The following is a 113,680-nucleotide window of genomic DNA, read 5'->3' as shown; positions in this document are numbered from 1 at the left end:
AGCGTGTGCGCGGCGGGATTCCCGCACTGGCCGCACACCAGCGTGAGTATCGCGAGCTGGTACAGGTAACCCTTGGTGCCAAAGATGATCAGCATCTCGATCCTTCCCGGTGGTGCCTTCCGGCACTCTGCCCCCAGTGTGCACTGCGACCGAGGCGTATGGGGGTACGGGTGGCGAGGAGAACCGCAGCAAGGGGAACGGGACACTCTCCTCCTCCTGCCATCAGGGACGTTGCGCCTTCTGCAACCGTTCGACCTGCCGCTTGATCAGATCGGCGGGGAAGGAGACCCTGCCGTCGATGGTGAACCGTCGGAACATCACGATGGTGTTCCCGGCCCGTACGACGGTGAACTGTTCGTTGCGGTCTCCGGGGAACTCGGGGCCCATGGGGACGATCTCCCGGAATCGCACGGCCTCGTCCCCCACGTCCGGGGCCTTCTCGGTCCTGAGCGAGACTTCGAACTTGCCCACCCATCCTGTGCCCTTGTACGAGCGGCAGGAGTCGAGGGCCCGCTTGAGCTGTGCGAATGCCTGCCGGGCCTTCCCGTCCTCGTAGGAGGCGAGCGTCGAGCCGCCGGCCCAGATGTCGCCCTCCCAGTTGAAGACCTGAAGAACCACATTGGACGCGCGCTCCCCCTCGCGGATGTCGAGCATGGTCTGGCAGGCGGGCTCGGAGACCGGTGGAAATGAGGTCCGCTCCTCCTTCGGCTGAGGGTCCTGCACAGGTGTCCCGGCCTCACGCGCCCCCTCGACCTCTCCCTCCTTGAAGGCGAGCGCCCGCAGCTGTGCTCGCGTCAGAGGCGCCGGGGCGGCCTCGGCCGACGCGGTCGTCCGCGGTCCCACCGATCCAGGTGGCGCGTCCGGCCCGGCGGAACACCCCGAGACCAGCAGGACCCCGGCCATCACAGGACCGAGTGCCGCCATGGACCTCAACGTGCTGACCTGCATGAATGTCCCCCCGGACCGTGAGCGCGAGCCCGCTGACGGTAGCGGTACCCGGGCATCCGTGACCAGGGCTTTTATCAGCCGGGCCGGAGCGGGCCCCGCCGCCCCGGGACCTGGCGTCGCAACGTCCCTAGGCGCCGGGAGCCCGGTATCGGATCTGCCCGGCCTTGCGCAGGGCGTCCATGGTCTCGTCGACGGTCAGGAGAACGGTCGTCTCGAACGAGCTGAGCGCTCCGCCCCCGCTGATCGCCAGGGCGACCGCGGCCATGGAGACGTTGTCGGGGGCCTCCCACAGGTTGTAGCCGTCGCGGGTGCCGAACGCGTACCAGAAGCCGTGGAGCTTGCCACCGACGGACTCGATGTACGACTGAGCGGCCTTCGCGCGGTCCTCGGGGTGGCCGATGAGTCTGGCCCAGGTCTCCGGCGTGTAGCTGAACCTGGACAGGTAGAGCGGCATCATGTCTCCCTTTCGTCCCAGAAGGGATGCCCCCGCCCGGTGGGAAACGTCCCGGTAGCCCTCGGTGTATCCCCCGAACGGCCGGGAAAGGGGGGCCGGCGCGGCCACTGCCGGCTTCCGGAGGACCCGGGTCAGGAAGCCGAGTCGTCGAGGCCGAGGCGGATCACGGCGACGTGGGGGATAGGAAGCTTCCGGCTAAGGCTTGTTCGAGCGCTCCTTGTGGAGTCTTCAGCCCCTGGCACCTGTAGATATCAGGCTGCCAGGGCTGATCGTGTGGGATAGAAACGGTCGCATGGACGCCGCAATGCTTGAGCAGAAGCTGGACGAGATCTTCGATCAAGCCGTCGTCCACCATGGATACACCAGCTACATGCGCGACTACGAGGTCATCGTCTACGTGACGGCGGACCCCCGCACAGGCATCGAGCCGGCGTATCTGCGGTATCTCTTCCGGTACTGCGTTGAGGCCCGGTGCGAATCGTCCGTGGTGCCGGAGACGTGGCGTGTCTCTTTGGACGACCGCCTCATCGACCATGAGACGGGCGTCGTCCTTGACGGGTACGTCTGGGGCGTGAAGTGGCACCCCCTGTACCCAGGTGCGAAGGTCCTCCCGGAGTCGGAAGCGACCCGTCGTTGGGCGCAAGCCGTGGGGGTCGACTTCCATGAGGTTCGCATCGAGACGAACGCGCACCGCCTCACCCTGCTCTTCTCGGACCTGCAGGTCAGCGAGGTGCCGGACGCGTCCGTGCCCTTTCCCATGAAGTAGCGGGTATCCCTTCCGCTCGACGAGCTGCCGAGTGGACGTAGTTGCACGCGTGTGGCACGGCCTCGGACACCACGAAGGGCCAGCCTGGGAGGAAACCCCTCCTGAGCTGGCCCTTCTGTCTGTGCCCCCGGCAGGATTCGAACCTGCGACACCCGCTTTAGGAGAGCGGTGCTCTATCCCCTGAGCTACGAAGGCGGGGTGGCGTACGTGGTGGTTCGCCGCGGCCAGTGTAGCGGGTGGTGGTGGGGCGGTCGGATCAGTTTGAGGTCGGTAATTCGGTTCCCTCGGGTGGGGGGCTGGGCCTAGCATCGACGCCGTTGTGTCGAACGGTGTTCGGTATTTCGGACGGGTGTCAGGGTGGTGTCGGGAACGCGTTCCCGACGGTGCGGGCGCGGCCCGCGGCAGGGGCGCCGAGCAGAACGGATGTGATGCCATTGACTGCGGTGATCGAGGCGCGCGGGCTGTCCAAGGTGTTCCATACGACCGTGCGCCGGCCGGGGCTTGCCGGGGCGCTCAGGTCGCTCGTCCAACCCGAGCGCGTCGCCAAGGTCGCGGTGCGGGATGTCGACTTCCGTGTGGGCAGAGGGGAGTTGCTCGCACTGCTCGGGCCCAACGGGGCCGGGAAGTCCACCACGATCAAGATGCTCACCGGCATCCTCACCCCCACCTCCGGTGAGGCGCTCGTCGCCGGTGTCGTGCCGCACCGGGACCGGGAGCGCAACGCCCGCAACATCGGCGCCGTCTTCGGGCAGCGGACCCAGTTGTGGTGGGATCTGCCCGCCCGGGAGTCGTTCGCGATCCTCCGCGACATCTACGGCGTTCCCGAGGACCGGTACCGGGAACGGATCGACGAGTTCGACGGGCTGCTCGAACTCTCCGAGTTCTGGGACACGCGCGTCCGGCATCTGTCGCTCGGGCAGCGTGTCCGGTGCGATCTCGCCGCCTCGCTGCTGCACGACCCTCCCGTCGTCTTCCTCGACGAACCCACCATCGGCATGGACGTGGTCGTGAAGGAGCAGGTCCGGCGGTTTCTGCGGCACCAGGTCGAGGAGCGGGAGCGGACCGTACTGCTCACCACCCACGACATGACCGAGGTCGCCCGGCTCGCCGAGCGGGTCGTCCTCATCAACCACGGCCGGATCGTCCTCGACGGGCCGCTCCAGGAGATACGGCGGCGCTTCGGCGGCACCTGGCAGATACGCGCGACCCTCGCCGACCCCGCCGACGTCCAGGAGATCGAGGGCCTGGAACCCCTCGCGAGCGTCGACGGAGCCGACGGCGGCCGGCGCGACCTCTCCGCACTGCCCGGTTTCGCCGGCGTCGGCGTCCTGCGCAGGGAAGGGCCCCGCGTCGTGTTCGGGCCGGTCGGGGACGACGCCCCCACCGTGCACGAGGCGCTGAAGGCCGTCATCGGACGCTTCCAGGTCACCGATCTCGCGCTGGAGGAGAACGACCTCGAGGACGTCATGCGCTCCGCCTACCTCAGCGAAGTGCCGGGGCAGGGCCTCCGGGACTCCGGGGACTCGTCCGCGTCGGCCGCCGTCACCTCCGCCTCCCGGGGCGGCTGACCATGGCCCCCACGACGCCCGTCCCCACCACCCCCACGCCCTCGACCCCCACACCCCCCACCCCCGCCCTCACCACCTCCACCCTCTCCCGCGTACGGCGCGTCGCCTCGATCACACCGCGGGGTGAGTTCCTCGCGCCGCCCCGGATGACCGCCACCGCCGTGCGGCTCTTCGTGCAGGTGTGTCTGGTCGTCTACCTCTGGCGGGGCCTGTACGCGAACACCGAGTCCAGCGCCGGGCTCGACGAGACCCAGGCCGTCGGGTACGCCGTGCTCGCCGTGCTGGCGGGCCGCATCAGGGGGCTGGACCGGCGCGCCGGGCGCGACACCGTCATCCAGCATCTTCACTTCGGCACGATCGTCTACTGGTACCTGCGGCCCATGCGGCCCCAGCGCTACTACGCGCTGCGCGCCCTCGGCGACCAGGTGTACGGCTTCGCCTGGGTGCTGGGCGGCTACGTGCTCTGCCTCGCCGCCGGCGTCGTCGCCCCGCCCGCCTCCTTCGAGGTGGCCGCGGTCTTCCTCGTGAGCATGCTGCTCGGCCAACTCGTCCTGTACTACGTGATGATGCTGGTCGACCTGCTGTGCTTCTGGACGCTGCGCAACGAGGCGGCGCTCCTCATCCTCGTCTTCGCCCAGAACCTGCTCTCCGGTGTGTACGCGCCGCTCTGGTACTTCCCGGACTGGTTCATCACCCTCAGCGCGTTCCTGCCCTTCCAGGCGACCCTCGGCGTACCGCTCTCCATCTACGTCGGGCGCATCGGGGTCGGTGACGCCTTCGGGCAGATGGCCGTCCAGGGCGTCTGGATCGTGCTGCTCGCCCTGCTCACCCGCCGGCTGTGGGACAGGGCCGGCCGTCGTGTCGTGGCCCAGGGAGGATGAGCATGACCACTCCGTCCACCAGTGGGCTCCGCGCCGCCCGGGTCGTCTGGCGGATCACCAAGCTCAACTTCAAGGCGCGGCTGGAGTACCGGGGCGAGTTCCTGATGGGGGTCGCCATCGGGGCGATCTGGCAGGTCTCGATCATCGTCTTCGCCTCGGTGCTGCTCACCAGGTTCCCCGGCCTCGGCGGCTGGTCCAGCTCCGACGTGCTGCTGATCGCCAGTATGCGGATGCTCGCCCACGGGCTGTACGTGCTGTTCCTCGGCCGCATCCAGTACATGAACGTGCTCGTCCAGGAAGGGATCGTCGACCCTTGTCTGATCCGGCCCATGCCGGTGTACCGGCAGGTCCAGCTGGCCTTCTTCCCGGTCAACGCCATCGGTGACCTGGTCGTCGCGGTCGGACTGTTCGCCGCCGCGCTCCAGCGGAGTTCGCTCGACTGGACGGCGGGGCGGATCGCGTACGTGGTGGCGGGGGTCCTCGGGGGCATGCTCGTCGAGGCCGCGCTGTTCACGGCGTTGGCCGCCGCGGCGTTCCACTTCCCGGCCACCTCGTACTGGGCCCAGTGGCTGGAGGAGCTGATGGGCACCTTCGGCAGCTATCCGCTGAGCATCCTGCCGAAGGCCGCCTCCGCCGCGTTCACCCTCGTCGTACCGCTCGCCTTCATCGCCTACTTCCCGGCCGGCGTGCTGACCGGGCACGGTGACGACATGGGCGTACCTCAGGTGCTCGCGGTGGCCGCGCCGTTCGTCGGCCTCGTCGCCTTCGTGCTGTCACGGCTGCTGTGGAACTGGAGCCTCAGCCGCTACACGGGCGTCAACGGGTGAGACGGCAGGGGTGGTGCGGCGGCGCGGCTACGTCAGTCGCGTCGCCAGCCCGTCCAGCACGCGCTCCAACCCGTACCGGAACCCCTCCTCCCGGGCGGCCCGCGGGTCCGCCCCGCGCTGTTCGGCGTAGCCCTCCCGCAGCAGCGGATAGTCCTGGGCGGCCTCCTCGGCGGCCGGCCACAGGCGCTCGACCAGCGTCTGCTCGTCCTGGCCGCTGCGGGCGAGCACGGTGAGCCAGGCGGCCTCGCTGGTGGCCATGCCGGTGACGTACGCGACGAGCGTGCCGAGGACCCGGTCCGCCTCGTCGGCGGGGAAGCCGGCCGTGGTGAGCAGCTTGAGCATGGCCTCGGAGACGCGCATCCAGTTGGGGCCGAGGTACGACATGCCCATCTCGCCGAGCACGGAGGCGAGCCAGGGGTGGCGCAGGATCGTCGCGCGCAGGCTGTGGGCGCACCGGGCGGCGTCGGTGCGCCAGGTGGCGGGGTCGGGGGAGCGGGTGACCTCGATCTCGCCGTAGACCTCGTCGACGGCCAGCTCGATCAGCTCGTCCTTGTTGGCGACATGGCGGTAGAGCGAGGTGGCGCCCGCGCCCAGCCGGCCGCCGAGCCTGCGCATGCTGAGGGCGTCGATGCCCTCCTCGTCGAGCAGCCGCAGCGCCTCGGACACGATGTGCTCCCGGCTCAGCGCGGGCTGCTCCCGGCCGGTCCGGGGGCGGGTCCACACCGACTGGAAGCCCTGCTGCTCGGCTGGCATCGCCGGTTCCTCTCGTGTCGAAGGCTGGTGGCGGTCACCGTAACGCACGGCATTCGCCGGGGCGTACGGGCGGCGACGTGGGCGTACGGTGTTCGCACCCGTCTCGGAGCTGCCCTGATGCGCGCCGCCCGCACGGCGCGGGCCGGCCACCCGTGTCAGATGCCCCGCGCGGTGTCAGATGCCGGCCACCCGTGTCCGGCGCCCGCCACCGTGTCAGACGCCCCGCGCCCGTGTCAGATGCCGGCCACCCGTGCCCGGCGCCCGCCTCCCGTGTCCGGCGCCCGCCTCCCGTGTCCGGCGCCCGCCTCCCGTGTCAGACGCCCGGTACCCGCCGGAACATCCCCGCCACCCGCAGCTCGCCCTCGATCCGCGCCACCGTCGCGCGCAGTTCCGGCAGGACCTCCTCCACGCACTGCTCCACCGACCGTCTGCTGCTGTGCATCGCGACGTTGACGGCGGCCGTGACCCGGCCGTCGCGGTCGTGGACGGGGACGGCGACGGAGCGGAGGCCCTCCTCCAGTTCGCCGTCGACGAGGGCGTAGCCGTCGGTGCGGACGCGTTCGAGGACGGTGAGGAGTTCGCGGGGGTCCGTGACGGAGCGGGGGGTCAGCGGGATGAGACGTTCGGGGAGGGAGACCTCCGGGAGGAGACCGGCGAGCATCACACGGCCCAGGGAGGTCGCGTACGCGGGGAGCCGTGTGCCGAGGGTGATGTTGACGCTCATGATGCGGCTGGTGGCGACCCGCGCCGTGTACTGCACCTCGTCCCCGGCCGCCGTGAGGATCGCGAGGGACGCCGAGTCGTGCACCTTGGCGGACAGTTCCGCCAGATGCGGGGCGGCGATCCGGGGGAGCGGCAGCATCGACAGGGGCGGGAAGCCGAGGCCCAGGACGCGTGGGGTGAGGCGGAAGAAGCGGTCGTGCGACTCGACGTACCCGAGGTGTTCGAGCGTGATCAGCGCCCGGCGGGCCGTGGCGCGGGCGAGGCCGGTGGCCCGGGCCACATCGGTGAGGGTGAGGTCGGCGCGGTTCTCGCCGAAGGAAGTGATGACCGTCAGGCCCCGGGCGAGCGACTCGATGAACTCCCGTCCCAGTTCCTGCTTGGACGCGCCCGTCCAGGCGGCGAGACCGGGTGCTGCCGGCGAGCCGCCCTCCGGCGCGGCGGGCTCGCGCGGCTCCCGGGCCAGCTCCGCCTCCATCCGTGCCACGGTCGCCCGCAGCCGCGGCAGCAGCGTCGAGCGCAGTGAGTCCGCGGTGTGCCGGCTGGTGTGGCTGACGACGCTCGCCACGCACGCGACACGGCGCGTACGGGGATCCCGTACGGGTACGGACACCGCGACCAGCCCCGGCTCGATCAGCTGGTCGTCCAGCGCCCACCCCTGGGCGCCCGCCGCGGCCGTACGGGCCTCGAAGTCGTCGCACGCCCCCTCACGCGACGGTACGGCCGGGAAGCCGCGGCCCTCGGGGTCGGCGTCGCGGCGGGCGCGCCAGCGGGCCCAGTCCGCGGCCTCCCACTCGCCGGCGAACAGCGGGCCCGGGGCGGTGCGTTCGGCGGGGAGGAGGTCGCCGATGCGGAAGCTGAGGGACATCGCGCGGCGGCGGGTCGCCTGGTGGATGAAGCGGACGCCGTCCCGGTCGGCGACGGCCAGTGACACCGACTCGTCCAACTCGTCGGCGAGGGCGTCCGCGTGCGCGTCGAGGAGGCGGGGGAGGCGGATCGCGGCGAGGTAGGCGTTGCCCAGCTCCATCAGCCGGGGGGCGAGGACCGCGTCACGGCCGTCCAGGCGTACGTAGCCCATCCGGGCCAGCGTCGCGGTGATGCGGTCGACCGTGGAGCGCGCGAGGCCGGTGGCCTTCTCCAGGGCGCTCAGGCTCAGCGCGCCGTCCGCCTCGGTGAGCCGCCGCAGCACGGTGATCCCTCGCATGAGGGGGGCGACGGCCTCGGCGGGTACCGCGGTCGCGGAGGCGGCCGGGACGGCGGAACCGGAGTCGGCGTCACTCGGGACGTTCGGGCGCATGGGCCCACGGTAATGCGGGTGGGCTGCGCCGCTCGGCAGGGTGCCCGGTCGCTCGGGGGCCGGGCACCCGGCAGCTCGGGTTGCGCGTGCTCGGGCGACCGGTGGGGTGCGTCGTGGTCGCTCGGGCAGTTCCCCGCGCCCCTGAAAGCCCCCGAGTTCGCCCACCCCGAGCTGCCGTCCCCTCACCTCGGCTCACCGTCGCCCCCTCACCGCCCCCTCACCTCGGCTCCCGCCCCCTCACCTCGGCTCACCGCCCCCTCACCTCGGCTCACCGCCCCCTCACCTCGGCTCCCGCCCCCTCACCTCGGCTCACCGCCCCCTCACCTCGGCTCACCGCCCCCTCACCGTCGGCTCACCACCACCCGGTGGTTCCCCGCCCCGTCCGTCCCGATGACCCGGATCTTCACCCTCGCCTTCGCGTCCTCGAAGGTCTCGCCGGGGACGAACGGGGCGTCGGACAGTTCCGCGTGCACGTTGGGGCTGCGGGTGCACCCCCCGCTGTCGCGGCGGGAGTCGTAGACCTTGATGGGCCCGTTCCCGGTGTCGATGTCCGCGTCGACCTTGTAGACGAGGACACCGGGACGGCAGACGGCGACGTCGTTCCCCGCCCTGGTCCGCAGTTCGACGGCGTACGCGGTACGCGTGGTGAGCGGCACCACCACCAGCTTGGTTCCGTCGGCCGCGGCGAGCGGCGTGAGCGTGTACTGCGCCGCGCCTGGCCGGGACACACAGCCGACCTGCCTCGCGTCGAGCCAGCCGAGCTTCCACTTGTGCCAGCCCAGCATGTCGTTGTCGACGCCCCAGTCCTCGCTCATGATGTCCCAGTGCCCGACCGCGCCCCCGCCCTCGTGGGTGTAGAGGTCGGGCAGGCCGAAGACATGGCCGTTCTCGTGGGGGAGGACGCGGTAGCCGGTCTCCCGGTACGTGCCGGAGCCGTCGTCCTGGCGGCTGTAGACGAACGACGCGTTGGCGACGGGGACGCCGTCCGCGACCGGCGCCTCCCTGTTCCCGGCGAACGTCACCGACAGGACCGTGTCGAGGGCGGAGGGACCCGCGTTCGGGGTGACGAGGACGTTGACCAGGTCGTACGTCCGGAAGTCGACGAGGGGATCGGCGACCCGCACCATGTCCTGCACCAGCCGGCGGTAGCCCGGTTCGAACGGGACGCCGCGTTCTATCCCGTACGAGCGGAACGTCTTCGGCATCCGCAGCCACTCGGTGACCGGGGCCTCGGGACGGTAGTCGATTCGGCCGTAGCTGCTCGTCCGGAACCACTTCTGGGTCTGCGGGGCGAACTCGGCGAAGCGGTCCATCGCGCTGCCCTCGCCGGGCGCGTCGGAGAAGTCGATCATCAGGTTGAGGGCGCGGACCGTGCCGGTGGAGCGTGAGTAGCCGGGCGGGGTGGGGATGCCCTCGGACATCTGGACGCCGAGCCGGCCGCGGATCATGCAGGGGCCGAGCCCGGTGCCGGGGGCCACGGCGACCGCTCCCGCGGCCGTCCTCGTCTCCTTCGACGCGAGGTGCCCGGTGCCGGCGGCCGTGCTGACCGCGAGGGTGAGGGCGGTGACCGATGCGAGCGCGACGGCTCGGCGGCCACGTATCCCGCCCATGCCGCCCATGCCGCCCGGCGCGTGGGTGCCGTCCGTCCGGTGCGCCCGCCATGCGCGCCGGGGCCGTGGCCGGTGGGGTGCGCCCGACCGGTGCTCGGGTATCCCGCGTCGGCGGAACGGCTGCTGCATGCACGCGCCCTTCGCTCCACGGCAGCCGCCCGGGCAGCGGCCGCACCCTCTCGATCACCCTGGTGCGGGGCGTTCGGGGGCGCGCGCTGGATGGGCCGAACGTGGGTTCCCCGCTCGCGGGTGGGGGGCTCGGGCCACCCGGGAAGATGTGACCCAGGTCACGGAAAATGTCTTCGGCTCCGGGAAATAACCGGGGACCCTTTCCCCGTTTAGTCAGGTGTCCGAGCGAAACGGGGAGATGCTCCCCGGATCCCGAACCTCACGTCCCGATCGTCAGGAGGTACGCCGTGCAGACCGCCATCCCCGTGCGCAAGGTCTCCCGCCCCAGGGCGGACGCCCTGCGCAACCGGGAACGGATCGTCACCGCCGCCCGGGAGATGTTCGTCGAGTTCGGCCCCGACGTGCCGCTCGACGAGATCGCCCGCCGGGCCGGCGTCGGCAACGCCACGGTGTACCGCAACTTCCCGGACCGCGACGCACTGGTCCGGGAGGTCGTGTGCTCGGTCATGGACCGTACGGCGCTGGCGGCGGAGGTCGCGCTCGAGGAGACCGGTGACGCGTTCGAGGCGCTGTCCCGCTTCGTGCACGCCGCCGCCGACGAACGGATCAGCGCGCTCTGCCCGATGGTCCAGAGCACGTTCGACCAGAACCACCCCGACCTGGAGGCGGCACGTGAACGGCTGGAGGAGCTGACGGCCGCGATCATGGAGCGGGCCCAGCGGGCCGGACAGCTCCGTGACGACGTGGGCGTCGGTGATCTGATGCTCGCCGTCAGCCAGCTCAGCCGCCCCCCGGCCGGCACCCAGTGCGCGGGTGTCGACCGCTTCCTCCACCGTCATCTGCAGCTGCTGCTCGACGGTCTGCGGGCCCCGGCCCGCTCCGAACTGCCCGGCACCTCGATCACGATGGAGGACCTGCGCCGAGCCTGACCCGACGAGATCTGACCCGATGTGATCTGACCCGATGTGATCTGACCTGACGTGATCTGACCCGACCCGACCCGACAGACCCGATCCGGCCGAGACCGGTCGACGGTCCTTCCTGACGCGACCTTCACCACGCCCGGCCCTTTCCGCCGTCGGCCCCCTGACGCCGTACCGCATTCACCAGTCTCACTGCTTTCACCGCTCTACCAGCTTTCACGGCTTTACCGGCTTTCATGGCTTTACCGGCTTTCACAGCTTTACCGGCTTTCACAGCTTTCACCTGGCTTTTTCCGTTACGAAGTCCCGAAGTGGGTACCCCCATGTCTGCAACAGTCCGGAACGTCCCCGAGACGGTGGACGACTCGCACTCCAACCGCTGGAAAGCGCTGGTGTTCATCGCGCTCGCCCAGCTGATGGTCGTCCTCGACGCGACCATCGTGAACATCGCCCTGCCGTCCGCCCAGGAGGACCTGGGGATATCCGACGGCAACCGCCAGTGGGTCATCACGGCGTACGCCCTGGCCTTCGGCGGTCTGCTGCTGTTCGGCGGACGCATCTCCGACCTGTGGGGGCGCAAGCGCACCTTCGTCACCGGTCTGATCGGCTTCGCCGGCGCCTCCGCGCTGGGTGGCGCTGCCACCGGTGAGGCGATGATGCTGGGCGCCCGCGCCCTCCAGGGCGCCTTCGGCGCGCTGCTCGCGCCCGCCGCGCTCTCCCTGCTCGCCGTGATGTTCACGGACGCCAAGGAGCGCGCCAAGGCGTTCGGCATCTACGGTGCGATCGCCGGCGGCGGCGGCGCCGTGGGCCTGATCCTCGGCGGCTTCCTCACCGAGTACCTGGACTGGCGCTGGACGTTCTTCGTCAACATCCCGTTCGCGGTGATCGCCGCGGCCGGCGCGTACTTCGTCATCCGGGAGCCGGAGGGCGGCCGCAACCGCTCGCCGCTGGACATCCCCGGTGTGGTCCTGTCCACCCTGGGCCTGGTCTCGCTGGTCTACGGCTTCACCCGCGCCGAGTCCGAGGGCTGGGGCGACGGTCTGACCATCGGCCTCTTCATCGCCTCCGCCGTGCTCCTCGCCGCCTTCGTTCTCGTCGAGTCCAAGGTCAAGGCCCCGCTGCTGCCGCTGCGCGTGATCACCGAGCGCAACCGCGGCGGTGTCTACCTCTCCCTGGGCCTCGCGATCATCGCGATGTTCGGTCTCTTCCTCTTCCTGACCTACTACCTGCAGATCGTGAAGGGGTACTCCCCGGTCAAGACCGGCTTCGCCTTCCTGCCCATGATCGCGGGCATGATCGTCGGCTCCACGCAGATCGGCACCCGCCTCATGACCCGGGTGGCGCCGCGCCTGCTGATGGCGCCGGGCTTCCTGCTCGCGGGCCTCGGCATGCTGCTGCTGACGCAGATGGAGATCGACTCCTCGTACGCCGGTCTGCTCCTGCCGGCCCAGCTGCTGCTCGGCCTCGGCATGGGTACGGCGTTCATGCCGGCGATGTCCCTCGCGACCTACGGCGTCGAACCCCGTGACGCGGGTGTCGCCTCCGCGATGGTCAACACCTCCCAGCAGGTCGGTGGCGCCATCGGTACGGCCCTGCTGAACACGATCGCCGCCTCCGCGACCACGTCCTACATCCAGGACCACATGGCCACGGCGACCTCCCGCCCCCAGCAGCAGCTCGTCCAGCTCCAGGGCATGGTCAACGGCTACACCAACGCGATCTGGTTCGCCGTCGGCATCCTGGTCCTGTCGGCCGCCATCGCCTTCACCCTCGTCACCACCGGCAAGCCGGACATGACGGCCACCGCCGGCACGAGCGAGGACGCGGCGGACGAGGTCAAGGTCCCGGTGATCGCCCACTGACCGAGCGGGCCCCGTGGCCGGGGCCGGCATGAGGGGCGCGGGGAACCGCACGGCCGGCCGAGTGCGACTCACGGCCGCGGACGGTCCGCCGTCCCCCGACGCCCCCCGGCTCGGACGGCGGGACAACCCTCAGCGCAGCCACGGCAGATCCGCCCCCGCCTCCTTCGGCTGAAGCCCCTCGGCGATGATCCCCATGATCTCGCCGAGGGCTTTCTGCTGCTCCGGCGACAAACGGTCGAACAGCGCCTGCCGCACCGCGGCCACATGCCCCGGCGCGCTCTTCGCCAGGATCTCGAACCCGCCGTCCGTCAGTACGGCGAACTGCCCCCGCTTGTCCGACGGACACTCCTCGCGCCGCACCCACCCGTTCTTCTCCAGCCGGGCGATCGCGTGCGAGAGGCGAGAGCGCGTGATCTTCGTGTGCATCGCCAGTTCGGTCATCCGCAGCCGCCGCTGCGGCGCGGCGGACAGCACCACGAGCAGGTGGTAGTAGAGGTGCGGCATGCCCGCGTCCCGCTGCAACTGGCGATCGAGGTGGTCGTCGAGCAGGGTCGTGCCATGGACGTAGGCGAGCCAGATGCTCTGCTCCTCTTCGGTGAGCCAGCGGGGTTCTTCGGCGGCGGACGGTGTCTTCATACGTCCACTGTACGAGTACCCTTCTTGAATTTTGAACTATAGAGATGTAAGGTGAAACAAGAAATATTGAGACTTCAACTACTGGGGAGTGGGGGCGAGGTCTCAAGCAACCGAAGAGCCTGAAGCGACCCGTTGTGGCCCGCTTGAGGCCTACGTGCTCCATGAGCCGTACGTGCCCGGGCGTGGCCCCGTCCCCCGCGAGTCGCGTGTGTCGAGGGAGTCACCCCTATGTCCGCCGCCACCGCCGAGCGCATGCCGACCCTCTATCTGAGCCATGGTGCGCCGCCGCTCGCCGACGACCCGATCTGGCCCGGCGAACTGGCCGCCTGGTCGAAGGCGCTGCCCCGCCCCAAGGCGATCCTCATGGTCTCCGCCCACTGGGAGGAAGTGCCGCTCGCCCTGGGCGCGGTCGAGCGTGTCCCGCTGGTCTACGACTTCTGGGGCTTCCCCGAGCACTACTACACGGTCCGGTACCCGTCGCCCGGCGCCCCCGGGCTGGCCGCCTCCGTGCGCAAGCTGCTCCAGGCCCCGGGCACGCCGGTCCAGGACATCCCGGACCGAGGCCTCGACCACGGCGCGTACGTCCCGCTCGTCGAGATGTTCCCGGAGGCCGACATCCCGGTCCTCCAGATCTCGATGCCGACCCTGGACCCGCTGAAGCTGATGGACATCGGCCGCAAGCTCGCCCCCCTCCGCGACGAGGGGGTCCTGATCGTCGGCTCCGGCTTCTTCACCCACAACCTCGCCGCGCTCCGCCAGGGCGGCATCCCCACCTGGTCCGCCGAGTTCGACGACTGGGGCAACCGGGCCCTGGAGTCCCGCGACTGGGACTCCCTCCTCGACTTCCTGCACAAGTCCCCGGCGGGCCGGCTCGCCCACCCCCGTACCGAGCACTTCGCGCCGCTCTTCGTGACCATGGGCGCGGCCGAGGCCGCCGGTGAACTCGACGCCCAGAGGTCGGTGATCGACGGATTCTGGATGGGGCTGGCGAAGCGCTCGGTCCAGTTCGGCTGAGAACCCCGCCGTCGCGGTGCGAGACCCCGGCCGGGCAGAGGGGGCGCGTGCTCCGGCCCTGGGGAACCGGCCGGCCTAGAGTTCCTTCTCGTACCAGGCCACGTCCCAGTAGCGGCCGAACTTCCGCCCTACCTCCCGGTACGTCCCCACGTGCCGGAAGCCGAAGCGCTCGTGGAGGCGGGTGGAGGGCTCGTTCGGCTGGGCGATGCCGGCGTAGGCGCGATGCACGTCCTCGGCGGCGAGGGCTTCGAAGAGCGCCTTGTACAGCAGTGTGCCGACGCCGCGGCCCCCCGCGTCGGGTGCGACGTAGACGGAGACCTCCACGGAGGTGTCGTAGGCCGCCTTGGCGCGGAACGCGCTGCTCGTGGCGTACCCGAGGATTCGCTGTGAATCCTCCGTGGTGGCAACTATCAGGCGATGCCGACCGTCTACAAGGTGGGAGAGCAGCCAAGGGCGGCGCTCCTCCGGAGTGAAGGCAGCGGTGTCGAATGTGATGGGCGTCTCACGAACGTAGTGGTTGTAGATGTCGGTGAGGGTATCGAGGTCGGCCTCGACTCCCGGTCTGACCTGCACCTCTTCGGGCCCCGCGAACATCACGCCCCCTCCTGTGGCGGCACAGGGTACTGCAAGATCAGAAAAATAGTGGGGCGGGTTGGGAATTCTGTCCTGATTCCAGTCGTTGTTTCCTTCGGAAGCCGGGCACTCGGGAGAGTGTCCGAGCGGCCACATCAAGACATGTAGGACCCGACACGACCCTGCCAGCCCACCATCGCAAGGGAGCACGCATGGCAACCCGTGCCGTCGCCGCTCGTCGTTCGTCCGCCGCCGGCGGGAGCGACGCGGCAAGCAGCGTTCGCGCCTCTGGCGGCGAGATCGCCGACCGCGACCTGGTCGGCATGTACCTCGACGAGATCGCGCGTACACCGCTGCTCGACGCCGCCAAGGAAGTCGAGCTGTCCCAGATCATCGAGGCGGGTGTGTTCGCACAGCAGATCCTCGACGGGGAGGAGGAGGCGAAGGCGGACGCGACCCGCGAGGAGCTCGAAGCCCTCGTCGCCGAGAGCGAGCGGGCCAAGGACATCTTCATACGGTCGAACCTCCGGCTCGTCGTGGCCGTCGCCCGGCGGTACCCGCGCAGCGGTCTGCCCCTGCTCGACCTCATCCAGGAGGGCAACGCGGGCCTGGTCCGCGCGGTCGAGAAGTTCGACTACCGCAAGGGCTTCAAGTTCTCGACGTACGCCACCTGGTGGATCCGTCAGGCCATCACCCGCTCCATAGCCGACCAGTCGCGCACCATCCGGCTGCCCGTCCACCTGGTCGAGGAGCTGGGCCGCATCCGACGGGTGCAGCGCGAGTTCAACCGGGAGCACGGGCGCGACCCCGAGCCCCAGGAGATCGCCGCCGAGCTGGGCTCCACCCCGGAGCGCGTCAGCGACGTCCTCGACTGGGCCCGCGACCCGGTCTCGCTCAACATGTCGGTGGACGACGAGGGCGAGACCCAGTTCGGCGACCTGCTGGAGGACACCTCCGCCGTCTCGCCCGAGCAGTCGGTGCTGACCCTGCTGCGCAGTGAGGAGCTCGACAGCCTGATCGGGCGGCTCGACCAGCGCACGGCCTCCATCATCAAGATGCGGTACGGCATCGAGGACGGCCGCGAGCGCACGCTCACCGAGGTCGGCAAGGAACACGGGCTCACCCGTGAGCGGATCCGCCAGATCGAGAAGCACGCGCTGCTCGAACTGAAGAAGCTCGCCAGGGACACGGGGTTCGACGCGGCGGCCTGACCGGCCGCCGCCCCCCGGCCCGGACCATCCGGGTTCGACGGCCCGGCATCCGTCCGGCCCGCCGTGCGGCCGAGGCCCCGGCATGCCGTCGTACGTCGGCCATCGGCCATCATCGGCCACACCTTGGCCGTACTACGTCGCTTCAACTCCCCGATCCCGGGGCACAAGACTTGCGGGCCCACGACTCCACCGGGCCCGGAGCCGAACGGCCCGGGACCCGGAGTTCAGAAGTTCCGGGAGCCGGGGGCACCGCAGCCCAGCGCAGTCGTCCGTACGCCGCCCGCCCGACCGTTGTCCTGCCCGCGCACCGAGCCGGCCCCCGGCCGCACGACCAGTCAGCCCCGGCGAAGCCGCCTCGCCGCAGAAGTCCCTCGTCGGCGAGGTCACTTCACCACCACCGAAGCCAACTGAAGCAGTCCCGACACTCTCCCCCCAGTGCCGGGACTCCCCAGAGCCGGGCTTCGGCGCTTCCCCCCCCTGGCGCCGAAGCCCGGCTCCCTTCTCCTTGGCCGCCGATCCGCCGATCCGTCGATCCGCCGGCTTGCGGGTGCGCCCGGTTCGCGGCGGCCACCGTCCCGTCCGCCTCAGCTCTCCCCCTCGCCCGCCGCCCGCGTGAGCCGCGCACCCAACTCCCTGACGTGACCGACCAGTTCCGGCGGCTCGTGCACCGTGAACTCGCAGCCCAGCACGGCCAGTCGTACCGCGAGCCACTCCACCGCGTCGCCGGACGAGGCCCGCAAGCGGCAGCTGTGCTCGTCGACGGGTTCGGGCCGGCCGAACCAGGCCGGCAGCCGGGCCGTGACGGCCTCCAGGGGGGCGGCGAACGTGACCTCGAACGTGTACGTCTCCTGCCGGCGCTGCATCGACTGCTTCAGGAACTCCGCCGCGTTCCCCGTCGGCAGCTCGCGCGGCGCGAACCGGGCGCCGGTGGCAAAGGGTTCCTGGACGCGGTCGACGCGGAAGGTGCGCCAGTCGGCGCGGTCGAGGTCGTAGGCGACCAGGTACCAGCGGCGGCCGGTCGAGACCAGCCGGTACGGCTCGCAGTGGCGCCGCGAGTCCGCGCCGTCGCCCGAACGGTAGGCGAACCGGAGCCGTTCGTGGCCCGCCACCGCCGAGGCCATCACGGTCAGCGTCTCGGGTGCCACCGTCGCCCCGTCACCGCTGGTCAGGGGAGTGGTGGCGGCCTGGAGCGTGGACACCCGGTGCCGCAGCCGCGACGGCAGGACCTGCTCCAGCTTGGCCAGCGCCCGTACGGAGGCCTCGTCCACGCCCTCCACCGCGTGTCCGGCCCCGGCCCGCAGCCCCACCGCGATCGCCACGGCCTCCTCGTCGTCCAGCACCAGCGGGGGCATGGCCTTTCCGGCCATCAGCCGGTAGCCGCCGTCCGCCCCCATGGTCGCCTGCACCGGATACCCCAGTTCCCGCAGTCGGTCGATGTCCCGCCGAACCGTCCGCCGTGACACCCCCAGCCGGTCGGCCAGCTCACCGCCCGGCCACTCGCGGGGCGTCTGGAGCAGGGAGAGGAGCTGGAGGAGCCGCGCCGGGGTGTCCGTAGTCATGAGTTCGAGGATGCCGCATAAGTAGGACACGATCTGACCTACTGGGGTCCTACCTTCGGGACATGACCTCAACCACGAACGCCCTGAAGGGGCGCGGGGACCTGCGCGACCAGGCACCGGCGACCGGGCCGCGGACGACCCGGCCACAGACAGCGGGCGGCGACCCCGTGGCGGACACGCGACCGGTACGGGACGCGTCCGCCGGCCCGACCGCCGACGGCGCCGACCGCAGGCGGTGGATCGCCCTCGCCATCGTCATGACCGCCGCCTTCATGGATCTCGTGGACGTCACGATCGTCAACATCGCGATCCCCTCCATCCAGCGCGGCGAGTCCGCCACCGTCGGCCAGATCCAGTGGATCACCGCCGGCTACGCCCTCGCCTTCGCCGCCGGACTCGTCACCGGCGGCCGGCTCGGCGACATCCACGGCCGCCGGCGGATCTTCCTCCTCGGCATCGGCGGCTTCACCGTCGCCTCCGCGCTGTGCGGCCTCGCCGCGAACCCGGAGATGCTCGTCGCCGCACGGATCGCGCAGGGCGCGACGGCCGCGCTGATGGTCCCGCAGGTGCTGTCTATCGTCCACGCCACCTTCCCGGCGCACGAACGCGGCAAGGTGTTCGGGTTGTTCGGCGCGATCGTCGGCCTCGGCGCGGTCTCCGGCCCGCTGCTCGGCGCCCTGCTCATCGAGTGGAACCCGCTCGGCCTCGAATGGCGGGCCATCTTCCTGATCAACCTCCCGGTCGGCGTCGCCGGTCTCGTCCTGGGCCGCAGCTTCATCAGCGAGTCCAAGGCCCCGCACGCCCTCAAGCTGGACCTCGTCGGCGTCGCCCTCGTCACCGGCGGTCTGCTGATGCTGCTCTATCCGCTCACCCGCGGCCATGAGCTGGACTGGCCGCTGTGGGGATACGCCCTGATGGCGGGCTCGCTGGTGGTGTTCGCGGCGCTGGTGGCGTACGAGCGGCGCAAGACGGCGCGCGACGGCTCCCCGCTGATCGAACTGTCGCTGTTCAGGGTGAAGAGCTTCGCGGCCGGTATCGCCGTGCAGACGGTGTTCGGCATCGCCCTCGGTGTGTTCTTCCTCGTCTGGACCCTCTATCTCCAGACCGGGCTGGGCTGGAGTGTCCTGAAGGCGGGCCTGACCGGCGTCCCCTTCTCCGTCTCCGTCTCGGTCGCGGCCGGGATGTCGGTCCAGATACTCGTCCCGCGCTTCGGCCGCAAGGTCCTCCAGACGGGTGCGCTGCTGATGGCGGCCGGTGTACTGCTCTACCTGTGGGAGTCCGAGCGGTACGGCCTCGCCATCACCCCGTGGCAGATGGCGCTCCCGCTGATCGTGATGGGCGCGGGCATGGGGCTCATCGTCGCCCCGCTGACCGACGCGATCCTCTCCGGGGTGCCGCGTGAGCACGCCGGTTCCGCGTCCGGACTGATCAGCACGGTGCAGCAGATGGGCAACGCGCTCGGGCTCGGCCTGGTGGCCGTGGTCTTCTTCGGCACCATGGACGACCATCTCCTGCCCGCCGAGATCCGCCCCGCCTTCGTCAACGCCTTCGAGTACGCCCTCGGCTGGGTGGCCGCGGTGCTCTTCGCGATCTTCCTGCTGATGTTCGCCCTGCCGGCCCGCCCCGTGACGGCGGACGGCGAGGCCCACGCGGCCGACGGGTGCGGGGCCGAAGAGGCGGAGCGCGCGCCGCAGCCGGCTCACTGACCGACGACTCCGATGGCCGGCCGGCCCGGCACCCCCAGGGTGCCGGGCCGTCGTCCTGTGTCCCCCGACCGTTCCACCCGCCCGCCGATGCTGCCCCCGCCCCCGTTTATGTCCGACCTATGCCCGAACCTGTTTACTTTTTGGAAATGCGGGCGTAGCCTCCGAGCGAAACCACAAAATCGGGCATCGGTCGGAGGCGAACGGACATGTACGCACCGGAGCGGCAGCAGGAGATCCTCCGGCTCGCCCGTGACGGCGGCCGGGTGGACGTGGTGTCGCTGGCGGAGGAGTTCCAGGTCACGGCCGAGACCATCCGGCGCGACCTGAAGGCCCTGGACCGCGCCGGTCTCGTCCAGCGCGTGCACGGCGGCGCGATCCCCGCGGGACGCCTGGACTTCGAACCCGACCTCGCCGAACGCGAGAGCACGGCCGCCGACGAGAAGGACCGCATCGCACAGGCCGCCCTCGCCGAACTGCCGGCCGACGGCACCGTCGTCCTCGACGCCGGTACGACCGTCGCACGCCTCGCCGCCGCCATCCCGCTGGAGGCCTCGCTCACCGCGGTCACGCACAGCCTGCCGATCGCGGCCCGCCTCGCCGACCACCCGGGCATCCAGCTCCATCTGGTCGGCGGCCGGGTCCGCCACCGCACGCGCGCCGCCGTGGACGCCTGGGCGCTCCGCGCCTACGGCGAGATCCGCGCCGACGTGCTCTTCGTGGCGGCCAACGGGTTCTCCACCGACCACGGTCTGACCACCCCCGACCTCGCCGAAGCCGCGGTGAAACGGGCCGCGATGGCCGCCGCCCGCCGTGTGGTGCTGCTCGCCGACTCCTCCAAGTGCGGCCAGGAGCACTTCGCCCGCTTCGGCGCCCTGGCCGACGTCGACCTCCTGATCACGGACAGCGGGCTGCGGCCCGAGGACGCCCTCGCCATCGAACGCAACGGCACCGAAGTGCTCCGGGTCCCGGGCGCGAGCACGGCCAGGGACACGGCCAGGGGCGCGGCGAAGGACACGGCCAGGGGCCCGGGGACGGAGGCCGTCAACGGCTCCGTCGCGGGCAGGACCACCGCGAGGAAAGACCGCTCATGATCCTCACCGTCACCCCCAACCCGTCCCTCGACCGCACCTACGAGGTTCCCTCCCTCGACCGCGGCGAGGTCATCCGGGCCACCGGCGAACGCATGGACCCGGGCGGCAAGGGCGTCAACGTCTCCCGGGCGGTCGCCGCCGCCGGACAGCGCACCGTGGCCGTACTGCCGCTGGGCGGCGCGCCCGGCGCCCTGGTCGCGGACCTGCTCGACGCGCAGGGCATCGAGGTCGCACGGGTCCCGGTGGCCGGGGCGACCCGCTCCAACATCGCCCTCGCCGAGGCGGACGGCGTCCTCACGAAGATCAACGCACCGGGCCCGGAACTCTCCGCCGCCGAGCGGGAACTCCTCCTGGAGACCGTCCGCGCCCAGTCCGTCCACGCCTCCTGGATCGCCTGCTGCGGCAGCCTCCCGCGCGGCCTCGCCCCCTCCTGGTACGCCGAACTCGTCGCCCGTGCGCATGCGGCGGGCGCCCGGATCGCGCTGGACACCTCCGGCCCGGCCCTGCTGGCCGCGCTCCGCGAACGCCCCGACGTGGTCAAGCCCAACGCCGAGGAACTCGCCGAGGCCGTGGGCCGCCCCCTCGCCACCGTCGGCGACGCCGTCAAGGCCGCGGAGGAACTGCGTGAGATGGGCGCGGGGGCGGTCCTGGCCAGCCTCGGCGCCGACGGCCAGATCCTCGTGAACGCCTCCGGTGCCTGGTTCGGCAGCGCCCGAGTCCACACCGTCCGCAGCAACGTCGGCGCCGGCGACTCCTCCCTCGCCGGCTTCCTCATCGCCGGCGGCAACGGCCCCGACGCCCTCGCCTCCGCCGTCGCCCACGGCGCAGCCGCCGTACAACTCCCCGGCAGCGTCATGCCGACCCCGTCCGACCTCGACCCGTCCGCGGTGACGGTGACGGCGGAGGTACCGGTGGACCTGATCCTGAAGGAGCCGGTGTCATGAACCGGGACTCGCGAACGAACCCTCGCCGCGCATTACCTCCCCTCTCCCCGGGAAGGCGCAGTCTCCCCGGCCCCGCCGGCCCCGCCCGGTCCTTGCCCCCGGCCCCCGTGGCCGGCGCCCCCCACACTTCCGTCCCCACCCCCGCCCACCCCATCCCCCGGGCGATACGCGTGCGAAGGAGCCCGCGATGAGCGAGATGATCACCGCGGACCTGGTCGACCTCGACCTGTCCGCCGAGACGAAGGAAGCGGCGGCGCGTGCCCTCGCCGAGCGCATGGTGGCGAAGGGCCGGGTCACCGACCTGGACGGCTTCCTCGCCGACGTGGCCGCCCGCGAGGCCCAGATGCCGACCGGTCTCGACGGCGGAATCGGCATCCCCCACTGCCGCAGTGAGCATGTCACCGAGCCGACCCTGGCCTTCGGGCGCAGTGCCGCCGGCATCGACTTCGGTGCCGCCGACGGCCCCGCCGACCTCATCTTCCTGATCGCGGCCCCGGCGGGCGCGGACGACGCCCACCTCACGATCCTCTCCTCGCTCGCCCGTCAGCTGATGAACGCCGAGTTCACCGACGCCCTCCGCGCGGTGGACGACACGGCCCGCGCCGCCGCCCTCATCCGGGGCGACGCGGCGACCGAGGGCACCGAAGACTCCGCGGCGGCGGCGGGCGGAACGGCCTCCCCCGACGCCGCCGCGGGCAGCACCACCCCGGCCCCGGCCCCGACCTCGCCCGAGGCCGCGGCGCCGGAAGCGAAGGACGAACCCGCCCCCGCCGGCCGACCCTTCCGGATCGTCGCCGTCACCTCCTGCCCCACCGGCATCGCGCACACCTACATGGCCGCCGAGTCGCTGGAGAACGCGGGCCGGGACGCCGACGGCGTCGAGATCGTCGTCGAGACGCAGGGCTCGGCCGGCTTCACCCGGCTCGACCCGGCGGTCATCGCCGCCGCCGACGGCGTGATCTTCGCCCATGACGTCCCCGTACGGGAGAAGGACCGGTTCGCCGGGAAGCCCACCGTGGACACCGGGGTGAAGGCCGCCATCAACCGCCCCGCCGAACTGATCGCCGAGGTCCGCGGCAAGGCCGAGCGCGGCGAGGTCACGGCCGCCGCCCGCCCGGGCACCCCCGTGGAGCGCGCGGGCGAGCCCGGCGAGGGCTACGGCACCAAGCTGCGCAAGTGGCTGATGACGGGCGTGAGCTACATGGTCCCGTTCGTCGCGGCGGGCGGTCTGCTGATCGCCCTCGGCTTCGCGATCGGCGGCTACCAGATCAACGAGGCCAAGTCGGTCACCGAACACTTCGACTGGGGCCAGGTCGACAGCTGGGGCGCCCTGCTGTTCCAGATCGGCGCCGCCTCCTTCGGCTTCCTCGTCCCGGTCCTCGCCGGTTACATCGCCTACGGCATGGCCGACCGGCCCGGTCTCGTGCCCGGCTTCGTCGGCGGTGCGATCTCCGTGACGATCGGCGCGGGCTTCCTCGGCGGTCTCGTCGCCGGTCTGATCGCCGGTGGTGTGGTCCTCGCGATCCAGCGGATCGACATCCCGCCGGTGCTGCGCGGCATCATGCCGGTGGTGGTGATCCCGCTGGTGTCCACGGCGGTGGTCGGGTTCCTGATGTTCGTGGTGATCGGCAAGCCGATCTCCGAGGCGCAGAAGGGTCTGACCGACTGGCTGAACGGCCTCTCGGGCACCAACGCCATCCTCCTCGGCGTCCTGCTCGGCCTGATGATGTGCTTCGACCTCGGCGGCCCGGTCAACAAGGTGGCCTACACCTTCGCGACGGCCGGTATCGCGGTCGCGGCGCCCAGCGACTCGGCGATGAAGATCATGGCCGCCGTCATGGCCGCCGGTATGGTCCCGCCGCTGGGCATGGCCCTCGCCACCACCATCCGCAAGAAGCTGTTCACCACCGCCGAGCGGGAGAACGGCAAGGCGGCCTGGGTGCTCGGCGCCTCGTTCATCTCCGAGGGCGCGATCCCCTTCGCGGCGGCCGACCCGCTGCGCGTCATCCCCGCCTCCATGGCGGGCGGCGCGGTCACCGGCGCGCTGACCATGGCCTTCGGCTCGACCCTGCGCGCCCCGCACGGCGGCATCTGGGTCACTTTCCTGATCGGCAAGCCGTTCCTCTACCTGCTGGCCATCGCGGTCGGCACGGCGGTCACGGCCGGCCTGGTCATCATCCTGAAGGGCATGCGCAAGACCCAGCCGGGCGCGGTCGCGGAGTCCGCTCCCGCCGCCGAGGCGCAGACGAAGGAGCCGGTCGCGGCCTGAGCCAACGTGACCGTATGTCGGCCGCAGTCCTCCCTCACGGGGACTGCGGCCGACCGCGTTCCCAGTGAGCCCCTTGCGCCCCTTTGGGCGCCTTTGAGGCTCCTGTGAGTTGTACGCCGTACCTGCGAGATACGTCACGATCCGGGCTCAAAGTCCCCTCTGGTGGTGTCTACTGGAGGGCATGCCTGAGCACGTGTCGATCCTCCAGTTGGTGGGCGTGGCCACCCTCGCCGTCGCGGCGGTCATCTGGGTCGCCGTGCTGGTCCGCGTTCTGCGCCGGGACGGCGAGGCGCATCGCGCCCGCTTCATGGAGTTGGCCCGGCGCCGTGGTGGGCGCCTTCGGGCCCTGCCCCACCAGCGCCGCAAGGGCCCGCACGTCGAGCATGTCGAGCTGACCCCGGCCGAGCAGGACGCCTTCGCGTTCCTGGCCCGCCAGTTCAGTGATGACCGCCTGGCCTGAGCGCCCCCGCCCCGGACCTCATGGCCTGGGCCGCCGCTCGTGCGTTGCGTGTTGCGGCACTAGCCGAGTAACCCCGCCCGGCGCTCCATCGCGTCCCGGGCCGCGTCCTCCGTCGTGTAGACCTCGCACATGTGGCGACCGTCCGGGGTGGCCGTGTGCTCCACCTCCCACAGGGAGATCTCCTGCCCGTCCGTGAGCAGGAACGCGTGCTCGTAGAGCGAGAAGCTCAGCCCGGGCCGACTGCCCCGGCGGGGCCGGTTCGGGCGGCCGAACGCCTGGGTGATCTCGTGCGCGAACGCGGTCCGCAGCAGCAGCGTGGCGATCTCGTCGCCGGGAGGGTCCGGGTTCTCCGCCCGCCGCAGCAGCCGCCGTGCGTGGTCCGCGGAGTCGTCCGGCGTGTACGCGTGGCGCGGCTCGGGGAACGCCGTCAGCTCCACCACCGCCGGCAGCTCGAAGTCGGGGGCGTCCGGGGGCAGTGGCAGCCGCGCGGTGGCGGCCCGCAGTTCCTCCTCGTCCGTGTACACCTCGTGCTGGGTGTCACTGCCGGGCACCGTGTTGTGCACCAGCTCCCACAGGGTGACCGCGGAGCCGTCGGCGAGCAGCCAGGTGTGCCGGTACGTCGCCCGGTGCAGTCCCGAGCTGTAGTGCGCGGAGTGCAACGAGCCGTCGTGCGCGAGGGCGCAGTCGAGCTGTCGTATCGTCTCGTCGGGCAGCTCGAAGGAGTTCAGGGCGCGACCGAGGAGCCGCGCGAGGTGCTCCTCCGGAGACTCGGGCGACTCGGCTGGTTCGTACGCTGCCGTCTCGTACGGAACGCTCAAGGTTTCTCCCGGCGTTGCTGCATGTCACCTTGTGGGTGCATACCGTAGCCCCTCGGTCGGACATCATGTCCGGGAACCGAGAAAACGTACGTACATAAAACGGCCGGGCCGCGCGGCTGGTTCCCGCGCGGCCCGACGAACCCCCTGACACATACTCGGAAACCCTGGGTCAGAGGGCGCTTCCCGCCTTCCAGTCGCTCCACGACAGGTTCCAGCCGTTGAGCCCGTTGTCCGGTGCGACCGTGTCGTCGGGCGAGTTCTTGACGATCACCACGTCGCCGAGGAGCGAGTTGTCGAAGAACCACTTGGCGACCGTGTCGCCGTTCGCCCCCTGGACGTCCGCCAGGCCGACGCAGCCGTGGCTGGTGCCCTGCCGGCCGAAGGGCGGGTTGCCCCGGCTGTACCAGTAGTTGCCGTGGAGGAAGGTGCCCGACGTGGTCAGCCGCATCGCGTGCGGCACGTCCGGGATGTCGTACTCCCCGGCGAAGCCGACCGTCGCGCCGTCCATCCGCTTCTGCTTGGACTTCTCAGAGATCACCATCTGCCCGTTGTACGTCGGGTTCTGGGCGCTGCCGGCCGAGATCGGCACGGTCTTGATCGTCTGGCCGTCCCGTACGACCTTCATCGTCTGCGTGTTGACGTCGACCGTGGAGATCTGCGAGCGCCCGACGGTGAAGGTCACCGTCTTGTCCTGCACCCCGTACAGGCCGTTCGCCCCCTCGACGCCGTCCAGGTCGATCTTCATGGTGACCTTGGACCCGGCCTTCCAGTACTCCTCGGGCCGGAAGTCGAGCCGCTGCGCCCCGAACCAGTGACCGACGACCTCCTGCCCGCTGCTCGACGTCACCTTGATGTGCGACTGCACGGCCTTCCTGTCCGTTATCGCCTTGTCGAAGGTGAACGACACCGGCATGCCCACCCCGACGGTGGTGCCGCTGTCCGGCGTGTACGTGCCGATGAAGCTGTTGGCGGTCGAGACCGTCGTGAAGCCGGCGTCGGCGGCCGAGGTCTTCCCCGCCGCGTTCTTCGCCGTCGCGGAGATCCGGTACTTCGTCCCCCGCTCCAGTTGCCCCTTCGGCTTCCACGAGCGCCCGTCCGCCGCGATCTCCCCCGGAACCTCGGTGCCGGCCTCCGTCGCGGTCATCCTCACCTCGGTCAGCTTGCCGCCGCTGACCTTCACACCGGTCGAGTTGATGGACGCGCTCGTCGAACCGTCCTTCGCCGAGATCGTGATCCGCGCCGACGAGTCCTTGGCCGACGTCTTGTTGTCGCCACCGCCCTTGTTGTCGGCCTGGGCGTCCCCACCGCAGCCGGTCAGGGTCAGCGCGCCGGCCACCAGCACGGCACAGGCCCCCATCACACGCCGCACAGCTATCTTCGGCCTCGTCACGATCTGCTCCACCTTCTACGCGTCCACGTGATCTACGTCATCCGCTCCAGTACGTGGAGAAAGAGCGACCGGCGGCCGAGAGGGTTCCCGACTTCCGCCCCGCACGGCATCACGTGACAGAACCGGGACAATTGCCTCCCCCGGACCCCGCGCCCCACCCCTCCGACACTTGTCCGGGTACGCCTGCCACGCCCTGGACGACGGCCGCGCCGACTACGCGGCGAGAAGGCCCCCGGCCCGGTGGACGGAGCCGGTCACGAGTCCCCGTGGGCGTCCCCGTACAACTCCCCGTACGACGGCCACATCCCGCCCGGTCCGTCCACCGACTCGGCCGCCCGTACCGCCCGTACGATCGCCCGCGTCACCAAGTCGGCGCTCGCCGCGAGGAGTTCGTTGAGGGCGAGCGGGCCGGACTCCGGGGGGAGCGGACGGGCGCCCGTGGCCAGGGTGAACACCGTGTCGCCGTCGTTCAGCAGATGCACGGGCCGCACGGCGCGGGCGATGCCGTCGTGCGCCGTGCCGGCGACCTTCCGGGCCTGGGCGCGGGTCAGATCGGCGTCGGTCGCGACGACGGCCAACGTGGTGTTCAGCGGGGGAGGCGCGTTCTTCGCGGTGGCCCCGGCGATCCTGCGCCGCGCGGCCTCATGGACCTGCGCCGCCGGATACGCCGCCCGCCCCTGGAACAACTCCCCGTACAGCGCGCCCGTCTCCGGATCCATCACCGACCCGGCGGCGTTGGCCACCACCAGCGCGGCCACCGTGATCCCCGAGCCGAGCACGGTGCTCGCGGTCCCCACACCGCCCTTCAGCACCCCGGCCGTCGCCCCCGTCCCGGCGCCCACGCAGCCCTCCGCCACCGGCGCGCCGAGCCCGCTCACGGCCGCCGCCTCGACCGCCGCCCGGCCGGTGGCCGCGTCCGGTCTGGCCCGGAAGTCGCCGCCCCGGCCCAGGTCGAAGACGCAGGCCGCCGGCACGACCGGCACGACATGCGCCGGATCGGGGCCGACCCGTATCCCGCGCCGGTGCTCCTCCAGCCAGGCCATCACGCCCGACGCCGAGTCCAGTCCGTACGCGCTGCCGCCGGTCAGTACCACCGCCTCGACCTTCTGGACCAGGTTCCGCGGGTCGAGCGCGTCCGTCTCCTTGGTGCCGGGCCCGCCTCCGCGTACATCCACGGCCGCGACCGCTCCGCCCTCCGGAGCCAGCACGACGGTGGTACCGGTCAGCCAGCCGCCGCCGGACCGGGTGGCGTGCCCGACCCGCAGCCCGAGCACGTCGGTCAGGGCGTCCACGGGGCGGGGACGGTCGGAGGTCCCGGGGGTGCCGGAGGTCTCGGGTGTCATGTGTGTCCTTGTCTGCGACCGGGTGCGAGCGTGTCGGACTGTGGCTGTGGCTCCCTCAACCCTGACCGGGCGCGGCGGTCCTGGCCCCCTCCGCACCGGCCGTACGTGCCGTGAACGCCACGCCGGTCGCCACCGTTCCCGCCGCCACGGCGCCCGCCGCCAGAACCGCCCAGTGACCCAGGAACGTGCACAGCACCACCGCCAGCGCGGCCAGTGGCAACACGGCCTGCTGCCCGTGCTCGTCGAGCGGCGACGCGACGCGGTGGGCCTCCCCGCGCCCACGGGCGACGAGCCGGCGCATCGGGGGCCGGTCGGCACCGGGGGGAGAGGCGGAAGCCGTGGCCGGGGCGGAGCCCGGGTCGGGTTCCCGCGCCGGGGGCGACGAGGGCGTGGAACTGGACGTCATGGCGCCAAGCACACCAGAGAAGCCGGGGGAATTCTCGCCCGCGAGTACATGAGTGCGCGTGCGGGCCGGGGGAGTGCGCGGAGGGGTCCGGTCACCGGCCCGGGCCGGGCACGGGAGCGTCCGGTGACCGGCTCGACCGGCGTACGGGAGCACCGGGCGAGCGGCTCGGGCGGTGGGTGGGGGTGTCCGGCGACTGGGCTGGGGGCGTTCACGCGGGGGCCCGTACCCTGGAGGCATGAGCAGCGATCCCGCCCCCGAGCCGCGTGACCCCAAGGCCGCGCTGGTCTTCGACGACCCGCTGAGCCGGCCCTCGTCCGACGACACGGACCACGGCTGGGGCGAGCGGCCCGGCGACGGCGGCGACGGCGCGGCCGACCTCAAGCGCTTCCTCGACGAGAAGCCGCCCCACCACCTCTGACATCGCCGGACGTGCGCCGTGCGACTGGTTACTCGCGGTCGTGGCCCGAGCCGCGCTGGGCCACCAGGGCGTCGCGGATCTCCTTCAGGACCTCCAGCTCCGTCACCTCGATGATCTCGTGGGTGCCCTCCTTCGCCTTCCGGCGGGCCTCCTGGCGGGCCAGGTACTTGGCCATGGGCAGGACCATCAGGAAGTAGACGACGGCCGCGGTGATGACGAAGCTCAGGGTGGCGCCGAGAACCGAACCCCAGGCGATCTGGATGCCCGTCGTCACGGTGCCGTCCGCGGCGACCACACAGGGGGCCTTCAGACAACTGGCGTAGCTGTCGAGGTCCTTGGTGCCGAACGCCCCCACCAGAGGGTTGATGACGCCCTTCACCACGGAGTTGACGATGTTCGTGAAGGCCGCGCCGATGACCACGGCGACGGCCAGGTCGACGACGTTCCCCCGCATCAGGAAGGCCTTGAAGCCCTCCCAGACACTCGGCTCCTTCTTCTCGCTCACCACGAGGCCTCTCTGCGCTGGTTGTGGGACAAACGACTCCGCAACCTACGTCAGGGCGCGCCCCGGCCGTCCCCTGGGGTCCCACCGACGAGGGACCTGACGTGCGGGCCGGGCCCAGGGGCCTCACCACAGGGTCACCGCCAGGCGGGACGTCGCGCCCGCGCCGGCCAGGCGGGCCGCCGTGGCGCGCGGGACGGACAGGACCACCAGGGCGCCGCTCTCCGTGGCGCTGGCCGACGGCACCTTGGTGACGCGGGCGCCTCGCGCGACCACTCGTGCGTCGCCGCCCTGGGCTGACTCCTCCGCAGCGATCACGTCGACGCGGTCGCCGGGGCGCAGAAGCCGGACCGTCGCGCCGTCGGCGATGCGTACCGGCGCGGTCACCGTCCCGGTGGCGGCCCGCCGCTCGGGGACGGGGCCGGCCACGGGGTGCCCCCTGACCCGTTCCGCATCCCTCGGCCCCGCTCCCGCCGCCAGCAGGGCGGCGGCGGTCACCGCCAGACCGGCCGCCACGGCCCGCCGCCGGCAGCGGGCGAGGCGCCGCAACCGCTGTGCCCCGCCCCGTACCCGCAGCGGGGCGAAGTGCGGGACCTCGCAAGGGGGAGGCGCGTCCGTGCCGGGCGGCCCGGCGGCCCAGGAGGGCGGGCCGGCGGACGCGGATCCGGATGCGTGCGAGGACGAGACCGGCGGCGTGGACGCGAAGCGGGACGAGTGCGCGGACGAAGGGCGGGGGGAGGGAGGGGACGAGGCACGCGACGAGGCACGGGACGAGGGGGCGTGGGACGAGGGGGCGTGGGGCGAGGGGGCGTGGGACGAGGCACGGGACATGGGGTCACCACCTGCTGTGTGAGATCGGCTCGCGGTCCCACGATGAGGCTTCACGGCCCCGCCCGCTGCGGCCTGTGGATCATCCACCGACTGTGGAAAACCGCGCCACCCGAACGAGGTGTTCCGCCCCGGCCCTCCCCGCAGTACCGGCCCTCATGCCTCCCCGACCACCCCCGTCACGGCAGCTCGAACCCCGGCTCCATCCCGCCCAGCGCCTTCGTGCACAGGCAGTCGCGGGTGTCGGTGGCCGGCAGCGCGGTGATCGTGTCGAACAGGACGCCGCGGAGGCGGTCGATGTTCGCGGCGAAGACCTCGAGGACCTCCTCGTGGGAGACGCCCTCGCCGGTCTCGGCGCCGGCGTCGAGGTCGGTGACGAGGGTCAGGGAGGTGTAGCAGAGCTCCAGCTCGCGCGCGAGGATCGCCTCGGGGTGGCCGGTCATGCCGACGACGGACCAGCCCTGGGCCTGGTGCCAGAGGGACTCCGCGCGGGTGGAGAAGCGGGGGCCCTCCACGACGACGAGGGTGCCGCCGTCCACGGGTTCCCAGTCACGGCCGCGGGCCGCTTCGAGGGCGGCCCTGCGCCCGGCGGGGCAGTACGGGTCGGCGAGCGAGACATGGACGACGTTGGGGATGGTGCCGTCGGGCCGGGGCAGGCCGTCGAAGTACGTCTGCTCCCGGGACTTCGTACGGTCCACCAGCTGGTCCGGCACGAGAAGCGTGCCGGGGCCGTACTCCGGGCGCAGTCCGCCCACCGCGCACGGGCCGAGTACCTGGCGCGCTCCCACGGCGCGCAGGGCCCACAGGTTGGCGCGGTAGTTGATGCGGTGCGGCGGCAGATGGTGGCCGCGGCCGTGGCGCGGGAGGAAGGCGACCCGGCGGCCGGCGATCTCGCCGAGGAAGAGCGAGTCGCTCGGCGGCCCGTAGGGGGTGTCCACCTGTATCTCGGTCACGTCGTCGAGGAAGGAGTAGAACCCCGAACCCCCGATGACACCGATCTCCGCCCGGCCGGCCCCCGACGCTCGCGTCGACGTGGCCACCGCGTTGCCCAGCTGCTCCGTGTTCGCCATGCCCGCACCCTAACCGGGCGGGGGGACGCCGCAGACCCTGCCGTCGGTGTACGACGGCAGGGTCCGGAAGGAAGCGCTGCGGGAGTGCTACGCGGCGGAGCTGCTGCTGGCCGAGGACGACGACCCCGAGGACGACGACCCCGAGGACGACGACGACTTCGCGTCGGAGGACGACGTCGAGGACGCGGCCTTCGAGTCCGAGGAGGACGACGACTTCGACGACGCCGGGCTGCTGCTCGACGACGAGCCGCGGCTGTCGTTGCGGTAGAAGCCGGAGCCCTTGAAGACGATGCCGACCGCGGAGAACACCTTCTTGAGGCGGCCGTTGCAGCTGGGGCACTCGGTCAGGGCGTCGTCGGTGAACTTCTGCACCGCTTCGAGGCCCTCACCGCATTCGGTGCACTGGTACTGGTACGTCGGCACTGGTCTTCCTCCTGGCACTCTCACTCGATGAGTGCTAACGACGATCCATAGTGACCTATTCCCCGGCCATCAGTCCACTGTCACCGGCACTCGGTGACCGACGACACGCGCGACGGTACGGCTCCGGGGCCGCGCCACCAGCCGTGAACGCAGCGCCAGCAGGGTGACCAGGGCCAGGGCCGTACCGGCCATCGGCACCAGGAACCCGGCGCCGCCCCACAGCCGGTCCTCCAGCTGTCCGGCGGCCGTGACGGCGGCCGCCTGGCCGAGCGCGACCGCGCCGGTCAGCCAGGTGAACGCCTCGGTGCGGGCGCCCGCCGGGACCAGGCTCTCCACCAGGGTGTAGCCGGTGATCAGCGCGGGCGCGATGCACATGCCGACCAGGAGTCCCAGGGCGGCGAGCACGACGACGGAGTCGGCGGTCCACAGGGCGGAGGCCGCCAGCGCGAGGGCCGCGTACCCGGCGATCAGGCGCCGCCTGGGGGTCGCCTTCCACGCGATCGCGCCGCAGACGATGCCGGAGAGCATGTTGCCGGCGGCGAAGACGCCGTAGAGGACGCCGTTCATGCCGGGTTCGCCGATGGACTCGCTGAAGGCGGCGAGCGAGACTTGCATACCGCCGAAGACGGAGCCGATGCCCAGGAAGGCGGCGATCAGGACGCGCACACCGGGAACCGACAGCGCGGAGACGCGCTCGGCACGTGCGTGGGCCACGGGGACGACCTCGGGCTGGGTGCCCCGCTGCGCGGCGAAGAGCAGCCCGCCGACCAGCGTGAGCGTGGCCTCGGTGAGCAGACCGGCGGCCGGGTGCACGGCCGTGCACAGCGCCGTCGCCAGCAGCGGGCCGAGGACGAAGGTCAGCTCGTCCGTGACGGACTCGAAGGCCGCCGCGGTGGACATCAGGGGCGAGTCCTTGAGCCTGACGCCCCAGCGGGCCCGCACCATGGGCCCGACCTGCGGCACCGAGGCGCCGGTCGGCACGGCGGCCGCGAACAGCGCCCACAGGGGCGCGTGGGCGAGCGCCAGCGCCGTCAGGGAGAGGGCCGCCGCGCCGTGCACGAGGATGCCCGGGAGCAGGACCGCGCGCTGACCGTAGCGGTCGGCGAGACGGCCGGTGTACGGGGCGAACAGCGCCATGGAGACACCGGTCACTGCGGCGACGGCGCCGGCCGCCCCGTACGAGCCGGTGGTGTGCTGCACCAGCAGCACGATGGAAAGCGTCAGCATCGCGAACGGCTGGCGTGCCGCGAAGCCGGGGAGGAGGAACGTCCACGCGCCGCGGGTGCGCAGCAGCTGCCCGTATCCCGGGCGGGACGTCTTCGAGGTGACCGTGGATGCCACGGCCCGTGCCTTTCCGCCGCCTGGTAGCGCGGTCCCCCTGCGCGAGGGGCCGGGCGCCGAGAGCTGTCCTCTTGCGCTACTGCGGTAGATGCCGACGCCCACGGAAGGGGGCGATCCGGCCGCCATACGGTCGCGCCAGCTCTGCGTCAGGCAGAGTTGGTCCGATCAAGTGCGCCTTCATCGTACAGGGGGAACCGGCCATCCCCCCTGTGAAAATGAGCACTATCGGCGGCCAGGCCTCCGAATCCGGATGGTGTGAACGCTTCGAAACCTGTTCTTAACGACCGGATCCGCTCCTAACGGCCTGATCCGCCGTCGCCGTTCCCCGTGCCCAGCCATCCGGCCAGCTTGCCGCCCTGGCCGACGGCCCTCAGCCGGCGTTCCGCGCTGTCGCGGACGGGGTCGGTGGCGACGACGAGGAGCTCGTCTCCGCGGCGCAGCACGGTCGTCGGCAGGGGCACGAAGGAGGTCCCCTCGCGGACGACGAGGGTGACGGCCGCGCCCGCGGGCAGCCGCAGCTCGTTGACCTCGACGCCGTGCATCCGGGACTTCTCCGGGATGGCGACGGACAGCAGATGGCCGCGCAGCCGCTCCAGGGGGGCCGATTCGATGCCCAGGTCGGCGGCCTCGTCGCCGCTGCCGCCGAGCCGCAGCTTGCGGGCCAGCCAGGGCAGGGTCGGCCCCTGGACCAGGGTGTAGACGACCACCAGCACGAAGACGATGTTGAAGATCCGTCGGCTGTCCTCGACGCCGCTCACCATCGGGATGGTCGCCAGGATGATGGGCACCGCGCCGCGCAGTCCGGCCCACGACAGCAGCGCCTGCTCCCGCCAGGGCACCCGGAACGGCGCCAGGGCGACGACGACGCTCAGCGGTCGCGCCACCATGGTGAGCACCAGGCCGATGACGAGCGCGGGCCAGATGTCGCCGCCCATCTCGTGGGGGGTGACGAGCAGGCCGAGCAGGACGAACATGCCGATCTGGGCGATCCAGCCGACGCCTTCGGCGAAGCCGCGGGTGGCCGGCCAGTGCGGCAGCTTGGAGTTGCCGAGCACCATGGAGGCCAGGTAGACGGCGAGGAAGCCGCTGCCGTGGGCGAGCGCGCCGGCCGCGTAGGCGGCGACGGCGATGGCCATGACGGCGATCGGGTAGAGGCCGGAGGCGGGCAGGGCGACGTGCCTGAGGCCCCAGGAGCCCAGCCAGCCCATCGCGAGGCCGATGGCGGCGCCGATCACCAGCTCCAGGGCTATCACGCCGATCAGGGTGTACCAGTGCTCGACCGGTCCGGCCGTGGAGAGCGCGGCGACGAGGATGACCACGGGGGCGTCGTTGAAGCCGGACTCGGCCTCCAGGGTGCCCGTCAGGCGCGCGGGGAGGGGGATCTTGCGCAGCACGGAGAAGACGGCCGCCGCGTCCGTGGAGGACACCACCGCGCCGATGATGAGCGCCTGCCGCCACTCCAGCCCGATCAGGTAGTGCGCGCCCGTGGCCGTGACACCCACGCTCACCGCGACCCCCACCAGCGCCAGCGTGCTGGCGGCCGGCAGGGCCGGCTTGATCTCCTTCCACTTCGTGCCGAGGCCGCCCTCCGCCAGGATCACGACGAGGGCCGCGTAGCCGATGACCTGGGTCAGTCCGGCGTTGTCGAAGTGGATGTCCCCGATGCCGTCCTGGCCCATGGCGATGCCGATGCCCAGGTAGACGAGCAGGCTGGGGAGCCCGCTGCGCGACGAGATCCGGACCGCGGCCACCGCGACCAGGAGGACGAGCGAGCAGACGAGCAGGAGCTGGTTGAGGTCATGGACAGTCAGAGGGTCGTACCTTTCTCGCCGAACCGCACGTGGTTCCAGGTGGTGGGCTGCCGAGCACCTGAAGCGGGCACGTGTGCGTGAGGGCATGCGAAGCCGATCACGGGAACCGTGCTGACCGGGTTACTTCAGTGCAAGTACTTCGTTACCTTACCTAACTCTTGACGATTTCTTGACGCTTGCGAGGGCATGATCGAGCGTCCGTCCGTGCCAGTTCCCGACTCCGCGTCAAGTCGTGTCGGGCCCTGCGCCTATGGTTGCTCCAGCGTTCAGTACAAAGCACAGCCCGACCTGCCGCTCGTGTTAGGACAGCAAGGACAGCGATGCCCCCCAACACCACCGCCTCCTCCGGCCAGCAGTCCGGCAAGTCCGGCAGGAAGAAGGGGCGCAAAGTACGCCTTCTCCTGATCATCCTGGTTCTGGCCCTCATCGGCGGCGTCGGCTTCGGGGCGTTCTGGTCCATCAGCACGGTCCGCGCCTCGTTCCCGCAGACCAAGGGCTCCATAACCCTGGAGGGCCTGTCGGGCCCGGTCGACGTCAAGCGCGACGACTACGGGATCCCGCAGGTCTACGCCTCCACCGACGAGGACCTGTTCATGGCGCAGGGGTACGTCCAGGCGCAGGACAGGTTCTACGAGATGGACGTGCGCCGTCACATGACGGCCGGCCGCCTCTCGGAGATGTTCGGCGAGGGCCAGGTCGACAACGACGAGTTCCTGCGCACCCTCGGCTGGCACCGTGTCGCCGAGGAGGAGTACAAGTCGAAGCTCTCGGCCGGGACGAAGAAGTACCTCGACGCGTACGCCAAGGGGGTCAACGCCTACCTCGCCGGCAAGGACGGCGAGGAGATCTCCCTGGAGTACGCGGCCCTCGGCTTCGCCAACGACTACAAGCCCGAGGAATGGACCCCGATCGACTCCCTGGCCTGGCTGAAGGCCATGGCCTGGGACCTGCGCGGCAACATGCAGGACGAGATCGACCGCGCCCTGATGACCAGCCGCCTCGGCCCCAAGCAGATCGCCGACCTGTACCCGCAGTACCCGTACGACCGGAACAAGGCGATCGTCCAGGAGGGCTCGTACGACGAGCTCACCGAGACCTGGACCGACGGCTCGGGGACCTCGCAGACCCCCGGCGGCTCCACGCAGGGCACGGGCGGCACCGGCACCGGCGGCACGGGGACCGGCACCGGCGGCACGGGGACCGGCACGGGCGGCACGGGGACCGGCGGCACCGGGACGGGCGCGGGCACCGCGGGCGCCTCCTCCGGTTCCTCGGCCGTCCAGACCCAGCTGACCGGCCTCTACGAGGTCCTGGAGGACCTGCCCGAGGCCGTCGGCGTGAACGGCAACGGCATCGGCTCCAACTCCTGGGTCGTCTCCGGCAGCCACACCATCACCGGCAAGCCGCTGCTCGCCAACGACCCGCACCTGTCGGCCTCGCTGCCCTCCGTCTGGTACCAGATGGGCCTGCACTGCAAGTCCGTCTCCCAGAAGTGCCAGTACGACGTCGCCGGCTACACCTTCGCCGGGATGCCCGGCGTGGTCATCGGCCACAACCAGAACATCTCCTGGGGCATGACCAACTCCGGCGTCGACGTCACCGACCTGTACCTGGAGAAGCTCACCGGCGACGGCTACCAGTTCGGCAGCAAGGTGCTGCCGTTCGAGACCCGCGAGGAGACCATCCAGGTCGCCGGCGGCTCCGACAAGAAGATCGTCGTCCGCACCACCAACAACGGGCCCCTGCTGTCGGACCGCAGCAGCGAACTCGTCCAGGTCGGCAGGAAGGCAACCGTCGACCGGGACGCCCCCGACCGCGGCGACGGCTACGGCATCGCCCTGCGCTGGACCGCGCTGGAGCCCGGCACCACCATGGACGCCGTCTTCGCGATGAACAAGGCCGCGGACTGGAACGGCTTCCGCCGCGCAGCGGCCCTGTTCGACGTGCCCTCGCAGAACCTGATCTACGCCGACACCAAGGGCCACATCGGCTACCAGCTGCCCGGAAAGATCCCCACCCGCGGCAAGGGCGACGGCTCGGTGCCCGCGCCCGGCTGGGACGCCGGGTACCGCTGGAACGGCTACATCGACCAGGACGAACTGCCCTACGAGTACGACCCGGACCGCGGCTACATCGTCACCGCCAACCAGGCCGTCGTCGACGAGAAGTACCCGTACACGCTCACCACCGACTGGGGCTACGGCACACGCGCGCAGCGCATCACCAGCCTGATCGAGTCGAAGATCAAGGGCGGCGGGAAGATCTCCACCGAGGACATGCGCCAGATGCAGATGGACAACAGCAGCGAGATCGCCAAGCTGCTGGTGCCGCTGCTGCTGAAGATCGACGTCGAGGACAAGCACGTCCGCGAGGCGCAGAAGCTCCTGGAGGGCTGGGACTACACCCAGGACGCCGACTCGGCGGCCGCCGCGTACTTCAACTCCGTCTGGCGCAACATCCTCAAGCTCGCCTTCGGCAACAAGCTGCCCAAGGAACTGCGGGTCAAGGGCCAGTGCCTGTCGGTCGAGCCGGTCGACAGCACCGGGCCCGCCGACGAGGACCGCCGGGTGCGCGAGTGCGGCAGGCGCGACGCCGACCAGGCCCAGCCGGACGGCGGCGACCGCTGGTTCGAGGTGGTCCGCCGGATCATCGACGACCAGGACAACGACTGGTGGTCCACGCCGGCGCTCCGCAACCAGAAGGCCGCCGACACCCGTGACGAGCTGTTCGCGCGGGCCATGCGCGACGCCCGCTGGGAGCTGACCGCCAGGCTCGGCAAGGACATCGACACCTGGAGCTGGGGCCGGCTGCACCGCCTGTTCCTGAAGAACCAGACGCTCGGCACCGAGGGCCCCGGATTCCTGAAGTACATGCTCAACCGCGGCCCCTGGAAGCTCGGCGGCGGCGAGGCCACGGTCAACGCCAGCGGCTGGAACGCGGCGGGCGGCTACGAGGTCGTGTGGGTGCCGTCGATGCGGATGATCGTGAACCTCGGGAACCTCGACAAGTCCAAGTGGATCAACCTCACGGGTGCGTCCGGGCACGCGTACAACGCGCACTACACGGACCAGACCGCCAAGTGGGTCAAGGGCGAACTGCTGACGTGGTCCTTCTCCAGCAAGGCGGTCCAGGAGAACACGAGCGACACGCTGCTGCTGAAGCCATGACCGGCTGATCACGAAAGCGGCCCCCGCACGTGCGGGGGCCGCTTTCACGTTCCGGCCGCGCGGGCGCCCGGTCAGCGCGGGCGCCCGGTCACCGGAAGCGGCGCACCCCGGAGGGGGTCACCGCCGCGTGCACCGGCCGGTCGTGCGGTTCCCCGGGGACCAGGTCCACGACCTCCGTGTCGTACAGCAGCACCACCAGGGCCGGGTCGGCGCCCGCGCGCTCCAGGCGGGCGAGGACGCGGTCGTACGAGCCGCCGCCCCTGCCCAGCCGCATCCCGCGCGCATCCACGGCGAGCCCCGGGAGGAGCACGGCGTCGGCGGTGGTCACGGCGTCGGGGCCGAGGCGCTCGCCGACGGGCTCCAGAAGGGCCATACGGCCGCCGCCGTGCCGCACGCCCGCGAGGGAGCCCTCTCCCTCGTACACGCCCCAGTCGAGGTCGTTGTCCGGCAGGAGGACCGGCAGCAGGACGCGCACCCCGCGGGCGCGCAGCGCGTCGAGGAGCGCGAGGGTGCCGGGTTCGCGCCCCACGGAGACGTACGCCGCGACCGTACGCGCGTGCGCCAGCTCGGGCAGGTCGAGCGCCCGCCCGGCGAGGAGCTCCGCCGTTTTCCTGACGTCATCGTCTGTCAATCCGTTCCTCACCGCGAGGAACTCTCTGCGCAACGTTCGCTTGGGAGGCTCCGCTTCACGACCCATCTGACTCACAGGTTGCCCTAGTACCCTTCTAATCTGCTCATATGAGAGCGAATTGACCGGAGCCACAGATTCTTCATAAAGGCACCGGATATGGTTGCGGACATGACTGAGGCGAACCCCAGGATCAGTAAGGCTGTCATTCCCGCCGCGGGTCTCGGCACTCGCTTTCTCCCGGCCACCAAAGCCACTCCGAAGGAGATGCTGCCGGTCGTGGACAAGCCGGCGATCCAGTACGTGGTCGAAGAGGCGGCGGCCGCGGGGCTCGACGACGTCCTGATGATCACCGGACGCAACAAGCGCCCCCTCGAGGACCACTTCGACCGCAACCACGAGCTCGAGTCGGCCCTGGAGAAGAAGGGCGACGGCAGCAGGCTCTCCAAGGTCCAGGAGTCCAACGACCTCGCGACGATCCACTACGTACGCCAGGGCGACCCCAAGGGCCTCGGCCACGCCGTCCTGTGCGCCGCGCCCCACGTGGGGAACGAGCCCTTCGCGGTCCTCCTCGGCGACGACCTCATCGACCCCCGCGACCCGCTCCTGAAGCGCATGGTCGAGGTCCAGGAACAGCACGGCGGCAGCGTCATCGCGCTCATGGAGGTCGCCCCCGAGCAGATCCACCTCTACGGGTGCGCCGCCGTCGAGAGCACCGAGGACGGCGACGTCGTCAAGGTGACGGGCATGGTCGAGAAGCCCGACCCGGCCGACGCCCCGTCGAACTACGCGATCATCGGCCGCTACGTCCTCGCCCCGCAGATCTTCGAGGTCCTGCGCAAGACGGAGCCGGGCCGCGGCGGCGAGATCCAGCTCACCGACGCCCTGCAGCAGCTCGCCGCGGACGAGAAGGTCGGCGGTCCCGTGCACGGCGTCGTCTTCAAGGGCCGCCGCTATGACACCGGGGACCGTGGCGACTACCTGCGTGCCATTGTCAGACTCGCATGCGAACGTGAAGACCTGGGCCCGGACTTCCGGACCTGGCTTCGCAGCTTCGTAGCCGAGGAGATGTAGCCACTTTGAGCAGCGCCGCGACCCGCGCCACCGGCCGGGACCACCTGTGGTCGGTGACCGAACACCTGGAGGACGTCCTCGCCACCGTCCGCCCCCTGGAACCCATCGAGCTGCAGCTCCTCGACGCCCAGGGCTGCGTCCTGGTCGAGGACGTCACGGTGCCGGTGTCCCTGCCGCCGTTCGACAACAGCTCCATGGACGGGTACGCGGTGCGGGTCGCGGACATCGCGGGCGCGAGCGAGGAGTTCCCGGCCGTGCTCACGGTCGTCGGGGACGTGGCGGCGGGCGCGGCCGAGCAGCCCCACGTGGGACCCGGCGAGGCCGCCCGCATCATGACCGGTGCCCCCCTGCCGCCCGGCGCCGAGACCGTCGTCCCCGTGGAGTGGACGGACGGTGGCCTCGGTGAGGGGCCCGTCGCCGCGATGCGCGCCCGCAGCGCGAGCCCCGACGGCGCCACCGGCCAGGTCGCCGTCCACCGCGCCGCCGAGGCACGCGCGCACGTTCGGGCGAAGGGCAGCGACGTGAAGGCCGGGGAGCGCGCCCTCACGGCGGGCACGGTCCTCGGCCCGCCGCAGCTCGGGCTGCTGGCCGCCATCGGCCGGGCGTCGGTACGCGTCCGTCCGCGCCCGCGCGTGGTGGTGATCTCCACCGGCAGCGAACTGGTCCCGCCGGGCGAGCGGTTGGGCGCCGGCCAGATCTACGACTCCAACAGCTTCGCCCTCACCGCCGCCGCCCGCGACGCCGGCGCGATCGCCTACCGCGTGGGTGCCGTCGCCGACGACGCCGAGACCCTCCGCTCCACCATCGACGACCAACTCGTCCGCGCCGACCTCGTGGTCACCACCGGCGGGGTCAGCGTGGGCGCGTACGACGTCGTCAAGGAGGCGCTGCAGTCCGTCGCCGACGAGGACGAGGAGGGCGCCGGCATCGAGTTCCGCAAGCTCGCCATGCAGCCCGGCAAGCCCCAGGGCTTCGGCACCATCGGCCCCGACCACACCCCGCTGCTCGCGCTCCCGGGCAACCCGGTGTCGTCGTACGTCTCCTTCGAGCTCTTCGTCCGGCCCGCCATCCGCACCCTGATGGGGCTCGAGGACGTCCACCGTCCGACGGCCACGGCAACCCTCCGGGCACCCAAGGCGCTGACCTCGCCCGCCGGGCGCCGCCAGTTCCTGCGGGGCACCTACGCCGACGGACAGGTCACCCCCGTGGGTGGCGCCGGATCGCACCTGGTCGCGGCCCTGGCGCAGGCCGACGCGCTGATCGTGATCCCCGAGGACGCCGAGTCCGTCGAGCCCGGCACGGAGGTCGAGGTCGTCCTGCTGGGCTGAGAGCCCGCGGCGGCGATCCGCGGCCGCAGCGGTCCTGCTCGGCCGAACCGCCGAGGGTGGCGTACCGTGTCGCGCACAACAGGCCGCGCGCCGCACCGCGACGGGCACCGACCGGGAGCGCCACACCACCATGAGTACGCCGCAGGACCGACTGACCCACATCGACGAGGCGGGCGCCGCGCGCATGGTCGACGTCTCAGGGAAGGACGTGACCGCGCGCACCGCCCGCGCCAGCGGCCGGGTCCTGGTCTCACCGCAGGTGGTCGAACTGCTGCGCGGCGAGGGCGTCCCCAAGGGCGACGCCCTCGCCACCGCGCGCATCGCCGGGATCATGGGCGCCAAGCGCACGCCCGACCTCATCCCGCTCTGCCACCCGTTGTCGGTGTCGGGCGTCAGACTTGACCTGTCGGTCGTGGACGACGCCGTGGAGATCCTGGCCACCGTCAAGACCACCGACCGCACGGGCGTCGAGATGGAGGCCCTCACCGCCGTCTCCGTGGCCGCGCTCACCGTGATCGACATGGTCAAGGCCGTCGACAAGGGAGCGGTCATCACGGACGTACGCGTCGAGGAGAAGACGGGCGGCAAGTCGGGCGACTGGAGCCGGTCATGAGCGACGCCCCGCACCGCGAGACCGTCGGCGCCGCGCACGGCCCCGCCGAGGATGCCCCCGCCGCCTACCGGGCCCTGGTGGTGACCGCCTCCAACCGGGCCTCCGCCGGGGTCTACGAGGACAGGGGCGGGCCGCTGGTCGCCGAAGGGCTGGCGCGGTTCGGGTTCGCCGTGGAGGGGCCGCAGGTGGTGCCCGACGGCGACCCCGTGGAGGCGGCGCTGCGCGCGGGCGTGCACGCCGGGTACGACGTGATCGTGACGACCGGCGGCACGGGCGTCTCGCCCACCGACCGCACCCCCGAGGCCACCCGCGCGGTCCTCGACCACGAGGTGCCCGGCATCCCCGAGGCGATCCGGGCGTACGGCCGGGACAAGGTGCCCACGGCGGCGCTCTCCCGGGGCCTCGCCGGAGTCGCCGGCCGGACCCTGATCGTCAACCTGCCGGGCTCCACCGGCGGCGTACGGGACGGTCTGGCCGTCCTGGAGCCGCTGCTGGCCCATGCCGTCGACCAGATCCGCGGCGGGGACCATCCGGGGCCGAGCGGCGGCGGGGGCGCCTCCGTCACCGAGGGCCACGAGCGACCCTCCGGACACCCCGGGGGTGCGCGCTGAACAGCCCCTCCTGGCCCGTGGTGCTGGTGGACGGCGATGTGGTCCTCCGGCCCATAAGGATGCGCGACCAGCGGGCCTGGCGGGAGGTCAACCGGCGCAACCGGGACTGGCTGCGCCCCTGGGAGGCGACCATCCCGCCGCCCACACCCAGCGGCCCCATCGCGCACCGGCCGACGTACCGTCAGATGGTCCGCCATCTGCGCGCGGAGGCGAACGCGGGCCGGATGCTGCCGTTCGTCATCGAGTACCGGGGGCAGCTCGTCGGGCAGTTGACGGTCGCGGGGATCACCTGGGGCTCGATGTGTTCCGGGCACGTCGGCTACTGGATCGACGAGTCGGTGGCCGGGCGCGGGGTGATGCCGACGGCGGTGGCGCTCGTCGTCGACCACTGCTTCAGAACCGTCGGACTGCACCGCATCGAGGTCTGCATTCGCCCCGAGAACCAGCCCAGCCGGCGGGTGGTGGAGAAACTCGGATTCCGCGAGGAAGGCCTGCGTCCACGATATCTTCACATCGACGGTGCCTGGCGTGACCATCTGGTCTTCGCGCTCACCGCCGAAGAGGTCCCCGAGGGGCTGCTCGGCCGCTGGCGGCGTGAACGGGCGCGGAACCCTCGGAACGCCGGCTCAGACGCGGGCCAGCCGGGACCGCCCCAATAAATGAAATATTTGTTCGAAGAAAGCTGATCGGCCGACGATCGAGTTGAACGAGTCGAAGCGTTCTCCGTGCGTACTCGATTCGGTCTTGATGCGTGAAATTCCCGCTCTCAGCGGCCAGCTGATCGGATCGGTCACAAGAAAAGCTCGAAATATCAGCCAGATCGTGCGACACACCGGCCCAATTGGCAGATGGCCCCATGCAAACCCCTCTACGGTGTGAGCGTGAGCAGCAGCGGCCTCATCTACGCAGTCATCGTCGGGGCCTGGGCCGCCTACTTGGTGCCGATGTGGCTCCGTAGGCAGGACGAGCTGAACGAGGCCCGTCCGACGGAACGCTTCAGCACCGCCATCCGGCTGCTTTCCGGACGGGCGGGCATGGAGCGCCGATACGCCAAGGACCTGCGGGCGCGCTCCGCCGAGGAGGGGGAGCCCGACGCCCACCCGGACGGCGTCACCGACTCGGTGGACGTCCGGGCCTTCGCCATGCCCCCGCACCGGGCGCACACGAAGGCCCAACTCCCGGTGGAGCGCGGCGAGTCACCGCGACCCCCCAAGCAGGCACAGCAGCCGGGGAAACCGGCACCCCAGGGCAAGGCGGCCCCACAGGGGGCGACCGGGGCGCCGGGCGCCGCCCGTGCGAAGCCCCCGGCGCCGTCCTCGCCCTCTCTTTCGCCGTCAGGCATGCAAAGGGGGGGCGCACGCCGGGCGAGTTCGGCGGAGGCCCTGGCGCGGGCCCGGCGCTCGAAGGTGCTGGCGCGCCGACGGCGCACGACCATGATGCTCTTCGTCGCCTTCACTCTCGGCGCGGTGGTCGCCGCGGTCGGCGGACTCGCCCTTCTGTGGGCCCCCGCCGTCCCCGCGGTGCTGTTGAGCGGGTACATCGCGCATCTGCGCCGCCAGGAGCGAAAGCGGTTCGCGTATGTCATGGACCGGCGGCGGGCCGAGGCGGCGGCACAGCAGTTGCGGGAACGGCAGCCCCGGCGGCGGCCGGTCCCCGAAGCGGTGGACGCCGACGAGCCGGAGGACGGGCCGGAGAACGAGGAGACCAGGCCGGACCTGAACGCCCTCGCGGCCGACCGCCGAGCCCTCGTCGAACAGACCGACCACGCCGAGTGGATCGACCAGCAGCGCGAGCGGCAGCGCAAGCCCGGACAGGGCGAGAGCTGGGACCCGGTCCCCGTTCCGCTTCCGACCTATGTCACCGCGCCGGTGGCCCCCCGGGCCACCTCCGGGGTCGACCTCGGCGCACCGGACGCCTGGAGCTCCGCGCGCTCCAGCGCGGCCGACCCGCAGGCGGGCGCACGCGAGGCGGAGTCGGAGCCCGACGCCGAGGAGGACCCGGCCGGCCCCGGGTCCGCCGAGTCCGCGGACGCCCCCGACGGCGGCCGCTCCGACGCCCGCCGCGCCGCGTCGGCACGCCGCTCCCGCGAGCGGGGGCGTACACCGCTCTTCGACCAGTACGAGGACGGCGACCGCCCCCGCGCGGCCAACGAGTGACCCCCGGCGCCGCGGTCCTCCCGCTCCCTGACCAGCCACGAGCCGGCCGGAAGCCGATCGGCGGCCCACCGGGAACGGATTTCCAAGCAGCCGGATGGGGATGCTAGAGTTTCACTCGTTGCAAGGGCCTGTGGCGCAGTCCGGTAGCGCACCTCGTTCGCATCGAGGGGGCCAGGGGTTCAAATCCCCTCAGGTCCACGCAGCTCAGAGCCCCCAGTGGTATCACCACTGGGGGCTCTGACGTGTTGTCAGCCGGTTGCCGTGGGTTCGGCGGACGGCGGGGCGGTGATCGCGTCGAAGTAGGGCCAGCCGTCCAGTTCGACGGTGTGGGCGGACGGGGAGCGGTCCAGGGCGGGGGACGCGGCGTCCAGGAGGCGGCGGACCGTGGCGGGCTCGTACAGGTTGAGCCAGGTGTGGTCCGGGAGGCGGACCAGGTCGCCGGCCGCGAAGTAGCAGTTGGAGACGACCCGGTTCTCGGCCGGGGCGAAGAGCAGGACCAAACGGCGGCGCCGGGGACCCTCGGGGTAGAGGGTGAGCTTCAGGCGGCAGTGGCCGTGGACGCGGTGGGGGCGTTGGCGGACCGTCCAGAGCCAGGTGGTGTCACCCACGACCATGCGGCGCAGTCGGCGGTTGTCTTTCACGGGGCCACGGTAGGGTCGCGGGGCCGCGGCGGCACCGGGATTCTCGCGCCGCCGGGTCCGGCCCCGTTCCGCTCACAGCGGCTTGGCGAAGCACAGGCTCAGTTCGTGGAAGCGGTAGTAGCCGAACTTGGCGCAGGGTTCGTAGCCGCTGGAGGTGTAGAGGGCGACGGCCTCGGGCTGCTTGGTGCCGGTTTCGAGGACCATGCGCGTACGGCCCGCCGCGCGGGCGTCGGCCTCCAGCTCGCCCAGGATGCGGCGGGCCAGCCCCAGACCTCGGGCCGCGGGAGTGACGTACATGCGCTTGATCTCGGCGTCCCCGTCCAGGTAGCCCTCGTCGTTGGCGTCCTGGGACCGCCACCCGCCCGTCGCGACCGGTCTGGCCAGGCCGTCGTAGGCGATCAGATACAGCCCGGCCGGCGGCGTGAAGTGCGCGGGATCGACATGGGTGGCGTCCCCGCCGTCGCCGTAGCGGACGTGGTACTCGGCCTGGACCTCGTCGTTCAGCTTGACGGCGTCGGGATGGTCGAAGGGCATGGGACGGATAATCATGTCGTGGATCGTACAACTATGCAGGCGTAGGGGATGAGCGGTCTCGTCGGAAACTGGACCCAGTCCAATGTACGGGTATCGTGCACCGGTGCTCACTGTGACCTCTGTGAATGTGAACGGGCTCCGGGCCGCCGCGAAGAAGGGCTTCGTGGAGTGGCTCGGCGGGACCTCCGCGGATGTGCTGTGCCTCCAGGAGGTGCGTGCCGAGCCCGGACAGCTGCCCGAGGCGGTGCGGCAGCCCGACGGGTGGCACGTCGTGCACGCGCCGGCCGCCGCCAAGGGGCGCGCGGGGGTGTCGCTGTACAGCCGGCGTGAACCGGACCGGGTGCGGGTGGGTTTCGGGTCGGCCGAGTTCGACGCCGCCGGGCGCTATGTCGAGGCCGACCTGCCCGGTGTCACCGTGGCGAGCCTCTACCTGCCCTCGGGTGAGGTCGGGACCGAGCGCCAGGACGAGAAGGTCCGGTTCATGGGGGAGTTCCTCGCCTATCTGAAGGAACTGCGCGAGCGGGCCGCCGCCGACGGGCGCGAGGTCGTCGTGTGCGGCGACTGGAACATCGCCCACCGCGAGGCCGACCTCAGGAACTGGCGCGGCAACGTCAGGAACTCCGGCTTCCTCCCGGAGGAGCGGGAGTGGCTCAGCCGCGTCTTCGACGAGACCGACGGCGGCTATGTCGACGTCGTACGCGCCCTGCACCCCGACGTCGAGGGGCCATACACCTGGTGGTCGTACCGGGGGCGGGCCTTCGACAACGACACCGGCTGGCGCATCGACTACGAGGTGGCCACCCCCGGCCTCGCCCGCAAGGCGGTCAAGGGGTTCGTGGAGCGGGCGGCCACGCATGCGGAGCGGTGGTCGGACCACGCGCCGGTGACCGTCGTCTACGACCTCTGACGCCGTCTGAGTACGAGACGGTGGGGTGTTGAGTACGCGACCTCAGGCCGCAGGGGCTCCGGCAGGCGAGTATCGACGACAACCTGTCGGAAGGGCACCCAAGTGGACTCCCACACCAACGCGACTCTCTACAGCCCGTGGAAGCCGGCACCCCCGCCGCGCCGGACGGGTGTGCGACTGCTGGCGGGCTTGCTGTGGGGCATCACGATGATGTCGATGGTCTGGCTGGCAGTCCTGGTCGGCCTGGCGGCGCTGGGGGGTGCGGCGGCAGGTGCGCCGATGGGCGCCTCGCTGCCGGACTGCCTGCTGGGCGTGGCCGGTGCGGCCGCCGTGCTGGGTGCGATGGCCTTCGCGCCGGGTGTCCGCCGCATGGAGCTGCCGCATCGCATGCTTCTGCTGGGCGTGATCGCCTGCCCGGGCCCTGTCGTGCTGGTGGTGTGGACCTGGTTCAGCATCGGCTGACCGTCCCGCCCGCGGCCCGTCCCCGGGCGCGACGCAGTGGCGCGGTATCGCCACCGCCACGAGAAGACCGCGACCGTCCACCCGGCCGGACCCCACATCGCCGGCACCTTCCTGTGGTCCGCCCGCTGATCCGAACCAAAGCACCTAAGGGTTGTCCCCCCGCCCCGCCTGGCGCAGGCGCCGGTCCAGGGCCATCGAGAGTTCCGCCTCCGCCACGCTCTTCGCCAGGGGCCGCAGGCGTTCCAGGTCCTCGGGGGTGCGGTCGGGATGGTTGAGGATGAGGTCGGTGAAGAGGGCGGCCAGGGCCTCGGCGTGGGTGCGGACCCGGCGGCCGGCGGTGAGGATGTCGGCCAGGGGGATGCCCTCGCGGACCAGGGCTGCGGAGACGTCGAGCAGGCGGCGGCTGATGTGGACGATCTCGCCCCCGTCGGTGGCGAGGTAGCCGAGGTCGAGGGCGGCGGAGAGGTTCTCGGGGGTCGCCTGGTCGCCGAAGTGGTCGGCGAGGGCCTCGGGGGTGAGGCGCACGGGGGTTTCCTCGGTGGGGGCGCCGAGGCCCAGCAGCTCGCCCACGTCGCGGCCCTGGTCGAAGGCCTCGGCGAGTTCCGCGATGCCGTTCAGGGTGTGGCCGCGGTCCAGCAGCGCCGAGATCGTGCGCAGCCGGGCCAGGTGCGTGTCGTCGTACCAGGCGATACGGCCCTCGCGGCGGGGTGGCGGGATCAGTCTGCGCTCCCGGTAGAAGCGCAGGGTGCGTACGGTGATGCCGGCCTCCCTGGCCAGCTCCTCCATGCGGTACTCGCGTCGCTCGCCGTCTGCTGCCACAGGGGAAGCCTATGTTGTACCGCCGGTAACTTGGCAGCGCCCGACCCCTACCCATCGGTACGGTCCTGCCCTAGTCTCGCCATTGCGCCAGTGATTACTGGCGTGGACATGAGGTGCGGACGCAAGGTGCGGACGCGGTGGCGCACGCGATGAGGCGTGGAGGTACCGGATGGCCGAGCACGGACACGGGCACGAACATGAGCAGGGGCACGAGGACGGCGGCGGGGGTGAGTCCTTGCCCCCGCATGTCCGGGTGGCGGTGATCGGGGCCGGGTTCGGCGGGCTCGGCGCCGCCGTACGGCTGCGGCGGGAAGGGATCACCGACTTCGTCGTGCTGGAACGGGGCGGCTCGGTCGGCGGCACCTGGCGGGACAACGACTATCCGGGGTGTGCCTGCGACGTGCCGTCGCACCTGTACTCGTTCTCGTTCGCGCCCAATCCGGACTGGCCGCGCACCTTCTCCGGGCAGGAGCACATCCGGGCGTATCTGGAGCACGTCACCGATGTCTTCCGGCTCCGGCCGCACATCCGTCTGCACTCCGAGGTCAAGCGGATGAGCTGGGACGGTGAGCGGCTGCGCTGGGAGATCGAGACCAGCGGCGGGCGGCTCTCCGCCGACGTCGTCGTCTCCGCCACCGGGCCGCTCTCCGACCCCAAGGCCCCCGACGTCCCCGGTATCGACTCCTTCCCGGGCAGGGTGTTCCACTCCGCGCGCTGGGACCACGGCTACGACCTGCGCGGCAAGCGGGTCGCGATGGTCGGGACGGGCGCCTCGGCGATCCAGATCGTGCCGGCGATCCAGCCCGAGGCCGGCCGGCTGACCCTCTTCCAGCGGACCCCGCCCTGGGTGCTGCCCCGTGTCGACCGCGACATCAGCCGCGCCGAGCGATGGCTGCACCGGCAGCTGCCCTTCACCACGCAGGCCCGGCGCGGGCTGCTGTGGGGCATCCGGGAGCTCCAGGTGCAGGCCTTCACCAAGCGCCCCGAACAGCTTGGCCTGGTCGAGCGGATGGCCCGGCGGAACATGGCACGGGCGGTCAAGGACCCCGCGCTGCGCGCCAAGCTGACCCCCGACTACCGCATCGGCTGCAAGCGGATCCTGCTGTCGAACACCTACTATCCGGCGCTCACCCGGCCGAACGTCGACGTGGTCGCCTCCGGGCTCGCCCGCGTCGACGGCTCCACGCTCGTCGCGGCCGACGGGACCACCGCCGAGGCCGACGCGATCGTCTTCGCCACCGGGTTCCATGTCACCGACATGCCCATCGCCGACCGGGTGGTGGGTGCCGACGGCCGTACCCTCGCGGAGTCCTGGGCCGACGGCGGGATGCGGGCGCTGCGCGGGGCGTCGGCCGCCGGGTTCCCGAACTGGATGACGATCATCGGGCCCAACACGGGCCTCGGGAACTCCAGCATGATCCTGATGATCGAGTCCCAGCTGAACTACATGGCGGACTATCTGCGGCAGTTGGACGTCCTCGGCGGCCGGGTCGCCCTCGACGCCAGGACCGACGCCGTGGACGCCTGGAACCTGCGCGTGCAGAAGCGCATGGAGCGGACCGTGTGGAACACCGGCGGCTGCACCAGCTGGTACCTCGACGCGCACGGCCGCAACACGACCATCTGGCCCGGCACCACCACGGAGTTCCGCGGCGCCACCCGGCGCGTGGACCTCGCCGAGTACGAGGTGCTGCGGGTGCCGGGGTCCGGTCCGGGGAAGACCCGGGGGACGACCGCGACCGAGGCGACGAAGGTGGAGGCCGGAGCGTGACCCGACTGACCCATGTGAAGCACGGGCCCTACGCCCCGCCCGTCGCCGTACGGGAGTTGACGGCCGTGTCCGCCGACGGCGCCCGGCTGCACGTCGAGATCCACGGCCCCGACGACGCGCCCGCGGTGGTGCTGGTGCACGGCTGGACCTGCTCGACCGCGTTCTGGGCGGCGCAGATCCGGGACCTGGCCGCCGACCACCGGGTGATCGCCTACGACCAGCGCGGCCACGGGCGCAGCCCCGCCGCCGCCCTGTGCAGCACGGACGCCCTCGCGGACGACCTGGAGGCGGTGCTCGCGGCGACGCTCGCGCCCGGCGAGAAGGCCGTGCTCGCCGGACACTCCATGGGCGGGATGACGCTGATGGCGGCCGCGGGGCGGGCCGGTGTCCGGGAGCACGCGGCGGCGGTGCTGCTGTGCAGCACCGGCAGTTCGAGGCTGGTCTCCGAGGCGCTCGTGGTGCCCGGTCGCGCCGGACGGGTGCGCACCTGGCTCACCCGCAAGGTCCTCGGCTCGCGGGCGCCGCTCGGGCCGGTCACACCGGTGGCCCGGCGGATCCTCAAGTACGCCACCATGGGCCCCGGTTCGTCGCCGGTGATGGTCGAGGCGTGCGCGCGGATCGTGCACGCGTGTCCGGCGCGGGTGCGGCACGCCTGGTCGAAGGTCCTCGACACGCTCGACCTCGACCACGGTGTACGGGAGTTGACGGTGCCGGCCGCGGTCCTGGTGGGCACGGCGGACCGGATGACCCCGCCGGTGCACTCGCGGACGCTGGCCGCCGCGCTGCCGGACTGCGTGGGCGTGACCGAGCTGACCGGTGTCGGGCACATGTCGCCGGTGGAGGCACCGGAGGCGGTGACCGCCCGGATACGCGGGCTGGTGACGGCGTACGGACCACGGACCGAGCGGGACGAGCTGGAGGAGGCGGACGCATGAGCAGGGGCGGCAGCAGGGGCAACGCCCTGGAAGGTCGGGTCGCGGTGGTCACCGGGGCGGCGCGGGGCGTCGGGGAACTCCTCGCCCGCAAGCTCTCGGTGCGCGGGGTGAGGGTCGCGCTGGTCGGGCTGGAGCCGGACGAACTCAAGCGGGTCTCCGAACGCCTCTACGGCGAGAACGAGTTCTGGCACGCCGACGTCACCGACCACGAGGCCATGACGCGGGTCGCCGCCGAGGTGAAGGAGCGCTTCGGCCGGGTGGACATCGTGGTCGCCAACGCGGGCGTCGCCAACGGCGGGCCCTTCGTCGACTCCGACCCCGACGCCTGGCGGCGGGTCATCGAGGTCAACCTCGTCGGATCGGCCGTCACCGGACGGGCGTTCCTGCCCGCGCTGGTGGAGAGCCGGGGCTATCTGCTGCAGATCGCCTCCCTCGCCGCGATCACACCGGCGCCGATGATGACGGCGTACTGCGCGTCCAAGGCGGGCGTCGAGGCGTACGCGCACAGTCTGCGGGCCGAGGTCGGGCACAAGGGCGTGGGCGTCGGCGTCGCGTATCTGTCATGGACCGACACGGACATGGTGCGCGGGGCCGATCAGGAGCACGCCATGCGGGAGTTGCGCGAGCGGCTGCCGTGGCCGGCCGGCAAGACCTATCCGCTGGGGCCGGCCGTCGACCGGATCGTCGCCGGGATCGAGCGGCGGTCCGGGCATGTCTACGGGCAGTGGTGGCTGCGGGGGATGCAGGGCGTGCGCGGGTATCTGCCGGGGCTGATCGGGGCTTTCGGGCCGCGTGAGGTGCGGCGGTTCGAGGGGCGGCTGCGGGGGGTGCCGACCGGGCTCGTGGGGGCGGGCGGGGCGGCCGACGAGCGGGAGCGCCGGGTGGCCGGTGACCGTGAGTGAGTGATCGAAATGCGTGGGTTGTCCGCCCGTGTTTGTCTGGTCGAGGCCCGATCCCCTCACCCAGTACGGGAGTGAAACCACATGGGCATGAAGGACCAGTTCCAGGAGAAGACCGAGCAGCTCAAGCACCAGGCGCGGCAGAAGGCCGGGCGGACTCCGGAGGAGTCGCGGCGGCCGTCCCCGGAGGAGCGCGCGCGTCAGGAGCGTGAGCGGGCTCAGCAGCAGCCTGGGCAGCGCGGGCGTCAGCCCGAGAGCGAGCGTGAGCGCGATCTGCGTGACGCCGACGACCGGTTCCAGCCGGACTACGACATCTGAGTCGAGCGTCCGCTGAGGTCCTGAAAGGGGCGCCCTCTTCACCGAGGGCGCCCCTTTCCCGTGTCAGCCGGTGTTCCTCGGCGGCAGTTTGGGGCGGGACCTGTCGGGGACGTCGCCGTAGTCCGGGGGGTTCGCCGCGGGCCGGCTCCTGAGGAGGTCCAGGGCGAGGTCCACGGCGGCGCCGAGCTGGGAGTGGCGGCCCTCGGCCCAGTCGAGGGGGGTGCGGTGGACCTCGACGTCGGGGAGGACGCCCCGGTTCTCGATGGACCAGCCGTAGGCGTCGAACCAGGCGGCGTTCATGGGGACCGTGATGACGGTGCCGTCGCCGAGTTGGTGGCGGCCGGTCATACCGACGACTCCGCCCCAGGTGCGCAGGCCCACGACCGGGCCCAGCCCCAGCAGTTTGAAGGCGGCCGTGATCATGTCGCCGTCGGACGAGGTCGCCTCGTCGGCGAGGGCGACCACCGGGCCGCGTGGCGCGCTGGAGGCGTACGACACCGGCTGGGCGTCGCGGGTGAGGTCCCAGCCGAGGATCTTCCGGGTGAGTTTCTCCACCACCAGTTCGCTGATGTGGCCGCCCGCGTTGCCGCGCACGTCGACGATCAGGGCCGGCCGGGACACCTCCATCCGCAGGTCGCGGTTGAACTGGGCCCAGCCGGAGCCGCCCATGTCGGGGATGTGGAGGTAGCCGCAGTGGCCGCCGCTGAGTTCGTGGACGACCTCGCGGCGTTTGGCGACCCAGTCCTGGTAGCGCAGGGGGCGTTCGTCGAGCAGCGGGACCACGGCCACCCGGCGTGCGCGGCCCTCGCCCTCCGCCGGGGTGAACGTCAGCTCCACCGTCGTACCGCCCGCCCCGGCCAGCAGCGGGAACGGGCCCGTCACCGGGTCCACCGGGCGGCCGTCGACATGGGTGAGGACGGCGCCCTCGCGGATGCCCGTACCGGCGAGCGGGGATCGGGCCTTGGAGTCCGAGGAGTCGCCGGGCAGGACCCGGCGGACCTGCCAGCCGTCGTCCCGGCGGACGAAGTTCGCGCCGAGGAGGCCCTGGCGGCGCTGGTAGTGGGGCGGGCCCTCGTTGCGGCGGGCGGCGGACACATACGCGTGGGAGGTGCCCAGTTCACCGAGGACCTCGCGCAGGAGGTCGGCGAACTCGTCGGGGGAGGCGACCCGTTCGACCAGCGGCCGGTACTGGTCGAGGACGCCGTCCCAGTCGATGCCGCTCATCCCCGGGTCCCAGAAGTAGGCGCGGATCAGCCGGCCCGCCTCGGCGTAGGACTGGCGCCACTCGGCGGCCGGGTCGGCCTCGTGCATGATGCGCCGCAGGTCGATCCAGACGGTGCTGTCGCTGTCGCCGGGCTCGGTGGAGGGGACGGCCCGCAGGTCGCCCTCGTCGACGACCACGAGGCGGGTGCCGTCGCCGCTGATCGCGAACCAGTCGAGGTGGGCGACGAGTTCGGACTTCTTCGCCTTGCTGATGTTGAAGTATTCGAGGGTCGGGCGCCCGGTCGTGTCGTCGGGGTTGGCGAAGGTCTCGCCGAGGGCGCCCGAGATCGGCCAGCGCAGCCAGACCAGCCCGCCGCCGCTCACCGGGCAGAGCGCCGAGTACTTGGAGGCGGTGACCGGGAAGGGCGTGACGCGGTTCTCCAGACCCTCGACCTCCACGGTGACGGTGCCGCCGGCCTCCTCGTCCTCGCCGGGGTCCATGCCCCCGGCGACCGGGCGGCCGTCGGGGTTCAGGGCGAACGGGGAGGGCGTGGCGGAGGAGAGCGGGACCAGGTAGGGGCGGCAGCCGAGGGGGAAGGACAGGTCGCCCGTGTGGACGTCGTAGACCGGGTCGAAGCCGCGCCAGGACAGGAAGGCCAGATAGCGGCCGTCACTGGTGAACACCGGGTTCTCGTCCTCGAACCGGCCGTTCGTGACGTCGACGATGAACCGGTCCTTCAGGCGGGCCATCTTGATCTGGCGCAGGGTGCGGCCGATGCCCGGATGGGACCAGGCCAGCCAGCTGCCGTCCGGGGAGAACGCGAGGTCGCGGACGGGTCCGTTGATCGAGGTGATGATCTCGGTGACCTCGCCGTCGGCGTCCTCCGCGGCGTCGAGCAGCAGCAGCCGTCCGTCGTGCGCGGCGAGGGCGAGGCGCTCGCCCGCCGGGTCCGCGACCATCTCCAGGACACGGCCCAGCGCGCCGGAGGCGAGGCGGCGGGGCTCGCGGTCGCCGGTGGCCCGGGGGAGGTAGGCGATCTCGATCGCGTCCTCGCCGTCGGCGTCCGTCACGTACGCCACCTGGCCGCCGGAGCCCAGCATCTCGGGCAGCCGGACCCGGACACCGGGGGTGTCGGTGATGGTCCGGGCGGGCCCGTCGCGGTGGGTCAGCCAGTACAGGCTGCCGCGGACGACGACCGCGCTCGCCCGGCCCGTCTCGTCGACCGACAGGCCGTCGACGTGCTGCGCGGCCGGCACCTGGTACGGCCGCCGGCCGGTGAGCGATCCGCCTAGGCGGATGTCGAGGCGGCGGGGGACTGCGCCGGGGGAGAGGTCGTCGACGATCCACAGGTCGCCCGCGCACTGGTACACCACCCGGCTGCCGTCGCTCGCCGCGTGCCGGGCGTAGAAGGCGTCGTGGTCGGTGTGGCGGCGCAGGTCGGAGCCGTCGTACGCGCAGGAGTAGAGGTTGCCGACGCCCTCGTGGTCGGAGAGGAAGGCGATCCGGCCGCCGACGAACACGGGGGAGTGCAGATGCCCCTGGAGGTCGGGCAGCAGCCGTTCGCCGTGCAGCCAGAGGCGGCCCGTGGCACCGCCCCGGTAGCGCTTCCAGGAGGCCGGTTCGTGCGGCGGCGTGCCGGTGAGCAGCAGGGTGCGGCGCTCGCCGTCGATCTCGGCGACCTGGATGGCGGAGACGGGCCCCCAGGGCAGCTTGCGGCCGGGGTCGCCGTCGGGGCGGACCTTGTACGCCCAGGTGTAGTACGAGAAGGGCTCGCCGTGCGAGGCGACGGCCAGGATGTCCGAGCGGCCCCCCGCGTCGGAGTCCGGGGGCGTCCAGCCGCAGACCTCGGTGTCGGGGCTGCCCCAGTGGGTGAGGCGCCGTGCGGGGCCTCCGCCGTCCACCGGGACCAGATGGATCTCCGGGACGATGCTGCGCCAGCTCGTGTACGCGATGTGGCGGCCGTCGGGCGAGAAGCGCGGGGTGGCGGCCTTCGTGCGGTCGACGGTGAGCCGCCAGGCGCGCTCGGAGCCGTCGAGCGGGGCCAGCCACAGATCGTCCTCGGCGACGAAGCAGACGCGGTCGCCGGCGATATGGGGAAAGCGCAGGTAGCCGGGGGTGTTCCGGCCGCTTCCGGTCTCGTTTGAGTCGCTCACCTCCCCATGCTTCTCCCGGTCCGGGGGCGCGGCAACTCGTGTGCGGTGGGTGGCGTTCCGGCTGGCTTCCGGTGCTGCTCCGGGGGCTTTCGGGGCCTTCGGGACGTTCCGGGGGCGCTTCGGGGGCGCTTCGGTGGTGGGGACGCCGGGTGCGTGACTCAGGACACGAACGAAACCGTTTCGTTTCTGTGGCGCTCGGGGTATCTTCGTAAGCGTACGAAACCGTTTCGTTCGAGAAGGCGGGTCGTCCGGCCCGTGCCCCGGCACGCGACCGGTAGCCTTGTCGTCTCGAACGTGCAGTGGAGTGGGGAGAGTGGGATGACTGAGACCGCGACGGCGCGCCGCAGTCGGCTCACGCCCGAGCGCGAGGCCGAGCTGTACGCGGCCGTGCTCGACCTGCTCCGGGAAGTCGGCTACGACGCCCTCACCATGGACGCCGTGGCCGGCCGCACCAGGTCCAGCAAGGCCACCCTCTACCGCCAGTGGGGCGGCAAGGCCGAGCTGGTCGCGAAGGCGATCGGCAAGGAGAAGTCGATGTGCGCGTCCGGCATCGACACCGGATCCCTCCGCGGTGACCTGCACGCCCTGGCGCGGCGGGAGTCCGACCACGTCATGGAGCAGAACTCCGCGCTCATGCGGGGCCTGGCCATGGCGGTGCACACGAACCCCGAACTGCTCGCGGCGTTCCGGGAGTTCCTCATCGAGCCGCAGATCGCGGAGTTCCAGCGGCTGCTGGGGCGCGCGGTCGAGCGCGGTGAGGTCCGGCCGGACAACCCGGCGCTCGCGTTCCTGATGCACATGATGCTCGGTGCCTTCGCCACCCGGACGCTGCTCGAAGAGCTGCCTCCGACCCAGGCCTTCCTCGTCTCGTACATCGACGCCGTGGTCCTCCCCGCCCTCGGTGTACCGACCGACTGACGCACCCCCGGCCATCGCCGCGTGACGCGCGGCTGAACCGAACCTGACGCCACCGCTCACGTCGTCGGGCCGATCGACCCTGTTCGCGTACTCCCCGGTACGGCCGTACACGGGCCGATCACCCCTGCCCTCCTGCACGTCCACGACCTGAACGGGAGTACCGACCCGTGGCCACATTCCTCTACAAACTGGGCCGACTCGCCTTCCGGCGACGACACTTCGTCGCCCTGATCTGGGTCGCGCTGCTGACCCTCGCGGGCGTCGGCGCCGCCTCCGCGCCCGCCGCCGGCTCCTCCTCCTTCTCCGTACCCGGCACCGAGGCGCAGAAGGCCTTCGACCTGCTGGACCGGCGCTTCCCCGGTATGAACGCCGACGGCGCCACCGCACGTGTCGTCTTCAAGGCGCCCGAGGGCGAGAAGATGGCCGACGCCGCGAACAAGGCGGCCGTCGAGCGGACGGTCAGGGAACTGGACACCGGCTCCGAGGTCACCTCGGTCACCGACCCGTTCAGGACCGGGTCGGTCTCCGAGGACGGCACGATCGCGTACGCGCAGGTCCGGTACGAGGTCTCCGGCATGGAACTGGAGGACGCCTCCAAGGACGCGCTGGAGGACGCCGCCGACGGCGCCCGGGACAGCGGGCTGACCGTGGAGATCGGCGGTGACGCCCTCCAGGCCGTGCCGCACACCGGCACCACGGAGATCATCGGTATCGCCGTCGCCGCGGTCGTCCTCGTCATCACCTTCGGCTCGCTGGTCTCGGCCGGGCTGCCGCTGCTGACCGCCCTCGTCGGCGTGGGCATCGGCGTCGCCACGATCACCGCGCTGGCGAGCGCCCTCGACCTCGGGACGACCACCTCCACGCTCGCGATGATGATCGGCCTCGCGGTCGGCATCGACTACGCGCTCTTCATCGTCTCCCGCTACCGCGCGGAACTCGCCGAGGGCCGCGACCGCGAGGAGGCCGCGGGCCGGGCCACCGGCACGGCCGGCTCCGCCGTGGTCTTCGCCGGACTGACCGTCGTCATCGCCCTCGTCGGCCTCGCGGTCGTCAACATCCCGATGCTCACCAAGATGGGCGTCGCGGCGGCGGGCACGGTCGCCGTCGCGGTCCTCATCGCCCTCACCATGGTCCCGGCGCTCCTCGGGTACGCGGGGAAGAGGGTCCGGCCGACGGGGCACAAGGCCCGCTGGCTGGGCGGCGGTCGCGCGGCTGCGAAGGCCCCGTCCGGCGGCGACGCGGCGGCGGAGAAGCCCAACATGGGGACGCGCTGGGCCCGTTTGGTGGTCCGCAGGCCGGTGCAGGTGCTGCTCGTGGCCGTCCTCGGCCTCGGCGCCGCCGCGATCCCGGCGAGCTCCCTCGAACTCGGCCTGCCCGACGACGGCTCCCAGCCGACGTCCACCACCCAGCGGCGCGCCTACGACCTGCTCTCGGAGGGCTTCGGCCCCGGCTCCAACGGCCCGCTGATGGTCGTGGTCGACGCGAGCTCCTCCAGCGACCCCAAGGCCGCCGTGAAGGACGTCTCCGACAGGGTCAAGGACATGAAGGGCGTCGTCACGGTCACCCCGGCGACGTACAACAAGGCCGGTGACACGGCGATGATCACCGTCGTCACCGACGCCAAGCCGTCCTCCGTGGCGACCGAGGACGTGGTCCACGAGATCCGCGGCGCAGGTGCCGGGATCAAGGCCGACTCCGACGCGAACGTCCTGGTCACCGGTACGACGGCGATGAACATCGACGTCTCCCAGAAGCTCGACGACGCGCTCGTCCCGTATCTGGTCCTGGTGGTCGGCCTCGCCTTCCTGCTGCTGATCGTGGTCTTCCGCTCCGTCCTCGTCCCGCTGAAGGCGGCCCTCGGCTTCCTCCTCAGCGTGATGGCGGCGCTCGGCGCGGTGGTCGCGGTCTTCCAGTGGGGCTGGCTGGCGGACCTGGTGGGGGTCGAGGAGACCGGCCCCATCATGTCGATGATGCCGATCTTCATGGTGGGCGTCGTCTTCGGTCTCGCCATGGACTACGAGGTCTTCCTGGTGACCCGGATGCGCGAGGCGTACGTCCACGGCGAGCGTCCCGGACAGGCCGTGGTCACCGGCTTCCGGCACGGGGCCCGGGTGGTGACGGCCGCGGCGGTCATCATGATGGCGGTCTTCGCGGGCTTCATCGGCTCCAGCGAGTCGATGGTCAAGATGATCGGCTTCGGCCTCGCCGTCGCCGTCCTCTTCGACGCCTTCGTGGTCCGGATGACCATCGTCCCGGCCGTCCTCGCCCTGCTGGGCGACAAGGCCTGGTGGCTGCCGAAGTGGCTGGACCGGGCGCTGCCGAACGTCGACGTCGAGGGCGAGGGCCTGGCGTCGCACGGCGACGACCCGAAGGGTACGGAGCGCGACAAGGAACTCGTGCGCGCCTGACGCCACGGCTTCCGCACAGGACCGGCCGGTGAGGGCCCCGTGGGGACGGGGAGCCCTCACCGGCCACCGCACGCGCGGGGGCCACTCACGAAGGGGGACAGGATCTGACCTACATCGTTCCTAGCGTGGTCGTACGAGCCCGTGCCGAGGCAACCGGAGCGATCATGGACACACAGGTCCGCCCCTTCCGTATCGACGTCCCGCAGGCCGAACTGGACGACCTGAAAGCCCGGTTGGCGCGCACGCGCTGGCCGCGGCAGCTGCCCGGCGGGGCCGACCGGGGAATCCCGCCGGCGGAGGTGAAGGAGCTGGCCGAGTACTGGCGCACGGCGTACGACTGGCGGGTCCACGAACGCCGGCTCAACGCCTTCCCCCAGTACCTGACCAGGATCGACGGCCTCGACGTCCACTTCCTGCACGTCCGCTCGCCCCGGCCGGACGCCGTGCCCCTGCTCCTCTCCCACGGCTGGCCCAACTCCGTCGTGGAGTTCACCCGGCTGATCGGCCCGCTGACCGAGCGCGGGTTCCATGTCGTCGCCCCGTCCGTCCCCGGCTTCGCCTTCTCCGAGGGCCCGCGCGAGACGGGCTTCGGCGTGGACCGGGTGGGCCGGATGTGGGCCGGGCTGATGCGCCGCCTCGGCTACGACCGCTACGGCACCCAGGGCGGCGACCTGGGTGCCTATCTGGCACCGGCGGTGGCCCGCGCGGCCCCCGAGCGCGTCATCGGCGTCCACGTCAACGGCGGGTTCGGCTTCCCGGCCGAGAAGGACCTGCCCGAACTGAGCGCGGACGAGCGGGCGCTGTACGACATGATCCAGCGGTGGTCGCAGGGCGTCGACCACCACACCCTTCTCCGCGCCGCCCCGCAGACCTTCGCCTACGGCTGGCACGACTCCCCGGTCGCCCAACTCTCGTGGATGATGCAGAAGTTCCGGGACTTCGGCATCCGGGACACGGACCGTGACCTGTTCCTCACCAACGTCACGCTCTACTGGCTGACCGGGACGTCCGGCACCTCGTCCTGGTTCATGTACGAGCGCGGGGAGTTCACCTGGCCCGAGGGGCAACGGCATGTCCCGACCGGTGTGTACTGCGGACCGCCCGCCGTCCGCCGCCTCGCCGAGCGCGACAACCGGATCGTGCACTGGCCGGAGTCCAATCCGGGCCACCACTTCGTGGGGATGGACGAGCCGGAGGCCCTGGCGGCCGACATCCGCGCGTTCTTCGACAGGATTCCCTGAGGGCGCCGGAGCCGGCCGGCGCCGGAGGACGAGGAGGACGGCCGATGGCCGAGGACAAGCGTGTGGGACCGCCCCACGTCGGCACCGAACGGGAGACGCTGCGGGCCTGCCTCGACTACCACCGCGCGACCCTCGCCATGAAGTGCGAGGGCCTCACCGACGCCGAGCTGCGACAGCGGTCGATGCCGCCGTCGACGCTGTCGCTGCTCGCGCTGGTCCGCCACCTGGCCGAGGTGGAACGGGCCTGGTTCCGCCGGGTGTTCGAGGACCGTGAGGCGCCCATGGTCTGGTCCGACGAGATCGACTTCCAGGCCGCGTACGACGACCGCGCCTCCACACGGGCGGAGGCGTTCGGGGCGTGGGAGGCGGAGGTCGCGAACTCCCGCCGTATCGAGCGCGAGGCGCCCTCCCTCGATCTGACCGGCCACCAGCCGCGCTGGGGCGAGGAGGTCTCCCTGCGGATGGTCATGCTCCACGTCCTGCTGGAGTACGGCCGCCACAACGGCCACGCGGACCTCCTGAGGGAGGGGGTGGACGGGACGGTCGGGGCGTGAGTGTCCTCCGCACCGACTGCGACCGTCGGTGTCACAGGAGGCACACCGGGAGTCCGTCGGAGAAGCTTGAAGTTTCCACAGGTTGTGCTCGTAGCATCACGCGCAACCCATGACGGGAACGGACGAGAGAGCGCGCAGGCCCACCATGAGCGAGAAACCGCACGGCCGCAGCCACGACCGCAGCCACGCCCACGGCCACGACCACGGCAAGGACGATGACCACGGCCATGATGACGAGTTCGACAGAGGACTCTCCCACGATCTGCCGGTGCTGGCGCGGCGGCGCATGATCCGGCTGCTGGCCGGGGCGAGCATGGTGCCGCTTGTGGCGGCCTGTTCCTCGGACGAGTCGGGCGGGACGGCATCCCCGTCGTCGTCCTCCGGCTCGTCCTCGTCCTCGTCCGGCGCGGACTGCGAGACCATCCCGAGCGAGACGGCCGGCCCGTATCCCGGGGACGGCTCCAACGGGCCGAACGTCCTCAAGGAGAGCGGTGTCGTCCGGCGGGACATCACCAGGAGCATCGGCTCGGCGAGCGGTGTCGCCGAGGGCGTACCGCTGACGGTGACGCTCACCGTCGTCGGGACGGACTCCGGGTGCGAGACACCGAAGGAGGGCGCGGCCGTCTACCTCTGGCACTGCGACCGGGAGGGGCGCTACTCCCTCTACTCCGAGGGCGCCACCGAGGAGAACTACCTGCGCGGCGTCCAGGAGACGGACGCCAAGGGCCGGGTCACCTTCACGTCGGTCTTCCCCGGCTGCTACACCGGCCGCTGGCCGCACATCCACTTCGAGGTGTACGACAGCCTGGACGACGCCACCGCCGCGCAGGACGTCGTGGCCACGTCGCAGCTCGCCTTCCCCAAGGACGTCTGCGACGCCGTGTACGCGACGGAGGGCTACAGCCAGAGCGTCACCAACCTCAGCGAGCTGTCCCTGGAGACCGACGGCATCTTCAGCGACGGCTACGACCGGCAGCTGGCCACCATGACGGGCGGCGTGGCGAAGGGGTACACGGCGGCGCTCACGGTTCCCGTGTAGGGCGCTGCGGCGTTCCGGCGTTTCGGATCGCCGTGGGGGGGGCGGGCGTCCGCACGTCCGCGGCGCCCGCCCCCGGTCAGCGGCCGCGCCCCGGTCAGCGGCCGCGCCCGGTCGGCGGTTCGGTGGGGCGGGCGGCCGGGAGGGCGCGGGGAGCGGTGGCGGGGGTACGCGCACCGCTCGTCGGTGGCCGGGGGGCGGCGGCCGACCGGCTGCGGGCGGCCGCGGCGGCCGCCGCGGGGTTGGTCCCGGAGCCGGCCGCCGCGCCTGTGCCGGGCGCGGCCCCCGCGCCCGCGCCCGCTCCCGTCCGCGCGCCCGCGCCCGGATCCCGCCCGGCCCCCGTGCCCGCGCCGACCCCCGCTCCCGTGCCCGGAGCGACCCCGACACCCGGGCCGGTGGCTGTGCCGGATGCCCGATCCGGTCGGGAAGCCGGCGGTGCCGCCTGCGACGCGGGGGCGGCCCGAGCCGCCCGCAGGGCCCGGCGTCGGACCTCCTCGCTGCCGCGTGCCTCCGGTGACAGGGCGGAGCGGCGGGCCAGTTCGCCGAGCAGGCGGTCGGTGGTGTGCTCGTGGCGTGCGGCGGTCGCCGGGTTGTCGGTGCCCTGGGAGAGGGCGGTGTGCCGCTCGGCCAGGTTGTGGGCGAGGAGGTCGATGACCTCGTGGTCGCCGCGGGCCAGGAGCGTCGGCTCCGGTTGGCGCGGCGGCTCCGCCGTGCGCAGCGCCGCCGCGCGGTCGGCGACGGCGCGCCACGGGGCCTCGGGCGCCGGCAGGATCGGCGCGGCGGAGCGGGCTATGCGCTCCAGTTCCGGCAGGGCGTAGTCCGGGGCGGTCACGACCGCCGCCGCGTGCCTCGCCGCGAACTGCGAAGCCTCGGCGGTCGTCTGCACCCGCGCGTGCTCCCGCTCGACGGCGGCCACCAGCGACGCCCCCGCCCCCCTCGTCCCCATGGCGTCGGCGGGGAGGCCGCCGGGGGCGATGTAGCCCATGTGCACGGTCTCCCCTCCCCGGCGCATCACCGTGGCGAAGTCGCCCAGGCCCTCGCGTTCCAGGGCGGCGGCGCCCCGTACCACCCCGCGCAGCGCCGCGTCGTGGATGTCGGGGTCGACCAGGCGGCCGTGGCCGTGCCGCTGGAGTTCGTCGAGGTAGCGGGTCATGACGCCGAGGCGGCTGACGGGGCCGGGGACGGCCACGAACGCGGTCTCGATGCGGTACGGGGCGACCCCCTCGGGGAGCTGCGCGGAGCGGATACGGCGGCAGATGTCCTCGTACTCGGCCGGGGTGACCATCGCCGATTCGAGCAGGATGTTGTAGCCGCGCGAGAGGGCGAGCTCCTGGGCCTGCTCCCACCAGCGGTCACCGTCCGGACGGACCAGCGCGTCCGCCTCCTGGGGGCGTTCGGCCTGCCAGCGGGCGTACTCGGGGTGGTGCGGGTTGTAGAAGTCCATGTTGATCCAGGCCGCGGGACCGCCCCGGTCCAGCGCGTCCTTGACCATGCGGGTCACGGCGGTCTTCCCTGCGCCGGTCTGCCCGGCCACGATCACGGCGACCGGGGCCCGTTGCGGTGCGCAGCCGTCGAGGAAGACCGGGGCGATCTCCTCGCGGAAGATCCGCTGGTTCTCGGCGAGGGGCAGCCGCCCTTCCAGGGTCGGCCCCTTCGGCGCGGCGGGGGCGTTCGGCGGCTGGTTCACGCGTCCCCGCCCGGCCGTCGGGCCAGTTCCGCGCGGACCCGGCGGCACAGGGCGTGCGCGTCGGCCAGGGCGTCCGGGTCGTCGGGGCGCAGCCGCAGCTGGAGCCGGTTCAGCTCCCGCTGGCGTTCGAGCAGGTGCTCGCGGGTGGCTCCGGTCGCGTCGCGCAGTGCGGCCGAGACCTCGCCGACGGCCCTGCGCAGGTCACCGAGGGCGGCCTCGTAGGGCTGGTCGGCGTACAGGCCGCCGCTCAGCGGCTCCACGTGCGAGAGCACGGGCTCGGAATCGGGCTGCTCCGTCATGAGGTCGTCCCTCCGTCGTGGTCGAGGTCGGGGTGGGCGCCGTGGCCGCGGTCGCGGTCGGAGCCGTCGGCGGAGACGTGGCCGCAGGTGCTGTCGGTTCTGACGAGGTGCGCGGTGTCCCCCCACCGCACCAGACGCAGCCGTCCGCCCGTGCCGTTCCACCACGAGACCGAGGCGTTGGGGACCGGCGGCAGCGTGTCGGGCGAGGGTGCGCCCAGGCCGGCCAGGACGAAGCGGAGGGTGATGACGATCGCGTCGTGCGCCACGAGCAGCACCCGCCTTCCGGGCGCGGTGCGGTCCAGCTCCGAGACGAAGTCCCTTACGCGCAGCGCGACATCGGTCATCGCCTCCCCGCCCGGCGGCCGGTACGCCCACTCGCCGAGCAGTGCCCGGCGAGCGGCCTCCTCGGGTGCGCGCGCCCGCAGCGCACCCGGTGGATGCAGTTCGAACACCCCCATCTCCCGGTCCCGCAGCCGCTCGTCGACGAGCAGGGGAGGCGGCGTCACCCGCGGATGCGCGGCCATGACCTCCCAGGTCTCCCGGGCCCGCGCATACGGTGAACAGACGACCAGGTCCGGCCCCGCCCCCTCCTCCCGTCCGGCGAGCCACCCGCCCAGCGCCCCGGCCTGCTCCCGCCCGAGCGGCGACAGCGGGACGTCCATGTCCCGTCCGGCGACCGGCAGTTCTGCCGAGCCGCTCCGCTCGGCCTCGGCGAAGGCGACGTTCGCGGTGCTCTGCCCGTGCCGTACCGCCCACAGTTCACGCAGCGAACCGGGCGTCGTGAGCCCGCCCTTGTGCATCTCGTCGGCCATCCGGCCATTCTGCTGGACCATGCCGCGGCGGCAGGCGCGGTCGGCCGGAACGCGTCAACTCCACGACACGCCACCGGGACTCGCCGGAACGCGGTGACGCTCGACACGCCACCGGGACTCGCCGGAACGCGATAACGGTCGACGTGGCGACGGCACTCGGCGGGAACGCGGTGACGCTCAGTGCGCCACCGGCGCGGCCGTGTAGGTGCGGCGGAGGAAGCGCATCAGGGCCTTGGTGTCGAACTGCATCACCGCGACCCCGTGGGCGGAGTGGAACTCCATGACGGCCTGGACCCGTCCGCAGGGCCAGATGCTGACGGGGCCCGCGGTGGCCGGATTGTTCAGGCCGCGTTCCAGGAGGTCGCGGGGGAAGGTCCACTCGTGCGGACCGGGCAGCCCCACGTGGACGGCGGAGGGGCCGCCGTCGGGGTCGTAGCGCAGGATCACGGGGACCGTGTCCCGGTCCTCGGGGGAGTCCGTGACGACATGAGCCCGTGCGTACTGCTCGATGGTGACAGGCATCGTGCGGCTCCTCACGCTGAGTGATCCAAGCAGAAGCTGTTGACCCGCTCTCCGTGCCTCTCCAATGTCGCACATTTTTCGCCATTCGCCCGCGGAAGGGGCGCCGGGCCGAACCGAGGACGGCGACCCGTTCGCTAATCGACGCGAAGGCGCTCTTGCAAGACCCTCGCAATAAGGCCCTATCATCGTAAGGTTCCAGCCACGCGCAGCCGGATGCGATCGCCGAACGGCGATCCGGAGAGCGAGCCCTCGCATGCATGTCCCCGACGGATTCATCAACGCCCCCGTCTCGGCGGTCGCCGGTGTCGTCGCCGCAGGTGCCGTCGCCGTCAGCCTGCGCGGGGCGCGACGGGAACTGGACGAACGGACGGCCCCGCTCGCCGGACTGGTCGCCGCGTTCATCTTCGCCGTGCAGATGCTGAACTTCCCGGTCGCGGCCGGGACCAGCGGCCATCTGCTCGGAGGCGCGCTCGCCGCGATACTCGTGGGCCCCTACACCGGGGTCCTGTGCGTGTCCGTGGTGCTCCTCATGCAGGGCATCCTCTTCGCCGACGGCGGCCTCACCGCGCTCGGCGTGAACATCAGCATCATGGCCGTGGTCACCACGCTCGTGGCGTACGTCGTCTTCCGCGGGCTGGTCAGGATCCTGCCGCGGAAGCGGCCCTCCGTCACCGTCTCCGCCTTCGTCGCCGCGCTCGTCTCGGTGCCCGCCGCGGCCGCCGCCTTCACGTTCGTCTACGCCGTCGGCGGCACCACGGACGTGCCGCTCGGCTCCGTCCTGACCGCCATGGTCGGCGTCCACACCCTCATCGGCATCGGCGAGGCCGCGATCACCGCCGCCACGGTCGGCGCCGTCATCGCCGTACGCCCGGACCTGGTGTACGGCGCCCGCGGTCTGACCGCCCCGCTGAAGCTCCGGGTGAACGGCGAACTCGTCGACGCCCCGGCCGCCGGGTCCGCGCCGGTGCCGGTGGCCGCCCGGTCGGCACGGGGGCTCGTCCTCGCCGGGCTCGGCACCTCCCTCCTTCTCGCCGGTGTCGTCAGCTTCTACGCCTCCGCCGACCCGGACGGGCTGGAGAAGGTCGCCGCCGACAAGGGCATCGACGCCAAGGCCGAGGACCACGCCGCCGCCGACTCCCCGCTCGCCGACTACGGCGTCAAGGGCCTCACCGACACCCGGCTCTCCGGCGGGCTCGCGGGCGTGATCGGCGTCGGCGTCACCGTCGTCGCCGGCACCGGGATCTTCTGGGCCGTGCGCAAGCGCCGGGGCGGCGAGACCGAGGCCGCGTCCCCGTCCTCCGTGCCCGAGAGCGTCTGACATGGGCGCCGGCCACGCGCACAAGCTCTACCGGCACGCGCACTCGCCCGTGCACGCCCTGCCGCCGCACACCAAACTCGCGGCCGTCCTCGCCTTCGTGGTCGTCGTCGTGTCGACCCCGCGCGAGGCGATGTGGGCGTTCGGGCTGTACGCCGTGCTGCTCGCCACGGTCGCGTATCTCGCGCGGGTACCCGCCGGGTTCCTGCTGCGGCGGCTGCTGATCGAGATCCCGTTCGTCGCCTTCGCCCTGCTCATGCCGTTCGTGGCGCAGGGCGAACGGGTCGAGGTGCTCGGCATGTCGCTGAGCGTCAGCGGCCTGTGGGGCGCCTGGAACGTCCTCGCCAAGGGCACCCTCGGCGTCGCCGCGTCCGTCCTCCTCGCCGCCACCACCGAGCTGCGCGAACTCCTCCTCGGACTGCAACGCCTCAAACTGCCGCCGCTGCTCGTCCAGATCGCCTCCTTCATGATCCGCTACGGCGACGTCATCACCGACGAGATGCGCCGGATGCGGATCGCCCGCGAGTCACGCGGCTTCGAGGCGAGCGGCGTACGGCACTGGGGTGTACTCGCCAAGTCCGCCGGTGCGCTGTTCATCCGCTCCTACGAACGCGGGGAGCGGGTCCACCTCGCCATGATCAGCCGGGGGTACGCCGGCACCATGCCCGTGATCGACGAGGTCACCGCCTCGCGGGCGCAGTGGTCGTACGCCTTCGCCCTCCCGTTCGCCGCGCTCGTCGTCTGTCTGCTGGGATGGACCCTGTGACCGTGTCCAAGGAACCCGCACCCCCGTCCCTCGAAGTCGCCGGGCTGGCCTTCGCCTACCCCGACGGCCACCAGGCCCTGTTCGGCGTCGACTTCACCATCGGCCGGGGCGAACGGGTCGCGCTGCTCGGGCCGAACGGCGCGGGCAAGACCACGCTCGTCCTGCACCTCAACGGCATCCTCACCGGGGGCGCCGGCACGGTCACCGTCGCCGGACTGCCGGTCGGCAAGCGGCACATGGCGGAGATCCGGCGGAAGGTCGGCATCGTCTTCCAGGACCCCGACGACCAGCTCTTCATGCCGACCGTGCGGGAGGACGTGGCCTTCGGCCCGGCCGCCGCGGGGATGAAGGGCCCCGAACTGGAGGCCCGCGTCGACCGCGCGCTCGCCCGGGTCGGCATGGCGGAGTTCAAGGACCGGCCCCCGCACCACCTCTCCTTCGGCCAGCGCCGCCGGGTCGCCGTCGCCACCGTCCTCGCCATGGAGCCGGAGATCCTCGTCCTCGACGAGCCGTCGTCCAACCTCGACCCCGCCTCACGCCGAGAACTCGCCGACATCCTGCGCTCCCTGGACGTCACCGTCCTCATGGTCACCCACGACCTGCCGTACGCCCTGGAGCTGTGCCCGCGTTCGCTGGTGCTCAGCGAGGGCGTCATCGCGGCCGACGGGCCCACCGGGGAACTCCTCGCGGACGACGACCTGATGCGGGCCCACCGCCTGGAGCTGCCGTTCGGCTTCGACCCGAGGTCGGTCGCCGCGGGGAGCTGAGGACAATGGGGCGCGTGACGAATCAGGAGGACGCCGCGTGGCAGGGGTCGCTGCTCCTCGACGAGCAGTTGTGCTTCGCGCTGTACGCGGCCCAGCGCGCGGTCACCGCCGCGTACCGCCCGCTGCTCGACGAACTCGGCCTCACCTACCCGCAGTACCTGGTCATGCTCTGCCTGTGGGAGCGGCGCGAGACCACGGTCAAGGAGCTGGCGGGCGCCCTGCGGCTGGACTACGGCACGGTCTCCCCCCTGCTGAAACGACTGGAGTCGGCGGGCCTGCTGAGCCGGCGCCGCTCCGCCCGCGACGAGCGCTCGGTCCAGGTCACCCTCACGGGGCGCGGTGAACAGCTCCGGGGCCGGGCGGAGGCGATCCCCGAGACCCTGGCCGCCACGACGGGCCTGCGGGGCGACGACGTGGCCCGCCTGCGCGCGGAACTCTGGGAGTTGACGGCACGCGCGGAGCGCTCGGCGGGGAGGACCGCTCCCTGAGGGCGGGGCCCCGGCGGCGTCGCGCGACCCGCGCTTCTGCGGGGCCCGCGCCGTTACCCCCGGTTACTACCCCCTGGTAACACCGACCACCTACCGGCCGGTACCTTGTGCACGATGTACTTGTGCGCGCTTTTCCTGGGGGAGGCTCATTCATGACTGACGGCGCCGCTGTCGAGACCCGCTCCGACATCCCTCCCGAGGCGCGTCCGGACACCCGTCCGACCAAGATCATGTATGTCGCCGAGGCGACCGCGCACGGCGGCCGGGACGGCTTCATCACCAGCCAGGACGGCCATATCGACCTGAAGGTCGCCATGCCCCCGCAGCTGGGCGGCGACGGCGACGGCACCAACCCCGAGCAGCTTTTCGCGGCCGGCTACAGCTCCTGCTTCCACAACGCGCTGGTCCTCGTCGGACGCCGCGAGGGCTACGACCTCACCGGCTCCACGGTCGCCGCGAAGGTCGGCATCGGCCCCAACAAGCAGCGCGGCTACGGCCTCGCCGTCGCCCTCAGCGTCTCCCTGCCCGTCATCGACCAGGACATCGCGGCCAAGCTCGTGGACGCGGCCCACCAGGTCTGCCCGTACTCGAACGCCACCCGCGGCAACATCGACGTGACGATCGTGCTCGGCTGAGGGGCCTCGCGCCCGGAGCGACCCGGCCGGGCACGGCACGAGGCCCCCTCGAACCCCGGCCGGAGGAATCACCGACCGTGCGTGTACGTTGCACCCGTCGTCGTGGCGAGTGAACGGAACGGAGCGCCGGCGTGGATGTGAACGGCACGGTCGCCGAGGGCTTCGAGCCGGTGCGGGAGGCGTTCCGGCGCAACTTCGAGGCGCTCGGCGAGAAGGGCGCGGCGGTCGTCGTCTACCGGCACGGCCGCAAGGTCGTCGACCTGTGGGCCGGCACCCGCGACGTGGACGGCGACGAACCCTGGCAGCAGGGCACCGCCCAGATCATGCGCTCGGCGACGAAGGGCGTCGCCGCCGCCGTACTCCTGATGCTGGCCGAGCGCGGCGAGCTGGACCTGGACGCGCCGGTGGGCCGCTACTGGCCCGAGTTCAAGGCGCACGGCAAGGACGGCGTACTCGTGCGCCACGTCCTCAACCACCGGGCGGGCCTGCCCGTCCTCGACCAACCCCTCACCCCCGCCGAGGCGTTGGACCCCCGCCGGGGCCCCGAGGCCGTCGCCGCGCAGACCCCCGCCTGGGAGCCCGGCACCGCCCACGGCTACCACCCCCTGACGTACGGCTGGCTCCTCGACGAACTGGTCCGCCGCGTGACCGGCCGGGGCACCGGCGAGTGGATCGCCTCGGAGATGGCGGCCCCCCTGGGCCTCGACCTCTGGCTCGGCCTGCCCGAGCCGGTGGCGGCCCAGGACCGGGTGGGCCGCGCCGGACGGCTGCCGTCCGTGCCCGAGCCCACCGGGGGACTGCGCCTGCGCCCGAAGCGCTCGGTCACCGAGGCCTACGACGACCCCGGCTCCCTCACCCGGCGCGCCTTCGCCGCGATCACCCCGTTCCCCGACCAGAACGACCCCGCGTACCGCGCGGCGCCGCTGCCCGCCACCAACGGCATCGCCACGGCGGACGGCCTGGCCCGCTTCTACGCCGCCCTGATCGGCGAGGTCGACGGTGTACGGCTGCTCGCCCCGGCCACCATGGAGGCGGCCCGCGCCGAGGAGTCGGCCGGCCCCGACCGCACCCTCGTCGTCAACACCCGCTTCGGCCTCGGCTACATGCTCCACGGCGCCGCGTCCCCGCTCCTCGGGCCCGCCTCCTTCGGCCACCCCGGCCGAGGCGGCCCCCTGGGCTTCGCCGACCCGGACTCGGCCACCGCCTTCGCCTATCTCACCAACGGCTACCGCACAACGGTCACGGCGGACCCGAGGGCCCAGGCACTGGTGAAGGCACTGAGGTCCGCCCTGCCTCAATAGGGCTCGCGGAGCTTCTTGGGGGCGCGGGGAACTGCGCGACAAGGCACACTCGACCCGCAGCCGCCAAAGAAACAGCACCCCAGCCCCATAAGGCCCCCTCACCCGACCCAGTGGAGCGAAGGGGCGGCCGCCAGTACACCGAAGACGCCCCAGAACTCCCCCGCAGTGTGCCCTGGCGCGATCCGATGAACCGGACGGCCGCCCTCCGTGAGCGGCGATCCCCAGCATGCGCGACGTTTCCCCCGCTGTCGTTCGCACCCAGTCCACAGTCGCTTGGCACCCCGTCCACGGCCCGCCCGCCCGGCCACCCCGACGCGGCGGACGGGCGACCGCTCTCCGCGCGGACGCGGCGGGGCGACGACTGCCCCCGGCCGCACGGGGCCGTGGACAGCCGCCGGTCACGCGGACACGTCACCTCTCACAGGGCGATCGGGTGGGACGTCCTGCCCGACGCCTCGTCTATCTCGTCGTGGGCCTTGGTGAGCAGTTTCATGGCCAGCTCGTTGAGGGCCCGCGCGCCCGCTATCTCCTCGCCGACCCGCGGCTGATTGGAGTCGGTGTGGTGGCGGCTCGCGTATCCGTTGGCCCGTACCTCTTTCCCGTCGGGCAGCCGTACGAGCGCCGCCGCCCGTGTCTTCTGGTCGTCTTCCTGGAACTCCAGCTCGATGTGCCATCCCACAGCGGTGTGCATCATGACGATCACCTCCGGAACCGCTGCTTCCAGGGTGCGCCTCCGGGCCCGCCGACGCACGGCCTGACCACGAAACCGGCGTCGCGGCCCCCGTACCGCAAAGAGTTCACGATCAAGGTGCCGGCCATGCTGGACACTTCCGGGTACCCGCTGCGACGACGCGCCCCGCGGCTGACGTACTCGCGGACGAGAAGGACCGCGCGAAGCTGGAGGAGCTGAAAGAGCTGTGGCTCAACGATGACGACTTCACGACCGCGTCCATGCGCGCGCCTACCCTCAAGCGGTTGAAGGAGCTGCGTCGGAAGACCGTCAAACGGCCGATCGCTGTTCTTGATGAGGAGGGGAAGGGGGGTTCGAGACGGACCGGGTGGACATCAAGCCGAACCCGCTGGGCCAGGGGATCTGCACGACCCCATGCGGGCGGGATCAGTACGCCTTCGTGCGGTTGAACTCTGTGATATTCAGCTTCACGTCGGCGTCATTGATCACCGTCGGCGACTCGCCCGTTGCGGTCTGACCGGGCTGGACGTTGGTGACGAACTCCGTCGAGTCGGCTACGCGCTTGCCAGCGGAGTCGATCGCTTCCCAGTCCCACGAGTAGTCGGACTTCTCCGAGCTGTTGTTCTTGATCGTCCACGTCACCCAGATCATCGTGACGCCAGCTTGGGAACGGTCGTCGACCTTGAAGCTGATCAAGTCCTTGCGCTCACCGGTTGCGGGTTCCTCGCGGCCCCCTTGGGGTGATTCTTCCTGATCTGCCTGCTGTTCCTCGGTCGTGGGCGTACCAGTCGGTGCGGGACTCGAATCACCGTTCTGGTCGGAGCTACAGCCCGCGAGTGCTCCGCTAACGGTCACTAAGGCTGCTACAAAAGTTGCTGCAATGAGCCTGCGTTGCATGGCCATGCTCCTTCATCGTGCCTAAAACTTTGGTACACCCGATCGGTGGACAGGGCACTTCGGGACGCTCTTCAGGTTTCCTTGCATGCAGGTCCGAGGAGCCGCGCGAGTTGCGCAGCGCTCTTCGGCCCTATGCGCGTGGGGAACTCGGCTGCTTGGCGTTCGACCGCCCGGCCCCACTGGTGTCTCCGGCGGGGAGGCGGGAGCAGCGGGCGCAGACGGTTGTGCGGCGGTGCGGCAGCGTACGAGGAGGGTGTTCGCGGCCGTGACGCTACTCGCCGTGAAAAGTAACTCGCACCGATGGGCGGAAGCCTCTCCGCCGATCGAGTTGCATGCCCGATATGCCTGGGAGATCCTCATATTAGGCAGCGGTTTCACGTGAGGGAATCCCCCGTCCGCGCGTCCACGAGGGCACGAGGGGGAGGGGGTGGACTTCATGGAAATTCGGAATAGGGGAAGCGCAATGAGCGACGAGCAGCCTCGGGGTCCCGAGTACCGATCCCCCCAGCAGGCTTACCTGCCGGGGCCGGTTCCTCAATACCAGCCACAGTCGAACGCAAACGGCAAAGCCGTGGCCTCCATGGTTACCGGGATCATCTCTCTCGTCGTGCCTTTCGTAGGAATCGTCACGGGTCCTCTTGCTATTGTGTTGGCTGCGAGAGCGCGCGGTGAGATTCAGCGAACCAGGCAAAAGGGTGACGGGTTGGCCGTAACGGGGCTCGTGACTGGCATCATCGGCTGTGTCGGCTACGGCATCTTCCTGCTTATGATGGTCATCGGTGCCATCGCCAGCGCAGCCACAGTATCGTGACAAGTGGAACGGCTGCTGAAAATTGCCTGCGGCTGCTGAAGTTTCGGGATTGGTCTCGATGGCTCGGACCCCTCTGTTGCAACATCTATCCGTCCCATTCCCCGGCTGAGGGCCACCCATGAGTGGCTGAAGAGAGATGTGGCCATGAAAGCGAAAACGGGAAACTTTGGGGCCATCGTCCTGGCGGCGGTAATCGGTACGTCTTTCCCGGCTGCCCCCATCTTCCCGGCTGCCCCCATCTCGGAAGCAGTCATGAATGACCGGGCGCCTCAAGTAGAATATCTGAGCGATATGGAGCCGCTGAGGTCCGAATTCGGAGTAGCGAACGAGCCTGCAGATGTAAATGGAAAGCAGTACCCGCACAGTGTTGTCATGCGAGCCGACAAGAGCTATGTGCCATATGGTGATGCTGAATACAATCTCGGGCGAAAATGGCGCAGTGTCGATGTCACCATCGGGCTGCGTGACGATTCTCCGGGTGCGGCAGAATTGAAGTTTGAGGTTTTCGCGGACGGGGAAAGGCTGCATGAGGAAAGTATGGGAATTGGAGAGTCTAGTGATATCTCCCTGGACGTGTCAGGGAAACTGCGACTGATGCTGAAAATTTCTTACGACTCGTCCAAGGATATAGATACATACAGCTACGGCGTGTGGGGAAATGCTCGTCTTAGTGCATCGACCCCGGGTGGCCGAGTGTTGGGCGGACTGCCTGATATCCCGTCCTACTGCAAGGCCAAGGGATTCGAAGATGCCTCAGATCCTGCGGGTGTCAAAACTGCTGGTGACTGGGAGTGCATCAGTGCCGATCGGTCCATGCCGATCACAAATGACCCGAAGGGCTTGAGGAATCTTACGTGGGATGAAGCCTGTGATCTCTTTTATGGGGTCAAGTCCGGAAATGTGCGCCCCATTAATGCCGGATCAACTGACCCGCCTTTCACGGTGAAGTGTGTGAAGTAGAACGGCATTTTGTTCGGTGGGGGGACCGGCGGAGTGATTACTGCATCAATCAGCCTTGACTGATGTCAGCGCGAGGCCGCGACGGTCCTCGTGAGCGGCGCCGACCAGGGGACCGGCCACGTAGACGTAGACATGCTCGGATCCAGCCATGTCGCAGACGAGTCGAGGCATCGCCCCTCGGGCAGCACTCTCACTCGCCAGTTAACCGATCGCCGCGTGGGCCGCGTCCAGGATTCGCCCGATCTCACCGGCGGCCTGGCGTGCCTGGGCCGCGTCGCCCAACTCGGCGGCGTCTTCCCAGCGACGGAATTCTGCCGCCATCTCAGGCTGGCGCTGGATGTGAACGTAGACGGCCCACTGGGTCACAAACCGTTGGAGTGGCGCCAGATCGGAGCCTTGCCGGGACTGGTCTGCCGCCTGGTCCAGCTCCCGGGTGAAGGCAGGCAGCGCGGCAGGCGCGATCTGCCTGATGGCCTGCCGCAGCGCGGCAACCGTGGCAGGGGGTTGCGGGACGAGTGGTTGCCCAGCGGCGGAGGTGGTCATGGCTGCTCCCATGGGCGCGATTTTGATCCCATGCGTCAGCGTATCGGGCAGGATGACGTTGTCACCGCTCGAACGAGTGAGGCAGAAGCGATACGGCTACCTGCTACCTGCCTGCTGCGAGGGCGAGACTGCGCCGGGGTGTGCGAGTAGGCCTCGTCGGCGCACGGAGGCCATCGGCCATCGCGCGGCTGGGGTGACCACGCCGACGTGTGCCAGAGGCGACCTCGACCTTGCCGGAGCCGCGGAGTGCCTCTGTCCTGAGGGCCGCTGTTGCGCCAGTTCGCGGCAGGTAGCTTGATCGGCATGGATCAGGCGCGGGTCGTTGATGTGTTTCGTCTTGAAGTCAGGCAACTCAGTCGCGCCATGACCGGCGTCTCGGCCGAGGAGTGGCATCGGCCGACGCGGTGTGCGCCATGGACGGTGAGGGACCTGTTGGCTCATGTCCGGGTGGTGATCGCCTGGCTGCCGGGCATGCTGGCGGCCCCGGCGCCGCCCCGCGCGGAGGTCTCGGCAGTGGAGTACTACCGGCCCGACGACAGATTCACCGCGGACAGCAACGCGGCTCGTATCGCTCTGGCACGGGATCACGCAGCGGAACTGCTCAGCGGTGCGGCCCTCGCCGCCGGCTTCGACGCCACTTGGCGACAGGTGGACCGACTGTGCCGGGCCGAGCCCGATGGGCGTGTGGTCCGCACCCGGCACGGTGATCCGATGCTCCTGTCGGAGTTCCTGTTGACGCGAGTGGTCGAGATTGCTGTGCACGGCTTGGACCTGGCCGATGCCCTGGGGCGTGAGCCGTGGCTGACCACCCAGGCCGCGGATTTGATGCAAGGCATTCTGCTCGGCCCGGACGGGGAAGCCTGGAGAAGCTTGGATGGGGTCAGCTTCGTTTTCTGCGCAAGGCGACGGGACGTGAGGCCATCACCGAGGAGGAAGCGTCCGACGTCAGCCGCCTCGGCATCCACTGGCTCACACTGGGTTGAAGAATTCGCCGACTGGTCCGGAGAACGGCAGATCTCAACGCTTCTAACGCCGCGTGACGAGGCAGGGCCGTACGAAGCGCTTCATTCCGCCCTCGACCAGTCGAGTACTGCTGCTCAGAGGCGGGTGGCACGACCCGCTGGGGTGCGGGGTGATTCGTTTCGGTAGTCTGCCACCCCACACGTCAGGGGGACCATGCGCACGAAGACGATCGCTGCTGCGCTGGGCCTGTTGGGCGCTGTCGCGGTCGGTTGTGCCAACGTCGGTGACACAGCCGCCACGGCTGACAGGGCGGCTGACACGCGCTCCGCCGAACAGTTGCTCGGTGAGGCCGACCGCACCATGAAGGCGCTCACATCGGTGACCATCGCCACGGACGTCACCTCGGCCACCACCGGCAATCGATCCACCGGCCGCTTGACGACTGATCTGCAGGGCAGATGCGCCTTCAGGTCGACCGCGTCCTATGGCTCCGAGGTGGCCAAGATGGAGCAGATCCGGATCGGCGAGACGGACTACATCCATCCCAACGACATGTACCTCGAAATGTGGGGACGGGAGACGGTCCCCGCGATGCGGCACAAACCCTGGCTGAAGAGCCCGGTGAGCGAGGCAAAAGGAGCGGACGGCCTGGCCGACTGCGCGTGGCGGTTCTCGTCCTCCTCGTTGGGCAGAGCGACCCGAGGAATCCCGACCGAGCTCGCCGGTGAGCCGGTGATCCCCGTCAAGGTGGCGGACGAGGAAACCGATGGCGGCGTCCACACCTTCTATGTGGCTGCCGAGGGCAAGCCGTACCTGCTGAGGGTCGACTACAAGGACCGTTACTTCCAACGCGTCACGAATTTCAGCGGCTTCAACGACCGTGTGGACATTCAGGCCCCACCGGCGGCCGATGTCCTGGATCTGGGCAGTCTGGCGCAAGAGAAGTCGTAGCTGGGCATCCGGGCGTGGTGATCAGTCCTTCGATCTTGTTACCCGTCGCTGGGCCCGGCGTCAGTTGATGTGACTGCTCTCTGGCTGAGCCCCTCGGCTGCCGGGGAGCGAGCCCTGCCACCTGCCTGCCCAGAATCAATGCACACGTACGGTTACTACACCTGCTTAAAGGGTGCACGTCGCCCGAACAGCCCACACGATGGGTATCTCAAGCACCTACGTCCAAGAGGGGCGGCCATGAGCACCGAGTACCCGTCGCCACCGCCAGATGCTCGGCCCGGACCGCCCGCGCCCAGGCGCCTCCCTCTCCTACTTGCTGGGCTCGCGGGTGTCGTCATCGGAGGCGGGGCCGTGGGTGCCGTGTGGGTCCTCAGCGAAGGCCAGGCAACTGCTGGAAGTCCGAAGAGCGCAGGTAGCACCGAAACGCTGACTGCTGAGACCGAGCCCGGCACTTTCACTCTCACTGGCACTTTCGAACTCACCGAGGGCGCAGTCGGCGACGGCCTGGGCGGGTGCGAGGGCAGCGGTGGTTACGACGACATCACCGAAGGCACGGCAGTCACCGTGTACGACGCGGCCGGCACGGTTGTCGCCACCGGCCAGCTCGGAGACTCGGCACTCAGTGCTGGAACATGCACCTTCGGGGTGGCTGTCGAGGATGTCCCCAGAGGCGAGGCCTTCTACAAGGTGGAGATCTCCCACAGGGGCACAGTGCAGTTGTCAGGTGATGACGCCGAGGCCGGCCGGTTCGGCGCCTCGCTGGGATGACCACGCCGACTCCGGCTGACCTCAGCATCCTGACGGCCGTTGCCGGGGCGGTGAGCGACTGAAACGACTGCGCGGGACCGCGCGTGTACGCCGAGCCGGAAGACCGGTTCCGCCAAGAGCTACTGCTGCATCAGCAAGGCTTGACCGACGACTCCCGCAGCGCCGCGACCGGCGCCGGCTCCTCCTGCGTCTGCGGACGCAGGACCACGCCGTACGCCGCCACGGAGAGCGCGGCGCCGAGCAGGCCGGCCCCGGCGGCCGGGCGCAGCAGGGCGACCGTCTCGCCCCGCCGACGGTAGAGCGCGTACGCCGGGACAGCCGGCCCTTCCAGCGCCATCAGCCAGACGACATAGCTCAGGGCGGACCCGGAGGCCCGTACGCCGAGGCCGTCGATCACCGTGTACGCCGCGATCGACAGGCCCGTGGCGGGCGCTCTTCGCGTTCCAGCCGGCGTGGGTGACCGCGGCGAGCAGGACCGCCGCGGCGACCAGTGGTGTCACGCCGTCCGCTCGCGGACGTCCACCGGTGTGGCGCCCGCGTGGGCGATGAGCGCCTCGGGGGCCATCGGGAAGACGGTGTACGGGGTCCCGGCCGCCGCCCACACCACGGCGTGGTCGAGCAGTGAACGGTCCGCGAGGACCCGGGTCCTGGTCCGGTGCCCGAACGGGGGGACGCCGCCGATGGCGTAGCCCGTCGCCTCCCGTACGACGTCCGCCTTGGCGCGGGTGACCTTCTCGGCGCCGAGTTCGCGCCGTACGAGTTCCACGTCGACCCGCGACGCGCCGTCCATCAGCACGACCACGGGGACGCCGTCCGCGGCGAAGACGAGGGACTTGCAGATCTCGCTCAGCTCGCACCCGATCGCGGCGGCGGCCTCGGCGGCGGTGCGGGTCGCGTCGGGGAAACGGCGGATCCGGGTGTGCAGTTCGGAGAGCCCCAGCGCGTCGAGTGCCTCGGCGAAACGGGGGTGGGCGGCGGAGGCGGTGCTGTTCCGAGGGTCGGTGGTGTCCTGTGCGTCGGTGGTCATGGCGGGCACGGTAGCGCTGCGCGCAGCCGCCACGCGACCGGGTTGTCGGGGCACCTCCGGCCGAGACGAACCGGTCCGGACAAAGAGACGGCACTGGACCGGAGTGATCGGATTCCCTGACGATCGGGGGTATGACAGAGACTCCGCCGACCTCGACCCCCGCCGCCCGCGCCTTCCTCGTTCTGCACGGCTGGCAGAACCACCGGCCGGTCGGGCACTGGCAGTACTGGCTGGCCGACCGGCTCGCCGACCTGGGCCACGAGGTGGTGTACCCGCAACTGCCGGAGGCGGACGACCCGGACCTGGAGCGCTGGCTGGCGGAGCTGGACGCCCTGCTGGGCGAGTTGGCGGGCAGACGGGTCACCGTGGTGTGCCACAGCCTCGCCTGTCTGCTGTGGCTGCACGCCGTGGCCCGCGACGACGTCCTGTCCGGGCCCGTGGACCGTGTCCTCCTCGTGGCGCCGCCGTCCCCGGAGGTCGCCCTGGAGCACCCGGAGATCGCCGAGTTCGCCCCGCCGCCGCTGACACCGGAGCGGGTGGCGGCCGCCGCCTCGTCCACCCGGGTCGTCGGCAGCGACGACGACCCCTACTGCCCGCAGGGCGCGGCAGCCGCGTACGCGGAACCGCTGGGCCTGCCCGCCGACGTCCTGCCGGGCGAGGCCCACCTCAACCCCGACTCGGGCTACGGCCCCTGGCCGTCGATGCTCGACTGGTGCCTGAGCGCGGCGTCCGAGGAGGTGCCGCTCCGCGGCCGGTCCGGGGACCGTACGGCCATGTCGGACCGTACGGCCACGTCGGACCGTACGGCCACGTCGGACCGTACGGCCGCGTCCGGCACCTGAGTCCGCGGGCCCGGCTGCCGCCGGCTCAGCTGCTGCCCGCCTTGAGGAGTGCCGCCACGATCGGGCCCGCGGACTCGCTGCCGTGGCCGCCCTGTTGGACGACCCCGGCGGAGGCCAGGTCGCCCTTCCACGCGGTGAACCAGCCGTTGGGCTCCTTCTGGCCGTCGACCTCCGCGGAGCCGGTCTTCGCGCCGAAGTCGGGGCCGAGGCCGGCCATCGCCTCGGCCGCCGTACCGGCCGCCGCGGTGTACTGGAGGAGTTCGCGCAGCTGGGAACGGACGGTCTCCGACATGGGCCGGGAGGCGGTCGCGAGGGTGCGGCCGTCGACGGACGGTGCGACGAGGTAGGGCTGCTTGAAGACGCCCGTCTTGGCCGTCGACACCACGGACGCCATGTTCAGCGGGTTCATCCGCACCCCGCCCTGCCCGATCAGCGAGGCGGCCATCGGGGCGGCGCTCTGCACCGGCACCGAGCCGTCGAAGGTCGGCACGCCGATGGCCCAGTTGTTCATGCCGAGGCCGAAGACCTGCTGGGCCTCCAGGGTCAGCGAGTTGTCGTCGAGCTTCTTCGCCTGGGAGATGAAGGCGGTGTTGCAGGAACGGGCGAAGCTCGCCTTGAACGTACCGCCGTTGATCTTGAACTTGTCGTCGTTCTGGAACTTCCAGCCGCCGTACGACGAGTACTTCGGGCACGGGTGGACCTTGTTCGCCGAGGCCAGGCCCTTGTCGATGAGGAGCGCGGACGACACGATCTTCATCGTGGAGCCGGGGGCGAGGGACCCCTGGAAGGCGACGTTGAAGCCGTGGCCCGAGTTGGCCACGGCCAGGATCTCGCCGGTCGAGGGGCGCATCACGACCACCGAAGCCCGCCGCCTGGTGTTCACCTGCTGCTCGGCGGCGGCCTGGAGGGAGGGGCTGAGGGTCGTCCTCACCTCGCCCGGGGTGCCCTCGCTCAACTCCAGCAGCGTCTTGTCGGCGTTCTTCTTCCTGCCCTTCTCGGCCTTCGCGCGCACCACCCGCAGCTCGACGCCCGCCTTGCCGCCGGCCTTCTTGCCGTACTTCTCCCGCAGCCCGTCCAGGACCGTGCCCAGCGACGGGTACTTCTTCGTCGTCAGCTCGCCGCCGTCCCGGTCCAGGGCCTTCACCGGGGGCGTCCCCGCCTCTCCGGTGACCAGCCGGTCGCCCTCGCCGAGGTCCGGGTGGACGACGGACGGCCGCCAGTCGACGACCGGTTCGCCGTCCTCCTCGGCCCGTACGACGGTCAGGGACGACCTGTACGTGAGGGGCTTGTCCGTGCCCTTGTACGACACCGTGCCCTTCACCGAGAAGGCGACCTCGTCGCCGGCGCGCTTGCCGCGGGTGAGGGTGACGTCCTTGATGTGGGCGTCCTTGGAGAAGCCGGTCAGCGCGGTGCGCGCCGCCGCCGAGTCGTCCGTGGCGGCCGCGGCCTTGCCGACGGAGCCCTTCTGCCAGGCGGTGAGGAAGGTGGTGGCGGCCGTACGGACCTCGGCGGCGGACAGGGGTCCCGTCTTCACGGGCTTCGCGTCACCGGCCGTGGAGGAGCGGTCCTCGGCGAACGCGCCGCCGCCGAACACCGAGTACGCGGCGAACGCGCCGCCGCCCAGCGCGACGACCGCCGCGCCGGCCAGGACGGCGGGCCGCCGTGACTTCGCCGTCGCCGACTTCCGATCGTCGACACGCCTTCTCTTACCCACGCTCCCGACCCTCCGCTGCCCGGCTGCCTCTCGTCGCTCACAACGAGAACCCCCACCCTAGAGCTTCGGGTGGGGGTGCCTCAGGGGTTGGGGGTGTGTGGTTCGGCGGGTGCGGGTGGGCTGTGGTTTCTCGCGCGGTTCCCCGCGCCCCTGAAAAGCGGCCGGGGCCGCGCCCCGTGCTTCGCAGGATGAAGGGCGGGCCGCAGGCCCGGCCTTCAGGGGCGCGGGAAACCGCGCGAACGGCCACAACCCATGCGCGCTCCCGACGCATCCGCACCCTGTACGGAGCTTCCCGGACCCGCCGTCGCTCCGGCGTCACCCGGCCGCCCGCAGCACGTCCGCCACGATCGGCCCCGCGGACTCACCTCCACGACCACCCGCCTCGGCCATCGCCGCCGCGGCGACATCGTCGCGGAAGCCGGTGAACCAACTGTCGGCCACGTTCTGCCCGTCGACCTCCGCGGAGCCGGTCTTCGCGCCGATGTCGCCGGTCAGCCCGGACATGACGCCCGCGGCGGTGCCCTGCGGCGAGGTCGCGGTGAGCCTCATCATCTGCTTGAGCTGCGACGCCGTGGCGGGGTTCAGGCCCCGCGCCGTGGCCAGTTCGCGGTCGTCCAGGTCGGGCGACACCAGGTACGGCTGGCGGAACCTGCCGGTGATGGCGGTGGCCGTCACCGAGGCCATGTTCAGCGGGTTCATCGTGACCTGGCCCTGCCCGATGGCGTTGGCCGCGCGGTCCGGCCCGGTGGACGGCGGTACGTTGCCGTCGGTGGAGGTGATGCCCGTCTTCCAGTCGTCCCTGCCGAGGCCGAACCGCTCCTGCGCCTCCTTCGTCAGCGAGGCGTCGTCCATCGGGTCCTCGTCGATCAGTTTGATGAAGGCCGTGTTGCAGGACCGCATGAACGCCTTGGCGAGCGTGGCGCCGGACGACTCGTCGGCCTTCATCCCCGGCAGGTTCCTGAAGGTCTGGCTCTGCCAGGTCGCCGTGTCGGGGCAGGGGGCGGGCCCGTTCATCGTGGCCACACCGTTGTCGATGAGCGTGGCGGCGGTGAGGATCTTCATCGTGGAGCCGGGCGGAACCTCCCCCTCGAACGCCGCGTTGAAGGCGTCGTCGCGATGGTTGGCGACGGCCAGCACCTCGCCGGTGCCGGTCCTGACGGCGACCACGGAGGATTCGGCGTACTTCTCGACGGCCTTCTCGGCGGCTGCCTGCACCCTCGCGCTGATCGTGGTCTCCAGTTCGCCCGCCTTGCCCTTGGCGAGGGTCAGCAGGGGGGTGTCGGCGGCGTTCGTGGCCGTGTGCCGGATCGCCAGCTCTACACCGGGGGTGCCGCCCGCCTTGTCGCCGTAGCGTTCGCGCAGGGTGTCCAGGATCGGCCCGAGGGAGGGGTACTTCTCCTTGGTCAGGACGACGCCGTCCCGGTCCACGGCCTCGATGGGCGGCGCCTCCGCCTCACCGGTGTACAGCTCGTCGCCCTTCTCGAGGCCCGGGTGCACGACGGACGGCTGCCAGTCGACCAGGGCCCGTCCGGTGGTCTTGCCGCGCACGACGGTCAGCCGGCTCCGGTACGCGAGCTTCTCGCTCTTCCCCTTGTACGACACCGTCGCCCGGACGGAGAACGGCACGGTCCGGCCGCCCGCCCCGGTGGGCTCGCCCGGCGTGATCCTCACATCGCCGATCCGTGCGGCGCCGACGTACTCCCCGAACAGCTTCCCCGCGCCCGCCGCGTCGTTGGTGTACGACGACGCCGCCGTCGGGTCGCCCTTCTCCCACGCGGCGAAGAACTTCTCCGTGGTCTCCGCGACCTCGTCCGAACTCGGCGGTCCCGTCCGTTTCTCCGCGCCCGCCCCGCCGTTCAGCGCGTCGACGAAGTTGTACGCCCCGTACCCGGCGCCGCCCACCATCACCACGAGCACTCCGCCGACTATGGCGACCTTGGCCCCCTTGCGCATGACCTCTCCCCGTTCGTTCCCCGTGAGCGGCCGCGGAGCCTGGGCCCCGCCCGCTTTGAACATGTTCAGAAATCGTTTGCCGCGCCTCACTGTATGCGCGGCCGGTGGCGATTGGGGGCGGAGTTCCTCGAATCGTTAGACCCCGGTACGCGTCCACATACACGAACATCGACCACCGACCGGGACCGGCCGAAAGCGGGGCGGGGGTGCTTCAGCCCCGACGTTCACGGTGTCGACCCGGGCGATCGCCACGGTCCGGAGTCCGCTCCGTCGGGATGCAACTCCTGGGGCAGAAGGGCACGGTGGTACTGGAGGTACGTCTAGGAGGCGAGAGACATGCGACGCTCGACCACTTGCGTGACCTTGGCCGCCTCTCTGCTCTTCGCGGGAGGCGCGGCCGTAGCGGTACCCCAGAGTTCTGAATCCGCGGCGCGTACGACGACGGCGCGCGCCGTGCCGCCCGAGAGGCTCGTCGCCCACGGGTCCGAGGACGTCTGCGACTACACCATCCAGCGGCCGACCCTGAGAGTCGGGTCGTCGGGCAGCGCCGTCCAGCAGGCGCAGTGCTACCTGAACAACGCCATGACAGGCAGGAACCTGGCCGAGGACGGAGACTTCGGGCCCGTCACCCACGCGGCGACGACGCGGTTCCAGCGCTGCGCCGGCATCACCGTGGACGGCACCGTAGGCGCCCAGACATGGTCGTTCCTGGTCTTCTGGGCCAACTCGACGGAACCGGTGTGCTGATCGGCGGCACACCGACCGCCACGCCGCGACGGTCTACTAGACCCAGGTGTCCAGCCACATCCGCGCCCGCCAGCCGTCGATCGGGATGGGCTGCCCGGTGTACAGGGGCCAGAAGTAGATGAAGTTCCAGGTGATGAGGAGGACGAGGACGCCCGCGGCGGCGGCGCCGGCCACGCGGCGGCGTTCGGAGGCCGCCGGGGGGCCGAGGACGGCGCCGACCAGCATCGCCACGGCCAGGCAGAGGAAGGGGAGGAAGACGACGGCGTAGAAGTAGAAGATCGTGCGTTCCTGGTACAGGAACCAGGGGAGGTAACCGGCGGCGATACCGCAGGCGATGGCGCCGGCCCGCCAGTCACGGCGGAACAGCCAGCGCCACAGGACATAGAGGGCCGCGAAGGCGGCGGCCCACCACAGCAGCGGGGTGCCGAGGGCGAGGACCTCACGGGCGCACTTCTCGACGGTGTCGGTCGGACAGCCGTCGCTGCCGGGGGCGGGCGACTCGTAGAAGTACGAGACGGGCCGGCCGGCGATGATCCAGCTCCACGGGTTCGACTGGTACGTGTGCGGCGACGACAGGCCCACATGGAACTCGTAGACCGCGTGCTCGTAGTGCCACAGGCTGCGCAGCCAGTCCGGCAGCCAGCCGAACCAGCCGCCCTTGCCCTGGGTCGCCGCCCAGTTGCGGTAGTAGCCGCCGTTGCCGTCGTCCGGGGAGACGATCCAGCCGGTCCAGGAGACCAGATAGGTGACGATCACCACCGGGACCGTCGACAGGAACGCCCAGCCCAGGTCGCGCTGGAGCGTCGCGATCAGCGGCCGGCGGGCACCGGCGACCTTGCGTGCCGAGCAGTCCCACAGCACCGTCATGATCCCGAAGAAGACCAGGAAGTACAGGGCGTTCCACTTGGTGCCGAAGGCCAGGCCCAGGCAGAGGCCCGCCAGCAGACGGTACGGACGCCAGCCGAGCCGGGTCGTCTCCGCGACGAGCGCGTGGGGGCGTACGACCCCGTCGCCGTCCTGTGGGAGGGCCGCGGCCAGCCGAGCGCGTGCCTTGTCCCGGTCGATGACCAGACAGCCGAAGGCCGCCAGCACGAAGAACATCAGCACCTGGTCGAGCAGCGCCGTGCGGCTCATCACGAAGTGCAGCCCGTCCACCGCCATCAGCCCGCCCGCCAGGCAGCCCAGGAACGTCGAACGGAAGACACGGCGGCCGATCCGGCACAGCATCAGCACCGACAGCGTGCCGAGAACCGCCGTCATGAAGCGCCAGCCGAACGGGTTGAACCCGAACATCAGCTCGCCCAGACCGATGACGTACTTGCCGACCGGCGGGTGCACGACATACGCCGGGTCGGTGGGGATCGGCACGTTCCCGTTGTTCTGGAGGATCAGCTCGTTGGCGTTCTTGGCCCAGTTGACCTCGTATCCGCGGTGGACGATCGCCCACGCGTCCTTGGCGTAGTACGTCTCGTCGAATATCACCGCCTTGGGGCTGCCCAGATGCCAGAACCGCAGCAGTCCCGCGACCAGCGTCACCAGCAGCGGACCGCCCCACGCCGACCAGCGCACCAGGCGCTCGGCGAGACCGTGGCCCACCCCGAGCGACGCCCAGAAACGCGGGCCGGGACGGGTGTACGGCGGCACCAGCCGGGCGCGTACGTCGCTTCTCGGCGGCGCCGTGTATCCGAATCGGCGCAGCCGCTGCTGCCACGACGGCCGCTGGTCTGCGGTGGCCTGGTCCTGCCGGGTGTCCGTGGAGGACGCGGTACTGGTCACCGCGCCATCGTAGGGAACACCGCTGTGGGAGTCCCGTGCGTCGGGGATGTGGGCCCGGCGCCTCATGACCGGGAGGGGCGCGTGAACGCGCGGCCGCGGCCGGGTCGTGGCTGGTCGCGCGGTTCCCCGCGCCCCTCTCGGGGCCGCGCCCGGACCGGGCTCAGGGCCTCCCGCGCTTCGTCCTCCCGAGCGAGCGGCTGGGAGGATGGGGGCTGTGACAGGAATCCTTGTGTTGGCAGGTACTCCCATCGGTGACATCGCGGACGCCCCGCCCCGGCTGGCCGAGGAGCTGAGCGGTGCGGACGTGGTCGCCGCCGAGGACACCCGGCGGCTGCGCCGGCTCACCCAGGCGCTGGGTGTGCAGCCGGGCGGGCGGATCGTGTCGTACTTCGAGGGCAACGAGGCGGCACGCACCCCGGAACTGGTCGAGGCGCTGACCGGGGGCGCGCGGGTGCTGCTCGTCACGGACGCGGGCATGCCGTCCGTCTCCGACCCCGGGTACCGGCTGGTCGCGGCGGCCGTCGAGAAGGACATCCGGGTCACCGCCGTCCCCGGCCCCTCCGCCGTGCTCACCGCGCTGGCCCTCTCCGGCCTGCCCGTCGACCGCTTCTGCTTCGAGGGCTTCCTGCCCCGCAAGGCCGGCGAGCGGCTCGGCAGGCTCCGCGAGGTCGCCGGCGAACGCCGCACCCTCGTCTACTTCGAGGCCCCCCACCGCCTCGACGCCACGCTCGCCGCGATGGCGGAGGTCTTCGGCACGGAGCGCCGCGCCGCGGTCTGCCGCGAGCTGACCAAGACGTACGAGGAGATCAAGCGGGGCCCCCTCGGCGAGCTGGCCTCCTGGGCCGCGGACGGGGTGCGCGGCGAGATCACGGTCGTGGTCGAGGGCGCGCCGGAGAAGGGGCCGGAGGAGCTGGACGCGGCCGAGCTGGTCCGCCGGGTGCGGGTGCGCGAGGAGGCGGGGGAGCGCCGCAAGGAGGCGATCGCCGCGGTGGCGGTGGAGGCCGGGGTACCGAAGAGGGAGGTCTTCGACGCGGTTGTCGCGGCGAAGCGGGAGGCGCCGTAGGGGGTGCGGTTCCGTTGCCGGGCGCGGGGGCGCGGCGAACTGCGCGACCAGCCCCCACCCGGCCGCACTCGATGTCGCTCCCATGCCCCGGTAAAGGCACGCAAAGCGCAGGTCTCGGATGGGGGGTCTTCCCACAAGGGGAGGCCAAATCGGCTTCAACAGACGGCAGGTGGGGTGCATTCGCCTCCGCCCCGGGCGTCCACTGGTCGTGGGGACAGACAAGGTCCTCACGGTCCAGCGGACAAGAGGAGCCGGCATGACCGAGATCGCAGAGCGGGCCGTACTGCGGAGCACCGCCACCGCTGTCGTTCACGAGTCGTACGCGTTCGCCTGCATGCGCTGCGGGCACGGCTGGGAGCAGTCGTACGAGATAGAGCACCACCACGACGCCCAGGGGCACGAGTTCGTGATGTACGTGGTCGACGGTCATGTGGTGCCGTCCCCGCTGTCGCGGCCCACGTGCCAGAACTGCGACGGTCATGTCGTACGGATCATGCGGGCCGGCCAGGTCTCGTCGGTGCGGGACGCGGCGCGGCGCCGGACCGTACCGAAGCCCCGCACGGCCGGGGCCCCGTCCGACGAGGCGGAGACCGGGACGACCGGGAGCACCGGGACGACCGGGAGCACCGGGACGTCCGAGCGGGCCGCCGGGCACCACCACTGGCATCTCTCCGACCTCCTGCACCCCTTCCACCGCAAGGCGAGCTGACCCCCGGCGAGCCCGCGCGAGGCGAGCCGCCCTCCCCCGGCGAGCCTGGAGGACATGTCCCGATCCTGCGATTCGTAGGATCGGGACATGCCTTCGAACGACTCCGGCACCGCCTCCGCCAAGCAGGACAAGAACGCCGCGCCCCCGCTGCCCGAGCCCCTCCGGGTGCCCGTCGCGGATTCGCACACCCATCTGGACATGCAGTCCGGCACGGTCGAGGAGGGCCTCGCGAAGGCCGCCTCCGTGGGGGTGACGACGGTCGTGCAGGTCGGCTGCGACATCAAGGGGTCACGGTGGGCCGCCGAGACTGCCGCCCGGTACGACGCGGTCCACGCGACCGTCGCGCTGCACCCCAACGAGGCCCCGCGCATCGTGCACGGCGACCCCGACGGCTGGTCCCGGCAGGGCGCGCGCGCGGCCGGCGGTGACGCCGCGCTGGACGGCGCGCTCGCCGAGATCGACCGGCTGGCCGCGCTGCCACAGGTCAAGGGGGTCGGGGAGACGGGACTCGACTACTTCCGGACCGGACCGGAGGGCAAGGCCGCCCAGGAACGGTCGTTCCGCGCGCACATCGAGATCGCCAAACGGCACGGCAAGGCCCTCGTCATCCACGACCGCGACGCCCACGACGACGTCCTGCGCGTCCTCAAGGAGGAGGGCGCGCCCGAGCGGACCGTGTTCCACTGCTACTCCGGCGACGCCGAGATGGCCGCGATCTGCGCCGAGCACGGCTACTTCATGTCCTTCGCCGGGAACATGACCTTCAAGAACGCCCAGCCGCTGCGCGACGCCCTCGCCGTCGCCCCGCTCGAACTCGTCCTCGTGGAGACCGACGCGCCGTTCCTGACCCCCGCGCCGTACCGCGGACGGCCCAACGCGCCGTATCTCGTTCCGGTCACGCTCCGGGCGATGGCCGCGGTGCGGGGCATCGACGAGGACGCCCTGGCGACGGCGATCGCGGCGAACACGGCCAGGGCGTTCGATTACTGACGAATCACGCTCCGTCAGCCGTGCGGGTGACGCGAAAAGATGATGAGCTTCCCCGTGTCGCGACACTGTGTGACCACGTTGCTTGGGAGGGTGACCGCCGTCCGCTAGGTTCACGTCGCCCGACCCGGACCGGGATCACCTCTGGAGCGTGTCGTCGTGAGCAATGTGCAGTCCTCGCAGCCGTCGTCGTACGGGCCGCCCTACGACACCGTCCGGACCTACGGGCCCCACGAGACCGTCGGGGCGTACGGGCCTCACGAGACCGTCGGGGCGTACGGGCCCCACGAGTCACCGCGGCGGCAGCCGCGGCGGTTCGACGCCGCGACCCTGCCCTACGGCGTCCACGGGGACACCTACCGGCCCGCCTACGAGGCCGGACCGGAGGCCGGAGCCGGCTCCGTGGCGGGGGCCGGCGGCCGCAGCGGCACTCGGCGGGCGGTGCGGCGCCGACCGGCCGCCGACCGGTCCGGCTCGCTGCGACGGCTGGTGCCGCAGGCGCTGGTGGTGGCGTTCCTCGCGGGTGGGACCTCCGCGTTCGTGGCGAAGGACAAGGCGATCGAGCTGACCGTCGACGGCAAGCCGCGCACACTGCACACGTTCGCCGACGACGTCGCCGAACTCCTCGCGGACGAGGGCGTCGCACTGGGCGCCCACGACGTGGTCGCCCCCGCCCCCGGTACCGCCCTCGCGAGCGGCGACGAGGTCGCCGTGCACTACGGGCGGCCCGTCCGCCTCGTCCTCGACGGCCACCGACGCCAGGTCTGGACGACCGCCCGCACGGTCGACGGGGCGCTCCGGCAGCTCGGGGTGCGCGCGGAGGGTGCGTACGTCTCCACCTCGCGGTCGCGGCGGATCGGGCGGGCGGGGCTGGAGCTGGACGTCCGCACCGAGCGGACCGTCACGGTCATGGTGGACGGCCGCACGCGCACGATCCGCACGAACGCGGCGACGGTCGGGGAGGCCGTGGAGGAGGCCGGGGTCACCCTGCGCGGGCAGGACACCACCTCCGTCGCGCCGACGAGCTTCCCCCGCGACGGGCAGACGGTGACCGTGCTGCGGGTGACCGGCTCGAAGGAGGTGCGGGAGGAGCCGATCCCGTTCCGGGTGAGCCGTACCGAGGACCCCTCCCTCTTCCAGGGCACCGAGGTCGTCGTACGGGCCGGGCGGCCGGGGGCGCGGCGCGTCACGTACGCGCTCCGCACCGTCAACGGGGTCGCGCAGCGGCCCCGGCTGGTGCGGACCGAGGTGGTGCGGGAGCCGCAGGACCGGATCGTGAAGGTGGGGACGAAGCGGATGCCGACGTCCGTGGCGGGGGCGGAAGGGCTGAACTGGTCGGCTCTGGCCGCGTGCGAGTCGGGCGGCCGGCCCGACGCGGTGGACCCCTCCGGCACGTACGGGGGGCTCTACCAGTTCGACACGCACACCTGGCAGAGCCTCGGGGGACAGGGCCGCCCCCAGGACGCGTCGGCGGCGGAACAGACGCTCCGCGCGAAGAAGCTGTACGTCCAGCGGGGGGCGAGCCCCTGGCCCCACTGCGGGACGCGGCTCCGGGGGTGAGCGGGGGCGCCTGGTAGCTCGGGGGTGGGTGGGGGTTGTTCGCGCAGTTCCCCGCGCCCGTGAAGGGAGGCCGCAGGCCCTCCCTTCCAGGGGCGCGGGGAACTGCGCGAGGAACCACAGCGCACCCGCACCCGCGGAGCGAACCCGCACCCCCGAGCTGTGAGGCGCCCGGCCCCCGTACCCTGGTGCCCGTGAGCAGCCCCACCCCCGACGCCCTCCTGGGCCCCGCCGACGTCCGCGAACTCGCGGGAGCGCTCGGCGTGCGTCCCACCAAGCAGCGCGGCCAGAACTTCGTGATCGACGCGAACACGGTGCGCCGGATCGTGCGTACCGCCGAGGTCCGCCCGGACGACGTCGTCGTGGAGGTGGGACCGGGCCTCGGCTCCCTGACGCTCGCGCTGCTGGAGGTCGCCGACCGGGTGACCGCCGTCGAGATCGACGACGTCCTCGCCGCCGCGCTCCCCGCGACGATCGCCGCCCGGATGCCCGCCCGCGCCGACCGTTTCGCCCTGGTGCACTCGGACGCGATGCACGTCGCCGAGCTGCCCGGCCCGGCCCCCACCGCCCTCGTCGCGAACCTCCCGTACAACGTCGCCGTCCCCGTGCTGCTGCACATGCTGGACACGTTCCCGACGATCGAGCGCACCCTGGTGATGGTGCAGGCGGAGGTCGCCGACCGGCTCGCCGCCGGGCCCGGCTCGAAGGTGTACGGCGTCCCCTCGGTGAAGGCCAACTGGTACGCCGAGGTGAAGCGGGCCGGCGCGATCGGCCGGAACGTCTTCTGGCCGGCGCCGAACGTCGACAGCGGCCTCGTGTCGCTCGTCCGCCGCACCGAACCGATCAGGACGACCGCGACGAAGGCCGAGGTCTTCGCCGTCGTCGACGCGGCCTTCGCCCAGCGGCGCAAGACGCTGCGGGCCGCCCTCGCCGGATGGGCGGGCTCCGCCGCCGCCGCCGAGGCCGCGCTCGTCGCCGCCGGTGTCTCCCCGCAGGCCCGGGGCGAGGCCCTGACCGTCGAGGAGTTCGCCGCGATCGCCGAGCACCGCGCCGACCCCGGCCCCCGCGACACCGCCCAGCCCGCCCAGCGCACCAAGGAGGCCCGCCCGTCGTGAGCGTCACCGTCCGCGTGCCCGCCAAGGTCAACGTCCAGCTCGCGGTCGGCGGCGCCCGCCCCGACGGGTTCCACGACCTGGCCAACGTCTTCCTCGCCGTCGGGCTGTACGACGAGGTCACCGCCACCCCCGCCGACGAACTGACCGTCACCTGCGAGGGCCCCGGAGCCGACCAGGTGCCGCTGGACCGCACCAACCTCGCCGCCCGGGCCGCGCTCGCCCTCGCCGCACGCCACGGGATCGACCCGGCCGTGCGGCTGCACATCGCCAAGGACATCCCCGTCGCGGGCGGCATGGCCGGCGGCAGCGCCGATGCGGCGGGCGCGCTCGTCGCGTGCGACGCGCTGTGGGGTACGGGGGCCTCCCGTGCGGAACTCCTCGACATCTGCGCGGAGTTGGGCAGCGACGTGCCGTTCGGGCTGGTGGGCGGGGCGGCGCTCGGCACGGGACGCGGAGAGCGGCTGAGGCCGCTGGAGGTGGGCGGCGCCTTCCACTGGGTCTTCGCGGTCGCGGACGGCGGGCTCTCCACACCCGCCGTGTACCGGGAGTTCGACCGGCTCCACGAGAACCACGAGGTGCCCGAGCCCGTCGCCTCCCAGGCGCTGCTCGACGCGCTCGCCAAGGGCGACGTCGACGCCCTCGCGGCGTTCCTGCCCGGGTCCAACGACCTCCAGCCCGCCGCCCTGTCCCTCTTCCCGCAGCTGGCCGACACCCTCGCCGCGGGCCGCGCGGCCGGGGCGCTCGCCGCCCTCGTCTCCGGCTCGGGGCCCACCACGGCCTTCCTCGCCCGCGACGCCGCCTCGGCGCACACCGTCGCCGGGGGACTCCTCGCCGCCGGCGTGTGCAAGGCGGCCCGCGTGGCCGTCTCCCCGGCGCCCGGTGCGACGATCCTCCCGTAGCGTGCGGGCTCCCACGGGAGCCCAACCGCACGTACTCAGAACCGACTTGAGTACCTGAGCGCTGCCCGCGGCCCGGGGCGCCGCGCGACGGTACTCCCATGACTGCCAGCGTCAGCGCGAGCGCACTCGCCGCCGCCACCCCGTCCAGCCGTGACCGGTACGTCGACCTGCTGCGGGTCGCCTCGCTCGGTACGGTCGTCCTCGGCCACTGGCTGATGGCGGCCGTGACGACGGGCGGCGACGGCCGGGTGGAGGTGGGCAACCTCCTCGCCGTCGAGCCGCGGCTGCAGATCCTCACCTGGGCGCTGCAGATCATGCCGGTGTTCTTCTTCGTCGGCGGCTTCTCGCACGCACTCTCCTACCGCTCCCTCAGCCGCAGGGACCCGGAAGCCGTCTCCGTCTACCCGGCCTTCCTGCGCGCCCGCCTCCAGCGGCTGCTGCGGCCCACCATGGTGTTCATCGGGGTGTGGGGCGCCGCCGCCGTCCTCCTGCAGCTCTGGGGCCAGGGCGGCGGACTGCTCGACGTGGCACTGCGGCTGGTGGCGCAGCCCCTGTGGTTCATAGGGATCTACCTCGCGATGGTGGCGTTCACCCCGCCGCTGCTGAGGCTGCACGAGCGATGGGGGTGGGGCGCGTTCGGCGGGCTGGTCGCGGCGGCCGCCGCCGTGGACGTGCTGCGCTTCGCGCTCGGCGTGCCGTACGTCGAGTTCCTGAACTTCGCCTTCGTCTGGCTCGCGGTCCACCAGCTCGGATTCCTGCGCGCCGACGGACGGCTGACGCGGCCTTACCTGCTCGCCGGAGCGGGACTCGCGGGCGCCGCGCTGCTGGTGGCGTACGGGCCGTATCCGCTGTCGATGGTGGGGATGCCCGGCGAGAAGGTGTCGAACATGGCGCCGCCGACCTTCGCGCTGCTGTGCCACGGGGTGTGGCTGGTCGGCGCGGTGGAATGGGTGCGCGGGCCGGTCGCGCGCCGGCTGGAGCGGCCGAGGGTGTGGCGGGCGGTCGTCGCCGCCAACGGCATATCGATGACGGCGTTCCTGTGGCACCTCTCCGCGATGCTCGGGGTGTACGGGGTGCTGCTCGCCCTCGACACGTCGCTGCCCGCCCCCGCGTCGGGTGCCTGGTGGGCCCAGCTGCCCCTGCGGCTCGCCGCCGCGGCCGTCCTGACCGCGGCGCTGGTGGCCGCGTTCCGGGGCTTCGAGCGGCCCGCTGCCCGCCGCGGGTCAGGGCGTCCCGCCGGGCCGGCGGCGCGCGCCGGATACGCGGGACCCGCCGCGGCCCTCGGCGCGACCCTCTGCCTGTTCGGCGTCCTCGGACTGTCGATGGTCGGCTTCGGCGGCCTCTTCGAGGGACGGACGGCCTTGCTGATCGCCGTGCAGGTGACGGCCCCGGTCGCGGTGGGCATGACCCTCGCCGGGTGGCTGCTGGTGGAGCGGATGGGCCGGGGCGCGTCATAGCCCGGGACCCCTGTCGTCCGGCGTCTGCGGGTGGGCGAGAAACCACACCCCACCCGCACCCGCCGTCCCCACCCGCACCCGCCGTACCCCACCCGCACCCGCCGTACCCCACCCGCACCCGCCGTACCCCACCCGCACCCGCCGTCCCCACCCGCACCCGCCGTACCCACCCGCACCCGCCGTACCCACCCGCACCCCCGAGCCATGAGGCGCCCGACCTCGCCCGGCGCCACGGGGGGAACGGGGCGGTCACCGCCGTCGCCGCGGGCGGCCGCATCCGGCCGGGGGAAGCGTCCCGTCACGGCGCCCACGGCCGCCGACTACCCTGGAGGGTCGATCGTCCCCGTGGCAGGAGAGTAATGGCCGTCAACCTGGTCAATGTCGAGAACGTCAGCAAGGTGTACGGCACCCGCGCCCTGCTCGACGGGGTCTCGCTCGGCGTCTCCGAAGGGGACCGGATCGGAGTCGTGGGGCGGAACGGGGACGGCAAGACCACCCTCATCCGTATGCTCGCCAAGCTGGAGGAGGCCGACACCGGGCGGATCACCCACTCCGGCGGCCTCCACCTCGGCGTGCTCACCCAGCACGACTCCCTCGACCCGGCCGCCACCGTCCGGCACGAGGTCATCCGGGACATGGCGGACCACGAGTGGGCGGGCAACGCCAAGATCAGGGACGTCCTCACCGGACTGTTCGGCGGGCTCGACCTGCCCGGCTTCCCGCAGGGCCTCGACACCGTCATCGGGCCGCTCTCCGGCGGCGAGCGGCGCCGTATCGCGCTGGCCAAGCTGCTCATCGAGGAGCAGGACCTGATCGTCCTGGACGAGCCGACCAACCACCTCGACGTGGAGGGCATCTCCTGGCTCGCCGAACATCTGCGCGCGCGGCGCTCCGCTCTCGTCTGCGTCACCCACGACCGCTGGTTCCTGGACCAGGTGTGCACGCGGATGTGGGACGTCCAGAAGGGCTCGGTCTACGAGTACGAGGGCGGCTACTCCGACTACGTCTTCGCGCGGGCCGAGCGGGAGCGGATCGCCGCGACCGAGGAGGTCAAGCGGCAGAACCTGGTCCGCAAGGAGCTGGCCTGGCTGCGGCGCGGGGCACCCGCCCGGACCTCCAAGCCCCGCTTCCGGGTCGAGGCCGCCAACGAACTGATCAAGGACGTGCCGCCGCCGCGCGACAGCAGCGAGCTGATGAAGTTCGCCTCGTCCCGGCTGGGCAAGACCGTCTTCGACCTGGAGAACGTCACGGTCCAGGCCGGGCCGAAGGTGCTGCTGAAGCATCTGACCTGGCAGCTCGGCCCCGGCGACCGCATCGGGCTCGTCGGGGTCAACGGCGCGGGCAAGACCTCCCTGCTGCGGGCCATGGCCGACGCCGCCCGCAGCGAAGGGGAGAAGCAGCCGGTCGCCGGGCGCGTCGTCACCGGCAAGACCGTCAAGCTCGCCTATCTCTCCCAGGAGGTCGCCGAACTCGACCCCGAGTGGCGGGTGCTCCAGGCCGTGCAGCAGGTCCGCGACCGCGTCGACCTCGGCAAGGGGCGCGAGATGACCGCGGGGCAGCTCTGCGAGACCTTCGGGTTCAACAAGGAGAAGCAGTGGACGCCGGTCGGCGACCTCAGCGGCGGTGAGCGGCGGCGGCTCCAGCTGCTGCGGCTGCTGATGGACGAGCCGAACGTCCTCTTCCTGGACGAGCCCACCAACGACCTCGACATCGAGACCCTCACCCAGCTGGAGGACCTCCTCGACGGATGGCCCGGCTCGATGATCGTCATCTCCCACGACCGGTTCTTCATCGAGCGGTCCACGGACCGGGTGTTCGCCCTGCTCGGTGACGGCGCGCTGCGGATGCTGCCGCGCGGGATCGACGAGTACCTGGAGCGGCGGCACAAGATGGGGGAGGCGGCCGCCGCGGCGTCGCCGGTCGCCGCCAAGCCCGGCGCCTCGGCTTCGGGCTCGGGTTCGGGTTCGGGCTCGGGCTCGGAGAAGACCGTCTCCGCGGCCGACGCCCGCGCCGCCAAGAAGGAACTCCAGAAGATCGAGCGGCAGTTGGACAAGCTCTCCGAGCGGGAGACGAAGCTGCACGCGCAGATCGCCGAGAACGCCACGGACTTCGCGAAGGTGGGCGAACTCGACGCGGAGCTGCGGGCGTTGGCGGGCGAGAAGGAGGAGCTGGAGATGCGCTGGCTCGAACTCGCCGAGGACGCGTAGCGGAGGCCGGATACGGATACTCGCCGGGGGACGTCCTCCGGCGCCTCCGAGGCCGTGCGGGGCACGGGGCGTGCGTCCCGTGAAGGGGGCGTGAAGGAGCGTAACGGAGGCATCACGGGCCGGTCCTCCCTTGGGAACAGGGGATCGACCGGCCCCGTCCGTTGTCGTATCGCAGTGATAGAAAGAGCCGACTGGAAACAGTCTGAGAAGCGACACCACGCGTGACGACGGGTGGCTCGAAAGCAGCGAACAGGGGGAAACGCGCTGATGACTCAGCCACCCAACCAGCCGTCCCAGGGCGGCTTCGGAGCACCGCAGAACCCCGGACCGCAGCAGCCGTACGGCTATCCGCAGACACCCCCGCCGCAGGGCCCTCCCGCGCCGAGCCCGGGTTACGGCTACCCGCAGCAACCGCCCGCGCAGCCGGGCCCCTACGCCCAGCAGCCGGGCCCGTACGCGCAGCAGCCAGGGCCCTACACCCCGCCGCCGCAGCCCGGTTACGGCTACCCGCAGGGGCAGTACCCGGGCGGGCCCACCCCGCCGTCGGGCGGCGGCTCCAAGAACCCCTTCAAGGGCAGGCCGGCACTGGCGGTCGGCGCGGCGGTGGCCGCGCTCCTCGTCATCGGCGGCTCGGTGTTCGCGGTGACGAGCCTCGGTGACGACGGCGGCAAGAAGGAACCGGTCGCCAAGGAGAGCGAGAGCAAGGGCGCCGACGACCCCAAGGCCTCCTCCTCGCCGTCCGCACCCGTCAACCCGGGCGACGGCAGCGGCGGCGGTGGCGAGGACCTCGACATCTCCGACCTCAACGAGGCCCGCAAGGCGGGCGAGGCGAAGGTGCTCTGGTACAAGAGCGCGCCGGACGCGCCCGGTTCGGGTGCGGACGCCCCCGGCCTGTGGGTGACCGACAAGGTCGCCGTGAAGGCCGCGTACAAGCAGCTCTTCGCGTTCGACGTCGAGAGCGGCGACCCGGCCTGGGACCCCATCGAGTTCAAGGGCAAGATCTGCACCGTCACCCCCGAGCCGACCGCCGACGGCCACATCGTGGTCGCCGCCAAGCGCGGCAGCGCGAACGACTCCGAGTGCGACCAGCTCCAGCAGATCGACCTGAACACCGGGAAGAAGGGCTGGTCCGCCGAGCTGGAGCAGGGCGCCCTGTTCGACAGCAACATCAGCGTCGGTCTGTCCGTCACCGGTGACACGCTGATGGTGGGCCGCTCGCAGTCCGGCACCGCGTACAACATCGACACCGGCAAGAAGCTGTGGGACAAGAAGGACTACGGCCAGTCCTGCTACCCGGCAGGCTTCGCGGGCGGCGCCCGCCTGGTCGCCGTCTCCTCCTGCGCGGTCACCACCGACAAGGAGCACGACGAGGTCCAGGAGCTCGACCCGAAGACCGGCAAGGCCAAGTGGACGCGGAAGATCCCCAAGGGCTGGCGGGTCGACCACGTGTACTCGCTGAACCCGCTCGTCCTCTACCTCACCAACGAGGACGAGAACAAGTGGAACATCTCCGCTCTCGGGGCCGACGGCTCCACCCGCTCGCAGGCCGACCTCAAGGGCTCCTTCAAGCCCGACTGCGACACCGGGATCCTCTCCCGCAACCTCCGGGGCTGCTCGGGCGTCGCGGCCGACGCGAACACCCTGTACCTGCCGACCGAGGCGAAGAACGGCGCGAACGAGATCGTCGCGGTGAACCTCTCCACCGGCAAGGAGAAGTGGCGGGTCAAGTCCCCCGCGGCCGCGGCCATGTCGGCCGTGAAGATCGAGAACTCCAGGCTGATCGCGTACGTGGAGTCGACGTACGGGGGCGACGGCGGGCAGATCGTGTCGATCCCCACCACCGGCTCCCAGCCCAAGGCGACGAAGCTCCTGCAGATGCCGGACAGCGCCGCGAAGATCGAGAGCTCCTTCTACGCGAAGGCCATCGACTACGTGGACGGGCGCTTCTACATCTCCACCACCAGGCTGACGGGTGTGGACGAGTCGAAGGAGAAGTTGATGCTGGCCTACGGCAAGTGACGCCGGGACCGCCGTCCCGGTCGACCTCTTCCTTCCTCTCCCACCCGTCCTCCGATATCCGCTCCGAGGTATTCACGTCATGACGCAGCCGCCGCCCCCGCCGAACCAGCCGCCGCAGCCCCCGGCCGAGTCCCCGGCCCAGCCCCCGGCCGAGTCCCCGGCCCAGCCCCCGGCCGAGTCCCCGCAGGACACCCCGCCGCAGGGCGGTTTCGGCGCGCCCACGCCCCCGCCGGCCGGCGGGTTCGGCGCCCCGACGCCCCCGCCGCCGCCCGCGCAGGGCGCCGGCTACGGCTACCCGCAGCAGGCCCCGCCCGCGGCCCCGCCGCAGACGCCGCCACCCGCGCAGGGCCCCGGCTACGGCTACCCGCAGACGCCTCCGCCGCAGCCCGGCTACGGCTACCCGGGCCAGCCGGGCCCGTACGGGCAGCAGCAGCCCGGCCCGTACGGCCAGCAGCCCTATGGCCAGCAGCCCTACGGCCAGCCCGGTCAGCCGTACGGCTACCAGCCGCCGACCATGGCGATGCACCCGCACGCCCCCGGCGGCAAGAAGAAGGTCAACTCCACGGCGATCATCATCACCGCGGCGGTCGCGGCCATCGCCCTCATCGTCGGCGCCGGTGTCCTTTACGCCACCTCCAAGGGCGGTGACGACGACAGGAAGAACACCGCCAGCTCCGAGGGGACGACCGGCGGCAAGGACGACCCGAAGGGCACCGACGGCGGCACGTCGTCGTCCGGCGGCTCGTCGTCCGGCGGTGTGGAGATCCCGGCCGAGGCGCAGGAGAAGGTGCCCTCCAGCACCAGTGCCAAAGTCCTCTTCCAGGTGCCGGCGCACGAGATCAAGGACAAGGGCCAGATCGACAGCGTCAAGGGGTCCTGGCTCACCGGCAAGACGTACGCCAAGGCCGGTCTGAACAAGATCGTCGGCTATGAGCCGGACAGCGGAAAGGCCAAGTGGACGCTGGACCTGCCCGGCCAGACCTGCGCGAGCTCCCGTGAGATCACCACGGAGGGCATCGGCGTCGTGGTGACCGAGGAGGCCAAGCGCAGCAAGGCGGACGAGCGTCCGGCGTGCACCCAGGTCATCGCGTTCAACGTCGACACCGGCAAGGAGATCTGGACCAAGAGCGCCGACGTCAGCGGCAGCAAGGTCCCGTTCGGCGAGGTCACCATCTCCGGGACGACCGTCGCCGCGGCCGGCGGCTACTCCGGCGGCGCGGCCTTCGACGTCAACTCCGGCAAGGTGCTGTGGTCGCCGAAGGTCGGCGAGTGCACGGACGAGGGCTACGCGGGCGGCGCCCAGCTGGTCGCGGTCCGCAAGTGCGGCGACTACGGCGAGGAGACCTTCGAGATCCAGCTGCTCGACCCGAAGTCGGGCAGCGTCAAGTGGACGTACAAGCTGCCCTCTGGCATCGACCGCGCCAAGATCATCTCCACCAAGCCGGTGGTGTTCGGCGTGGTGACCGGCAGCGACGTGCCGCTGACCGGCACCAGCGACATCTTCTCGCTCGACGACAAGGGCAAGCTGCGCGCCAAGATCTCCATCCCGGACAAGAAGTACAACTACGACTGCCCGGTCCGCGGCGTCTGGGCCTGCAAGGGCATCTACGTCGGCAACGACAAGGTGTACATGCCGACCGAGAACCACGACGGCACCGGCTCCTACAGCAGGACCAACGAGATCGTCTCCTTCTCGCTGGCCACCGGTAAGTCCACCGGCGACCGCGTGGACGCGGGCGACGACTACGAGCTGTTCCCGATCCGCATGGACGGCCCGAACATCATCGCCTACAAGGACGGCCCGTACGACAAGGGCGCCCAGGTCGTCTCCATCGACGGCAAGACGCTCAAGCAGACCACCCTCATCGAGACCCCGTCGTCCGAGTCGGTCCTCCGCGCGATCAGCGCCATGGTGCCGACGCTGAGCGAGATGCTCTACACCGACGGACGGTTCTTCATCGGCAAGGACCTGGTCAGCAAGCCGTACGACGAGGATGAAAAGGAGTACACGGCGCTCGGTTTCGGGGCGAAGTAACCCCACGCGCCCCCTGGGTCCCGCACGACGGCCCCGTCCCTGGTCAGGGGCGGGGCCGTGCACGTATACGGCATCACTCCCGAAGGGGAGGGATACCGGTAATCCGGGGCACTTCTCTCCGGTAGGGGGAGCGCAACCTCGAACAAGCGTGTAGCTTCCGGGGGCATGAGAGCGGGGGAGCAGACGGCGGAGTCGGGGGGCTTCTGTCCGTGAGGCCCGGTGGGCGGCCATAGTTGGCAACCACTGGGGGGACTGGGGGGTGGCTGGCTCGATGGGAGTTCGGCTCATGGTGGTCGACGACCACCGACTGCTCGCCGAGGCGCTGGCCTCGGCGTTGAAGCTGCGGGGGCACCGGGTGCTCGCCGCGGCGGCACCCGCCGCGGGCGCGGCGGAACTGGTGATCACACGGGCACCCGAGGTGTGCCTGCTCGGCACGGCGACACCCGCCGAGCCGGGGATCTTCGACCCGGTGGTCAGGATCAAGCGGGAGCGTCCGCAGGTGGCCGTCCTGGTGCTCGGCCCGGTGCCCAGCCCGCGCGGCATCGCCGCCGCGTTCGCCGCGGGCGCCTCGGGCTACGTACGGCACGACGAACGCATAGAGGGCGTCGAGCGGGCCATCATGAAGGCCCGCGCAGGGGAGGCGGCGGTGGCGCCGCAACTGCTCCAGAGCGCGTTCAGCGAACTGCTGAACCCGGCGGCCCAGCCGGACGACGAGGGCCAGCGCCTGCTCCAGATGCTGACCCCGCGTGAGGTGGAGGTCCTGGTCCGCGTCGCGGAGGGCGAGGACACGAGGCTGATCGCGGCGGGCATGGGCATCGCCCCGTCGACGGCCCGCACCCACGTCCAGCGGGTCCTGATGAAGCTGGGCGTGGGATCGAGACTGGAGGCGGCGGCCCTGGCCGCGCGGACCGGGTTGCTGGACAGGGCGGGACCGGTGACGGGGACGGCGCCGGGGGCGGAGGAGTAGGCAGGCCGGAGGACGGGCGTGGCCCGCCCCGACGGCTCCGTGTCCCTGCCGTCTACCGGGGCCGGGCGCAGACCGCGTGGTCGACCAGGTCGGTGATGGCGCGGATCTGACGAACGGCGGTCGCCTCGTCGGCGGGCCGGCTGTGCACGGCTACGGTCACCGAGACCCGGCCGTCCCCGGTGGTCGAGGGCCACGCCAGATAGCCGAAGCCGCTGCCGCTGTGGCCCCAGTAGCCGCCGCCGCAGCTCAGCGGCGTCCAGGCCAGCCCCAGCCCGTACCGCGAGCCCGGCACCTCGCCGGGGGTGTCGGGCACGGCGACCGTGCGACGCATCTCGGCGAGCTGGGCGGGGGCGAGGAGGCGGCCGCCCAGGAGCGCGGAGAAGAAGCGGTTGGTGTCGGCCGCGGTGCTGATGATCGACCCGTCGGCGTCCCCGTCGAAGGGGAGGTAGGCGAGGGTGGTGTCGGTGAGGGAACCGGGGCTTGCGGCTGATGCCGACCCGCCTCCCGTTTCCGCCGCCTCGAACTGCTGGTAGTTCCGCGCGTGGGGGCGGGGGAGACGGGGGTCGTAGCCCGGCGCGTACGTCCGGGTGAGCCGCAGCGGGCGCACGATCCGCTCCACGACCTCCTGGTCCCAGCCCCGGCCGGTGACCGCCTCGATCACCATCCCGGCCAGGATGTAGTTGGTGTTGGAGTACTCCCAGCGGGCGCCCGGCGCGAAGACGGGCGGATGCGTCATGGCGAAGGCCACGCGCTCCCGGGAGGTGTAGGTCGTGGAACGGTGCTCGAGGTACCCGGCGGCGCTCAGGTCCGGGACGACGTCCGCGATGTAGTCCGGCAGACCGCTGGTGTGCTGGAGCAGCTGGCGGACGGTGATGCGCCGCCCGTCGTTGCCGTTGCCGCGGACGACGCCGGGAAGCCACCGGTCCACGGAGTCCTCCAGGGACAGCCGCCCCTCACCGACGAGTTGCAGGACGACGGTCGCGACATACGTCTTGGTGGTGCTGCCGATCCGGATGTACTCGGCGGGCGGTACGGGCGCCCCCGTCGTCAGGTCCCCCACGCCGCTCCGGGCGGTCCGTGCGCCACGGGGCGAGTCCACCCGGACGGACACCCCGGTGACGCCGCTGTCCCGCACGGCGTCGGCGTCGCGTTGCAGGGGGTCGGCTGCGGCGTGGGCGGGGGAGAGGGTGCCGAGGAGGGCGAGGGCGAGGAGGGCCGCCACGGCGGCACCGGTGCGCCGGGCTGGGCGGAGGAGGATGAAGGGTGTGGGGGTAGACATGGCCCCACCGTAGGAAGCAGCACGTCAGCCCCACCATCCAGCGAGCCCCCGCGTGTCACCGGGGGTTTCCCGCAGCGGCCCGCCTTAGGTGGAGGAGGAGACCGGCGAGGGGGGCGGGGGTGGTGCGGAGGTGGGTGGCGGGGGTGGCGGACTCGCGGAGACGTATGCATCCGGGGACGGCGGCCAGTTCGACGCACGCGTTGCCCTCGGCGCCCCCGGAGAAGGTGGACTTCTGCCAGAGCGGGGCCTGAGCCATGAAGCGTTCCATGCTTCCTCAGCGGGCCGTCACATGGCGTCGGCCGGCCTTTATGTGCAGGAGGAGGCCGGCGAGGGGAGTGGGGGTCGTGCGGAGCTGGGTGGTCGGGGTGTCGGATTCCCGGAGTCGGATGTCGTGTATGGCGTCCGGGTCAGTGGCCAGTTCCACGCAGTCGTTGCCGTCGCCGAAGCCTGAGAACGAGGACTTCTGCCAGAGCGGGGCCCGAGTCATGAAGTGCTCCATGCTGCTTCAGAGGGCCGTCACACGCCGACGGCCCGCCTTTATATGGAGGAGGAGGCCGGCGAGGGAGGCGGGGGTGGTGCGAAGGTGAGTGGAGGGGGAGTCGGACTCGCGGAGACGTATGCATCCGGGGACGGCGGCCAGTTCGACACAGGTGTCCCCTTCACCGCCGCCGGAGTACGTGGACTTCTGCCAGAGCGGGGCCTGATCCGGCACGCTTCTCACAGCTCCTTCGCCAAACGGTGGATGAAATCCCGTGACGCTGTGGGTTCCAGCGACGCTTCCCTCACCTTACGAAAGAGCATTCGGAGTTGCTTCAGCCGTCCTCCCGGTTCGGGCAGTCGGGCAAATACGTGTGGTGCGAACTGCCGTGTGACCTGGCCGCCGCATGACTCGTTGATCAGCCGAACGAAAGGAGGGAGAGCCGATGGTCAGCTCGTCGCACGAGGCACTGCACCGGATCTTCCAGAAGGACCCCGCGTTACTCACCCGCACCCTGCAAAGGGTGTTGCACGTGCCCTTCCCCGAGCCGCGCGAGTTCGCCGCCATGAACGTCGACCTCACGGAGATCGAGCCGGTCGAGCGGCGCGTGGACACTCTGCTGCGGGCGGAGACCGACGGGGGGACGTACCTCCTGGTCGTCGAGTCGCAGGGCAAGAAGGACGAGGACAAGAGGCGCAGCTGGCCGTACTACCTCAGTTACCTGTACGCGAAGTACCGGTGCGACCCGGTGCTCATCGTGATCACCCAGAACGCCGCGACGGCCCGCTGGGCGGGGGAGCCCATCCATCTGGGTGTGCGCGGCTGCCCTTCGCTGACGGTACGACCCCTGGTGCTGGGCCCTGACAACGTCCCGGTGATCGCGGACGAGTGGACGGCCAAGCAGGACCCGGCTCTCGCGGCGCTCTCGGCGATGACACATGGCAGGGGCGCCCAGGCTGCGGCCATACTGGAATCCCTGGTAGCCGCCCTGCGGAGCATCGACGCGGAAAGCGCCGCGGTCTTCGTGCAGTTCGTCGACTCATGCCTGGTGGATCCCCAGGCGCGGAAGCTGTGGAGGGACTTGATGACGGAGATGCAGTACTTCTGGCGACACCCGCTGGCCGAGCAGACGCGGGAGGAAGGCCGGGAGGAAGGCCGGGAGGAAGGCCGGGAGCAGGGTCGGATCCTGGGCCGAGCCGAGATGATCATCGAGGTTCTCGAATGGCGGGGCATTCCGGTCCCGGACACGGTCCGTGAGCGAGTCACCTCCTGCACGGACCGCGCGCAGCTCAAGGTCTGGGGGGAACGGGCGCTCCACGTGGCCGAGGCCGAGGACCTCTTCCGTGCCGGAACCTGACGCCGGCAAGGCTGTCGGCGCGCCGTTCTGCGGATGCTCGAGTGGCGCGGGATTCCGGCGACGCCCGCCCTTCGCTCACGGGTCGAGTTCCGTAGTCCGGGGGAACTGCTCCTCACCTGGCTGACCCGGGCGTCCGTGGCGCGCACCGCGGCCGAGGTCGTCCGCGCCGATCAGCCCGCACCGCGTCCGCCTGCTCGGGCCCGGCCCGAGCAGGCTGCCCCCCGGGGGACCTCATGGCAGAGCGCCGGGGGAGAGGCCGCCGAGTGTGACGCACGCCAGGACGACGAACCCGGCCACCACGATCGGCACCCGCGATCAGGATGCTGCCAAGCCGAACAGAATCGAGCTGAGCCGACGACCGCCCCTGTCTTAGGGCGGAAACAAGGGACTCGGTAGGCCGAGGCTCGCTCTCGCCGACCTCCGGGGCGGCGAGCCCGGCGCCGAGGAACACGGCGAAACTCCCCATACGCAGCCCACTTGGATCCCAGGCTCCAGCGATCTTCGTTTCTGGTGATCTTTGTTTAATTGTGATGGTGACGAGCGTGGGTACTTGTGCTTTGATGTGTTCGGTTCTGTTTGGTGAGCTCGATGACGTGATGGCTTGATCGCTTGATCGCTCGATTGCGGGTACGGATGGGGAGTCCGGCGTGAAGAAGACCTCGACCCGGCTGGCCGACGGTCGTGAGCTGATCTACTACGACCTGCGCGACGACACCGTGCGCGACGCGGTGGACAAGCGGCCCCTGGAGCGCACCGTCACCACCTCACAGGTGCGCCGGGACCCGCTGCTCGGCGACTCCGTCGCGATCGCCTCGCACCGGCAGGGCCGCACCTACCACCCGCCGGCCGACGAATGCCCCCTCTGCCCCTCCCAGGGCGACCGGCTCAGCGAGATACCCGACTCCTCCTACGACGTCGTCGTGTTCGAGAACCGCTTCCCGTCGCTGGCCGGCGACTCCGGCCGCTGTGAGGTCGTCTGCTTCACCTCGGACCACAACGCGTCCTTCGCCGACCTCGGCGAGGAGCAGGCCCGCCTCGTCCTGGAGGCCTGGACCGACCGCACCGCGGAGCTGTCGCATCTCCCCTCCGTCGAGCAGGTCTTCTGCTTCGAGAACCGCGGCGCGGAGATCGGTGTGACCCTCGGCCACCCCCACGGGCAGATCTACGCCTACCCCTTCACCACCCCCCGGACCGCCCTGATGCTGCGCTCGCTCGCGGCCCACAAGGACGCCACCGGCGGGGAGAACCTCTTCGACGCCGTACTGGAGAGCGAACTGGCCGGTGACCGGATCGTGCTCCAGACCGAGCACTGGGTGGCGTTCGTGCCGTACGCGGCACACTGGCCGTACGAGGTCCACCTCTACCCCCGCCGCCGCGTGCCGGACCTCCTGGCGCTCGGCGAGGAAGCGCGCACAGAGTTCTCCCAGGTCTACCTGGAACTCTTGAGGCGCTTCGACCGGATATTCGGCGAAGGTGAACCGCCCACGCCGTACATCGCCGCCTGGCACCAGGCACCGTTCGGCGCGCTGGAGGACTTCGAGGGCGTCAACCGCGACGATTTCGCGCTCCACCTCGAGCTTTTCACCATCCGCCGCACCTCCGGCAAGCTGAAGTTTCTCGCGGGTTCCGAATCCGGCATGAACGTGTTCATCAACGACGTGCCGCCGGAGCGCGCGGCCGAGCGACTGCGAGAGGTAGCGAGTTCATGAGCGGTAAGTACCTGGTCACGGGCGGTGCGGGTTACGTCGGCAGCGTGGTCGCCCAGCATCTGCTGGAGGCGGGCCACGAGGTCGTCGTCCTCGACAACCTCTCCACGGGCTTCCGCGAGGGCGTCCCCGCGGGCGCGTCCTTCATCGAGGGCGACATCCGCGACGCCGCGAAGTGGCTCGACGCCTCCTTCGACGCCGTGCTCCACTTCGCCGCGTTCTCGCAGGTCGGCGAGTCCGCCGTGAAGCCCGAGAAGTACTGGGACAACAACGTCGGCGGCACCATGGCCCTGCTCGGCGCGATGCGCGAGGCCGGCGTGCGCAAGCTCGTCTTCTCCTCGACCGCCGCCACGTACGGCGAGCCCGAGACCACCCCGATCGTGGAGTCCGCGCCGACCCGCCCGACGAGCCCCTACGGCGCGTCCAAGCTCGCGGTCGACCACATGATCACCGGCGAGGCCGCAGCCCACGGCCTGGGCGCGGTGTCGCTGCGCTACTTCAACGTGGCCGGCGCCTACGGCTCCTGCGGCGAACGCCACGACCCCGAGTCCCACCTGATCCCGCTGGTCCTCCAGGTCGCGCAGGGCCGCCGCGAGGCGATCTCCGTCTTCGGCGACGACTACCCCACCCCCGACGGCACCTGCATCCGCGACTACATCCACGTCGCGGACCTCGCCGAGGCGCACCTGCTCGCGCTGGACGCCGCGGTGGCCGGCGAACACCTGATCTGCAACCTGGGCAACGGCAACGGCTTCTCCGTCCGCGAGGTCATCGAGACCGTCCGCCAGGTGACCGGCCACCCCATCCCCGAGGTCGTCGCCCCCCGCCGCGCCGGCGACCCGGCGATCCTGGTCGCCTCCGCCGCCACGGCCCGCGACCGCCTCGGCTGGAACCCGTCCCGAGCGGACCTCGCGGGGATCGTGGCGGACGCGTGGGAGTTCGCGCGGCGGCAGGCGGGATGACACACGGCTCCGGCCCGGCGACCGGGGCCGGGGACGTACCGGTGAGGGCGGCGTGAGCCAGAGTCGTCGTCGTACCGGTGATGGTGTGGGCCAGAGTTGCCGTCGTACTGGTGATGGTGTGGGCCGGCGCGTCGGTCGATGGTTCGGCCGGCGCGTCGGTCGATGGTTCGGCCGGTGCCGCGGTCGGTAGGGTTCGGCCGGAATGCCGGCCGGTGGGCAAGGAAAGGTCAGGGTCAGGGCATGAGCGAGGCAGAGGCCGTAGAGGTCGGGGCCGAGGTCGCCGTCGCCGAGCGGTTCGAGGAGCTGTACGGGGCGGCGCCGGAGGGGGTGTGGGCGGCGCCGGGCCGGGTCAACCTGATCGGCGAGCACACCGACTACAACGACGGCTTCGTCATGCCCTTCGCCCTCCCGCACACCACCGTCGCCGCGGTCTCCCGCCGCACTGACGGCGTGCTGCGCCTGCACTCCTCCGACGTGGACGGCGGTGTGGTGGAGCTGGCGCTGGACGGCCTCACCCCCGAGACGGACCGCGGCTGGACGGCGTACCCGGCGGGCGTCGTCTGGGCCCTGCGCGAGGCCGGCCACACGGTGACCGGCGCGGACGTGCACCTGACGTCGACGGTCCCGGCGGGCGCGGGCCTGTCCTCGTCGGCAGCGCTGGAGGTCGTGGTGGCCCTGGCCCTCAACGACCTCTTCGGCCTCGGCCTGAAGGGCTGGCAGCTGGCCCGACTGTGCCAGCGCGCGGAGAACGTCTACGTGGGCGCTCCCACCGGCATCATGGACCAGACCGCCTCGGCCTGCTGCGAGCAGGGCCACGCCCTGTTCCTCGACACCCGCGACCTCTCCCAGAAGCAGATCCCCTTCGACCTCGCGGCCGAGGGCATGCAACTGCTGGTCGTCGACACCCAGGTCAAGCACTCCCACAGCGAGGGCGAGTACGGCAAGCGCCGCGCCGGCTGCGAGAAGGGCGCCGCCCTGCTGGGCGTGGACGCCCTGCGGGACGTGGCGTACGCCGAACTGGACGCGGCACTGGAGCGACTCGGCGACGAGGAGGAGGTCCGCCGCCTGGTCCGTCACGTCGTGACGGAGAACCACCGGGTGCAGCGCGTGATCGCGCTGCTGGAGGCGGGCGAGACGCGCGCGATCGGCCCCGTCCTGGTCGAGGGCCACGCCTCCCTGCGCGACGACTTCCGTATCTCCTGCCCCGAGCTGGACCTGGTCGTCGACACCGCGATCGCGGCGGGCGCGCTGGGCGCCCGCATGACGGGCGGCGGCTTCGGCGGCTCGGCGATCGTCCTGGTCGAGTCGACGGACGCGGACACGGTCACGAAGGCGGTCCAGGAGGCCTTCGCGGCGGCGGACTTCACGGCCCCGAGGGTGTTCGCGGCGGTCCCGTCGGCGGGGGCACGACGGGTGTCCTGATCCATCCTCCGCGGGCCGCGCCCCGCCGACGACGCGACCGAACCGGTACGCCGTCGGCGGGGCGCGGCCTCACGCGTGTTTCCCGCATTCCACCCGCGAACGCCGGCTGACGCTCTCAGCCATGTCGCTCACAGCCGTCCCCGCGCCCCACGCCTGAGTACGAACACGGATGCGCTCTGCTCGCCCCGGACACCACACTGTCACAGCAAATAGCTAAAGTGGTCGATGAGTTGCCGGTGCTACGGGGAAGGGCAGTGATGGCGGACGGCGGTTCGACGGACGGCGCGACGGGATCCTCGTGGGTGTCCGGCATCTTCGACACCGCACGCGACGCGGCCGCGGACGTGGCGACGGAGCTGACGTCGTTCACGGCGTTCAAGAAGCGCGTGGACCAACTGATCACCGACCTCAAGGCCTCGGACGCAGGCCCGGGCAAGGTGGGCCAGGAGCCGCTGGCCCGCGCCCAGTTCGGCGGCGGAAACGGCGAATGGGCCCAGGCGGCCGGCCTGTTCACCGCGTACGAGACAGTCATCACGGAGCTCGAGAACCTCTCCAAACTCCTCGCCGAATCCATGGAGGGCATGGGCATCGCCGTCATGGCGTCCCACAAGGGCTACCAGAACATCGACCTGGACATCCGCGACCGCATGGCCGCGATCAGCGCCGAGACGACGGAACACTACGGCGGCGTGTACGACCCCGGCCTGCCGGCGTCCCCCCAGGGCCCGGCCCGTGACGCGACGGCACCCGAACAGACCAAGCCCCAGACCCAGCCCCCGGCCGACGGTGGCGACGCGGGAGGCACGATCTGATGCCCGGCGGCAACCCTTTCGAGAACATGAGCCACGAGCGCATGCTGCAGTGGCTCGACCAGGCGAACAGCGGAACGGTCCAGGCGGCCGCCGACCGCCTGGCCAAGGCGGCCGAGGAGATCCACAAGATCGCCGAGGAACTCAAGGTCCGCCCCCAGTGGGTGGAGTGGAAGGGCGAGGGCGCCGACGCGTTCCGCACCTGGACCGCCGACCTCGCCAACTCCACGCTCCGCCTGGGCGACTTCAGCGAAAGCTCGGCGAAGTGGCTGGCCCAGGCCTCGGACGCGATCGCCCGAGCCCAGGCGGCGATCCCCCGCGACACGAAGGGCGCCGAGTCCAACCTCGTCGCGGCGGCGTCGGCCCCGAACGACCCGGACGCGGACAAGATCTCGTCCAAGTCGTCGAGTGAGCTCGCGGCACTGGCCGCCAACAAGGAGAAGGTCCGCCAGGAGGCCGCCGCCGAGATGATCAAACTCGGCCAGGCGTACGAGTTCTCAGCGGTACAGCTGAACGCGCTGGAAAGGCCTACGTTTCCGCCGCCGCCTGAGGCGTTCGTGCCGGACCGAACTGAAGACGTCCGTGGTGGCTCGGTTCAGGTCGGTTCCGGCACTTCCTCCGCGGGCGCCTCGTCGGTTGGCGAGACTGCCATCTCAGCTTCCCGTCAGAGTCGGGACACTACTTCTGATGTCCGGAGGTCGTTGGATACCCCTTCGCGTGAGCGTGTCGAGCCGCTGGAGCACGTGCCCCCGACTCGAATGGGTATCGACTCTGTGGAAACGCTTCTGCCAGAAAGGCAGACTACGGCGGGGCCTGTCAGCGGCCCGCAGAGCGCAGGGCGTCTGGACGGCACAGGACCCGCTCCCCAGACCGGTTTGATCCCCTCGATGCCCCGAGGCGGGCCGACTGCTCCTCCGACTAGCCCGCCGGCGCTGGGACGGCAAGGGGTACCTGGCCGCATGCCTCAATCGCCCAGCCCGCTGCCTCCTTCTCCCAGTCCGGCCCGAGTACCGGCGGGTACCGGAATCATCGGTGGTCGCCCGGTCGCTCCGCCCTTGGGCGGTCAGACAGGCGCGCTCCACCGCGGAACTGTGATCGGCGCACCGGGCTCGGCCGGTCGCGCCCCGCTCGGCCCGACGGTAGGGACGACGACTCCCATGGGGAGAGCAGCCGGTCAACAGGGACAGACGCCTGGCCGCCGACTTCCGTCACCGAGCGGTGGTGTCGTCGGGGGCACTACGCAGCGGACGGGCCGTGTGACGCCAGCTGCTGGGGGATCGGTGGGGTCGGGAAGCCATGGACCCGGCGCGACCACTTCTGGTGCGATGCGAGGCGGTGTTGCAGGCGGGGCATCCAGCGGCGCTCGCTCTGGTGAGACCAAGGGCACGGGGACTACTCGTACGCCCCGGCCGAGTTCCTCAACGAACACCGCAAGCAGGAGCGGGCAGCCACGCCGTTCGGCCGCCGAACAGGAGACTCAGCGACCGGGAACTGGCCGTAACGTGCCACCGGTCATCGACTGACGCTAGCCAGGAGCGGAGACAGTGAACCTCACGCGTACCACCAGCCTGCGACACGGACGCCACCGTGCCGCGATATCGGCGATTCTTGGCCTGCTGCTGGTAGGCGCTTCAGGTACTGCGGCGCACGCCCAGACGATCCGCGAGCAACAGTGGTTTCTCGACGCTATGAAAGCCGATCAGATGTGGCAGGTCAGCACTGGCGAAGGCATCACAGTCGCCATCGTCGACTCCGGAGTGGATTCGACCACTCCCGATCTGAAGGGGCAAGTTCTCCCAGGCAGGGACTTTGCCGAGGAACAGTCGGGTAACGAACACACCGACTACGACGGACACGGCACGGGAATGGCTGCCCTGATCGCCGGGACCGGAGCTTACGGTGGCGGAGCTGGAGCGTATGGACTCGCCCCTGGTGTGAAGATCCTCCCTATTCGCATGCCTAAGTCCGGCACGGCGGCGAGTCAGGCTGAGGGCAACAAGCGGTTCAACGAAATTGCTCCGAAGGCGATCAGATATGCCGCGGACGCGGGTGCCGAAGTCATCAACGTCTCCCTGGCGCGCACCGAGGGCTCTCCGCAGCTCACGGACGCGGTGAAGTATGCCTTGGACAAGGGATCGCTGATTTTCGCCGGTGTAGGCAATGACGGCGACGAGGCTAACCAGGTCATGTACCCAGCCGCCACGCCAGGCGTGGTGGGGGTCGCGGCTGTGGGTAGGGATCTCCACAGGACAGACGAGTCCCAATATGGCCCCCAGGTTGACGTGGCCGCGCCAGGCGAGGACATGGTCGCGGCCTGCAAAGGCGGAACAGGCTTCTGCAAGTCCCACGGCACCAGCGACGCCACAGCCATCGCCTCCGCCAGCGCCGCCCTCATCTGGTCCAAGCACCCCACCTGGACCAACAACCAAGTCCTCCGGGTCATGCTCAACACCATCGGCGCCCCCACCGACGGGGCCAAGCGCAACGACTCCATCGGGTACGGAATCGTCCGCCCGCGCATTGCCCTGCAGAACCCGGGAGACCCGGGCCCCGCCGACGAGTATCCGCTCCCCGACTTTGAAACTTCAGAGGCGGCCGCATCACCGTCAGAAAGCGCCTCCGTGTCCCAGGACGCAAAAGGGCGGACGGAAGACGGCGCTTCAGGAGCTGTCGACGCCTCCCAAGACGATGACATCGTCCTCTGGATTGCTGCAGGCATTGGTGCCAGCGCACTGATCGTCGGCTGCGTAACGGCAGTTGTCGTGATCAGACGTCGGCGCTCCTTCGTCTAAGCACAACCGCAGCTTGTTGGAACTGTCGTGATCAATTGTTCGCCTCTGCGGCACTGGGCGGCGAGGAGATGGAGGACGAGACAGAATGACAGGAGCGGCGGAACCATCCCAGACGCCGGATGGTGTGGCTGGAAAGTCCGTCAGTATGAGACTCAACGAGATCCCAGCTGATGGGGGAACTTCTACGGGCCCGAACATCACACCTGGCGGCCGGAAGGACTTCGCGTCTTCGCCAGCAGAGAAGAGGGCAGCAGCGAAAGCGATTGAGGACCATATCGAGCCCGACACCAGCCAGTCAGGCAGATGGGCAGACGATGAGACCACCTCTGCTGTCAAAGCCTTCGAGGCGAAGGATGGGGAGGGCTGGCTCACTTCGGCGGCTTTGAAGAGGGCGCACAAGACCTGGGGTGAGCAGGTCAAGAACCTCATGGATCGGCTCGGTTCGGAGAAGGAAGCGCTGCGCAGCACCAACTACCTGTTTCAGAGAACAGACATCTCCGTCGCGTACGGGGTCCAGCGATCGTCCTCGCTCGACCAGTACTGACCCCGAATCCCTTGAGCTGTACGAGGAAAACGTGCCGACATATCACGAGATCATGAGTACCGAACTGTCCACGCTCACTACTGCTGCCGACCGCTGGGAGGGCATGGCAGCGGAGTTCGCGAAGCGTGAGAAGGCGTACCAGCGTGACGTACACGGAATCTCGATGGGGAACACGTGGCAGGGGCTGAGCGCCCAGGTGGCGAATATGCGCTTCAACGTCACCCTCAAACAATTTCAGTACGCGCAAACGGAGGCCAAAGCGATTGCGTCGCTACTGCGCGACGCGCACGCTCAGTTCGTCGAGCTACGCGGCAGACTCAAGGCCGCATGTCAGGAAGCCATCGAAGCGGGCATGAAGGTCTCAGAGCAGGGAATCGTCAGCTTTGATACCGAGAAGATGACTGAGGCCGAGCACAGGGCAATGGTTCATGACCCCGGTTTCATGGATGCTGTGCACTCCTGGCAGGACCGCATCAACACGGCGGTGAAAAACGTGGCGGACGCAGATGCCGGCGTCCAGATCGCACTGCAAGCGGTCGTGATCGACTCGGACATCATCGCGGAGGGGAAAGGGTTCAACGGTCAGGCGAAGAGCGACGTCGAAGAATACGAGGCTGAGAAAGCAGATGAAATCCTCACAAAGATCAGCAAGGGGGAACATGTCTCGGCCGAGGACCTCGCAGAGCTCAAGCGGACACTTCGTGATAACAGTGATGACCGTGCTTATGCGCAGACCCTTCTGGATGGCCTGGGTGCCAAAGGCACGATCAAGACTACGAATGAGCTGAATGACCTTATCCACTTTCGCAGCAACGGCGATCCCACCGGTGCCTACGCGGCGATCGAGACCGGCTTGGCCAACACTCTTGCTACGGCGACCAAGGACACAAAGTCCGACTGGTACAAGGAGTGGCGTGCCGACATGCAGAAGGCCGGCGTTGAGAGCTATTCCACTGACGCTCAGGGTGCACGGCTCGACAAGGCCGTGGGTTATCAGTCGCTCGTCACTCTCATGCGGAAGGGCCACGGCTATGCGCCTGACGTTCTTGAGGACCTCGCCGACGACATGATCAAGGCAGAGAAGAGCCAGCCTGACATCTGGCAGTTGAAGCATGAGTACAGCGGTAAGGACGGTGGCTGGTTCGCCAACGACCCGGTGGATGGCGTGCTCGGCCTCATGAGCCACGATCCCGACACGGCAGCACGCTATCTGAGTTCCGACGACAACATGAAGTACCTGATGAAGGAGCGTGACTGGGAAGTCACTGTACATGAACATCAAGGCCCGACAGCTTCCCACTACTCGCCGGGCCTTGATGGAGATGACCGCGTTGGATTCGGTGCAGCCCTTCAGGCTGCAGCGACTGGCATCGACCCTTCCGACGATAAGGCTCACTACGTAGAGCATTCGCAGCAGAACACTAAGGTATTCAAATCGTGCATCGAGTACCTGGCCGATAGCGGCGATGCATACCCCGCGTCACTCAGAGAGCCCATGGCGAACATTCTTGTCAATCATGGGGAAAGTGTGCACGCAGCCATGAGTGAAGTCGACATGGACAAGGCTTCATTGGATCAGGCGCAATTGTTCGAAGTGGCGAAGCAGCTATCCAAAGACAAGGACGCGTATGGCATCCTCAATGGCGGACTGAACCAGGCGATGGTGGCCGACCTTCACGAGGGGGATTCAGGGTCTACCGAGTCCCTGATTCGATCCGGAAGGACAATCGGTTTCCTGGAGGAAGCGCGGGCTCAGGCGCAAGATGATCCCAAAGTTGCAGCGTTCGAAGCCCAGCCGGCCATTGGTAAGGGGCTGAGTTATATTCCAGTCGTGGGTGGAGACGTGCAGGAGGGCTTTGATTATGTGGTGGGTAAGTGGCTGGAAGATGAGCAAAAGAAGATCGATGAAAAAGCGGCTGACGAAAAAATTGCCAGCTACGAGAACCGGAACGGGCAACTGACGGCGCTCGCTGAAGAGTGGAGAAAAGTCCATGGCTCTGGTGGTGAGCCGGACTATGTCACCCAGGATCTAGCAGAGAAGTCGGCAGAGGCTGGAATCGATCGTGCTCGGGGTGTTTCTGGAAAGGCTGGCCAGTGAGGCGCACCCTCAAGTTTTCTCTTCCTCTGGTGCTGCTTGGGTGCACCGTTGTTACTTCCGTACTGTGGTTCAAAGGGGAAAGTAATCGTAACGAGAATCCCGAGTCGCTTTGTGGGACCAGAGTGAGTAGAGAAATCTCGAGTGCGATTTTGCCGACCGGTGGAGAAATTGTCGAGCGAAATAGAGTAGATCGAGACAAACCTAAGCCATCCTCATGGTGTGAGGTATTGGTAGATGGAGACCCGGCTCTTAGGTTTAGATTCGCGTGGCACTCGGATGCAATCGATCCACTTGAGGTGGCGGAATCTGTTAATTCCACCTCGAATCTTCACGCACCCAGAATGATCAACTTCAGATACAAGGCGGCCATTGGAAGCGATGGCGCAATTGCGACGGCTCCTTGCGGGACGAGAGCTGGTTCGTATTTTACACTCAGCCTTCTGCTCAAGAGTGAAAGTGTCGTGAGTGGTCCTCCTCGGAAAGAAATCGAGAATTTTATGCGGGCCTACTTTCCCGCTACAGTCAAGACGCTGAACTGCGCATGAAGAGGAGCCTCTGAGTAGCCGCTCCGCCGGGCATGTGGACATAACTGTCGGCGTCCCCCCAGGGCCCGGCCCGTGACGCGACGGCACCCGAACAGACCAAGCCCCAGACCCAGCCCCCGGCCGACGGTGGCGACGCGGGAGGCACGATCTGATGCCCGGCGGCAACCCTTTCGAGAACATGAGCCACGAGCGCATGCTGCAGTGGCTCGACCAGGCGAACAGCGGAACGGTCCAGGCGGCCGCCGACCGCCTGGCCAAGGCGGCCGAGGAGATCCACAAGATCGCCGAGGAACTCAAGGTCCGCCCCAGGGGCCGTTGCATGATCACGTTTCGTCTGGAGTGTCGTGCTGGCCCGTCCTTGGAGGGGACATCCCGGTTCGGGCAGGGGGCGGACGCAGCGCAGGCACGGTCTCAGTGATCATGTGAGTGTCGAAGTCCCATGAACACCTGGCGAGTCCGTGCCTGCTCCTGCATCTTCTCTCATGCCCACCGCGCTGGCCCAACTGGGCC

General features: G+C 70.9%; 104 protein-coding genes, 2 tRNA genes and 2 pseudogenes (1 of these 108 cut by a window edge). 66 read left to right on the top strand and 42 right to left on the bottom strand.

The features are described from left to right. The 3 genes from AC067N_RS12300 to AC067N_RS12290 all read right to left on the bottom strand — a co-directional run. Positions 1 to 95 carry the start of a zinc-ribbon domain-containing protein gene (locus AC067N_RS12300; protein ID WP_478678821.1) on the bottom strand. The gene continues 205 nt to the left of window position 1, outside the view, so 95 of the gene's 300 nt are visible here — the first part of the coding sequence; the start codon lies at positions 93 to 95; its stop codon lies off the left edge, out of view. 127 nt (positions 96 to 222) lie between these two features. Beyond that, complete coding sequence (locus AC067N_RS12295; RefSeq protein WP_478678820.1) at positions 223 to 924, bottom strand: hypothetical protein; 702 nt, start codon at positions 922 to 924, stop codon at positions 223 to 225. Positions 925 to 1,075: 151 nt separating this feature from the next. After that, a complete protein-coding gene (locus AC067N_RS12290) occupies positions 1,076 to 1,402 on the bottom strand; it encodes a GYD domain-containing protein (protein WP_478679118.1) in 327 nt (108 codons plus the stop codon). Between the two features lie 292 nt (positions 1,403 to 1,694). Between AC067N_RS12290 and AC067N_RS12285 the strand changes: the two genes are divergently transcribed. After that, positions 1,695 to 2,168 carry a YxiG-like protein gene (locus AC067N_RS12285; RefSeq protein ID WP_478678819.1) on the top strand — a complete coding sequence of 158 codons (474 nt, stop codon included), beginning with the start codon at positions 1,695 to 1,697 and terminating at the stop codon, positions 2,166 to 2,168. Positions 2,169 to 2,290: 122 nt separating this feature from the next. On the opposite strand, the gene AC067N_RS12280 is transcribed toward AC067N_RS12285, so the two are convergent. Then, a tRNA-Arg gene (locus AC067N_RS12280) sits at positions 2,291 to 2,363 on the bottom strand. Positions 2,364 to 2,596: 233 nt separating this feature from the next. Here AC067N_RS12280 and AC067N_RS12275 point away from each other — a divergent pair. The 3 genes from AC067N_RS12275 (at position 2,597) to AC067N_RS12265 (ending at position 5,444) form a co-directional block, all read left to right on the top strand. Further along, positions 2,597 to 3,736 (top strand): ABC transporter ATP-binding protein, encoded by a 1,140-nt coding sequence (locus AC067N_RS12275; RefSeq protein ID WP_478678818.1) that lies wholly within the window; start codon positions 2,597 to 2,599, stop codon positions 3,734 to 3,736. Between the two features lie 146 nt (positions 3,737 to 3,882). Beyond that, on the top strand, positions 3,883 to 4,617 hold the full coding sequence (locus AC067N_RS12270) for an ABC transporter permease (RefSeq protein WP_478679117.1): 735 nt from the start codon (positions 3,883 to 3,885) through the stop codon (positions 4,615 to 4,617). 2 nt (positions 4,618 to 4,619) lie between these two features. Beyond that, entirely contained in the window at positions 4,620 to 5,444 is an 825-nt protein-coding gene (locus tag AC067N_RS12265; RefSeq protein ID WP_478678817.1) for an ABC transporter permease, read from the top strand. Positions 5,445 to 5,471: 27 nt separating this feature from the next. Here AC067N_RS12265 and AC067N_RS12260 read toward each other — a convergent pair whose 3' ends face one another. The 3 genes from AC067N_RS12260 to AC067N_RS12250 all read right to left on the bottom strand — a co-directional run bounded on the left by AC067N_RS12260 (position 5,472) and on the right by AC067N_RS12250 (position 9,833). Continuing rightward, positions 5,472 to 6,197, bottom strand: coding sequence for a TetR/AcrR family transcriptional regulator (locus AC067N_RS12260; protein ID WP_478678816.1), 726 nt, complete (start codon positions 6,195 to 6,197; stop codon positions 5,472 to 5,474). A 313-nt stretch (positions 6,198 to 6,510) separates the two neighbouring features. Next, a complete protein-coding gene (locus AC067N_RS12255) occupies positions 6,511 to 8,214 on the bottom strand; it encodes an IclR family transcriptional regulator domain-containing protein (protein WP_478678815.1) in 1,704 nt (567 codons plus the stop codon). A 341-nt stretch (positions 8,215 to 8,555) separates the two neighbouring features. Next, the gene (locus AC067N_RS12250; RefSeq protein WP_478679116.1) at positions 8,556 to 9,833 is read right to left on the bottom strand and encodes a M6 family metalloprotease domain-containing protein; all 1,278 of its coding nucleotides are present in this window, start codon (positions 9,831 to 9,833) and stop codon (positions 8,556 to 8,558) included. 407 nt (positions 9,834 to 10,240) lie between these two features. Here AC067N_RS12250 and AC067N_RS12245 point away from each other — a divergent pair, with 407 nt between their 5' ends. Next, positions 10,241 to 10,882 carry a TetR/AcrR family transcriptional regulator gene (locus AC067N_RS12245; RefSeq protein WP_478678814.1) on the top strand — a complete coding sequence of 214 codons (642 nt, stop codon included), beginning with the start codon at positions 10,241 to 10,243 and terminating at the stop codon, positions 10,880 to 10,882. 317 nt (positions 10,883 to 11,199) lie between these two features. Then, complete coding sequence (locus tag AC067N_RS12240; RefSeq protein WP_478678813.1) at positions 11,200 to 12,738, top strand: MFS transporter; 1,539 nt, start codon at positions 11,200 to 11,202, stop codon at positions 12,736 to 12,738. A gap of 129 nt (positions 12,739 to 12,867) precedes the next feature. On the opposite strand, the gene AC067N_RS12235 is transcribed toward AC067N_RS12240, so the two are convergent. After that, positions 12,868 to 13,374 (bottom strand): MarR family winged helix-turn-helix transcriptional regulator, encoded by a 507-nt coding sequence (locus AC067N_RS12235; protein WP_478678812.1) that lies wholly within the window; start codon positions 13,372 to 13,374, stop codon positions 12,868 to 12,870. Between the two features lie 228 nt (positions 13,375 to 13,602). On the opposite strand from AC067N_RS12235, the gene AC067N_RS12230 reads away from it, so the two are divergent. Further along, entirely contained in the window at positions 13,603 to 14,388 is a 786-nt protein-coding gene (locus tag AC067N_RS12230; protein ID WP_478678811.1) for a dioxygenase family protein, read from the top strand. A gap of 75 nt (positions 14,389 to 14,463) precedes the next feature. Here AC067N_RS12230 and AC067N_RS12225 read toward each other — a convergent pair whose 3' ends face one another. After that, the gene (locus tag AC067N_RS12225; protein WP_478679115.1) at positions 14,464 to 14,982 is read right to left on the bottom strand and encodes an N-acetyltransferase family protein; all 519 of its coding nucleotides are present in this window, start codon (positions 14,980 to 14,982) and stop codon (positions 14,464 to 14,466) included. 191 nt (positions 14,983 to 15,173) lie between these two features. Here AC067N_RS12225 and AC067N_RS12220 point away from each other — a divergent pair, with 191 nt between their 5' ends. Beyond that, positions 15,174 to 16,172: a sigma-70 family RNA polymerase sigma factor gene (locus AC067N_RS12220; RefSeq protein ID WP_478678810.1), complete on the top strand. Its 999-nt coding sequence runs from the start codon at positions 15,174 to 15,176 to the stop codon at positions 16,170 to 16,172. Positions 16,173 to 16,756: 584 nt separating this feature from the next. On the opposite strand, the gene AC067N_RS12215 is transcribed toward AC067N_RS12220, so the two are convergent. Then, positions 16,757 to 17,731, bottom strand: a complete 975-nt coding sequence (locus tag AC067N_RS12215) for a helix-turn-helix transcriptional regulator (RefSeq protein WP_478678809.1) — start codon at positions 17,729 to 17,731, stop codon at positions 16,757 to 16,759. A gap of 62 nt (positions 17,732 to 17,793) precedes the next feature. Here AC067N_RS12215 and AC067N_RS12210 point away from each other — a divergent pair, with 62 nt between their 5' ends. From AC067N_RS12210 to AC067N_RS12190, 5 genes are all read left to right on the top strand, one after another. Beyond that, the gene (locus AC067N_RS12210; RefSeq protein WP_478678808.1) at positions 17,794 to 19,437 is read left to right on the top strand and encodes an MFS transporter; all 1,644 of its coding nucleotides are present in this window, start codon (positions 17,794 to 17,796) and stop codon (positions 19,435 to 19,437) included. A 206-nt stretch (positions 19,438 to 19,643) separates the two neighbouring features. Next, entirely contained in the window at positions 19,644 to 20,528 is an 885-nt protein-coding gene (locus AC067N_RS12205) for a DeoR/GlpR family DNA-binding transcription regulator (RefSeq protein ID WP_478678807.1), read from the top strand. Further along, positions 20,525 to 21,472 (top strand): 1-phosphofructokinase, encoded by a 948-nt coding sequence (gene pfkB, locus AC067N_RS12200; protein ID WP_478678806.1) that lies wholly within the window; start codon positions 20,525 to 20,527, stop codon positions 21,470 to 21,472. The genes AC067N_RS12205 and pfkB overlap by 4 nt, the downstream gene beginning before the upstream one ends. Before the next feature lie 187 nt (positions 21,473 to 21,659). Beyond that, positions 21,660 to 23,741, top strand: coding sequence for a PTS fructose transporter subunit IIABC (locus AC067N_RS12195; RefSeq protein ID WP_478678805.1), 2,082 nt, complete (start codon positions 21,660 to 21,662; stop codon positions 23,739 to 23,741). Between the two features lie 181 nt (positions 23,742 to 23,922). Then, positions 23,923 to 24,201 carry a hypothetical protein gene (locus AC067N_RS12190; protein ID WP_478678804.1) on the top strand — a complete coding sequence of 93 codons (279 nt, stop codon included), beginning with the start codon at positions 23,923 to 23,925 and terminating at the stop codon, positions 24,199 to 24,201. Between the two features lie 59 nt (positions 24,202 to 24,260). On the opposite strand, the gene AC067N_RS12185 is transcribed toward AC067N_RS12190, so the two are convergent. From AC067N_RS12185 to AC067N_RS12170, 4 genes are all read right to left on the bottom strand, one after another. Next, complete coding sequence (locus tag AC067N_RS12185) at positions 24,261 to 25,019, bottom strand: DUF6227 family protein (RefSeq protein WP_478678803.1); 759 nt, start codon at positions 25,017 to 25,019, stop codon at positions 24,261 to 24,263. Between the two features lie 169 nt (positions 25,020 to 25,188). Next, complete coding sequence (locus AC067N_RS12180; RefSeq protein ID WP_478678802.1) at positions 25,189 to 26,409, bottom strand: L,D-transpeptidase; 1,221 nt, start codon at positions 26,407 to 26,409, stop codon at positions 25,189 to 25,191. Between the two features lie 254 nt (positions 26,410 to 26,663). After that, positions 26,664 to 27,752 (bottom strand): P1 family peptidase, encoded by a 1,089-nt coding sequence (locus AC067N_RS12175; RefSeq protein ID WP_478678801.1) that lies wholly within the window; start codon positions 27,750 to 27,752, stop codon positions 26,664 to 26,666. 55 nt (positions 27,753 to 27,807) lie between these two features. Then, the gene (locus tag AC067N_RS12170; protein ID WP_478678800.1) at positions 27,808 to 28,158 is read right to left on the bottom strand and encodes a hypothetical protein; all 351 of its coding nucleotides are present in this window, start codon (positions 28,156 to 28,158) and stop codon (positions 27,808 to 27,810) included. 235 nt (positions 28,159 to 28,393) lie between these two features. Here AC067N_RS12170 and AC067N_RS12165 point away from each other — a divergent pair, with 235 nt between their 5' ends. Then, positions 28,394 to 28,576, top strand: a complete 183-nt coding sequence (locus AC067N_RS12165) for a hypothetical protein (protein ID WP_478678799.1) — start codon at positions 28,394 to 28,396, stop codon at positions 28,574 to 28,576. Between the two features lie 28 nt (positions 28,577 to 28,604). Here the strand turns inward: AC067N_RS12165 and mscL are convergent, their stop codons facing one another. The 6 genes from mscL to AC067N_RS12135 all read right to left on the bottom strand — a co-directional run bounded on the left by mscL (position 28,605) and on the right by AC067N_RS12135 (position 34,638). Then, positions 28,605 to 29,081 carry a large conductance mechanosensitive channel protein MscL gene (gene mscL, locus AC067N_RS12160; RefSeq protein ID WP_478678798.1) on the bottom strand — a complete coding sequence of 159 codons (477 nt, stop codon included), beginning with the start codon at positions 29,079 to 29,081 and terminating at the stop codon, positions 28,605 to 28,607. A 123-nt stretch (positions 29,082 to 29,204) separates the two neighbouring features. Then, positions 29,205 to 29,909 carry a hypothetical protein gene (locus tag AC067N_RS12155; RefSeq protein WP_478678797.1) on the bottom strand — a complete coding sequence of 235 codons (705 nt, stop codon included), beginning with the start codon at positions 29,907 to 29,909 and terminating at the stop codon, positions 29,205 to 29,207. Between the two features lie 176 nt (positions 29,910 to 30,085). Next, on the bottom strand, positions 30,086 to 30,976 hold the full coding sequence (locus tag AC067N_RS12150; RefSeq protein WP_478678796.1) for an S-methyl-5'-thioadenosine phosphorylase: 891 nt from the start codon (positions 30,974 to 30,976) through the stop codon (positions 30,086 to 30,088). An 87-nt stretch (positions 30,977 to 31,063) separates the two neighbouring features. After that, entirely contained in the window at positions 31,064 to 31,399 is a 336-nt protein-coding gene (locus AC067N_RS12145; protein ID WP_478678795.1) for an FmdB family zinc ribbon protein, read from the bottom strand. A gap of 69 nt (positions 31,400 to 31,468) precedes the next feature. After that, complete coding sequence (locus AC067N_RS12140; RefSeq protein ID WP_478678794.1) at positions 31,469 to 32,740, bottom strand: MFS transporter; 1,272 nt, start codon at positions 32,738 to 32,740, stop codon at positions 31,469 to 31,471. A 296-nt stretch (positions 32,741 to 33,036) separates the two neighbouring features. Continuing rightward, positions 33,037 to 34,638, bottom strand: coding sequence for a potassium/proton antiporter (locus AC067N_RS12135; RefSeq protein ID WP_478678793.1), 1,602 nt, complete (start codon positions 34,636 to 34,638; stop codon positions 33,037 to 33,039). Positions 34,639 to 34,871: 233 nt separating this feature from the next. Here AC067N_RS12135 and AC067N_RS12130 point away from each other — a divergent pair, with 233 nt between their 5' ends. Next, positions 34,872 to 37,718: a penicillin acylase family protein gene (locus AC067N_RS12130; protein WP_478678792.1), complete on the top strand. Its 2,847-nt coding sequence runs from the start codon at positions 34,872 to 34,874 to the stop codon at positions 37,716 to 37,718. Between the two features lie 88 nt (positions 37,719 to 37,806). On the opposite strand, the gene AC067N_RS12125 is transcribed toward AC067N_RS12130, so the two are convergent. Next, positions 37,807 to 38,415, bottom strand: a complete 609-nt coding sequence (locus AC067N_RS12125) for a 5-formyltetrahydrofolate cyclo-ligase (protein ID WP_478678791.1) — start codon at positions 38,413 to 38,415, stop codon at positions 37,807 to 37,809. A 102-nt stretch (positions 38,416 to 38,517) separates the two neighbouring features. Between AC067N_RS12125 and galU the strand changes: the two genes are divergently transcribed. The 7 genes from galU (at position 38,518) to AC067N_RS12090 (ending at position 44,326) form a co-directional block, all read left to right on the top strand. Continuing rightward, positions 38,518 to 39,420, top strand: a complete 903-nt coding sequence (galU, locus tag AC067N_RS12120) for a UTP--glucose-1-phosphate uridylyltransferase GalU (RefSeq protein ID WP_478678790.1) — start codon at positions 38,518 to 38,520, stop codon at positions 39,418 to 39,420. Between the two features lie 5 nt (positions 39,421 to 39,425). Beyond that, positions 39,426 to 40,748: a molybdotransferase-like divisome protein Glp gene (gene glp / locus AC067N_RS12115; RefSeq protein ID WP_478678789.1), complete on the top strand. Its 1,323-nt coding sequence runs from the start codon at positions 39,426 to 39,428 to the stop codon at positions 40,746 to 40,748. 130 nt (positions 40,749 to 40,878) lie between these two features. After that, entirely contained in the window at positions 40,879 to 41,361 is a 483-nt protein-coding gene (moaC, locus tag AC067N_RS12110) for a cyclic pyranopterin monophosphate synthase MoaC (RefSeq protein WP_478678788.1), read from the top strand. Next, positions 41,358 to 41,972 (top strand): MogA/MoaB family molybdenum cofactor biosynthesis protein, encoded by a 615-nt coding sequence (locus AC067N_RS12105; RefSeq protein ID WP_478678787.1) that lies wholly within the window; start codon positions 41,358 to 41,360, stop codon positions 41,970 to 41,972. Before moaC ends, AC067N_RS12105 begins: the two co-directional genes overlap by 4 nt. A gap of 20 nt (positions 41,973 to 41,992) precedes the next feature. Then, the gene (locus tag AC067N_RS12100; RefSeq protein ID WP_478679114.1) at positions 41,993 to 42,631 is read left to right on the top strand and encodes a GNAT family N-acetyltransferase; all 639 of its coding nucleotides are present in this window, start codon (positions 41,993 to 41,995) and stop codon (positions 42,629 to 42,631) included. 222 nt (positions 42,632 to 42,853) lie between these two features. After that, the gene (gene sepX, locus AC067N_RS12095) at positions 42,854 to 44,128 is read left to right on the top strand and encodes a divisome protein SepX/GlpR (RefSeq protein ID WP_478678786.1); all 1,275 of its coding nucleotides are present in this window, start codon (positions 42,854 to 42,856) and stop codon (positions 44,126 to 44,128) included. A 124-nt stretch (positions 44,129 to 44,252) separates the two neighbouring features. Continuing rightward, positions 44,253 to 44,326: transfer RNA gene (locus AC067N_RS12090), tRNA-Ala, on the top strand. A gap of 50 nt (positions 44,327 to 44,376) precedes the next feature. Here AC067N_RS12090 and AC067N_RS12085 read toward each other — a convergent pair. Further along, a complete protein-coding gene (locus tag AC067N_RS12085; RefSeq protein ID WP_478678785.1) occupies positions 44,377 to 44,769 on the bottom strand; it encodes a hypothetical protein in 393 nt (130 codons plus the stop codon). Between the two features lie 72 nt (positions 44,770 to 44,841). Next, the gene (locus AC067N_RS12080; RefSeq protein WP_478678784.1) at positions 44,842 to 45,318 is read right to left on the bottom strand and encodes a GNAT family N-acetyltransferase; all 477 of its coding nucleotides are present in this window, start codon (positions 45,316 to 45,318) and stop codon (positions 44,842 to 44,844) included. Positions 45,319 to 45,385: 67 nt separating this feature from the next. On the opposite strand from AC067N_RS12080, the gene AC067N_RS12075 reads away from it, so the two are divergent. Then, positions 45,386 to 46,210 (top strand): exodeoxyribonuclease III, encoded by an 825-nt coding sequence (locus AC067N_RS12075; protein WP_478678783.1) that lies wholly within the window; start codon positions 45,386 to 45,388, stop codon positions 46,208 to 46,210. A 102-nt stretch (positions 46,211 to 46,312) separates the two neighbouring features. Then, positions 46,313 to 46,672: a hypothetical protein gene (locus tag AC067N_RS12070; protein ID WP_478678782.1), complete on the top strand. Its 360-nt coding sequence runs from the start codon at positions 46,313 to 46,315 to the stop codon at positions 46,670 to 46,672. A 144-nt stretch (positions 46,673 to 46,816) separates the two neighbouring features. Here AC067N_RS12070 and AC067N_RS12065 read toward each other — a convergent pair whose 3' ends face one another. Continuing rightward, positions 46,817 to 47,458: a MerR family transcriptional regulator gene (locus tag AC067N_RS12065; RefSeq protein WP_478679113.1), complete on the bottom strand. Its 642-nt coding sequence runs from the start codon at positions 47,456 to 47,458 to the stop codon at positions 46,817 to 46,819. A gap of 202 nt (positions 47,459 to 47,660) precedes the next feature. Here AC067N_RS12065 and AC067N_RS12060 point away from each other — a divergent pair, with 202 nt between their 5' ends. From AC067N_RS12060 to AC067N_RS12045, 4 genes are all read left to right on the top strand, one after another. Then, a complete protein-coding gene (locus AC067N_RS12060) occupies positions 47,661 to 49,262 on the top strand; it encodes a flavin-containing monooxygenase (protein ID WP_478678781.1) in 1,602 nt (533 codons plus the stop codon). After that, a complete protein-coding gene (locus AC067N_RS12055) occupies positions 49,259 to 50,197 on the top strand; it encodes an alpha/beta fold hydrolase (RefSeq protein ID WP_478678780.1) in 939 nt (312 codons plus the stop codon). Before AC067N_RS12060 ends, AC067N_RS12055 begins: the two co-directional genes overlap by 4 nt. Then, positions 50,194 to 51,099 carry an SDR family oxidoreductase gene (locus AC067N_RS12050; RefSeq protein ID WP_478678779.1) on the top strand — a complete coding sequence of 302 codons (906 nt, stop codon included), beginning with the start codon at positions 50,194 to 50,196 and terminating at the stop codon, positions 51,097 to 51,099. The genes AC067N_RS12055 and AC067N_RS12050 overlap by 4 nt, the downstream gene beginning before the upstream one ends. Before the next feature lie 81 nt (positions 51,100 to 51,180). Continuing rightward, positions 51,181 to 51,414 carry a hypothetical protein gene (locus tag AC067N_RS12045; protein ID WP_478678778.1) on the top strand — a complete coding sequence of 78 codons (234 nt, stop codon included), beginning with the start codon at positions 51,181 to 51,183 and terminating at the stop codon, positions 51,412 to 51,414. Positions 51,415 to 51,477: 63 nt separating this feature from the next. Here the strand turns inward: AC067N_RS12045 and AC067N_RS12040 are convergent, their stop codons facing one another. Then, positions 51,478 to 54,771 (bottom strand): S41 family peptidase, encoded by a 3,294-nt coding sequence (locus tag AC067N_RS12040; protein ID WP_478678777.1) that lies wholly within the window; start codon positions 54,769 to 54,771, stop codon positions 51,478 to 51,480. A gap of 318 nt (positions 54,772 to 55,089) precedes the next feature. Here AC067N_RS12040 and AC067N_RS12035 point away from each other — a divergent pair, with 318 nt between their 5' ends. The 5 genes from AC067N_RS12035 to AC067N_RS12015 all read left to right on the top strand — a co-directional run bounded on the left by AC067N_RS12035 (position 55,090) and on the right by AC067N_RS12015 (position 60,931). After that, on the top strand, positions 55,090 to 55,689 hold the full coding sequence (locus AC067N_RS12035; RefSeq protein WP_478678776.1) for a TetR/AcrR family transcriptional regulator: 600 nt from the start codon (positions 55,090 to 55,092) through the stop codon (positions 55,687 to 55,689). A gap of 167 nt (positions 55,690 to 55,856) precedes the next feature. After that, positions 55,857 to 58,097 (top strand): MMPL family transporter, encoded by a 2,241-nt coding sequence (locus AC067N_RS12030; protein ID WP_478678775.1) that lies wholly within the window; start codon positions 55,857 to 55,859, stop codon positions 58,095 to 58,097. Between the two features lie 164 nt (positions 58,098 to 58,261). Next, positions 58,262 to 59,338 carry an epoxide hydrolase family protein gene (locus AC067N_RS12025; RefSeq protein ID WP_478678774.1) on the top strand — a complete coding sequence of 359 codons (1,077 nt, stop codon included), beginning with the start codon at positions 58,262 to 58,264 and terminating at the stop codon, positions 59,336 to 59,338. A gap of 44 nt (positions 59,339 to 59,382) precedes the next feature. Continuing rightward, positions 59,383 to 59,892, top strand: coding sequence for a DinB family protein (locus AC067N_RS12020; protein WP_478678773.1), 510 nt, complete (start codon positions 59,383 to 59,385; stop codon positions 59,890 to 59,892). 145 nt (positions 59,893 to 60,037) lie between these two features. Continuing rightward, a complete protein-coding gene (locus tag AC067N_RS12015; protein WP_478678772.1) occupies positions 60,038 to 60,931 on the top strand; it encodes an intradiol ring-cleavage dioxygenase in 894 nt (297 codons plus the stop codon). Between the two features lie 94 nt (positions 60,932 to 61,025). On the opposite strand, the gene AC067N_RS12010 is transcribed toward AC067N_RS12015, so the two are convergent. The 4 genes from AC067N_RS12010 to AC067N_RS11995 form a co-directional block, all read right to left on the bottom strand. Continuing rightward, entirely contained in the window at positions 61,026 to 62,615 is a 1,590-nt protein-coding gene (locus AC067N_RS12010) for a zeta toxin family protein (RefSeq protein WP_478678771.1), read from the bottom strand. Next, the gene (locus AC067N_RS12005) at positions 62,612 to 62,914 is read right to left on the bottom strand and encodes a hypothetical protein (protein ID WP_478678770.1); all 303 of its coding nucleotides are present in this window, start codon (positions 62,912 to 62,914) and stop codon (positions 62,612 to 62,614) included. The genes AC067N_RS12010 and AC067N_RS12005 overlap by 4 nt, the downstream gene beginning before the upstream one ends. Further along, complete coding sequence (locus tag AC067N_RS12000) at positions 62,911 to 63,726, bottom strand: histidine phosphatase family protein (RefSeq protein WP_478678769.1); 816 nt, start codon at positions 63,724 to 63,726, stop codon at positions 62,911 to 62,913. The genes AC067N_RS12005 and AC067N_RS12000 overlap by 4 nt, the downstream gene beginning before the upstream one ends. Before the next feature lie 177 nt (positions 63,727 to 63,903). Then, a complete protein-coding gene (locus AC067N_RS11995) occupies positions 63,904 to 64,248 on the bottom strand; it encodes an SsgA family sporulation/cell division regulator (protein WP_478678768.1) in 345 nt (114 codons plus the stop codon). Between the two features lie 253 nt (positions 64,249 to 64,501). Here AC067N_RS11995 and AC067N_RS11990 point away from each other — a divergent pair, with 253 nt between their 5' ends. The 6 genes from AC067N_RS11990 (at position 64,502) to AC067N_RS11965 (ending at position 69,520) form a co-directional block, all read left to right on the top strand. Then, positions 64,502 to 65,566 carry an energy-coupling factor ABC transporter permease gene (locus tag AC067N_RS11990; protein WP_478678767.1) on the top strand — a complete coding sequence of 355 codons (1,065 nt, stop codon included), beginning with the start codon at positions 64,502 to 64,504 and terminating at the stop codon, positions 65,564 to 65,566. Position 65,567: 1 nt separating this feature from the next. After that, positions 65,568 to 66,329 carry a cobalt ECF transporter T component CbiQ gene (gene cbiQ / locus AC067N_RS11985; protein WP_478678766.1) on the top strand — a complete coding sequence of 254 codons (762 nt, stop codon included), beginning with the start codon at positions 65,568 to 65,570 and terminating at the stop codon, positions 66,327 to 66,329. Next, complete coding sequence (locus AC067N_RS11980; RefSeq protein ID WP_478678765.1) at positions 66,317 to 67,096, top strand: energy-coupling factor ABC transporter ATP-binding protein; 780 nt, start codon at positions 66,317 to 66,319, stop codon at positions 67,094 to 67,096. Before cbiQ ends, AC067N_RS11980 begins: the two co-directional genes overlap by 13 nt. A 14-nt stretch (positions 67,097 to 67,110) precedes the next feature. Continuing rightward, positions 67,111 to 67,584: a MarR family winged helix-turn-helix transcriptional regulator gene (locus tag AC067N_RS11975; RefSeq protein ID WP_478678764.1), complete on the top strand. Its 474-nt coding sequence runs from the start codon at positions 67,111 to 67,113 to the stop codon at positions 67,582 to 67,584. Between the two features lie 152 nt (positions 67,585 to 67,736). Next, on the top strand, positions 67,737 to 68,219 hold the full coding sequence (locus AC067N_RS11970; RefSeq protein ID WP_478678763.1) for an organic hydroperoxide resistance protein: 483 nt from the start codon (positions 67,737 to 67,739) through the stop codon (positions 68,217 to 68,219). A gap of 131 nt (positions 68,220 to 68,350) precedes the next feature. Then, positions 68,351 to 69,520 (top strand): serine hydrolase domain-containing protein, encoded by a 1,170-nt coding sequence (locus AC067N_RS11965; RefSeq protein WP_478678762.1) that lies wholly within the window; start codon positions 68,351 to 68,353, stop codon positions 69,518 to 69,520. 418 nt (positions 69,521 to 69,938) lie between these two features. Here AC067N_RS11965 and AC067N_RS11960 read toward each other — a convergent pair whose 3' ends face one another. Then, a complete protein-coding gene (locus AC067N_RS11960; protein ID WP_468100763.1) occupies positions 69,939 to 70,214 on the bottom strand; it encodes a DUF1876 domain-containing protein in 276 nt (91 codons plus the stop codon). 423 nt (positions 70,215 to 70,637) lie between these two features. Next, the gene (locus AC067N_RS11955; protein WP_478678761.1) at positions 70,638 to 71,114 is read right to left on the bottom strand and encodes a hypothetical protein; all 477 of its coding nucleotides are present in this window, start codon (positions 71,112 to 71,114) and stop codon (positions 70,638 to 70,640) included. A 457-nt stretch (positions 71,115 to 71,571) separates the two neighbouring features. Between AC067N_RS11955 and AC067N_RS11950 the strand changes: the two genes are divergently transcribed. Together AC067N_RS11950 and AC067N_RS11945 are read left to right on the top strand one after the other, a co-directional pair. Further along, a complete protein-coding gene (locus AC067N_RS11950; protein WP_478678760.1) occupies positions 71,572 to 71,919 on the top strand; it encodes a DUF4190 domain-containing protein in 348 nt (115 codons plus the stop codon). A gap of 144 nt (positions 71,920 to 72,063) precedes the next feature. Then, entirely contained in the window at positions 72,064 to 72,879 is an 816-nt protein-coding gene (locus AC067N_RS11945; protein ID WP_478678759.1) for an NPCBM/NEW2 domain-containing protein, read from the top strand. 201 nt (positions 72,880 to 73,080) lie between these two features. On the opposite strand, the gene AC067N_RS11940 is transcribed toward AC067N_RS11945, so the two are convergent. Further along, a complete protein-coding gene (locus AC067N_RS11940; protein WP_478678758.1) occupies positions 73,081 to 73,422 on the bottom strand; it encodes a DUF6247 family protein in 342 nt (113 codons plus the stop codon). Positions 73,423 to 73,692: 270 nt separating this feature from the next. Between AC067N_RS11940 and AC067N_RS11935 the strand changes: the two genes are divergently transcribed. From AC067N_RS11935 to AC067N_RS11925, 3 genes are all read left to right on the top strand, one after another. After that, positions 73,693 to 74,571: a maleylpyruvate isomerase N-terminal domain-containing protein gene (locus AC067N_RS11935; RefSeq protein WP_478678757.1), complete on the top strand. Its 879-nt coding sequence runs from the start codon at positions 73,693 to 73,695 to the stop codon at positions 74,569 to 74,571. A gap of 27 nt (positions 74,572 to 74,598) precedes the next feature. Next, a complete protein-coding gene (locus tag AC067N_RS11930) occupies positions 74,599 to 75,336 on the top strand; it encodes a hypothetical protein (RefSeq protein WP_478678756.1) in 738 nt (245 codons plus the stop codon). Between the two features lie 237 nt (positions 75,337 to 75,573). Further along, complete coding sequence (locus AC067N_RS11925; RefSeq protein ID WP_478678755.1) at positions 75,574 to 76,104, top strand: hypothetical protein; 531 nt, start codon at positions 75,574 to 75,576, stop codon at positions 76,102 to 76,104. 130 nt (positions 76,105 to 76,234) lie between these two features. On the opposite strand, the pseudogene AC067N_RS11920 reads toward AC067N_RS11925, so the two are convergent. Together AC067N_RS11920 and AC067N_RS11915 are read right to left on the bottom strand one after the other, a co-directional pair. Then, positions 76,235 to 76,537: pseudogene (locus AC067N_RS11920) on the bottom strand (EamA family transporter); the annotation flags it as partial. 63 nt (positions 76,538 to 76,600) lie between these two features. After that, positions 76,601 to 77,131, bottom strand: a complete 531-nt coding sequence (locus tag AC067N_RS11915) for a YbaK/EbsC family protein (protein ID WP_478678754.1) — start codon at positions 77,129 to 77,131, stop codon at positions 76,601 to 76,603. A gap of 131 nt (positions 77,132 to 77,262) precedes the next feature. On the opposite strand from AC067N_RS11915, the gene AC067N_RS11910 reads away from it, so the two are divergent. Further along, entirely contained in the window at positions 77,263 to 77,973 is a 711-nt protein-coding gene (locus AC067N_RS11910; protein WP_478678753.1) for an RBBP9/YdeN family alpha/beta hydrolase, read from the top strand. Between the two features lie 25 nt (positions 77,974 to 77,998). Here the strand turns inward: AC067N_RS11910 and AC067N_RS11905 are convergent, their stop codons facing one another. Beyond that, positions 77,999 to 79,687, bottom strand: coding sequence for a penicillin-binding transpeptidase domain-containing protein (locus AC067N_RS11905; protein WP_478678752.1), 1,689 nt, complete (start codon positions 79,685 to 79,687; stop codon positions 77,999 to 78,001). Between the two features lie 315 nt (positions 79,688 to 80,002). Then, positions 80,003 to 81,640, bottom strand: a complete 1,638-nt coding sequence (locus tag AC067N_RS11900) for a penicillin-binding transpeptidase domain-containing protein (RefSeq protein ID WP_478678751.1) — start codon at positions 81,638 to 81,640, stop codon at positions 80,003 to 80,005. A gap of 336 nt (positions 81,641 to 81,976) precedes the next feature. Between AC067N_RS11900 and AC067N_RS11895 the strand changes: the two genes are divergently transcribed. Further along, positions 81,977 to 82,387, top strand: a complete 411-nt coding sequence (locus AC067N_RS11895) for a peptidoglycan-binding domain-containing protein (protein ID WP_478678750.1) — start codon at positions 81,977 to 81,979, stop codon at positions 82,385 to 82,387. 36 nt (positions 82,388 to 82,423) lie between these two features. Here AC067N_RS11895 and AC067N_RS11890 read toward each other — a convergent pair whose 3' ends face one another. Beyond that, positions 82,424 to 84,163: a dolichyl-phosphate-mannose--protein mannosyltransferase gene (locus tag AC067N_RS11890; RefSeq protein ID WP_478678749.1), complete on the bottom strand. Its 1,740-nt coding sequence runs from the start codon at positions 84,161 to 84,163 to the stop codon at positions 82,424 to 82,426. A 214-nt stretch (positions 84,164 to 84,377) separates the two neighbouring features. On the opposite strand from AC067N_RS11890, the gene rsmI reads away from it, so the two are divergent. The 11 genes from rsmI to AC067N_RS11835 all read left to right on the top strand — a co-directional run bounded on the left by rsmI (position 84,378) and on the right by AC067N_RS11835 (position 99,178). Continuing rightward, positions 84,378 to 85,226 (top strand): 16S rRNA (cytidine(1402)-2'-O)-methyltransferase, encoded by an 849-nt coding sequence (gene rsmI / locus AC067N_RS11885; protein WP_478678748.1) that lies wholly within the window; start codon positions 84,378 to 84,380, stop codon positions 85,224 to 85,226. A 256-nt stretch (positions 85,227 to 85,482) separates the two neighbouring features. Further along, the gene (locus AC067N_RS11880) at positions 85,483 to 85,935 is read left to right on the top strand and encodes a hypothetical protein (protein WP_478678747.1); all 453 of its coding nucleotides are present in this window, start codon (positions 85,483 to 85,485) and stop codon (positions 85,933 to 85,935) included. A gap of 87 nt (positions 85,936 to 86,022) precedes the next feature. Further along, entirely contained in the window at positions 86,023 to 86,925 is a 903-nt protein-coding gene (locus AC067N_RS11875; RefSeq protein WP_478678746.1) for a TatD family hydrolase, read from the top strand. Between the two features lie 156 nt (positions 86,926 to 87,081). After that, positions 87,082 to 88,482: a ubiquitin-like domain-containing protein gene (locus tag AC067N_RS11870; RefSeq protein WP_478678745.1), complete on the top strand. Its 1,401-nt coding sequence runs from the start codon at positions 87,082 to 87,084 to the stop codon at positions 88,480 to 88,482. A gap of 191 nt (positions 88,483 to 88,673) precedes the next feature. Further along, the gene (gene rsmA / locus AC067N_RS11865; RefSeq protein ID WP_478678744.1) at positions 88,674 to 89,594 is read left to right on the top strand and encodes a 16S rRNA (adenine(1518)-N(6)/adenine(1519)-N(6))-dimethyltransferase RsmA; all 921 of its coding nucleotides are present in this window, start codon (positions 88,674 to 88,676) and stop codon (positions 89,592 to 89,594) included. Further along, entirely contained in the window at positions 89,591 to 90,493 is a 903-nt protein-coding gene (locus AC067N_RS11860; protein ID WP_478678743.1) for a 4-(cytidine 5'-diphospho)-2-C-methyl-D-erythritol kinase, read from the top strand. Before rsmA ends, AC067N_RS11860 begins: the two co-directional genes overlap by 4 nt. A 98-nt stretch (positions 90,494 to 90,591) precedes the next feature. Beyond that, positions 90,592 to 91,950, top strand: a complete 1,359-nt coding sequence (locus tag AC067N_RS11855; RefSeq protein ID WP_478678742.1) for an acyltransferase family protein — start codon at positions 90,592 to 90,594, stop codon at positions 91,948 to 91,950. 359 nt (positions 91,951 to 92,309) lie between these two features. Then, positions 92,310 to 94,157, top strand: a complete 1,848-nt coding sequence (locus AC067N_RS11850) for an ABC-F family ATP-binding cassette domain-containing protein (protein WP_478678741.1) — start codon at positions 92,310 to 92,312, stop codon at positions 94,155 to 94,157. Between the two features lie 267 nt (positions 94,158 to 94,424). Beyond that, on the top strand, positions 94,425 to 96,176 hold the full coding sequence (locus AC067N_RS11845; RefSeq protein ID WP_478678740.1) for an outer membrane protein assembly factor BamB family protein: 1,752 nt from the start codon (positions 94,425 to 94,427) through the stop codon (positions 96,174 to 96,176). A 79-nt stretch (positions 96,177 to 96,255) separates the two neighbouring features. Beyond that, positions 96,256 to 98,211, top strand: a complete 1,956-nt coding sequence (locus AC067N_RS11840) for an outer membrane protein assembly factor BamB family protein (protein WP_478678739.1) — start codon at positions 96,256 to 96,258, stop codon at positions 98,209 to 98,211. A gap of 271 nt (positions 98,212 to 98,482) precedes the next feature. Further along, positions 98,483 to 99,178 carry a helix-turn-helix transcriptional regulator gene (locus tag AC067N_RS11835; protein WP_478678738.1) on the top strand — a complete coding sequence of 232 codons (696 nt, stop codon included), beginning with the start codon at positions 98,483 to 98,485 and terminating at the stop codon, positions 99,176 to 99,178. 52 nt (positions 99,179 to 99,230) lie between these two features. Here AC067N_RS11835 and AC067N_RS11830 read toward each other — a convergent pair whose 3' ends face one another. The 5 genes and pseudogenes from AC067N_RS11830 to AC067N_RS11810 all read right to left on the bottom strand — a co-directional run. Continuing rightward, complete coding sequence (locus AC067N_RS11830; RefSeq protein ID WP_478678737.1) at positions 99,231 to 100,457, bottom strand: serine hydrolase domain-containing protein; 1,227 nt, start codon at positions 100,455 to 100,457, stop codon at positions 99,231 to 99,233. Between the two features lie 55 nt (positions 100,458 to 100,512). Beyond that, on the bottom strand, positions 100,513 to 100,713 hold the full coding sequence (locus AC067N_RS11825) for a DUF397 domain-containing protein (RefSeq protein WP_478678736.1): 201 nt from the start codon (positions 100,711 to 100,713) through the stop codon (positions 100,513 to 100,515). An 18-nt stretch (positions 100,714 to 100,731) separates the two neighbouring features. Continuing rightward, positions 100,732 to 100,944, bottom strand: coding sequence for a DUF397 domain-containing protein (locus AC067N_RS11820; protein ID WP_478678735.1), 213 nt, complete (start codon positions 100,942 to 100,944; stop codon positions 100,732 to 100,734). Positions 100,945 to 100,962: 18 nt separating this feature from the next. Beyond that, positions 100,963 to 101,169, bottom strand: a complete 207-nt coding sequence (locus AC067N_RS11815; protein ID WP_478678734.1) for a DUF397 domain-containing protein — start codon at positions 101,167 to 101,169, stop codon at positions 100,963 to 100,965. Positions 101,170 to 101,174: 5 nt separating this feature from the next. Then, positions 101,175 to 101,276, bottom strand: a pseudogene (locus AC067N_RS11810) (transcriptional regulator); the annotation flags it as partial. A 104-nt stretch (positions 101,277 to 101,380) separates the two neighbouring features. Between AC067N_RS11810 and AC067N_RS11805 the strand changes: the two are divergent. The 9 genes from AC067N_RS11805 (at position 101,381) to AC067N_RS11765 (ending at position 113,588) form a co-directional block, all read left to right on the top strand. Continuing rightward, positions 101,381 to 102,292 carry a hypothetical protein gene (locus AC067N_RS11805; RefSeq protein ID WP_478678733.1) on the top strand — a complete coding sequence of 304 codons (912 nt, stop codon included), beginning with the start codon at positions 101,381 to 101,383 and terminating at the stop codon, positions 102,290 to 102,292. Between the two features lie 647 nt (positions 102,293 to 102,939). Continuing rightward, positions 102,940 to 104,001, top strand: coding sequence for a galactose-1-phosphate uridylyltransferase (galT, locus tag AC067N_RS11800; protein ID WP_478678732.1), 1,062 nt, complete (start codon positions 102,940 to 102,942; stop codon positions 103,999 to 104,001). Continuing rightward, positions 103,998 to 104,960, top strand: a complete 963-nt coding sequence (gene galE / locus AC067N_RS11795) for a UDP-glucose 4-epimerase GalE (protein ID WP_478678731.1) — start codon at positions 103,998 to 104,000, stop codon at positions 104,958 to 104,960. Before galT ends, galE begins: the two co-directional genes overlap by 4 nt. Positions 104,961 to 105,200: 240 nt before the next feature. After that, complete coding sequence (gene galK / locus AC067N_RS11790; protein ID WP_478678730.1) at positions 105,201 to 106,382, top strand: galactokinase; 1,182 nt, start codon at positions 105,201 to 105,203, stop codon at positions 106,380 to 106,382. 257 nt (positions 106,383 to 106,639) lie between these two features. Then, positions 106,640 to 107,194: a hypothetical protein gene (locus AC067N_RS11785; protein ID WP_478678729.1), complete on the top strand. Its 555-nt coding sequence runs from the start codon at positions 106,640 to 106,642 to the stop codon at positions 107,192 to 107,194. Positions 107,195 to 108,735: 1,541 nt separating this feature from the next. Then, positions 108,736 to 109,983: a type VII secretion-associated serine protease mycosin gene (mycP, locus tag AC067N_RS11780; protein WP_478678728.1), complete on the top strand. Its 1,248-nt coding sequence runs from the start codon at positions 108,736 to 108,738 to the stop codon at positions 109,981 to 109,983. Positions 109,984 to 110,128: 145 nt separating this feature from the next. After that, entirely contained in the window at positions 110,129 to 110,527 is a 399-nt protein-coding gene (locus AC067N_RS11775; protein ID WP_478678727.1) for a hypothetical protein, read from the top strand. Between the two features lie 52 nt (positions 110,528 to 110,579). Further along, positions 110,580 to 112,625 carry a hypothetical protein gene (locus AC067N_RS11770; protein ID WP_478678726.1) on the top strand — a complete coding sequence of 682 codons (2,046 nt, stop codon included), beginning with the start codon at positions 110,580 to 110,582 and terminating at the stop codon, positions 112,623 to 112,625. Between the two features lie 696 nt (positions 112,626 to 113,321). Next, the gene (locus AC067N_RS11765; RefSeq protein ID WP_478678725.1) at positions 113,322 to 113,588 is read left to right on the top strand and encodes a hypothetical protein; all 267 of its coding nucleotides are present in this window, start codon (positions 113,322 to 113,324) and stop codon (positions 113,586 to 113,588) included. Positions 113,589 to 113,680: the final 92 nt, after the last annotated feature.

Source organism: Streptomyces sp. NPDC042364 (genome assembly GCF_056437585.1).
This window is presented reverse-complemented; position numbering and strand designations above follow the sequence as displayed.

Coding starts and splice junctions, on each gene's coding strand:
- galU (WP_478678790.1), top strand. CDS start 38,518: ATGACTGAGGCGAACCCCAGGATCAGTAAGGCTGTCATTCCCGCCGCG.
- AC067N_RS11995 (WP_478678768.1), bottom strand. CDS start 64,248: ATGCCTGTCACCATCGAGCAGTACGCACGGGCTCATGTCGTCACGGAC.
- cbiQ (WP_478678766.1), top strand. CDS start 65,568: ATGGGCGCCGGCCACGCGCACAAGCTCTACCGGCACGCGCACTCGCCC.
- AC067N_RS12270 (WP_478679117.1), top strand. CDS start 3,883: ATGACCGCCACCGCCGTGCGGCTCTTCGTGCAGGTGTGTCTGGTCGTC.
- AC067N_RS12260 (WP_478678816.1), bottom strand. CDS start 6,197: ATGCCAGCCGAGCAGCAGGGCTTCCAGTCGGTGTGGACCCGCCCCCGG.
- AC067N_RS12240 (WP_478678813.1), top strand. CDS start 11,200: ATGTCTGCAACAGTCCGGAACGTCCCCGAGACGGTGGACGACTCGCAC.
- AC067N_RS12155 (WP_478678797.1), bottom strand. CDS start 29,909: ATGTCCCGTGCCTCGTCCCACGCCCCCTCGCCCCACGCCCCCTCGTCC.
- AC067N_RS11955 (WP_478678761.1), bottom strand. CDS start 71,114: ATGGCCATGCAACGCAGGCTCATTGCAGCAACTTTTGTAGCAGCCTTA.
- AC067N_RS12130 (WP_478678792.1), top strand. CDS start 34,872: ATGCCCCCCAACACCACCGCCTCCTCCGGCCAGCAGTCCGGCAAGTCC.
- AC067N_RS11775 (WP_478678727.1), top strand. CDS start 110,129: ATGAGACTCAACGAGATCCCAGCTGATGGGGGAACTTCTACGGGCCCG.
- AC067N_RS11875 (WP_478678746.1), top strand. CDS start 86,023: ATGCCTTCGAACGACTCCGGCACCGCCTCCGCCAAGCAGGACAAGAAC.
- AC067N_RS11820 (WP_478678735.1), bottom strand. CDS start 100,944: ATGACTCGGGCCCCGCTCTGGCAGAAGTCCTCGTTCTCAGGCTTCGGC.
- AC067N_RS12060 (WP_478678781.1), top strand. CDS start 47,661: ATGGCCGAGCACGGACACGGGCACGAACATGAGCAGGGGCACGAGGAC.
- AC067N_RS12020 (WP_478678773.1), top strand. CDS start 59,383: ATGGCCGAGGACAAGCGTGTGGGACCGCCCCACGTCGGCACCGAACGG.
- AC067N_RS11785 (WP_478678729.1), top strand. CDS start 106,640: ATGGCGGACGGCGGTTCGACGGACGGCGCGACGGGATCCTCGTGGGTG.
- AC067N_RS12220 (WP_478678810.1), top strand. CDS start 15,174: ATGGCAACCCGTGCCGTCGCCGCTCGTCGTTCGTCCGCCGCCGGCGGG.
- AC067N_RS11855 (WP_478678742.1), top strand. CDS start 90,592: ATGACTGCCAGCGTCAGCGCGAGCGCACTCGCCGCCGCCACCCCGTCC.
- AC067N_RS11960 (WP_468100763.1), bottom strand. CDS start 70,214: ATGATGCACACCGCTGTGGGATGGCACATCGAGCTGGAGTTCCAGGAA.
- AC067N_RS12275 (WP_478678818.1), top strand. CDS start 2,597: ATGCCATTGACTGCGGTGATCGAGGCGCGCGGGCTGTCCAAGGTGTTC.
- AC067N_RS12150 (WP_478678796.1), bottom strand. CDS start 30,976: ATGGCGAACACGGAGCAGCTGGGCAACGCGGTGGCCACGTCGACGCGA.
- AC067N_RS12235 (WP_478678812.1), bottom strand. CDS start 13,374: ATGAAGACACCGTCCGCCGCCGAAGAACCCCGCTGGCTCACCGAAGAG.
- AC067N_RS11830 (WP_478678737.1), bottom strand. CDS start 100,457: ATGTCTACCCCCACACCCTTCATCCTCCTCCGCCCAGCCCGGCGCACC.
- AC067N_RS11900 (WP_478678751.1), bottom strand. CDS start 81,640: ATGCGCAAGGGGGCCAAGGTCGCCATAGTCGGCGGAGTGCTCGTGGTG.
- AC067N_RS11765 (WP_478678725.1), top strand. CDS start 113,322: ATGCCCGGCGGCAACCCTTTCGAGAACATGAGCCACGAGCGCATGCTG.
- AC067N_RS12075 (WP_478678783.1), top strand. CDS start 45,386: ATGTACGGGTATCGTGCACCGGTGCTCACTGTGACCTCTGTGAATGTG.
- AC067N_RS12105 (WP_478678787.1), top strand. CDS start 41,358: ATGAGCGACGCCCCGCACCGCGAGACCGTCGGCGCCGCGCACGGCCCC.
- AC067N_RS12050 (WP_478678779.1), top strand. CDS start 50,194: ATGAGCAGGGGCGGCAGCAGGGGCAACGCCCTGGAAGGTCGGGTCGCG.
- moaC (WP_478678788.1), top strand. CDS start 40,879: ATGAGTACGCCGCAGGACCGACTGACCCACATCGACGAGGCGGGCGCC.
- AC067N_RS12190 (WP_478678804.1), top strand. CDS start 23,923: ATGCCTGAGCACGTGTCGATCCTCCAGTTGGTGGGCGTGGCCACCCTC.
- AC067N_RS11950 (WP_478678760.1), top strand. CDS start 71,572: ATGAGCGACGAGCAGCCTCGGGGTCCCGAGTACCGATCCCCCCAGCAG.
- AC067N_RS12080 (WP_478678784.1), bottom strand. CDS start 45,318: ATGATTATCCGTCCCATGCCCTTCGACCATCCCGACGCCGTCAAGCTG.
- AC067N_RS11940 (WP_478678758.1), bottom strand. CDS start 73,422: ATGACCACCTCCGCCGCTGGGCAACCACTCGTCCCGCAACCCCCTGCC.
- AC067N_RS12045 (WP_478678778.1), top strand. CDS start 51,181: ATGGGCATGAAGGACCAGTTCCAGGAGAAGACCGAGCAGCTCAAGCAC.
- AC067N_RS12000 (WP_478678769.1), bottom strand. CDS start 63,726: ATGGCCGACGAGATGCACAAGGGCGGGCTCACGACGCCCGGTTCGCTG.
- pfkB (WP_478678806.1), top strand. CDS start 20,525: ATGATCCTCACCGTCACCCCCAACCCGTCCCTCGACCGCACCTACGAG.
- AC067N_RS11835 (WP_478678738.1), top strand. CDS start 98,483: ATGGGAGTTCGGCTCATGGTGGTCGACGACCACCGACTGCTCGCCGAG.
- AC067N_RS11880 (WP_478678747.1), top strand. CDS start 85,483: ATGACCGAGATCGCAGAGCGGGCCGTACTGCGGAGCACCGCCACCGCT.
- AC067N_RS11770 (WP_478678726.1), top strand. CDS start 110,580: ATGAGTACCGAACTGTCCACGCTCACTACTGCTGCCGACCGCTGGGAG.
- AC067N_RS12290 (WP_478679118.1), bottom strand. CDS start 1,402: ATGCCGCTCTACCTGTCCAGGTTCAGCTACACGCCGGAGACCTGGGCC.
- AC067N_RS12215 (WP_478678809.1), bottom strand. CDS start 17,731: ATGACTACGGACACCCCGGCGCGGCTCCTCCAGCTCCTCTCCCTGCTC.
- AC067N_RS12015 (WP_478678772.1), top strand. CDS start 60,038: ATGAGCGAGAAACCGCACGGCCGCAGCCACGACCGCAGCCACGCCCAC.
- AC067N_RS12125 (WP_478678791.1), bottom strand. CDS start 38,415: ATGGGTCGTGAAGCGGAGCCTCCCAAGCGAACGTTGCGCAGAGAGTTC.
- AC067N_RS11915 (WP_478678754.1), bottom strand. CDS start 77,131: ATGACCACCGACGCACAGGACACCACCGACCCTCGGAACAGCACCGCC.
- AC067N_RS12025 (WP_478678774.1), top strand. CDS start 58,262: ATGGACACACAGGTCCGCCCCTTCCGTATCGACGTCCCGCAGGCCGAA.
- AC067N_RS12005 (WP_478678770.1), bottom strand. CDS start 62,914: ATGACGGAGCAGCCCGATTCCGAGCCCGTGCTCTCGCACGTGGAGCCG.
- AC067N_RS12250 (WP_478679116.1), bottom strand. CDS start 9,833: ATGGGCGGCATGGGCGGGATACGTGGCCGCCGAGCCGTCGCGCTCGCA.
- AC067N_RS11910 (WP_478678753.1), top strand. CDS start 77,263: ATGACAGAGACTCCGCCGACCTCGACCCCCGCCGCCCGCGCCTTCCTC.
- AC067N_RS12225 (WP_478679115.1), bottom strand. CDS start 14,982: ATGTTCGCGGGGCCCGAAGAGGTGCAGGTCAGACCGGGAGTCGAGGCC.
- AC067N_RS12295 (WP_478678820.1), bottom strand. CDS start 924: ATGGCGGCACTCGGTCCTGTGATGGCCGGGGTCCTGCTGGTCTCGGGG.
- AC067N_RS12170 (WP_478678800.1), bottom strand. CDS start 28,158: ATGACGTCCAGTTCCACGCCCTCGTCGCCCCCGGCGCGGGAACCCGAC.
- AC067N_RS11895 (WP_478678750.1), top strand. CDS start 81,977: ATGCGACGCTCGACCACTTGCGTGACCTTGGCCGCCTCTCTGCTCTTC.
- AC067N_RS12255 (WP_478678815.1), bottom strand. CDS start 8,214: ATGCGCCCGAACGTCCCGAGTGACGCCGACTCCGGTTCCGCCGTCCCG.
- AC067N_RS11850 (WP_478678741.1), top strand. CDS start 92,310: ATGGCCGTCAACCTGGTCAATGTCGAGAACGTCAGCAAGGTGTACGGC.
- AC067N_RS12195 (WP_478678805.1), top strand. CDS start 21,660: ATGAGCGAGATGATCACCGCGGACCTGGTCGACCTCGACCTGTCCGCC.
- AC067N_RS12285 (WP_478678819.1), top strand. CDS start 1,695: ATGGACGCCGCAATGCTTGAGCAGAAGCTGGACGAGATCTTCGATCAA.
- AC067N_RS12265 (WP_478678817.1), top strand. CDS start 4,620: ATGACCACTCCGTCCACCAGTGGGCTCCGCGCCGCCCGGGTCGTCTGG.
- AC067N_RS12065 (WP_478679113.1), bottom strand. CDS start 47,458: ATGGAGGAGCTGGCCAGGGAGGCCGGCATCACCGTACGCACCCTGCGC.
- AC067N_RS11980 (WP_478678765.1), top strand. CDS start 66,317: ATGGACCCTGTGACCGTGTCCAAGGAACCCGCACCCCCGTCCCTCGAA.
- AC067N_RS11930 (WP_478678756.1), top strand. CDS start 74,599: ATGCGCACGAAGACGATCGCTGCTGCGCTGGGCCTGTTGGGCGCTGTC.
- AC067N_RS12175 (WP_478678801.1), bottom strand. CDS start 27,752: ATGACACCCGAGACCTCCGGCACCCCCGGGACCTCCGACCGTCCCCGC.
- AC067N_RS11945 (WP_478678759.1), top strand. CDS start 72,064: ATGAAAGCGAAAACGGGAAACTTTGGGGCCATCGTCCTGGCGGCGGTA.
- AC067N_RS11925 (WP_478678755.1), top strand. CDS start 75,574: ATGAGCACCGAGTACCCGTCGCCACCGCCAGATGCTCGGCCCGGACCG.
- AC067N_RS11840 (WP_478678739.1), top strand. CDS start 96,256: ATGACGCAGCCGCCGCCCCCGCCGAACCAGCCGCCGCAGCCCCCGGCC.
- AC067N_RS11970 (WP_478678763.1), top strand. CDS start 67,737: ATGACTGACGGCGCCGCTGTCGAGACCCGCTCCGACATCCCTCCCGAG.
- AC067N_RS12165 (WP_478678799.1), top strand. CDS start 28,394: ATGAGCAGCGATCCCGCCCCCGAGCCGCGTGACCCCAAGGCCGCGCTG.
- AC067N_RS11845 (WP_478678740.1), top strand. CDS start 94,425: ATGACTCAGCCACCCAACCAGCCGTCCCAGGGCGGCTTCGGAGCACCG.
- galK (WP_478678730.1), top strand. CDS start 105,201: ATGAGCGAGGCAGAGGCCGTAGAGGTCGGGGCCGAGGTCGCCGTCGCC.
- AC067N_RS12230 (WP_478678811.1), top strand. CDS start 13,603: ATGTCCGCCGCCACCGCCGAGCGCATGCCGACCCTCTATCTGAGCCAT.
- AC067N_RS12210 (WP_478678808.1), top strand. CDS start 17,794: ATGACCTCAACCACGAACGCCCTGAAGGGGCGCGGGGACCTGCGCGAC.
- AC067N_RS11805 (WP_478678733.1), top strand. CDS start 101,381: ATGGTCAGCTCGTCGCACGAGGCACTGCACCGGATCTTCCAGAAGGAC.
- AC067N_RS12035 (WP_478678776.1), top strand. CDS start 55,090: ATGACTGAGACCGCGACGGCGCGCCGCAGTCGGCTCACGCCCGAGCGC.
- galE (WP_478678731.1), top strand. CDS start 103,998: ATGAGCGGTAAGTACCTGGTCACGGGCGGTGCGGGTTACGTCGGCAGC.
- AC067N_RS12205 (WP_478678807.1), top strand. CDS start 19,644: ATGTACGCACCGGAGCGGCAGCAGGAGATCCTCCGGCTCGCCCGTGAC.
- AC067N_RS11825 (WP_478678736.1), bottom strand. CDS start 100,713: ATGGCTCAGGCCCCGCTCTGGCAGAAGTCCACCTTCTCCGGGGGCGCC.
- AC067N_RS11990 (WP_478678767.1), top strand. CDS start 64,502: ATGCATGTCCCCGACGGATTCATCAACGCCCCCGTCTCGGCGGTCGCC.
- AC067N_RS12135 (WP_478678793.1), bottom strand. CDS start 34,638: ATGCCCTCACGCACACGTGCCCGCTTCAGGTGCTCGGCAGCCCACCAC.